Raw genomic sequence first — 115343 nt, forward strand, 5'->3', positions numbered from 1 at the left:
GAACGACACCCCGCCAGTCCCGACGCAACCAGGTCAGGAAACCATGACAATACTCCAAAGCAAAATAAACCCAAGATCTGAAGAATTTCAGGCCAAGCAAACCGCCATGACAGAAGCCGTCACAGACCTGCGGGAAAAAGTCGCCACCATCCAACAAGGTGGCGGCCCCTCCTATCAGGAACGCCACATCGCCCGCGGCAAACTTCTACCAAGAGACCGCATCAACCACCTACTAGACGACGGCTCCCCCTTTCTTGAAATAGGCCAATTTGCCGCCTACAACGTCTACGGTGAAGAAGTCCCCGCAGCAGGCGTTATCGCAGGCGTAGGTCGCGTTTCAGGCACCGAATGCATGATCATCGCCAACGACGCCACAGTTAAAGGCGGCAGCTACTACCCACTGACCGTCAAAAAACACCTGCGCGCGCAAGAAATTGCCCTGGAAAACCGCCTGCCCTGCATCTACCTAGTAGACTCCGGCGGTGCCAACCTACCAAGGCAAGACGAAGTATTCCCCGATCGCGACCACTTCGGCCGCATCTTCTACAATCAAGCCCGCATGTCCGCCGACGACATCCCGCAAATCGCCGTCGTAATGGGCCTGTGTACTGCTGGTGGCGCCTACGTACCCGCCATGGCCGACGAATCCATCATCGTGCGTAACCAAGGCACCATCTTCCTGGCAGGCCCACCGCTGGTAAAAGCCGCCACCGGTGAAGTCGTTACCGCAGAAGACCTCGGCGGCGCCGACGTACACTGCAAAATCTCCGGCGTTGCAGATCATTACGCCGAAAACGACGCCCACGCGCTTGAAATAGCCCGCCGCTGCGTTTCCAACCTCAACCGCAAAAAGCCGGTACCCGTTGAAATACGCAAGCCAAAAGCGCCGCTATACGACCCTGCCGAAATCTACGGCATCGTTGGTACCGACCTGCGCAAGCCCTTCGACGTACGCGACGTGATTGCACGCACCGTAGACGGCTCCGAGTTTGACGAATTCAAACGCTACTATGGCCAAACTCTGGTCACTGGCTTTGCCCACATTCATGGCTACCCGGTCGGCATCATCGCCAACAACGGCATTTTGTTCAGCGAGTCGGCACAAAAAGGCGCGCACTTCGTCGAACTCTGCTGCCAGCGCAATATCCCTCTGCTATTCCTACAGAACATCACCGGCTTTATGGTTGGCCAAAAATACGAAGCCGAAGGCATCGCCAAGCACGGCGCCAAAATGGTCATGGCCGTTGCTTGCGCCAATGTACCCAAAATCACCGTACTGATCGGCGGTAGCTATGGCGCTGGCAACTACGGAATGTGTGGCCGCGCCTACAGCCCCGACTTCCTATGGATGTGGCCAAATGCCCGCATATCCGTAATGGGCGGCGAACAGGCAGCAGGCGTACTGGCTCAGGTTCGCCGTGATGGAATGGAGCGTAAAGGCCAAGAGTGGAGCGCCGAAGAAGAGGCCGCGTTCAAAAAGCCAATCACCGATACCTACGAAGAGCAAGGCCACCCTTATTATGCCAGTGCCCGCCTGTGGGATGACGGCGTAATCGATCCAGCACAAACCCGGGAAGTCGTTGCCCTCAGCCTCTCTGCCACCCTTAACCGGCCGGCGAAGCCCACACGCTTCGGCGTGTTCCGGATGTAATCGGGGAGAATGATCATGACAGAACAGAAATCCGCCGTTCTACTCAACCGCCGCGCTCAAGGCGTGACAGAAATCATTCTGAACCGGCCAGACAAACGCAACGCCTTTGATGACCTGATTATCCAACAGCTTATCAGCGCGATAACAGAGATAGACGCCGATAATGACACCAAAGTGGTGGTTCTACGCTCAGAAGGCAAGCACTTCTCAGCAGGCGCTGATCTGGGCTGGATGCGCCGTATGGCAGACAACAGCCAGCAAGAAAACCTAGAAGATTCACGCCAGCTCGCGCGCCTGATGAACTGTCTGAACCACCTCAGCAAACCCGTCATCGGGCTTGTTCAGGGCGCTGCCTACGGCGGTGCCGTCGGCCTTGCAGCATGCTGCGACATAGTTATTGCTACAGAAACATCCAGCTTTTGCTTGAGCGAGGTAAAACTTGGCTTGATCCCGGCTGTGATAAGCCCCTACGTAGTGCGTGCCATTGGAGAGCGTCAGGCCCGTCGCTACTTCATTTCGGCGGAAGTCTTTAGCGCCCGGACAGCTGAGCAACACGGCCTTGTGCATATTATCTGTGACGACGTTGATGCCATGAGCGCCCGATGTGACGAAATGCTACAACAGCTAGCCCAGAATGGCCCCGAAGCCATGATAGCCGCCAAGAGTTTGGTATTTGCCGTCAGCCACAAACCGATTGATAGCACCGTAATTGACGACACCGCACACCGTATCGCTGATATCCGCGTAGGCAAAGAAGGTCAGGAGGGGCTCAACGCCTTTCTGAACAAACGCCGCGCCAACTGGATTCCGGAGAGCAACTAACCATGTTCAGCAAAATCCTCATTGCCAACCGCGGCGAAATCGCCTGCCGGATTATCCAAACAGCACACCGCATGGGTATCCGCTGTGTCGCCGTTTATTCCGATGCGGACGCCAACGCCCACCATGTCGCCATGGCAGACGAAGCCTTCCATATCGGCCCGGCTCCTAGCTCGGAAAGCTACCTGCGCGGTGAAAAAATTATCGAAATCGCCAAACGCAGTGGTGCTCAAGCCATCCACCCGGGCTACGGTTTTCTATCGGAAAACACCGGATTTGCCGAGGCCTGCGAAGCCAACGGTATCGTCTTTATCGGGCCGCCCTCTTCTGCCATTGCGGCAATGGGTTCCAAATCCGCCGCCAAGGCCATTATGGAGAAAGCCGGCGTACCTCTGGTGCCCGGTTATCACGGCGACGACCAAACCCCGGAAACCCTTCGTGCCGAAGCAGAAAAGTGCGGCTTCCCACTACTGCTAAAAGCCGTCGCCGGTGGCGGTGGTAAAGGCATGCGCGTGGTTGAGAACATAGGCGAGTTTGATGATGCCCTCGCCGCCGCCAAGCGCGAAGCCAAGAATGCCTTCGGCAACCCGGACATGCTCATAGAACGCTATCTTACCCAGCCGCGCCACGTTGAAATTCAAGTATTCTGCGATCAAAGCGGCAATGGCGTATATCTGGCCGAACGTGACTGCTCGGTTCAGCGCCGCCACCAAAAAGTTCTGGAAGAGGCACCGGCACCCGGGCTAGGCGAAGACACCCGTAAAGCCATGGGGGAAGCGGCTGTTAAAGCGGCTCAAGCCATCGATTATGTAGGCGCTGGCACCGTAGAGTTTCTATACGATGTGGACGGCTCGTTCTTCTTTATGGAAATGAACACCCGCCTGCAAGTTGAGCACCCGGTCACCGAAATGGTAACGGGGCAGGATTTAGTGGAATGGCAATTAAAAGTCGCCTGGGGTGATCCCCTGCCACTGGAACAGCCTCAGGTCAAAACCCGCGGCCATGCTCTGGAAGCCCGAATTTATGCCGAAGACCCGGATCAAGATTTCCTCCCGGCCACTGGCAACCTGCGCTACCTGAGCACACCCGACGAAAGCGCCCATGTGCGGGTAGACACCGGTGTTATCGAAGGCGATGAAATCAGCATCCACTACGACCCGATGGTCGCCAAGCTGATTGTGTGGGACGAAACCCGAGATCAAGCCATCAACCGCATGGTTCAGGCGCTTGAGCATTACCGGATTGCAGGTGTGAAAACCAATATCCGTTTCCTGCATGCGCTGGCCGATTCCCAGCCATTCCGGGAAGCGGATCTTACAACCGGCTTTATCGACAGCCACCGGGAATTACTCTTCCCGAAATCAAAACTCGACACCCATAAAGCACTGGTTCTGGCAGCAGGTTTTGTGTTGGAAGAACGCAAATCCGCAGACTCTGTGAGCACTGACCCCTGGTCACCGTTCGGTCGCCGTAACAGCTGGCGCATGAACTCGGAATACGCTCAACCCCTGCAACTGCAAGTGGGCGACGACATACATGAGCTGAAAATTCTGGAGAAAGACGACCACTATCAGGTATCTGTAGATAGCAGCGTTTATAACCTCACCGCTAAACTTGCTGATGACTCACTGCAAGCCGTGATCAATGGCCATCGCATCAGTATCCACGGCAACCTGCACAACAATCAGCTCGTACTCTTTTACGAAGGCGACAGCTTCCAGTGCACCCTCTACCGGGAAAGCTACGTTTCCGACGACATGGCACCCGAAGGCGGCCTGGCCGCCCCCATGAACGGTGCAATAGTGGCAGTTCAGGCCAAAGTAGGCGACAAGGTCACCGCTGGCCAAACGCTGGTCATTATGGAAGCTATGAAAATGGAGCACGCTATCAAGGCTCCGGCAGACGGCATTGTCAGCGAAGTTTTCTTCAATGAAGGTGAGCAGGTTTCCGAAGGCGCAGAGCTGATTGCCATCGAGATTGCAGAAGCAAACGCAGAGCAGAGCGATGAGGAGGCAGGCTGATGGCCTTTCCCAAACAGGTGCGGCTGGTTGAAATGAGCCCCCGAGACGGTTTGCAAAACGAATCGGGGCCGGTGATTGCCACAAGCATCAAAACCCAACTGATCGAACGGCTTGCCGATTGCGGCCTCAACCACATTGAGTCTGCCAGTTTTGTGTCACCCAAATGGGTGCCACAGATGGGTGATGCCGCTGACGTAATGGCAGGTATCAAACGTAAAGCCGGCGTGCGCTATTCGGTTTTGACTCCCAACCTTAGAGGCTTCGAGAATGCTCTGGCAGCGGGCGTGGATGAAGTAGCGGTCTTCGGTGCAGCCTCTGAATCCTTTAGCCAGAAGAACATCAACTGCTCAATCGCGGAAAGTCTCGAACGCTTCCGACCAGTGATGGAAGCCGCCAGTAAGCACAAGATTCCGGTAAGAGGTTATGTATCGACTGTGCTTGGCTGTCCCTATGAAGGGGAGATTGCGCCTGAACAAGTCGCAAACGTTGCCAAAGCGTTGGCCGACATGGGCTGCTATGAGATTTCGCTGGGCGATACTATTGGTGTAGGTACTCCACTGAAAGCAAAGCGGATGCTGGAAACAGTGGCAAAACAGGTACCCGTTGAACGCTTGGCTGCACACTTCCACGACACCTACGGACAGGCACTAGCCAACCTGTATGCAGTGCTGGAAGAAGGCGTGGCGGTTCTTGATGCCTCGGTTGCGGGCCTTGGCGGCTGCCCTTACGCCAAGGGTGCCTCCGGCAACGTCGCCACCGAAGATGTGCTCTATATGCTTGAAGGACTTGGTATCGGCACAGGTGTAGATTTGCATAAATTGGTGGCTACCGGTGATTGGATCAGCAGCCAACTCAACCGTCTTAACGGCTCAAAAGTGGGCCAGGCTCTAAAGCCCTAAGGATCTGACATGACCAATAAAAAAGACGTTGTCGCTCTAGACCTCCCTATCCCAGACCTGAACGATCTGCCTGATGATGTCCGTAAGTATTTTGAAATATGCCAAGAAAAGCTGGGGATGGTTCCCAACGTGCTTACCGCGTTCAGCCAAAACCTGAACCAGCTAGACGGTTTCACGCGGTTCTATAACGAACTGATGATGGGTGAAAGCGAGCTGAGCAAACTCGAAAGGGAAATGGTTGCGGTAGTGGTTTCATCCGAAAACAAGTGCTTTTACTGCCTCGTAGCCCATGGCGCAGCAGTAAGAGTTTTGAGCGGCGACCCCGCCCTTGGCGAACATCTGGTGATGAATTACCGTTCGGCGAAACTCGACAAGCGCCAGCGCGCCATGTTGGATTTTGCATCCCACCTTACACGCTCCCCTGCAACGGTGGCTGAAGACGAAGTACAGGCACTGCGGGATGTAGGCTTTAGTGACCGCGGAATATGGGATCTTAGCAACGTAATCGGCTTTTACAACATGTCGAATCGCGTGGCGATTGCCAGTGATATGAGACCGAACCCGGAATACCACAAACAGAGCCGTTAACCGGCGCCCTAACTCCTAGACCTCGACCACAAAAACAATTGGAGGCAAACATGAACCAGACTCTTCCAAGCTACAGTAGCGGCACCTCCACCACACCGCTTCTGGGCATGACCATTGGCGAAATGCTTGACCGCACAGCCGCAAAATACCCTGACACCGAAGCCCTTGTGTGCCTGCATCAAAACATACGCTGGACCTATAAAGAGTTTCTTGCGAAGGTAAACGAGGCGGCCCGAGCCTTTCTTGCCATTGGCGTTAAGCGCGGCGACCGCGTAGGTATTTGGGCACCCAACCGCTATGAGTGGACAGTCACCCAGTTTGCAACCGCAAAAGTGGGTGCCATTCTGGTCAACATCAACCCTGCTTACGGCCTGCACGAACTGGAATACGCCTTGAATCTGGCGGGCATCAGCGTGCTGGTAACCGCAGACAGCTTTAAAGCCTCCGATTACCGTAAAACACTGTACGATCTGGCGCCCGAGCTGAAAGCCAGCACTCCGGGCAAGCTCAAAGCCCAGAAGGTTTCAGACCTGCGTGCGGTGATCAATCTGGATACAGAAAAACATGCGGGCATGTGGAGCTGGAGTGAATTTACCGGCTTTGCAAACGAGGTAAGTCAGGAAGAAGTCGATAACGTTCAGAGTCAGCTCCAGTTCGACGATCCCATCAATATACAGTTCACATCCGGCACCACTGGCAACCCAAAAGGGGCCACCCTCACCCACCACAACATACTGAACAACGGTTTCTTTGTGGGTGAAAGCCAGATTCTAACCGAGAAAGACCGACTGGTTATTCCCGTGCCTCTGTACCACTGCTTCGGCATGGTGATGGGCAACTTAGGTTGCATAACCCACGGCTCCACTATGATCTATCCGGGTGAAGGCTTTGAACCCAAAGCAGTGCTGCAGGCAGTGCATCAGGAGAAGGCGACGGCACTCTACGGCGTGCCTACCATGTTCATAGCAGAACTGGCCGAGCCCGAGTTCGAGTCCTACGATCTTTCAACCTTGCGCACCGGCATCATGGCAGGGTCCATCTGCCCGGCGGAAGTGATGAAAAAGGTCAATGGCAAGATGAACATGAAAGAAGTTCAGATCGCCTATGGCATGACTGAAACCAGCCCGGTTTCCACCCAAACCAGCTCACTCGATCCCTTCGAAAAGCAGGTTACGACCGTGGGCCGCACCCAACCTCATCTGGAGACCAAAATTGTTGACCCAGGTACCGGCAACGTATTACCCCGTGGCGAGATTGGCGAGCTGTGCACCCGCGGCTACAGCGTAATGCTGAAGTACTGGAACAACGAAGAGAAAACCCGGGAAGCCATCGACGCTTCTGGCTGGATGCATACGGGCGATCTGGCCACCATGGACGACGAAGGTTATGTGCAGATTGTCGGCCGCATTAAGGACATGGTGATTCGCGGTGGTGAAAACATCTACCCGAAAGAAGTCGAGGAATTCCTGTACACCCATCCCTCCATCGAGGAAGTGCAAGTAACCGGCATACCCGATGACAAATACGGCGAGGAACTGATTGCCTGGGTAAAATTGCGACCTGATGCAGAGCCGGTAGATGCCGATGGACTGATGGCCTTCTGCAAAGGCAAGATTGCCCACTTCAAGATCCCACGGAACTACAAATTCGTGGATGAATTCCCCATGACGGTAACGGGTAAGATCCAAAAATTTAAAATGCGTGAAATCTCCATTGAGGAGATGGGGCTCAAGTAAAAGCTCTCTGCATTCACAAGCCCTGGTTCGCCTTAGCTGCGCACCGGGGCTTTTTTTCGCCTTTAAAAATCTGTTTGACTAGGCTTCAATTTCGTGATGTTATCGAGGTTAACATTGTTACCACCGATAACATTTACTGAGTACAAGTAACACATGGCAAAACCGGCCTACCATCACGGGGATCTGCAGCTTCAAGCTCACTTGTTGGCCCTCGACACGCTCAGAACGCATGGGGATACCGCCATCAGCTTGCGGGCTCTGGCCAAACAACTCGGTGTCAGCGCTCCCGCGCTGTATCGGCACTTCTCAGACCGCGAAACACTGCTGGCCGAGCTCGCCATCGAAGGGTTTGAGTCTCTTCGTGATCGCCTGCAAGCGGTGAACCAAGAAGTTCCGCGCACTGCACTGATCGAGATTGGGCTGGTGTACGTCGCCTTTGCTCAGGAAGAACCCAACCTATACCGCTTAATGTTTGGAGGTCGGGTGTTACCCAAGGGCGCACATCCGCGTTTGGATGCTGCAGGCAAAGGTGCGTTTCAGGTTTTGGAAAGCACCGTGGCCCGTGCCCGCGATCTGGGCTATCTCAAGCCCTCGTCCGTTTCGTTGATGACAGCCGCGGCCTGGTCTCTGGTCCACGGGCTGTCACAACTCACCATCGATGGCCATTTGCCCAGCACGAAGGTAGAGCCCGCGCTAACCGAAGGCGTACTCAGCCTGCTACTGGACGGCTCTCGCGCAGATTCTTCTCAACAAACTGAACAATCACCGCAACAACAATCACAACAGGATTTAACCAATGAGCAGCCCTAAGCCAAGTACCATCCGCGTTGGTAAACGCTATCGCGAAAACCGTCTGAACGGTCCCTACGATGCCATCATTATCGGCTCTGGCATTGGCGGACTGACTGCGGCTGCCTGCATGAGCAAGATGGGGAAAAAAGTTCTGGTTCTTGAACAACACTATACCGCCGGCGGTTTCACCCACAGCTATGACCGAAACGGGTATGAGTGGGATGTTGGCGTGCACTATATTGGCGACATGGGTGCAGACCACACTCTTGGTAAGCGGCTGTTCGATCACATCACCGATGGCCAGTTAAAATGGGCGCCCATGGATGCAAATTACGACCGCATCTTTCTGGGCGACAAACATATAGATCTGGTTGCTGGTCCGGATGCCTTCCGTGCTGAATTAGTTAAAGCATTCCCTAAAGAAGAAAAAGCCATCGACACCTATCTGGGTTATTTACGCCAGGTATCCAAGGCCATGCCAGCGATTGTTTTGAGCAAAGTCTTACCAAATCTGGCCCTTGGCCCTCTAAGCATGCTTGCAAAACGCAAAGCGCCAGAGTTTCTCAACAAGCCTACCCGCGAGGTGCTTGAGAGTATTACTAGTAACCAAGAGCTGATTGCTGCGCTCACCGGCCAGTGGGGCGACAACGGCCTGCCTCCAGCAGAATCGAGCTTCATCATCCACTCGCTTATCGCACGCCACTATCTATATGGAGGCTACTACCCTATCGGCGGCGCCTCTGAAATGGCGAAGACCATCATCCCGGTGGTTCAACAAAGCGGTGGTGAAGTGTTCACCTATGCAGATGTAACCGGCATTTTGATCGAGAAAGGCAAAGCCGTTGGCGTTCGCATGGCCGATGGTGCAGAAATCCGTTCGCCAATCGTTATTAGCAATGCTGGGGTATTTAATACCTTCAATCAGCTACTACCTAAAGACGCACCCAGTTGGGATTACTATCAGGACAAGCTGACCACCGTTCAGCGCTCCATGGCCAGCAATTGCCTGTATATCGGCCTGAAGGATACGGCTGAAAATCTCGGCCTGCCGAAAACAAACTACTGGATATACCCGGGACCGAATTACGAAAAACAGATGCAGGACTTTCTGGCCGACCCCGAGGCCAATGACATCCCGATGACTTATATTTCATTCCCGTCCGCAAAAGACCCTAGCTTTTCCGAACGCTACCCTGACCGTGCCACTATCGAAATAGTAGCGCCCGGGCCGTTTGAATGGTACGAGGAATGGGCCGACAAAACCTGGGGCAAGCGAGGCGATGAATACGAAGCCAAAAAGGAAGAATACGCCCAGCGCCTCTTTGCAAAACTGTACGAGAAGTTCCCTCATTTGGAAGGCAAGGTGGATTACTACGAGCTATCCACCCCCCTTTCTACTGATTACTTCTGCCGTTATTGCAAGGGAGAGATCTACGGTTTGGACCACACGCCTGAGCGCTTCGAACTGGACTGGCTGAAGCCTAAAACCCGCATTCCCGGGTTATATCTCACAGGTCAGGACATCATGACCTGTGGCGTTGTCGGGGCGATGCTCGGTGGCCTGCTGACAACGATTGCCGTCAGCGGTTTCAAGGGGCTTCCGCTCGCAAAGAAGATGTTTGTAGGCTAATCACTGTCGGCGAGTTCGGTGTCACTGTCACAAAAGTGGCACCGACTTTATTCGTCTAGCACAACCTGAAAACCGCCGAAAATCATACGCGCCCCGTCAAAGGGCATAGGGTTGTCATCAACGTTAGATTGCCACTCCTCCATAACATTCTTCATACCCGAATCCCGGGCGTCACGTGAAGGCCAGATAATCCAAGAGAGAACCACTGTTTCATCATTTTTACATTGAACAGCCATGGGAAAGGACGTCAGCTTGCCCTCAGGAACATCATCACCCCAGCATTCAACAAGACGTATCGCACCATGCTTTTTGAACAGCTTCGCCGCCTCGGTAGCGTGCTTAATATAAGCCGCCTTGTTCTTAGTAGGTACCGCCAATACACAACCATCAATATATTCCATAACCGCCTCACTGATTGTTTGGTCTCAATAAGATAGCTCAAAGACAGCAAAAATTTCAGTCGCAGGGATTGCCCAAAATAAGAATGGCGGTTTAGGTGTGCCGCGTAGGTTAGCGGCACCCCACAACTTTCTGCCATGTCCAGCCATTTTCTTCAACCAGTGCTTTAAGGAGCTTGCGCCTTTCGGTCACTGATATTGCGCTGTGCTGTTCAACCAATCGATAGGCTACATTCGCGCTATCGCATCTAAGAGCTGGAGGTTCGGTGTTAGCAGCTTTTATATGGACGCTGGAGAGCGTGGTAAGGAACTCAGTGATTGCTCTCGTACAATTTGGAACGAGAACGTACAGCTCAGCCTGCTTTTCAAACGCTTCATCAGGTAAATTTCGCAATACCTCGTCCAAGATGGACACCTGTAACGCAAACGAAGCTTTCTCGGTAGGGCTATGAAAGTAGTGCAGAATGGGATACGCCAGATGGTTTTGGGCGACAAGTAGGATTTCGGTCGATATTGTTTTGAGATAACCCGGAAGCGATGTGTAATTCCTATCACTTCCCATGTGTTCGAGCACCGACTTTGTATTATTTCCCCACACCGAAAACTGGTTTGAAAGCGCTCGTTTAGCTGCGGTCGCCTGAATAACCGGTATAGCGTAGGTAATAGACAAAGTAACCAACACAAGCCCATTAAAAGCGGTAATGACGGATATCAATTCCCAGAGAGTACCGTTGGGAACAAAATCGCCAGTTCCCAATGTAGTGAGGGTGAAGCCCACAAAGTACACTGTTTCAAACATGTGAGCGGGTAGACGATCGCTGGAACTCACCACTGAGACCTCACCAGCCAAATAAATGAGCGACCAACCTAACCAGCTTAAACCAAACCAGAGGAAAATGAGCGCGAGGGTGATGCAAGGGCCTGCAACGACTCTCCACGTTTGTGATTGAAAAGTCTTGCTGCCCCACTTAAAGAATTGGTGCAAACCGTCAGAGAAAAATCTGCAAAAGATGCCAGTCGATGAAGCAGTCATCGCGGTAGTCATAAAGTCCAACCACACACTAATCACGATCAGAATGCCTGCCCCTGTTAGCACGCAATTCTCAAAGCCAATCGCCATCATCTATCACCCTGCTTTGCTCACTTTTTCAGCGGTAGAGCTATTATCCGTGTTATTTTCCTCAGCTAAGCGGCGAAAGGAGGACGAAGATGAAAAGTCCGTCGCATTTAGTTGTTCAACAGTTTTTCGAAGCTTACGGCGCTGACGTATGGACGCCAACTGCTCTGTATCCCAAGACGCTGGCTTGAGACCCAAACGGTTCTCGCTAACGTTTAAATCAAAACTTCGCTCAGCACCAATGGGCATATTTTCCGGACCGTATATGCCTATCAGGCTCAAGGTCAGGCGGGTAAATTCAAGCTTGCCCTGAGGCATACCATCGACAACCTTCAAATTCTCATCACGCGTAAGACGATGGATGAGCTCGCAGAAAGTGCCAATATGTAAGAAACCGCCAGACTCAATTGGCCCTTGCCTCGTATTCTCTCTTACGTTCAACGACGGCCGGTCGTCATCATCGCCCTCGCTATATTCCCGCTCGAAGTCAGTGACGTCCATCGTGATCTCACCTTCAGACGTTTCGAGCTTAGCGATGATGTATTCGATAAACACAGATTCTGCACTCATATTACTGATGAGACAGAGTGCATTAATGTCTTTGTTGCGACCGCGGTTGATGATCAAACGTGGGCTACGCTGCCGCCGAAATCCCAGATACAGGAGCTGGGCATACACCAGCCATATAACCAACGAACCAAAACTGGCAAATACGGACAGTACTTGATGATGCTCAGCTATCCACTTATACACAGTTGCCCCCTATTTAGATTTTTGCCCTGCTAACCCTTCTGCTTTGCAGCGGCGGCACACCTTGGTTAGCCAACTCCGGGAAATCATCATGCATGGACAAAGGCGAGCAATTTTCTCGAGCCGCAAGGTGTTCAGGGCGTTCACGCTTCGCAGAGTATGGCTCGCCCAATGTGTTTTCGACACTGTTATACACAAAGAAAAGGTTCGAGCGCGGCCAAGGCGACATATTCGTATTGGATGCGTGCAAGGTATTGCATTCAAACAGAAGTAACGAACCAGCAGGCCCCTTCGGCGCCTCAATACCACCTCGCTCAGCCAGTTTCGCTAGGCTATCACGGTCGGGAACACCAACCTGCTGTGCCTTAAGCGACTCCCGCCAATTGAGGTCTGGAGTTTCACCAAGACACGGCACAAAATAATGGTGCGACCCAGGTATCAGCATTAGGGGGCCATTGAACTCATTGTTGTCTGTGAGCATGAGAGAGGCACTGACGGCCCGCATTCTTGGCATTCCATCTTCGGCATGCCAGGTTTCAAAATCTGAGTGCCAGTCGAAGCCGCTGCCTTCAAACCCATATTTGTCGTTAATCCGCGACTGATGAATATATACCTCGCTGCCTAACAGCTGTCGTACCATTCCAAGTATTCGAGGGTCTCGCGTTAAGCGACTGAAGTTCTCAGACAGCTCGTGCATCCCAAAAACAGAGCGTATCTCACCCGTGTTTGGGTCATGAATAACTCTTCCCGATTTATTGAGTTTTTCGTCATTGGCCATTTCTTTGAGTTCTTCAAAGAATGGCAGCATCCGCTCCTGATTGAAAAAGCCTTCAAACCAAAGAAATCCGTCTCGCTCGTAACGAGAAAGCGAGACTTCATCGAGCGGCCCTTCCCAGCGATGTTGGTTGCGGGCATGAACGACTGGGTCTGTGCGCAAAAACGGACTAATTGGCTGCTTTAGGCGAGATGGAAAAGGAACAGTTTTATGTATCATACAGTCTCCCTACTTTAGTTGGTTACACCAAAAGTAATGACCCTGTTTAAATCTTTACCCTGTAGCAAATAACGTTAAGTGGGCTTCTAAGCTCTCTCAACCTAAGACGCAAAATTTTAATGAGATTTAATTTTCGCGACATATCACGGTAATGCTGGAAAAGGGCTAGTTGTATGCCCTCCCACTCTGTATCGCGCTCCAAAGTAAAGTATCTGAAAGATAACTATAAAGTTTGAATACTGTCGTCCATTGCCGTTTTCGCTAATTTTTGCTGGTCTAAACTGTCGCAGTGCGCAACCACTGTCCAGCGCCCTTCATTTTTTGCCGTACGTGCCTTTTCTATCAAGACATCATGATCCGGTCGCATTGCGACCGCACCGGCTAGCAAAAGAGCCAACACGGCGAACAAGAAACTTACCGCGATAAACGTCATTACGGGGCTTGAACGAGTCAGCGCAGGGCCAACCGTCACCAAGAGCCCTGCGACAGCAAGACCAACCACGAGCCCTATCACTCCGAAACGGACATGCGCTTTGATTAAAGACCGAGCAACACCATGTGTTTCGGGCTCAACCTTCTTTGCCATATTGGGGTCATTAGGTTGAACGATACGAATCTGAGCAAGGGGAATGCCTAAGCTTTCCAATGACTCTGCACCGCGCTCCGCGGCTACCTGACTATCAAATTCTGCGCTTATTTTGTGCGAATAGTTTTCTCCAAAAACTGCCCCATCGTGTTCAGACATATTTATATCTCCCTTAAGGTGTAAATTACGATGTTTAATAAGGGTAGACACGCGAAAGCTCAAAATGCAAACTCTGAACATCTAACAAACACTACGAAAAGTTCATATATCAACAGTTATTGGACTCAAGAAAATGCGCCAACTTTAAACTTTCCGTAAGCCTTTTTTATTTACGACCCGATATTTTCAATTATAAAATTTAAATTTAGAACAATGTAAGAAATTAATTCAACCATCTCCAATTGTCATATTTCAAGGAGAATGCTGAAATGGCTAAAAACCCACATAGTGAGAGTAATTCGGGGCCAGCAAACGATATAGGCCAAACCAACGAACATCGAAAAAACGAACAACTGGAAACGATGCGCTCCAGTGCCGAAGGGCACGATCTGCGCACTAACCAAGGTGTTCGTATCTCCGACAACCACAACTCTCTGAAAGCGGGTGAGCGTGGCCCAACGCTTCTGGAAGATTTCATCTTCAGAGAAAAAATGAATCATTTTGATAACGAGCGCATTCCCGAGCGTATCGTTCATGCCCGTGGCGCCGCCGCCCATGGCTACTTCCAACCGTATGAGAACGCTGCCCAGTTTTCCAAAGCTGGATTGTTCCAAGATCCTGATAAAAGAACCCCGGTGTTTACACGCATTTCAACAGTCCAAGGTTCTAGAGGATCGAACGACACGGTTCGGGATGTACGTGGCTTTGCGGTGAAGTTCTATACAGATGAAGGGAATTGGGATCTGGTAGGAAACAATATCCCGGTATTCTTTATTCAAGATGCCAACAAGTTTCCGGATTTCGTTCATGCCGTAAAACCAGAACCTCACAACGAAATCCCTCAGGGCCAGTCAGCCCATGACACTTTTTGGGATTTTGTCTCTCTTATGCCAGAAGCCACACATGCGGTGCTCTGGACTATGTCTGACCGAGCGTTTCCTCGACACTTCCGCAATATGGAAGGGTTTGGCGTACATACCTTTCGCCTAATCGATAAACAGGAGAAATCGCGCTTTGTTAAATTCCACTGGAAACCCGTGGCAGGTACCTGCTCGTTGATCTGGGACGAGGCGCAAAAACTCTGGGGCCGTGACCCGGATTTCAATCGCCGTGGTATGTGGGAAGATATCAGCAACGGCGATTTCCTAGAGTGGGAGTTGGGGGTTCAAGTGATCGAAGAGGAAAGCGAGCATTCATTCGATTTCGACATTCTCGATCCGACCAAACTTGTGCCTGAGGAGCAGGTACCCGTGATCCCCATTGGTAAAATGGTCCTGAACCGTAATCCAGACAACTATTTTGCAGAAACTGAACAGGTGGCGTTCAGTCCCGGCCACATTATTCCCGGCATCGACTTTTCCAATGACCCACTGTTACAAGGTCGCCTTTTTTCCTATCTCGACACACAAATGTTGCGATTGGGCGGCCCCAATTTCCACGAAATCCCGATCAACCGCCCAGTGTGCCCGTTCCACAATAACCAACGTGATAGCGTGCACAGGCAAACTATCAATACTGGACAAGCCTCCTACGAGCCCAATTCTATTGATGGAGGATGGCCGAAAGAAACACCCCCTGGGCCAGAGAATGGTGGTTTTGAAAGCCACCATGAGCGGGTCGATGCAAACAAGGTGCGAGCTCGAAGCGATTCCTTCGGCGATCATTATTCTCAAGCTACTCTATTCTGGGATAGCCAGACCAACGTTGAGCAGTCTCATATCATTCAGGCTTATGCATTTGAGCTGTCTAAAGTACAACGACCCCACATCCGCGAAAGAGTCATCACTGAAATCTTACCCAACATATCAGTAGAATTAGCTCAGGCGGTTGGTGAAATGCACGGTGTGGATACGCCCTCTGCGCCCACAGCTTCCGTAGAGGAGCTTGGCAGGAGCTCTCTAAACGAGTCCCCTGCCCTTAGCCTGATGGCCCGCCTACCAGGCAACATCAAGCACCGAAAAATCGCCATTCTTGCGGCGAATGGTGTTGATTCTGATCAGGTGAACACGCTACAAAAAAAATTGGCGGCAGAAGGCGCTACTGCGATGGTGATTGGGCCATCGATGGCACCAATCAAAGGGGCTAATGGTAGCTTAGTCGAAAGCGATGCAATGCTTAATGGTATGCCTTCAGTAACTCTGGATGCGGTCATTGTTCCGGGCGGTAAAGACAGCGTGGCTGAGCTCGCGAGTTCTGGTCAGGGTCGTTACTATCTGCAAGAGGCCTATAAGCATTTGAAGGTCATCGTGCTTCTGGGCGAAGGCAAAAATATGCTATCCGCCTCTAACGTGCCTGAAGATGAGGGCATATTACTAGGCGAACATATCGATGATGTTTTCGACCGTTTCAAAGCGACACTTGGTAAGCACCGGGTCTGGCCCCGTGATAGCGTGGCCAACGACATGCCCGCGTAGACCAATGCGTGTTCAGATCGAACCGCCTTTTAACCGAAGGCGCCACTGCGATCGCGAACACCATTGATATCGATGATGCTTGGAAATTTAGGAATAACGAAATACGGCCGATAACATTGGACACATCATCGGCCGTACTCAGAAACACAGATAACGATTACTTGGTGAGCTTATCCCACTCCTTCTCCGCTTCGTCTTTCTTCATTCCGTATTTTTCCTGAATCTTACCGACGAAGTGATCTTTTTTCCCTCCGATCTCTTCAACATCATCATCGGTCAACTTACCCCAGTTTTCGCGCACTTTACCTTTCAGCTGCTTCCAGTTTCCTTCCACAACGTCGTTACTCATATCGTTCTCCTGTCAAATGAAAAATAGCTTAACTAATCATCTATTGAGAGTTGAACTACTTATTTCCTATCTAAAGCGCAATGACATTTATGGACCACGCCCTTTCATAGCGTTCATTACTAACGAAACAACAAGCAAAACAATAAAAACAAAGAATAGAATTTTGGCAATTCCGGCTGCAGCCCCGGCAATTCCGCCAAAACCTAGTACGCCAGCTACAATGGCTATAATCAAACAAACTATCGTCCAATAAAGCATCAGTAACTCCTTTCTCCTTTCTAGTTAAGCGCTTTAATTCGATCAATTAATAATTAGCTTAACTTTCTGTGAATTGAGACTGATATAAAAAGACGTAAGGCAGCTAGACTTGATTACCACTGCGTTACGTCTATATTCAACGTGCCACATAGCTAGACTATCAACAACAGCCGAAACAGCTAAATTACTATCACAACCGATCAACAAACCCGTAAATCAATGAAATTGAATAAAATTTTCATTTCATTATAAATTCTTAAGATGGCGGTAAGGTATCCAAACTTTAGCTACCCAAGATTCTTCCGCACAAATTTCTGGATCTCGCCAACAATACCGCTTCTGAAAGCAAGTACAGTAATAACGAAGACACCCCCAAGAATTGGATCGACCCAGTCCCGAAGAGGGCCCTGCGATAGGTGATACTCAATGTTGACCACAAAGGTTGCACCAATTACTGGTCCAAGCAGGGTGCCCATGCCGCCAACCAGAGTCATTAGGATTACTTCGCCAGACATGTGCCAGTGCGCATCGTTCAACGAGGCTAACTGAAACACCACAGACTTCATGGATCCCGCCAGCCCCGCCAGAGCGGCTGAAATAACAAACGCCAGCACTTTGTAACGATCGACGTTATAGCCCAGTGATACCGCCCGGGGTTCGTTCTGCTTGATCGCTTTCAACACCTGCCCATAAGGACTACTAACAATCCGCTGAACCAACAGATAACACCCGATAAATACCGCCAGCACGAAATAATACATATTCAGATTGTTTTCCAGATCGATAACACCCAAAAGATGGCCTCTGGGAATGCCGTGCATGCCGTCCTCCCCGCCCGTAAACTCAGACTGCACGAAAAAGAAGAACACCAGCTGTGCCAATGCCAACGTAACCATCGCAAAGTAGATACCCTGCCGCCGAATAGACAACAGCGCAAATCCAAGCCCTAGGAACGTAGCCGCGAGCGTGCCCGCAATAATACCTAGCTCGGTAGACAACCCCGAGTAGTTGCTGAGCAGGTAACCCGTGGTATAGCCGCCAGCAGCAAGAAATGCCGCATGACCGAATGAAAGCAAGCCGGTAAACCCGAAAAGAAGGTTAAATGCCACCGCAAACAGGGCGAAGCACAGAATCTTCATTAGGAAGACCGGGTATATTGCAAACGGAGCCGCAAGCAGCAGAAGCAACAGGCCCGCATTCAACATGAGCCGCTTGCGCTCTTGCGCCGCCTGCTCTTTCACAATCGACTTATGGATGTCGGCAATCTTTGGTGATTGGTCCATGATTATGCCTCTTTACCAAACAAGCCACTGGGCCGGAACATAAGTACCAAAACCATGACCAGAAAAATGACCGCAGATGAAGCTGGCGGATAAAACGTTTTGGTAAGGCCCTCAATAACACCCATGAGGATGCCCGTTATGATGGCACCGCCAATTGAGCCCATGCCACCGATTACCACCACCGCAAACACTACAATCAAAGTAGTGGAGCCCATCACCGGTGTTACGGAATAGATAGGAGCGGCCAGAACACCCGCAAAGGCTGCCAGCGCAACACCGAACCCATAGGTCAGACTGATTAGCAGCGGTACGTTGATTCCGAACCCCTGCATTAGCTGGGAGTCCTCGGTTCCGGCACGCAGATAGGCGCCCAACTTGGTTTTTTCAATAACAAACCAAGTCCCAAAGCACACCAATAGCGCGGCCACGATAACCCATGCACGATAGTACGGCATGAACATGAAGCCGAGATTGATGCCGCCTTTGAACATGTCTGGCATGGCATAGCGCAGTCCAGATACTCCAAACCAATTAATAAGTACGCCCTGAATAATTAGGGCAACACCGAAGGTTAAAAGCAGACTGTAAATATGATCCTGACCAGCAATACGACGTAATAGGAAGTACTCAATAACAACGCCAAACGCACCCACCAACAATGGCGCCATAAAGAGCGCCACCCAGTAGTTAACACCCAAAGCATTGAACATAAGAACCGTTACCATGGCGCCGAGCATATACATGGCACCGTGGGCAAAATTGATAATCTTCAGCAAGCCGAAGATAACCGCGAGCCCGAGGCTCAACAGGGCATAAAATGCGCCGTTTATGATTCCGATCAGTAGCTGGCCAGAAAGCACAGCTAAAGGAACGCCGAAAATCATGGACATTGGGCTAACTCCAGAGGCAGTACAGAGGTTGGTATTTGGCTTATTGTCGGTTTGGCCTTAGCAGCGCACCCTGCAAGGGCACGCTGCGGGACCACACGCTTTAGTTATTAACCAGTTTGCACTTACTCTCGGAAAGCGGACGGTAAGACTCTTCTGCTGGAATCGTGCGAAGAATCTTGTAAAGATCCCACTCGTTCTTGGATTCAGCAGGTGTTTTTACCTCGGCCAGATACATATCGTGAACCATGCGGCCATCAACACGAATCTTGCCGTTCTTCGCGAACATATCGTTGATTGGCGTATCCATCATCTGCTTGCGCACAGTTTGCGCATCATCAGAGCCTGTGGCCTCGATAGCCTTGAGGTACTGAATAGTGCTTGAGTAAATACCTGCGTGAACCATGGTCGGGCGCACACCGGTTTTCTCCATAAAGCGGTCTGACCACTCGCGGGTCTCTTCGTTCATGTCCCAGTACCAACCGGTAGTCAGCTGGATTCCCTGAGCGGTTTGCGCGCCAAGTGCGTGAACGTCGGTCAAAAACAACAGCAGGGCCGCAAGAGTCTGGCCCGATTGAGTGACACCGAACTCACTGGCAGTGGTGATTGCGTTGGTGGTATCCGCACCGGCGTTTGCGAGGCCGACCACATCAGCACCGGAAGCTTGGGCCTGTAGCACGAAAGAAGAGAAGTCCTGTGTCGGGAACGGGTGACGAATGGCACCAACAACCTCACCTCCGTTAGCCTCCACAACGCGCCTTACGTCGCTTTCCAGTGAGTGGCCAAAAGCGTAATCAGCTGTCAGCAAATACCAGCTTTTTCCACCTTCTTTAACGACGGCACTCGCAGTGCCATTCGCCAGAGGATAGGTGTCGTACACATAATGGATATGGTTGGGGGTGCAGTGCTCGTTTGTGATACTGGAAGCTGCGGAGCCCGAGATAATACCAAGCTTGTCGTTTTCCTCCAGAATCTTGCTCACCGCGATAGAAACCGAGGAAGCCACCATACCTGCGACCATGTCTACGTTCTCGTTTTCTACCCAACGGCGAACGGTGCTGGAAGAAGTATCAGGGCTGTTACGGTCATCAGCGCTGACGATCTCAATGTTCTTGCCCTTCACGCTTCCGCCAAAGTCGGCGATAGCCATTTCAAGAGCAGACTGACCGTTCGGCCCTGCGAGATCCCGATATGTGCCAGACATATCTGCCAAATACCCGATCTTAACGGTATCGTTTGAAATGGCAGCCTGAGCACCACTGGCCATTAGGGTTGAGGCAATTGCTGAAGTCAGAAGCTTTTTCATCATTGTCATTGTTGTATCTCCGCTACTGTGTTGCATTAGTTCAAGTTTATTGTTGGTCTTGTTATATCTTGCGTTCTTGCCTATCCAGGATCACACCCCCAAATAGCCATCCAGCACCGACTGCTTGGCACTCAGTTCATCGGCACGGACTTCTTCCACAATCCGCCCGTGCTCAACAACGTAATGTCGATCAGCCAGAGGAGCTGCGAAGTGGAAATTTTGCTCCACCAATACAATGGTCAGCCCTTTTTCCTTGAGCTGGGTTAGAACATGACCCAGTTTTTCGACAATAACCGGGGCAAGGCCTTCGGTAATTTCGTCGAGTAGCAGCATGTTCGCGCCGGTGCGTAGTATGCGCGCTAGAGCCAGCATCTGCTGCTCACCGCCGGATAGCTTGGTACCCTGGCTAAAGCGACGCTCGTAAAGGTTGGGGAACATTGAATAGATTTCTTCGAGGCTCATGCCGCCACTGCGCACTATTGGTGGCAACGTTAGGTTCTCATGCACGTTGAGCGAGGCGAAAATACCGCGATGCTCAGGGCAATACCCCACTCCCATTCTGGCGATATGGTGCGGAGCGCAGGACATGGTTTCTTCTCCGTTGACCATGATGGAGCCGGTGCGACGGCCCACCATATTCATGATCGCCTTCAGGGTAGTGCTACGCCCGGCGCCGTTCCGGCCAAGGAGCGTAACCAATTCGCCACGGTGAACGACCAAATCTACCCCATGCAAAATGTGGGATTCACCATAATAAGCGTGCAGACCGGATATATTCAGTTGCTCGTAGTTCCGAGTCGCATCTGTGTTCATTGGCTGGCCTCCGCTTCGGCGACCGCACCACGCTCACCGCTGGCACCTGTTCCCATATACACTTCGCGCACCCGGGGGTCGGCAGAAACCGACTCGTAATCACCCTCTGTAAGCACGGCGCCCTGCGCCAGAACCGTAATTCGGTCACACAACTTACTAACAACGCTCAGGTTGTGTTCAACCATTAATACCGTGCGGCCTTTAGCGGCCTTACGCACCAATTCAACCACCCGGTCTACGTCCTCGGCGCCCATGCCCTGCGTAGGTTCATCCAACAGCATCAGCTTTGGCTCCATCGCAAGAGTGGTCGCGAGCTCCAGCGCCCGCTTGCGGCCGTATGCCAACTCTACCGTTGTGGTATTGGCATACTCGGCAAGGCCTACAGATTCCAACAGCTCCATGCTGCGCTCGTTAAGGCGGTTAAGAGACGCTCCAGACTTCCAGAAACTGTACGAAGTACCCTCGAAGCCTTGCAGAGCAACCCGTATGTTTTCCAAAGCTGTCATGTGCGGAAACACCGCTGAAATCTGGAACGAACGAACAACCCCTTTACGGGCAATTTGAGCGGATTTTGTAGAAGTGATGTCTTCCCCGTTGAACAGTATCTGGCCACGAGTAGGAATCAGGAACTTTGTTAGCAGGTTGAAAACCGTCGTTTTGCCAGCACCGTTGGGGCCGATAAGGGCGTGAATGTGGCCTTGCTGAATCTGAAGATCCACGTCGTTGACCGCAACAAAACCCTTGAACTCTTTAACAAGGTTTCGGGTCTCCAGAACGTACTGGTCACTCATGAGCCAATTTACCTTTTGTTATTGTTTTAACGTTTAGCGTTACAAGGCAGATTAGATTGACGTTTACGTATACGTCAATCTAATTTTGATATTTTTCAGGTGGTATCGAATAGGTCATGGTTGAGTGGGCAACGGGTTCATCAACACCTTCCGAATAAACGAACACCTCGCCAACACCCATCGTGCGGCCAACTTTGAGCATAGTCGCTTTCGCGCGAATGGGCGTGTGGGCTTGCGGCTTACGCAGAAAGTTAATGTTCAGGTTGGTAGTTACCGCCAGAGGCACAAGCCCGATTTTACTGAGTAACGCTGCATAAACGGTGACATCTGCCAGCCCCATCATTACCGGGCCAGACACCGTTCCACCCGGCCTAAGGTGCCCGTCGTCCACATCGAGCGTCATCTCGGCCCAACCATCCCCCAGCTTTTGCAAGCTGCCGTAAGCAGCTCCCTGGGGGAATTGGTCCTGCAGAAACCTATTCAGCTCTTCAAACGTGACCTTCATGAAGCCGACTCTTCCTGAGCTTGGTTACGCAACACAAAGCGCTGGATTTTGCCGCTGGGCGTTTTCGGGAGCTCATCCACAAATTCAATTTCACGTGGAAAGGCATGCGTGGAAAGGCGACGGCGTACAAGCTCCTGAAGCTCATCCCGCAGAACCTGCTCGTCCGCCGGAGCCTCGTCACCCTTGATAACCACATAGGCTTTAATAATGGAGCCGCGTTTTTCATCAGGCTTGGCGACCACTCCAGACTCTGCAACCGCGGCGTGCTCCAACAAGGTACTCTCTACATCCGCGGGACCAACTCGGTAACCGGCCGTCGTAATAATGTCGTCGTCTCGGCCACTGAAAGAAAAGCTGCCATCGCCATGGCAAATCGCCATATCGCCCGTAAGGTAATAGCCCTTCACGAACGGATCTTTTTCGCCCCAGGTATAGCCATCAAAGTGAAACAGAGGAGAAGCTTTCACATCGACAGCGATTTGCCCTACTTCGCCCTCGCCCACCTCTTCGTTCTTCTCATTCAGGGCGACCACTTTGTGGCCCGGGGACGAATACCCCATTGAGCCCTGTCGTACCGGATGCTTGAGCGCATGAAAGTTGCAACAAGTCATACCGGTTTCAGTCTGGCCATAGTGATCCATAACCGGACAATAGTGGCGGCTCTTAATCCAGTTAACGACCTCTGGGTTCAAAGGCTCACCGGCACTGCTGGCAACACGCAAGCCAAGGTTCTCGCCTTCGGGTAATACATGGTCATTGGCCTTTAGGAGCCGATAGGCAGTTGGTGCAGCGGCCAGATTGGTAATCTTGTACTTGCGGATCATGTCGTAGGTGGATTCCGGGGTAAATGCGCCCGGGTTGAAATGGGTGGCATGGCCCATCAGCAGCGGGCCCACCACCGCGTAATAAAGGCCATAAGCCCAGCCAGGGTCCGCAACGTTCCAGAAAACATCGTCATCGCGCAGGTCGATGGCGTATTTCATATAGACATAGAAAGCCAATAACGCGCGAGCCGGCACAGCAACGCCTTTGGATTTACCAACTGTACCCGAGGTAAACATCTGCAGGAACGGATCGGTGCCCTTGACCAAAACTGGCTCAAAATCATCGCTCTGTTCGTTTAGAGCGCTGCGAAAATCGCGAACATCTGCATCGGTTTTTTCTACATCAACACAAATAACCGGCGGGCAATCCTTCACTTCAGTGAGCTTAGAGTAGTTGGCAGGGTCTGTAACGACCAACTTCGTGCCTGCACGCTCAAGGCGGTATTCGATAGCACCGGAGCCGAATGCGGTAAACAGCGGCTGATAAACAGCACCTGCACGCAGCGCACCGGCAATAACGATAAGGAGCTCCGGGGTTCTCGGTAACAGTCCTGCAACTCGATCACCCTTTCCAATACCCTGAGAGACAAGATAGTTCGCAAAGCGTGCAGACTGCTCTTTAAGCTCTGCGAAGGTCAGGGTACCGTCGCTGCCGTCCAAAGCCTCATAGAAGAGGGCAACTTTTTCGGGGTCGACAGCCCACTTATCACACATTTCATGGCAAACGTTCAGCCCGTTCTCAAGGCTTCCGTCCAAGATCTCCGCTTCTAGAGCGGCAGGGTCAAAATTGCGATAAACGTCAGCGTATTCCGGAAGGCTCATGATCTGCTCCTGCTATTATTATCATTAAATGCATGGAACAAGATTTACCATAGCCCGCACTTTACGTAAAGGTAAACTTTAGACGAATACACATCAGAAAAGCGAGTAATTACCGAGGACATGACGAAGCCCATCGCAGTCCACTAAAGAGTCATCACAATTCACGACAATATCCGAACGCGCTAAAACATAGCCCTTGCCAGTGATGTTATTTTCAACAACCTGATACTCGCCCGCCTGCTCTATGCCAGAGAACTCACCAATAAAGCCGGTCTCACGCAACGAGATGGTTTCAAGTTTGTCTCCGGGGCGAATGAGCCCTTCATAATTCATAAGAGCAAGCCGCGCCGAGGTGCCGGTTCCGGTGGTACTTCTGCAGATAACACCCGGATGCACGTAGGTCGCAGAGCGGGAACGATAATAGCCCTCTGCGACTTGGTGTACAGGCCCCATAAAATGCAGAAATGGCAATGGCCCCACGTCGCCCAGAGTGTAATGGGAAAAACCCCGTTCGGCCTGAATCGCTTCGACAATGGCGTGAGCTGCAACTGCAAGCTCACGCTCTTCATCGAGCGTAAGATCAAAACCCAATGATTTTGCGTCCACCAATGCGTAGAAGCCGCCGCTGTAGGCCACACTGTAGGTGACTGTGCCAAGTGATGGCACATCGATACTGGCTTGATGGGTATGGATATAGCTTGGCAGGCCTTCGCAGGTTATCGCTTCAACCACGCCGTTTTCCACAAGCGCTTCTATGCGTACAAGGCCTGCCGGGGATTCCAGTAAAAAGCTCTGCCTGCCCTCCTTTTTGGGCACAATTCCAGCTTCCAAAACCGCCGTTGCCGTACAGATGGTGTTAGAGCCGGAATAGATCGGGTAACCCATCACTTCCATAATGATGTATCCGACTGCAGCACTCGGATCCGACGGAGGAACCAACAAATCCACAGACATCTCCGGGATACCGTAGGGTTCTTCCAGCAGCAGTTTTCTCAAACCATCGGCTTGATCGCGAAGGTACTCCATTTGCGCCCGCACACTGTCGCCCGGCAAGGGGATAATACCCCCCGTAACAATGCGGCTTACATCACCGCCAGCATGGGTATCCAATAGCTGAATGGTCAACTCTTGCTTCATGCGTCCCTCTCCAACGACCAAAGTTGGCCGTGTTCTTCCCATTGGGAATCCGGCACAATCACAATTTTGCCGAAATAACTGCTACCACGATTCATGAAGTAGCGCTCTGCTTGGTGTAGTTCCGATAGCCGGAAAGTACCGTGCAAAACTGGCTTTAGCCGCCCCTCGCGAATCCAATCCACAAGTTGCTCAGCCTCTTCTCGCGTACCGTGTGAAACCCCGAAGAGCTGCACCTGATACAGATATATTCGTGTCCACAAAATTTCACTAACGTTGCCGCCACTGGCACCCGCGATGCTCAGGCGAGGATAAGTGCTGCGGGCGTTCATATCGAAGATCATGGCGTCGATGAAGCGGTCGGTCATCTCGCCGCCTACCAAGTCCATTACGGCATCAAAGGGCCTACCACCTGTTTCGGCCTTTACGCGCTCAACAAAGCTGCCCATTTCGGAGCGATCAAGTACAGATTCGGCGCCCAACGCCTTAAGAGCCGCAGTTTTATCGGGCGTACTTAACGCGTAAGGAACGGCACCCATAATTCGGCAAAGCTGGATCAGCGCCGTTCCTACACCGCCGCTTGCACCGGTAACCAAAACACGCTCCCCGGCCTCCACTTTGGCAGACGTGAGCATATGCATAGCCGTCTGATAGGAACACATTCCCATCGCAGCTAACTGGGCATCACTCAAATCCTTGTTAGGCACAGCGTGGAACTGATCTGAAGGAACAGCCACGTATTCGGCGTAGCCGCCGTCTGCACCATGGCCATAATAATCGGGGGTTAAGTTGATATCCCGGCGGGCACTGCCATACATATTGAAATCCAGCAGTCCCCTGTCGCCAATGCGGCTAGGCTCGACGCCCTCACCCACAGCCACTACGCGGCCAGCAATATCGGCACCCTGAATTCGGGGAAAAATCAGCGTAGGCTTGCCGCCCATCTGGAATGAGGTGGTTTCACCTTTTTTCGTGGGATATAGCCCTTCCCGGGCTTTGCGGTCTGTATTGTTCTTGGCGGTAGCGGTTACCTGTACCAACACCTCGCCGGCCGCAGGAGACGGCGTGGGTACGCGTCTATACTCAAGCTTTTCGATACCACCATGGCCAGTAAGAACCATGGCCTTCATGGTATTCATGATATTCAGAGTCATAATTATGTAATCCTCCCTGCCTGCAGAACAAAATCAATCCACTTAGAGTAGGAGAGATTTTGGCAGCTGTCAGGGAGTGATGAAAAGTGACGAAGAGTAATAGGAGGAGCAAGGGGAATGGAGAGTGATCCCCCTTCTAACTACTGGGCAATCACCTTATAAATAGGCCGCAGCTTGGGGATTTGCTTTAGCACAACCTGTATAACAGTCATCAGCGGCACCGCAAGCAACACGCCCACAGGCCCCCAGAGCCAACCCCAGAAAAAGATCGAAACGAAAATAATCACCGGGTTAATCGACATGCGAAAGCCGTGTATCCAAGGCTCGATGAAAAAGCCCACCATAGTGGTCAAGGCAAGATAACCAACGGGTGCAATGGCCATCATCCATAACGTATCCAAGCTTACCGCCGAGACAACCGCCAACAGAAGAATGGTGAGAATAACACCAAGATAAGGAATGAAGCGGGCCAACCCAGCCACCAGTCCCCACACGGCTGGATCTGGCAAGCCAACCGCCCAAGCCATAAGGCCGGTTGCCACGCCAACAGAGGTATTGCTGATACCCAGAACCGCCAGATACTGGGCAATTTGGTGCTGAGAATCGCGGCTAATGCGCAATACTCTTCTGCGGTGGCGCCGCGGTAATTGCCGTACGAAATTAAGCACCAATCTATCGCCGCTAACCAGCAAAAAGTAGGTAAGCGCCATAGCCAGCGCCAAACCAGCAACCCCGTCACGGGCTTTATTCATAAGCTGGGTGCGCCAGGAGTCCGTTTGCAGAACCACGGTTGTTGGCTCTACCTCGGCCTTTTTACCGCCCGTATCCGAGAGTTCATTCACCGAATCCTCCACCTTCTGGGCTGACTCAGTTACCTTGTTTATCTGCCGCTTAAGTTCGCTTTCCCCAACCAGCAAACGGGAAATACCCTGTGGAGCCTTGCCCGCCCACTCAAGCGCAGGTGTTGCCACAGCCATCGACACACCAGCGATACCTGCAACCACAAGCAAGACCAGTATCAGCGAACTCACTACCCGTGGAATACGCAACCCCGAACACATACGCGTAGCAAGAGGCGATAACAGCAGACTTAAGAGAAGCGCCAGAATCATCGGCAAGACAATCTGGTGAGCCAGATACAAGGTGTAAAGCACACCTAGAATAAACAGGCCGTAAATAGGGGTAGAAAGATCCGCTAGCGTCTTCTTAGCTTTGGAGTTGCCCTGCTCACTTGATTTGTGTTCATTTTCCATAAGGTACCCATAAGCCTATCAGCTAGCAGTCAGACCAAGTAGTGTACCTCTGGTAAGGCTTCAGCGCATTACACAAACACTGCACTGAGGTAAAGGCGATAAAGCTGCGCAGACTTACACGCCGCACTCTTTCTGTACGCGCGCTTTGAACTCCTTGCGAAAGCGTTCGTTCTCTTCGTCATTCACAAAAACCCGCTCACCTTCTTTATTCAACTCATAGATGCCCGAGACCCTCGATAGATACTTCAACCGGGCTTGCAAACCCTCGCAGAGAGCTTTTTGCTTCGCAGCCCTTGCCTCCTGCTCAGCTACCACTTTTGACCGCGCTTCACGCTCCTTTTCACTATTCTGAAGAAACTCGTTCAAGCGCTGTTTGCGCGCAAGGGCTTCCGCATCAACCGACGGTGGAGCAGCCTTTAGGCGAACCTCATCAGTCACAACGTTTTGGGGCGGCCTATCACCGAAATGCGTTTGCCCGTTCTCGTCAACCCAGCGGTAGGTGCCGGCGTAAGATAGGGAGGCGGATAAGAACAATATAGAAATTATGAGTCCCTTCATTGGTTTTGATCCCTGTGTTGGTATTGGGTTTACATGCTTTGTGCCGAGTACAGCGATTTCGATCATAACTTTGTATTGGTCGTTGCTGAATCCTGAGAGAGCAACTTATCTTGCAACTCACCGATCACTCTTAACACACGGCTCATTTCTCGCTGGGTTTTTAAGTCCAAACCCAGCTTGCCGTCCATCAGTTTTACCAACGGAACAAGAGATTCCTCAAAAATCCGCGCAAAGGCCGTGAGCGCCTCACCGACCTGCGGCGGGCTATCCAAATTTACTGTTATAGCCGGGCTTAGTTGCACAGACTGCAAGCCTTCGGTTAGCCCGTTTTCGAGGGAGCGAGATAGCTCCCCGAGAGCTTTGTTGACATCTGGCTCTGAGTCTTTTTGACCAGCCATGCCAGCAACCATCTGAAGCCCTAGTTGCTGCATTTGTTCAGCGATCAACCCGAGCTGGCGCACAACTTTCACCCCGGTTTCTTCATCGCCTCCCGCCTGTTGGCGACGCCGATACTCTTCGCAAATGGCTTGCCAGCGGCTGGCTTCGGCTTCCGTCATGGTGCCGCGCATTTGCTTGAGTTTAAGCAGATTCTCTTCCGCGCCTTGGGTCAGCAACTGGGATTCGCCCTGATAGTGATCATCAATCAGAGCTTCCAGCTCTTCGTCGCTCATCACCGGCGACAACTTTTCCGCCAGCTTATTCATATTCCGGTAACTGCCCTGCAATTTGAAGGTAGGCTCGGTGCGATAGGCTTCAGCCTGAGCACTGGAGGCAATGTACGCTTGGTTAACCCGCAACACAGTTTCCCGAACACGCATCATCTTTTTCAGCAAAGAGACAATCTCGTCCCGCTCGGCAGAGCTGTAATCATGTTCGAAATCTGAGCCAGCAACAGCCTTGCCTGCAGCCAAATCTGCGAACCGGTAGAAATCCGCCATGCCACGGGTGGCCAGCGGCGCCAGTACCCGGTTAGCGCTGAGGCTGTTTTCGATATAGGACAGCTCGAAAGCATGCTCCATACCCGAAAGCACATCCCCAAGATTGTAGATATCTGCCCGGTTTGCCAGCATATCCGGCACTTTGAACACTTCCCCGCTCTCGGTGTACGGGTTACCGGCCATAACCACACAAAAACGCTTTCCACGCATGTCGTAAGTGCTGGTACGGCCCCGCCATACACCTTCTATACGCCGGGTGCCGTCACACAAAGAGATGAACTTTTGTAGAAATTCAGGATGGGTGTGCTGGATATCATCCAGATACAGCATCACATTATTACCCATTTCCAGCGCCAGATTGAGCTTAACCAACTCTGCCTTCGCTGTAGAATGCGGAGCCTTCTCCGGGTCCAGAGAGGTGACGTCATGGCCCAAACTAGGGCAGTTGATCTTCATGAAGATCAGGCCCAGCCGGTTAGCCACGTACTCCATCAAGGTGGTTTTCCCGTAACCCGGCGGTGAGATCATCATTAACAGGCCGGACTGGTCGGTACGCCTGTCCTCACCCGCGGTGCCCATTTGCTTAGCCAAGTTATCGCCGATGATTGGCAAGTAGCTTTCGCTGATTAACTTATTTCGCACAAAAGAAGAAAGTGGCCGGGGCTGGTACTCTTCAAGGCGCAACTGGTCGCGCCATTTTTCCAATACCCTGTGGCGAACTTCTTGCAACTGTTGCCAACCGGGAATGGTTTCCTGCCGGTGATAGCGCAAACGCTCTTCAAATTCATCCAACTGCAAGTTGAGGGCTCGCTCGTTAATGTTGGCATGCTGGCCAAGCAAACCTTCTATCTTAAACGCCAACTCCACGCTACGTATCTTAGTAGTAACAACCTGCCCTGCGTTGAGAACGGCCACTGCTTCCGGCAGATAATGCAACAGGTGTTGCTGGTTCGCTTTATCCATCCAGGCTTTTAGCCAGTGACTGGTAATACTCCAGCGAGCCGCTGGCTGATCGGCAACCACACCCAAAGCGTTTTGGTATTGGGTAAACTGGCTATCGCGCTTCAAAGCTTCCGCAAAGCCTTCCGCCAATTCACCGGCGTAACGAGTAATTTCAAACGCTTCCGACTCTTCTGCCAGTTGTAAAACCAGAAACTCAGCAGCCGAGTTCAACAAAGTACGTTCGGCACTGCCCTTTTCAGCCAAGACAAGTTTGTGGGTTTCTATATACTCCAAGAGTTTGGGGCCAACTTCTTGCTCCAAGGCCTGCAACAGCTCATCTGACTGCATCATGCGGCTGAGTATGCCCGCAGACAAACAACGTGAACGTAACTGTTGTGCGAAAACCTTCTGCTGGCTCAGATCGGCCCAGAACAACATGGCGAGCGCCCGGGCTTTGGGACTAAAGCGTAGTAACCCCGCATTTTGAATAGCTGGCCAGAGAGTGCTAACAATCAACGCAGCATCGTGATCGTGGATGCCTTTTTCATAACCCTCACGGTATCGCGGTGATGCAAATGTGCGAATGTAGTCCGTCAGCTCATCAATATTGGCGACGTTAACCGGCAAAGTAGGCAATTGCCGGAAGCCTTCGATCACTAAGGCTGCCAGATACTCACCCCGGTAAACCTTGCCAGACTCAGACGGCTGGCTCATATTCCAGTAGCTCCGCAGGCGATCCAGATCCGGCTCATCCAACCGTTCGTAATACTGGGTGCCGGTCAAATGTAGCAGCACATGGTCATCCCGGGGAATGAGTGTGAGATCTAGTTCCTGCTGGTTCACGCTGAACTTGTGTTTGCCTAGGCGTATGACCGCCCCACCTTCTTCAAAGATATCGGCTTTGTCACGAACGCTGCGCAGGGCGGTGTCTTGAGCGGCTTTTAACTGCCCCAAACAATCATCGGCTTCCATAGCCGCGCCCAGTTCCCGCAGTTCCTCAGCCATACTACGCAGGCGTGAAACCATGGCATCGGATGCAAAGAAAGCGTGCAACTCTTCCACACTGGTAAAGCGCTCGGTGCGGCGATTAACGTTTTTCAATATGCGTTCAGCCGCATCCGTCAGGGTTGTCACTCGGCGTTGGCGCTGGTCCTGTAGCTGCTGGCGCCGAGCTTCAATACTTTCGTGGGCATTCTCTCGCTGTTCCAACACGGCGGCGAGAAATTCATCGTATTCGCCAAATTGGCTTTCAAGCTCTTGCAGCTGGTCGAGCATGCGAGTCATCAACCCATCGCATTCCCGCACATCAGAAAGCGAGCTGACGCCGTTCGCCAGACTCTGTTCAAACAAACGAATGCGGGCGGCAAACTGGGCTCTGGCTTCTGCACTGCCTTGCTCTTTCAGGCGGATTTCCGCTTCCGAACGCTGTTGATTAATGCTGGCGTATATACCTGAAATGTTGTCGGTAATGGCGGTTTCCAGCGCTGCATCATTTCCCGCCATGGAAGCGAGCATTCCCTGAATCATATCCAGACCGGTAGTCAGCTCTCGATACCGTCCCACAATATCTTTCAAGGCGTCGCGGCTCTCAGCCTCAGCCAGATCGGCTTGCAGTTCTGTCAGGGTTTTGCGGTAACCCTCAAGGGCTTCCGGTGATGCAAGGAAACGGAAGGTGCGTTCGGTCAAGCGCTCTTCGGCTTCTGCCAACTCTTGCTCCAGCCGGTCTATGCTGGCCTTATCTGCATAGCGGCGATCGTTCAGCGTTCGCACCCGGCCCCGATGTTCCCGCAGCCGGGCCAAATAGCCCACGAACTGATCTGGCGCTTGCCAGCTGTCTGGCTTCAAGTCCCGCATCAAGGCACTTTGGACATCCGCCACCTCGCTGATTGCGGCTTCCGTTTGAGCGCGAATACTCTGAACTTTTTCGTACTCATCCAGCACCAGCTCGGCAGTACTACGAATAATGCCCAACTGCTCATGCAAACCGGTAAATAGCGCTTCATCTTGCGCTGCCGTCAGCCAATAAAACTGATCGAGAACACGATCAAGTGTGCGAATCAACGCTGTGAAATGCCGCTCACTGGCACCTTTGGCTTCAACCAAAGTAATGACGGTATTCAACTCGGCAATGCCGCGCACCAAATCCGGGTTGCCAATGCGCGCCAGCTCAGAGTCGTTGGCCACACTGGCTTGAGCATGGAAATTCTCTGAGGTAAACGGTGTTTCCCAAACCTGCAACGGGTGAACCAGAGCAGGTTCCTTGTCGGCGCTGAAAACCACCAAATGCCCGTTTTCGAACAGGGCAAAGCCGTGCCCTATCAGTGGCACATCCGCCTGCTTGCGGATTAAGTTATAGCGGAAAAGAATCACCTGCCCGGTGAGCTGTTCAAAAAACACATATAGAACATCCTCACCGTTAGGCGAGCGCAACGAGCGTTTGAGGCGGAAATCCCCTTCGGGAATTTGGAAGGTTTTTAGCTCGCCTGTGGTGAGGTAAAAGCCGGACGGAAAGATAAGCCCGTGGTTATCCGGTAACGACGCCACAGAACCCGCCATGCTATCAACCCGTTCAATGTTCCGTTGTGTCCGGTTGAACAGGTAATAGCGCCATTGCTCTTCATTGAATGGCAGAATGCGAACCAACAGCATCTCGCCTAAATCCGCATAATCGAATGTGGCATCGTCCAGCGACTGGGAATCGGAATCTACCGGGTCTGCATAAATACCTTCACCGGTCGCTGTGTTGTTCTCCACCTTGAAGGTAATGTTGCCCCGAAGGTTATCCACAAACAGCGTATCGGCAATATTCAGGTGCGGAGAGCGCCCCTGCACCTGAGAGTCACGACCGACTGTTTTCCAAGGGAAGCTGTACCGATCCGGAAAGGTAAGGTCTCGCTCTCCCCGGTTGTCTATGTAGCGGTTAACCTCACCGTTAGGCTTCAGTTCCCAACGGAAAACACGTAAATCACTCAGTTTGTCGCCGATGCGAAACGCCATCAGCAGCATCCCCTTAAGGATCACTAACTGAGACAAAGTGGCGGTGTTGTAATACTGCTGCAGTTCGCGAAAATCGCTAGCAAACCGCGCATCCTTCAGGAAGGTGCCATCAATGGCGGCCTCGGTCATCTCAAAGCCACCGTCGCTATCGTTTAGGTGGTAAAGGCAAAAAACATCATCCAGTTCTAGGGTTTTCCGCAACCCAAGCTGCAGGTTAAAACCGAACAACAGCTTATCGCCAAGGCGCACCACATCCCTAGCGATGGCGTTGTTCTCAGTTCTAACCCGAGCGCGCCCAAGCACATTCATGCCAGCGCTGCCAAAAATTTCTTCCCGGGCCTGGTTGAGCTCTGAAACCTGCTCGCGAAGCTGCTCGCCCTGATCTTTTAAACGGCGCTGAATGGTTTCGAAGGCAGAGCCTTCTTGAACGATGCTCTCAAGGCCGGTGCGGTCCGTCGACATACCAAATCATCCTGAACGGAGGGAAAAGGGAATTTTGAACGAATTGAAAAAGGCACGCACCACCAACGCCAAATCAGGCATGGATGGTGCGCAATCTATTAAGCCGTTTCAGAACCGATGTTTGGCTTTTCACCAGCGGCTCGCCCAGCAATACCCGCCAGAGCAGCCTGCAGCGACGGGGACTTATCCAGCACACCCTGCACGCTCTTGCCGTAGCCCAACCCTTGAGCAAACTTCTCGAAAATGCCGCCATCACCACCGATCATCTCAAACTTGGCATCCTTCAACGCGGCGGCCATTACGCGGCCATTTTCCAGAATACCGGTTTGGTGAGCCTCAATCTTAGCCATCACTTCTTTCTCATGAACTTCCAAGTTCATGCGGAATTCTTCGAAGTGACGGGCTTCTTCAGACATGTCGTTATAAGCCTTGAGCTTCTCTACCAAGCCAGACGCTTCGGCTTTCGCCATAGCTTCACGGGCATCAGCCTTGGCATGGCCCATACGCTCTTCGCCTTCAGCATCCGCCAACATCATCGCCTTGCGGGCATCGGCTTTTGCCAGACCCAGTTTCTCTTCACCCATGGCTTCCGTTTCAAGGCGCTGCTCCAACACCCGAACCTCAGCCATACCGGCCTCTTCATCCGCTTTGGCGGTCGCCGACTTAACATCGGCCCGAGCCACACCATCCGCCCGAATGGCAGACGCCTGAGCCTCTTTAACCTGAGCCTCCGCCAACCCGTCAGAGGCAGACATAGCCTGACGACCACGAGCCCTCTTTTCATCCGCAATGGCATGTTTCTCAGCCGCGTCCAATTCCGCCTGAGCCGTTACGCGGATTTTCTCCGCTTCCAACTTGGAGCGCTCAAACGCGGCTTCTGCTGCTTTCACATCCATCAGCTTAAGCTCATCGGCATCCGCTTCCGCAGCTACAACCTTGGTGACCTTCAACCGCTCTGCCTCGGAACGGTTGCGAACATCTTTTATATTCTCTTCTTCCTCAGCCACATTGCGCTCAACTGCAATCCGCTGGCTGGTAATGTCTGCAATTTCCTTGCGCTCGCCCTCAAGCGCCTTTTCCATGCCAATACGCTCAATTTCAACCGCACGTTCACGGTTTACGTCTTCCAGCTCACGGGCCTGACGAATGCGCACCTCTTCAATCTGTACCGCCCGTTCACGCGCTTTCATCGCCATTTCAATTTGGCGTTGCTTGTTTTCATCGGCGATAGCCAACTCTTCATCGGTTTTAATGCGAGCTGACTCAGCACGGGCGCGCTCTTGTTCACGTACCTGCTCAGTTTCGGATGTTTCACGAGCTTGCAGGGTCTCAATTTCACGGCGTTGGCGGGCTTCTGCGTCTGCCTGGCTGCGCTCCAGCTCCAGAGACGCCTCGCGTGCAGATACATTTTTCCGTTGAATTTCTAGCTCTTGATCGCGCTCTAAACGGTTTGTCTCCACATTATGGAATGCGGTGATCTCTGTAATCCGCTTGATACCCTCAGAATCGAGAATATTGTTGGGGTCCAGAGAGGTTTTCGGCGTTTGCTCCAGATAATCAATGGCTACGTCTTCGAGAATGTAGCCATTAAGGTCTTCGCCAATGGTTTCAATGATGGAATCACGGAAATGCTGGCGTTCCTCAAAAAGCTGCATAAACTCCAGCTTTTTACCAACCGTTTTCAGCGCTTCACTAAACTTGGCGTTAAACAGCGTATTTACCGCATCGCGATCAGAGGCGCGGCCAACTCCCACAGATTTCGCCACCCGCAAGACATCTTCTGGGGTTTCATTAACGCGCAAGTAGAAGGCGACGGTGATATCTGCGCGCAGGTTGTCTTTACAGATCAACCCTTCCTTACCAGTTCGATTCAACTCCAGAGTAATAACCGAGATCTTCATGGTCTCGGCACGGTGAATAACCGGCAGCACCATGGCACCAGTGAAGTAGACCTTCGGCGTAGGAGAAAGATCGTTCACAATCAGAGCCTGCCCCTGATCGACCTTGCGATAGAACGCCTTGAACAGGGTAAGCACACCCAGTATCAGTATGACCAGAACACCGATGGTCGTGAGTACTGGCATCATCCACGATAAATCCATTTAGCATTTCTCCTAAGCTGGTTAAAAATAAAAGCGCTGGGTTATCCGGCAGAATCACCGGTATAAAATTCGGATTCCGGAACAACCCACCAAGCGTTTTCATCCGGAATGTGTTCAATAATGACCGCCCCTTCCCGATGGGAAAGCGGTGAATGACTGCGTATTTGAAGAACAAGGTGAGCGCCATCAAGAATGGCTTCACCACGGCCTGAAACCTCAGTAACCGCTGAAGAAATCACCACACAAGGCGTACCGACAATGCGCTTTTGTAGCGGCTGCAGAAACGCCCGACGAAATAGTGGCCGCAGTGGACGCACCAACACCGAAGTAGCCAATAACCCAAGGACTAAAGCCGCAAAAATAACAGCCGCACCGTACAACCAGTGCAGCAGGCCGCTAGGAATCAAGGCCCCGAAAATTAGATCAATAAAGTAACTGGCCAACCAGCCTGTTAAAAATAAGAGCGTGAGTACTAAGGGCAAAGGCACGCCTTGAAGTCCCAGCGTCACCATTAGGCCACTAAAATCGCCACTGGCATCAATATCGCCATCAGCCTCGATATCCCCCATTCCAAAAAGGGAGATCAGCCAATAAATGATGGCCACACTCAACAGTATGGAGAAAACCACTGTAGGGAAGGAAAAAGCAGTGTTTAAGAATGTTTCCATGCGTAACCAGACTATCCATTCCGGTGATCTAAAAATATGACAGTTTGTGTCAACCAAGACCGTCGTTATATCGCAATTAAACTATTTCTTGCAAATGTTTAATTGGGAGGTATAGACTCAAATTATTGACATAAAATGTCAAGCAGCAGGACAAGGTTCGTCCGAATCGGCCGAATCGATTCAACGCCACAGGAAGGAGCTATTCGTGGATATTCAAACTCTCACCCTTACTCTGGGTGACTCTACGCATGCCGGCCGAACCTTCGACGTCATGCCAATAGCCGGAGAAGAACCGGTGCTTCAGGTAACCGTTTCCGGAGCAGAAGAAACACCGGTGTACGTTACGGTAACCGACACTCAAATTCTGTGCCTTGCGTACCTTTTTGAAGAGCAAGAGCTGCTCCCGCAACGTGTAAACGAACTGCATGAAAACATGTTACGACTCAGCGTACCCATGCCCCTTAGCTCACTTGGAAAAACCGGTGATCACTATGTGGTGTATGGCGCTCTCAGCCCCACCTCCGGCACAGCCGAAATCATGCAAGAACTGGTAACACTGGCCGAGAATGCCATCGACTTGTTACAGACGTTTGAAGACTATCTGGCTTAAGTGAGGGCTGAGACATGAGATCTGTACTGAATAAAATTCTAACCGCAATGCGCGGCAGCGTTAACGAGCTTGGCGAAGCTGTTGTAGATAGCCAAGGCAACCGCATTCTGGAACAAGAACTGCGGGACTCTGAGCAAGAACTAAAGCAAGCCAAACAGGAGCTCGCCGCCTTAATGGCAGAATCCGCCTCTTTGGCCCGGCAAATCCGCTCGGAGCAAGACAGCGCCAGCAAACGCGAACAAGATGCCCGCAAAGCCATCACAGCAGGCCAAGAAGAACTGGCCAGAGAAGTGGCCGAGCGAATTGTTGGCCATGAGCGCCGTGGAGCTGAACTGACCCAGACCCGAGAGATACTGCAGCAACGCATTGATAGCATCAAAGAGCGAGTTCAACGGGCTGAAAAGCAACTCGCCGACTATCGCAGAGAGCTGCAGGTGGTGAAAACCAATGAGCGAGTACTACGCACCACCGCCCAGATTGACACCAACATCAACAGCCAGCAGTCCTCCCTGAGCACCGCCAAGGAAACCCTTGAGCGTATTCGTGAGCGGCAAGCCCGGGAAGAAGACCGGCAAACCGCCAGCGCAAGCCTCGAAAAAGAACTGACTGGCGCTGACTTGGACGAAAAGCTGAAAGCGGCTGGCATCGACGGCGAACAAGACGCAGTAGATAGCGTACTTGCCCGCCTGAAAGACAAACCCGCCCAGTAAAACTAGCGCCCTCGTAACCTCTATCGAAATATGGGGGCGCAACTCTCAGGTTAATCTCATGACTACACCACCGGATTGGTCAAAGGAAGAGAAGGCCGTACAGGCCGTACAAATGGCCTTCGATCTCTCCAATGACATTCAGCGAGCGTTTCGCGTATCGGCCGCGCTACAGGATATGTCCACCTCAGATATGGTGCGTAAGGTGCTGCAACTGCCCTATCAAAAAAACCGGGCCAGACCCCGGTTAACCATTACGCTAAAGGACGAAGACTTTGAACTGCTTGCCGAGAAGTACGGCCTTGATCCGCTCGACAGAGCAACGATTCGACACCGGGTGTCGGAAGACTTGCGGGCGTTTGCTGGTAATTATTTAACTGAGTCTTAGTACGATTGTGCGACCCCATCTGACTGCGTAATCAAGCAGGGTAGTCACTGGGTGTAGCGGCATAGCGACCCTCCAAGAAACAAAACCGCTGAGCCACACGAGGTCAGATCAAGCTAAACTGTACCCCCCCCTGTTAACTTTACAGCCCAAGCCGTCCCTGTCCACAATACGCGACTCAAGATATAATCCATCCCCATCCTGCATGGCCTCTCATCCACTTTCTACCGGATCACCCCATGAAAAAAATCGCTATCATAGGCTTGGGTTACGTTGGTCTTCCTCTGGCAGCGGCTTTTAGCGCAAAGCATCAGGTTGTTGGCTTCGACATCAGCACAACCCGCATTACCGACCTAAAAAACGGCGGGGACTTAACTCGTGAAGTTTCGCCAGAAGAGCTCGCAGCAGCTACCCAGCTATCATTCACTAATTCGCTGGATGCAATAGCCGACTGCTCCGTTTTTATCGTAACCGTGCCTACCCCTATCGATGGTTTTAACACTCCGGACCTAACACCTCTAATTGCAGCCAGTGAGAGCGTGGGCAGTGTGCTCAAGCGCGGCGACATCGTGATTTATGAATCAACGGTTTACCCCGGTGCTACAGAAGAAGTGTGCGTTCCGGTGCTTGAGCAAGTATCAGGCCTAAAATTCAATGTGGATTTTCACGCCGGTTACAGCCCTGAGCGAGTCAATCCGGGAGATAAGCAACACCGGGTAAGCAGCATCATGAAGGTCACCTCTGGCTCTACGCCTGCCATTGCCGAAGAAGTGGATGCCCTATATGCGGGCATTATTACCGCAGGCACCCATAAAGCCAGCTCCATCAAAGTGGCAGAAGCAGCCAAAGTGATTGAAAACACCCAACGTGACCTAAACATTGCTTTGATAAACGAGCTAGCGATGATCTTTGCCCGGCTAGGCATCGATACCCACGAAGTTCTGGCAGCCGCTGGCACCAAATGGAATTTCATACCCTTCAAACCCGGCTTAGTAGGCGGCCACTGCATTGGCGTAGACCCGTACTACCTAACCCACAAAGCCCAAGCTATCGGCTATCACCCTGAAATCATCCTCGCAGGCCGAAGAGTTAATGATGGCATGGGAGCATACGTGGCCGCTGAATTGGTGAAAGCGATGATTAAAGCCGGGCACACCATAGCCAAAGCCCGCGTATTGGTGATGGGATTCACGTTTAAAGAAAACTGCCCGGATTTGCGCAATACCCGAGTCATAGACGTTGTGAAAGAGCTGCAGGAGTTTGGTTGCGCGGCAGATATCACAGACTGCTGGGCCGACAGCACCGAGGCCGAGCGTGAGTATGGTATTAGACTTACCGAGCAGCCTGAACAAGGTTCTTACGATGGTGTGATTCTGACGGTTGCACACAGTGAGTATGCCTCAATGAGCGCGGACGACCTGCGAGGCTACCTGAAACAAGATGGCGTGCTATATGACCTGAAGGGCTTATTACCTTTGGGTGAGGCGGATTTGCGGCTCTAATATGCTATGCAGCTTATAACAACCATCCACTAAGGGTAATCCAAGCTAAATTCAGACGGACACTGGGCACCCTTCCGCAGCTGACTCTCATCACCCACCAACTCATAATGGACTTCGTCGGCCTTTAGGCGACGCCCTTCCGCGACATACAGTATGGAGACACTCGCAGGCTCGCCGTCAGACGCCAGCCCATTGACAGTTAGGCAGATGCCACCGTTATCTGCTCGTTTCTGATAGTGGGCTCTTTCATTTGCAACCCACACTGGGTAAGCAACCTCAGCCATAAACTGCCGACGTTCATCGTCGTTGGCAGCCTGATCGACGAAAGACATGAGTCGGCCCGACAGATAGGGCGACAACTCCACCGCCCCACTTTCTTTTGTAAGTTCTTTTTCAAAAGACTTGTATTCACCCCAAGCATCAGCACTTGGCACTTTTGAAGTCACACACCCAACTACTATGGCAGTCAGCACAATCACAATAGAAGACTTAAGATACATGTTAGTTGCCTAGCGCATTCTGCAAATCACGGTCCAGCTGAGCGGGTCGCCTTTTCATAGCACGCGCTGCACGACATAATATCCCTGAGCAAGTCGAAATCAGTTTTTCAACGTCAACTGAAATGTCAGACCTTCCTTTTTGCGGTAAGACAGTTCTAGTAGTTTCGCAACGGTGAGACGGATTTCGGCTGTATGTGCTGGAGTTTTCATTGGGTGCATTCCTTTGCTTTCGAGTGCTGGCTAAGCAACACGCAGATGAAGTAGCAAGTCTCCGCGAGCTACGAGGGAACCTAGATAATAAATAAAGACGCCAGAGAACGCAAAAACCTCTCTTGATAGGCAAAAGCCACCGAGCATTTAAGGTTTAATCAGACTAAGCAGCGCCTGTCCATGATAATTGCAGTGCCGAGGCGAAGCTTGGGTACGGCATTGGGCTTACTGGGTAGCCTGAACAAGGTTCTTACGATGGTGTGATTCTGACGGTTGCACACAGTGAGTATGCATCGATGAGCGCGGACGACCTGCGAGGCTACCTGAAACAAGATGGCGTGCTATATGACCTGAAGGGCTTATTGCCGTTGGGTGAGGCGAACTTGCGGCTCTAATTTATCACACTCGAGCTATTTGAATACCGATGTGAATATGGTGTTCCGTGAATTGCGGGCCAAGAACGCTTGTCCGTAACCACTACGCCCTGATCAGATCTGTCACCTGCAACCAGAAGGCAAATAAGAAGCTTTCCAGTTAGTCGCCGCACTCGTATCGAGAACACACTCCCAAGCTCCTGCAGGGCTGCGTTCTAAGCCCACAATCACGCCTGTCAAATTTGGGTGCGCTTTGCCGCCCATGGTCACCTGAAGCTGACCGGAACCGTCAGCGTTTAGCACCCCAATATCAACAGCCTGGCTACCTGTAGTGAGATTGGAGGGGGTATAACCGATATCAGTATTTGCCACACTTCCGTCGGAACCCGCTCGCTCCTCAAAAGGAGCTTTGTATGCAGCCAACTCACCAACTGCACGGCTTATTTGGGTTTTGACTACATAGCCTTGGTAGCTAGGAATTGCCACTGCGGCAAGAATGCCGATGAGCGCAACAACAATCATCAATTCAATAAGGGTAAAACCGTTGCTTTTCGTCATATCGTTGCCAGTTATCGATGACTTGTTTACCGATAAACAAGCAATTTCAGTGCCTATCCTCGAAGAATTCCTCTCGCAAACAAACAAAACGCAGCCATGTAGGGAGCAAGCCGAGGCTTCCGAGAGTCAAGTCAGACAATGCTCGAAGCGCTGCGCCTATTTTGTCGTTTCAGGTTTATTCATGAGGGGTATTTTCACACCCGAATAGAAGGTTCTCGGTGTAGTTCGTGATTCGAGCACAAGATCAGACCTTGTCGAATCAGCATCAAGGAAATAGCTTATTGAGGGCTTACACTAACCAAAGCCTCTCGAATATAGTCATAGAACCCTTGCAAAGAATCCTCTTCGGGCGGGTAAGCTCCGGCGCCCATCCAGACCAACACCCCCCCATAAGGGTCAAGGATGATAGCTGAAGAGGCTCCTGGAAGCTTTCCTCCGTGGATATGCAACGGTATAACATCAGGGGACGGCCGATAGCGGTAGGTGCCATAGCCAAAACACTCCTGAACCGCTACGGAGTTACAATTCTTTTTCGCGCCTTCAAGAATTGTCAGTGGCCCACTCTCAAGGGAACTCTTCACCAAAAGAGCCAAATCCGACGCATTCCCGGAGAGGCCAGCAGATGAAGAAAGGGCATAAAAATCCATAGCCTCAAAATAATCCTGAGTATAAAAATCTTCGTTGCGAAAATCGTAAAAGACCTCATCCTTCAAATAGGGGCCATCAACGAACTCAAGAGTGGTTTCACTAAGGTCAAAATGGCTACGAATATAATCCCTGAATGGCTTATCCGTTATCTTTTCTACAACCAAACCTAGCAGACAATACCCCAAATTTGAGTATGCCTCTACGCTCCCGGGATCATAGAACAAGCTGGTTTTAGCAAGCTCCTCCGGCTTGTAAGGACACCAAGGCTTAACATTTCGTGTAAACATTGGGTCTTGGCTACGCTCTCTATCCCAGCCCCCCCTATGGGACAGCAAGTGACCGATTGTAATTTCGCCTACGCGGGGATCTTTGAGCGCAGAAGCCGAGGTTTCATCACCCAGCAGCAAATCAACAACTCTGTCATCAAGAGACAACAGCTTCCGATTAATCAAATCAAGAATAGCGACGGCTGTAACTGTTTTAGTCGTGCTGGCAAACCGAAATCGAGTATCAGGCTCCAGCGGTTCATCACCAAAGACTCCATCCTTCCAGCCAGTTTCGCAATGGAATGCATGACCCTCAGCATTAATATATGCCAATTGGCTGACCGAGGCTCCCATGTTTCTAGTGGCGTAGCCCTGAACATGCTCCATCCAAACAGGGGAGCCGGATTTGCAGGACGTCGTTAATTGAACTAGTGGTGCTTGAATATAATAGAGCAGGCGGGATGGGCCAAGTGGATTTGTTATAAAATAATGAGATACAGCCATCAAAAAGGCGATAAAAACAAATATAAAAACAAGGTCTTTGACTCGTGCTTTTTTCATAACTTTTAAATTACTAGCCAACTAAAAATACCTCTAAATACAGAAGCACGACAAACCTAGCCCTTTTCTGGACTAGCAACCTTAAACCTTATCCAAGGTACAGAATCATTTTTAAAATACTTCGCTTTTTCGTTAACATCAAAAATCGGAGGGACATGATCACCAACTATAATCACTTCTGCACCCTCAAGCTCAGGATCATCCAAGATCGTTGACAAATAATAAAAGAACTGAGCATGCAGCTTTAAATTTCGACAAACTTGACCATCCTCTTTAACCTGAAAGCTCTCACAATCGAACACATCCTTATAAATATCCCTCCGATCATAAATAGAATGGGAGTTCAAAGTTAACCAATAGAAAAAAGCTTTTTCAGTCTCAGAAAATACTTTGGTCAACTCACTTATCAATTCTCGATCGCAAGCACCGGGGAATGAGTGGCACTTCTCAGACCACTGCTTGGTTTCATAAAAAGTGCGATGATCAAAGCCGGCTCGCGGATACCAGTACGCCCTATCATACATAGACCCGACGGCTCCATGTAAAGAGTAAGTTTCATACCCCATAGCCCTCAAGCGATTAGGCAAGCAATCCTCGAAACCCGTTACGAGATCCTTGAAATTAAAATTAGCAGACGATAATTGGCACAACTCTCTGAGTTCTCCGTCGACCGTAGCACCGCTAAACCCCAACTCTCCTCTTTCAATGGAAACTATATGGTCACCTAACTCATAGATCGGTGATAATACAGAATCCATAATTTCATCAGATGACACCCCCCAAGACTCACTCACAATTAATATTGTTTTATCGCTGAGCTCCATAGGGCTCGAAAACCATGGAGAGGTTGCACCTTTATATGACGCTTTTACAAGTGGCTTACTCTCTAAATCAAAACTCTCTAAGAAGCCAGTCCGCCTGTGATCAAAGCTAAAAACTAGTACGCTATCAAAAAATCTTTCACTACTGTAACGATAGTACTTACTTTCAGAATCATCAAAATAGCTAAAGTTAAATACGTATAAAATCAAGGCTAAATTTATGAAAGCCAGCTCTGGGACTCTTTTCTTTAAGCGCAAAAAAAACGCACAAAAAACAAATAGCTGAACTAAAACAACCAAAAACATCACCTTGTAGTAGGAAGGCGAAGAACCTATCAACCCAACAAAATACAATAAATCTGAAACTCTCAAAAACGGAAACAATTGACCAACCAAAAACACAACATCAAATACATAGACTAACGCCAGAAACGCAACACCCAACCAATTCAACCCAAAGATAAAAAAAAGAGACACAATAATGTAGTCAAAATTAACTAACGGACGACCAATTCCGAAGGTGCTAGAGATCACAAAGAAAAGTATATTAGGCAAGAAAAAAAGAACAAAAAAAACAAATATAGATCTCTTCACCTGAATCAACCCCGAAGCAATATCAAGTTTTTCTGCCATCAAAAAAACTAAGCACACAAAAGACTTGCGCTACATATCAAACAAAACAATAGAGAGAAACGATAAAAAAAGGCGCCTTAACTTAGGCGCCTTTTCCAAATCAACTACCTGTTTTAGCTTCCAAGCCCACAACCTGCTGGCTTGTATTTATCCTCAACAGTAGTGCCGCAAGACCATGCTCCAGTATCTGTACGCGTCCAAGTCAAGGTTTTACCACTTATAGCCGAAGATGCATTGCCTCCGAACGTAGCTTCAAGCGTAGAAGTGCCGGCAGCCAAATCGTATGTAGCAGAAAGGCCACTCTGACCTGGATCAGAAACAGTGGAGCCAAGCAAGTTGCTGTTGGACCAGCCCAGTTCACAATCAGCCTCGGCGATGCCGTTCATCATGCAGCTCTCAATTGCAGTTCGCATAGCACCAGTCTCGCCCATAACGCGGCTAACCTGAGATTTCGCGATGTAGTTCTGGTACTGCGGAATAGCTACCGCTGCCAAGATACCAATAATCGCAACAACGATCATCAACTCAATCAGAGTAAAACCTTTTTGAGCATGGTTGATTTGCATTTTTTTCATAATTTCGGCCTCAGCTTTGTCGTTTAGTTACTCATTTTGGCTCGGGGCCGGTGGAGCTTTGCCCCGTAACCGGTTTCGATGAGCCTGAGATTACCAAAGCACCTCCCATGCCAAGATTTAAAAGATAGACACAAAGCCATGCCAATCAACCGGTAAGCTGCGCACTTGCGTTGAATGCTACATATGAAAAAAATCAATACGCGCCCAGCACTGTCACTCAGTGACATTTTTTGTCACCCACTTGCAATGCAGCCAACTACGCCCACCCTGCTTAGATTTAGCCATAAGTTGACCCGATGCCTTTCCAAACCCAAGCCAGCCATCTAAACTCTGTGCAATTATCGAAATACCCTTTTCAACCACTTAGGCAGCATTCTTTACTCAGTTTATGGCTACCAACAAAAGCAATATCACGCTAACCGGCTTAGCCCGGCGCTTTGTAGACGACGGGCTGCTTGATGAAGCAACCGCAAAGGATGCCTTTTTACAAGCATCTCAAAATCGTATTCCTTTAATCACCTACCTCACCCAGAATCAACTGGCTGATAGCGCCAAGCTTGCCTTTTCTGCAGCTATGGAATTCGGGGTGTCGGTGCTGGATCTTTCCTCCTATCTCCCGGAAATGATGCCCGAGGGGGTGGTAGACGAAAAGCTAGTGCGCAAACACAACGCGCTTCCTCTCTATAAGCGAGGCAACCGTCTTTTCATTGCCGTCTCAGACCCTACCAACCTTCAGGCTCTAGACGAGATAAAGTTCAATACCGGGCTGAGCACCGATGCGATTCTGGTGGATGACGCAAAACTTCGAGAGGCGATAGACAAACATCTTGAGTCTCAAGACACCACCATGGGTGATCTGGACGATACAGATTTGGAGGGTGTCGAAACCGAAGGCGACGATCAAGATGATGATGGCGTCTCTGCGCAAAGCGATGTTGATGACGCCCCTATTGTTAAGTATGTGAACAAGATGCTTTTGGACGCCATACGCATTGGCGCTTCAGACATCCACTTTGAGCCGTATGAAAAAGTCTATCGGGTAAGGTATAGAACAGATGGCATGCTCAAAGAGGTTTCACGCCCCTCTATTAAGCTGGCACCCAAAATATCTGCTCGCGTAAAGATTATGTCGCAAATGGACATATCCGAGCGCCGAGTACCCCAAGATGGCCGTATCAAAATGAAGCTGTCTAAAACCAAGGCCATCGACTTTCGCGTCAACACCCTGCCAACCCTGTGGGGTGAGAAAATAGTGCTTCGAATTCTCGATCCCAGTCAGGCCAAACTTGGTATTGATGCATTGGGTTATGAAGATGACCAGAAACAACTGTACATGGACGCGCTATCTCAACCCCAAGGCATGATTCTAGTCACCGGGCCAACCGGCTCAGGCAAAACCGTTTCTTTGTATACTGGCTTGAACATTCTCAACACGGTGGATATTAATATTTCCACTGCAGAGGACCCCGCAGAAATCAATCTGGAAGGCATCAACCAAGTAAACGTAAACAACCGGGTCGGTTTAGGCTTTGCCGAAGCTTTGCGAGCATTTCTACGACAAGACCCGGATGTAATCATGGTCGGTGAGATTCGAGACCTTGAAACCGCGAACATTGCGATCAAGGCAGCCCAAACCGGTCACTTGGTTCTGTCCACACTGCACACTAATAGCGCAGCAGAAACCCTCACGCGAATGATGAATATGGGCGTACCGGCCTTCAACATCGCAACGTCTGTAAGCTTGATTATTGCTCAGCGTCTGGGCCGAAGACTTTGCAGTGCCTGCAAGCAACCGGGCGATGTCCCCAAAGACGTCCTTTTGGCCGAAGGCTTCACACAGGAACAAATTGATACAGGGTTCACGTTGTACCGCCCCAAGGGCTGTGATAAATGCAATGGTGGGTATAAAGGCCGCGTCGGTATTTACGAGGTGGTTAAAGTTACGGAGCAATTGGCTAACATGATTATGGAAGAGGCCAGCTCCATTAAAATTGCAAAGCAGGCTGAGGCCGAGGGCTTCCGGAATTTGCGCCAGTCAGCACTTTTGAAAGTGATTGAGGGCGTAACCAGCCTTGAGGAAGCCAACCGCGTGACGAAGGATTAATCATGGCAGAGAAATCACAGAAGCTGGAATCGTACCTTTGGGAAGGTAAAGATCGAAAAGGCAACAATGCTAAGGGCGAGATTGCTGGCTCCAGCTTGGCTCTGGTAAAAGCCCAGCTACGCAAGCAGGGCATCATTCCAGACAAGGTAAAGAAAAAACCAAAACCATTGTTTGGGGGTAGCAAGAAAATCACCCCCTTCGACATTGCCATGCTCACCCGCCAACTGGCGACCATGATGAAAGCGGGCGTGCCTCTGGTCCAAAGCTTCGACATAGTTGCGGATGGCCTCGAGAACAAAGGGTTACAGGAACTTGTTATGTCAATCCGGAATGACATTTCTTCCGGTACCAGTTTTGCAGGGTCGCTCCGTAAGCACCCGAAGTACTTTGACAACCTTTACTGCAACTTGGTGGATTCTGGTGAAAAGGCTGGCGCCTTGGAACAGATGTTGGACCGAATTGCTCTTTACCTCGAAAAAACAGAACTACTGAAGAAAAAAGTTAAAAAGGCGATGACCTACCCCATTGCAATTATTGTCGTGGCCATCATTGTTACCGCAATCCTATTGGTTAAAGTTGTTCCCCAGTTTGAAAGCCTATTTCAAGGTTTTGGGGCAGAACTACCGGTATTCACCCAGATGGTCGTGCGACTTTCAGATTGGATGCAGTCTTGGTGGTTTGTAGTGTTAATTAGCATTGTGGGTACAATCTTTCTATTTAAAGAAGCCAAACGTCGCTCACAGATGTTTTCGGATATCGTAGATAAATACGTTCTTAAGCTACCGGTTATTGGCGAAATTCTCGACAAATCTGCCGTCGCTAAATTTGGCAGGGTTTTGTCTACGACCTTTGCGGCGGGCGTGCCACTGGTAGACGCGCTGGACTCCGTCTCGGGTGCGACCGGCAATGCGGTTTACCGGGATGCTGTTAACCATATCAAGAACGATGTTTCCAGTGGCACCCAACTACAGGCTTCTATGCGCCAGCAGGATGTTTTCCCCGTGATGGCCGTGCAGTTAACGGCTATTGGTGAGGAGTCCGGTAATCTGGACGAGATGCTCGAAAAAGTAGCGGTGCACTATGAAGGCGTGGTTGATGACATGGTGGACAACCTGACGGCGCTGATGGAGCCTATGATTATGGCCGTGTTGGGCGTGCTTGTGGGTGGGTTGATTGTTGCTATGTATCTGCCGATATTTCAGATGGGTGCGGTTGTGGGGTAAGAGCCCCGTCCCCTCTCCCGCAGGGGGAGAGGGAGTTTGAAAGACACCCCTCTCCGATACGTCGGACCGCCCCACCCCCTCTCCCGCAAGGGGAGAGGGGAGTCAAAACTACAACGCTTGAGCTTTTGAATGGCTACCTTAGATATCCTTCTCTCGACACCTTGGCTTTTGTACTTTGTTGTTACTTTCGTTTCTCTGTGCATCGGTAGCTTTTTGAATGTGGTGATTCTTCGCCTGCCGAAGATGATGCAGCAAGAATGGCGTTGCCAGTGCGAGGCCTTTTTGGAGGTCGCCGAGGGTGAACGCAAGCAGGAAGAGCGAGTTACGCTTTCCAGCCCTGCTTCTACCTGCCCTTCTTGCGGACATAAGATTCGCGCTTGGGAGAACATTCCGGTTGTCAGCTACCTGCTTCTTGGTGGTAAGTGCAGCGGTTGTAAGTCGCACATTTCTATTCGTTACCCGCTCATAGAAGCAGTTACGGCGCTATTTTCGGTGTTGACAATTGTGATCCTCGGCCCTTCGGCAACCGCTTTGTGGGCGCTGCTACTGGTGTGGGCGCTGGTTGCGCTTACGGTGATTGATTTCGATACTCAGTTGCTGCCAGACAGCATCACCCTGCCCTTAATGTGGCTCGGGTTAGTTTTGAGTTATTTCGGTTTTCTTGGTGAGTTCACCAGCGCTTTTTGGGGTGCGGTGATTGGTTACCTTTCTCTCTGGTCTGTTTACTGGCTATTTAAGCTTGCCACCGGTAAAGAGGGCATGGGGCATGGGGATTTCAAGTTGCTTGCCGCTTTGGGTGCCTGGCTGGGCTGGGAGTTGCTGCCCGCGATTATTTTGCTGTCATCACTCGTGGGTGCAGTGGTGGGTATTAGCTTAATGGTCTTTAAGAAGCACGGACGCGAGGTGCCAATTCCGTTTGGGCCTTATTTGGCGGCGGCCGGATTGCTGTGTTTGTGGTTCGGCGCGGAAATCCAAGCACTTTGGTTCGGGCTGCTGGGCGCATGACGGATCAACCGGTGGTTATAGGCCTAACAGGGGGCATTGGTTCCGGAAAATCTACGGTTGCGCGGCAGTTCGGCAGTTTGGGAGTGCACTGGGTAGATGCAGACGATGTGGCCCGCGAGGTGGTTGAACCGGGCACTCCGGCGCTGGCCGCCATTGCCGAGCACTTCGGGGCAGGCATTCTTACGGATAAGGGCAGTTTGGATAGAGCCCACCTGCGGCAAATCGTGTTTGAGCAGCCAGAGCAGCGTGTGTGGTTGGAAGGTCTGTTGCATCCGATTATCCGCGAGGAGTTGATTCGCCAGTTCCATCCGCAAGACTATAAGTTGCCTTATGTTCTTCTGGTATCGCCTCTGCTATTGGAAACCGACCAACATAATCTGGTGGAGCAGGTGCTGGTAGTGGACGTGCCAGTGGAGGTGCAGATACAGCGCACTATGGGGCGCGATACCAACTCCCGGGAGCAGGTGGAGCGCATTATTGCCGCTCAGATGCCCCGCGAGCAACGGCTTGCCCGTGCAGATGTTGTCATTAATAATAACCAACCTTCCAACAAGGTTGCAGCCGAGGTTCGTGCATTACATGAAGCATTCATGGTGGACTTTGGCTGATCGGCATTACTTCGTGCGTGGTATGAAGAGCAGCATCAGGAACGGTATCGGCCTCACTTTTGCTGGGTCAATAACCATCCTACTCTTCTTAATCAGTGCAAAAAGCTATGGCGCGGAGCCTGTGTTTGAGATGCAAGAGCGCTCTATTTCAAGCGCCTTGTTGCCCGAAAAGCTACCCCTGTCTTTCTATACGTTTGATCCAGACGAGTATTGGGCTGAGCCTGAGGATTCTTATTGGCTGGATTTCAGTAACTTTATTTTGCGCCAAGAGCGTATACAAGGGCCAAAGGTTCAGGCTCTTGGCCAGTGGGCAGATAGGACACTTTCCGGCGAAGCCCACAGATTGCCAACCAACGACAGTTACTTGCGCGTAGGCTTCGCTACAGAATCCGAATACGGCGACCCGGCGCAATTCGAGCCGGAAGTTCGGTTCCGGCTGGATATACCCACAACCAAACGCAAGTTACGCTTGGTTATTGAAAGTGAAAGCGACGAGCTAATTCCTCTGGAAGAGCGCCAACGCGACCGCCAGCTTACGGAGCCAGACCGTTCAGAAACTCAAACCACCGGCGCTTTGCGGTACATCTCGGAAATTGGCGATGCCATCAATCTATCTAATGATGTGGGTGCGCGTTTACGTTTTCCGCCGGATGCTTTTTGGCGGGCAACGGCAGAGAAGCGCTGGAAGCTGGATGAGGATTGGGGGCTTAGAGCCCAGCAGAGGTTTTACTATTATCACCAAGACGGTTGGGGCGCCCGCTCTATGATCCGTGCGGCCCGAAATGTTGGCAATGATTGGTTTTTCAGGTCCAGCGCTGAACTGGAATGGGTTCATCGCAAAAGAAAGTTTGAGGCAGCGCAAATTTTTAGTGTTCGCAAACGGCTCAGTAACCGCTCGATAATCACGCCCCGCGTGGGTGTACTTGGTGAAAGCCAGCCGAGCTGGCGCACCACTTCGGCCTTTGCTGATCTCACTTGGCGCTACAGGTTGCACAGCGACTGGTTGTTTGCTGAGCTGATTCCGGCGCTCACCTTTCCCAGAGAACGCAATTTTAAAGACCAAGGTTCGGTACTCTTTCGTATCGAGATGTTTTTTTCCGGTAGCATTAACCCAGACTTTTAACGCCCATGCCCCGACACCATGCCATCCCAGCAGCAGAAGCCTTGGCTTTGAATCCCATTGCCATCACCCACTCTTGTTTTAAGGATAAGTTCGGGGTTCCAAGGCAGCCCGGGCTTACCCGTTATGCCAGAGCCGATCTTATAATCCAACCGCCTTATGATCGTGAAGATGCCTTTCGAGGCTTGGAGACGGCTAGCCACCTTTGGTTAATCTTTCAGTTTCACGAAGCCGTGCGGGCAGAGTGGCGGCCGGTGGTTCGGCCTCCTCGCCTTGGAGGTAATCAAAAAATGGGCGTATTCGCCAGCCGGTCCCCCTTTCGGCCGAACAGTTTGGGGCTTTCTGTGGTGCGCAACGAAGGGCTTGTGCGCAAAAATGGCAAACTGGCCCTACAGATCAGCGACCACGATCTGATTGATGGCACGCCTATTCTCGACATTAAACCCTACCTGCCGTTTGCAGACTCAATACCTGACGCAAGCCTTGGCTGGGCCGAATCTGCACCCACAGAAAGGCTGGAGGTTGTGTTTCTGCCAGAGGCAGACGCCCAGCTTGCAGAACTTTCACAGGTGCACTATCCCGATTTTAAGTTGTTGATTACCGATGTAGTGAGCTACGACCCTCGCCCGTCATTCCGGCGGGGCCGCGACGAGGAACGGATATACGGCGCACATCTTTACGATTTGAACGTTAGGTTTCGGTTTGTAAATGATGATTCACACAAGCGTGTCGAAGTGCTGACGGTCTGTTAAACTCGCGTTGACGATTTTTCAGTCGACACAGGGAATTTGTGCCTTGCCTTCAACCCGGTTTTTCTCGCGTTTGGGTATTCGGCCGCTCGCAATGCGGCTGCTTGCATACGTATTACTGTTCAGCCTGATCATCTCGCTGGTAGCCACCGGCGTGCAGATGATTGGTGAGTTCGAACGCCGAAAATCGGACCTTCAAGAGACTCAAAAACGCGCCGCAGGCCTAGTTTCAGGCGCCATGAGCAACAATATCTGGCTGATGAACTTCAGCGAAGTGGCTAACAGCTTGGATGACATGCGGGCGGTAGAAGCCATTCATTACGCCAGAGTTGTCACCTCAACCGGTGAGCAGTTCACCACCGGAAGCTACCCGGAAGGCCGGGTTATATCCCAAACGTTCCCGCTGATATTCAACCGATCCACCTTCCGAGGCCCGGAAGATGTGGGCACTCTAACTCTTACCTCTTCCGTAGAACAAGTGTATTCAGACCTTCGCAATCGGGCGCTGATCAATCTTTTGTTCCAGTCAATCGTGGTGATGCTGGGTACTCTGGGGCTAGTGGTGATCGTTCGTCTTATGCTTTCCCGCCACTTGGAATCGATGGCTGATTACGCCGCCAAGCTTAATTTGGACGCATTGGTCGATCCACTGCAACTCAAGCGCAAGCCGCCCCGAACCCCGGATGAGCTGTCTGAGCTTGAGCACGCGCTTAATAAAATGCGCCTGCAAATTCTTGAAGATACCCGCTCACTCCGGCAAGCCACTCTGCAGTCGCAAGGTGAGCGAGATGAGGCTATTCAGGCCAACCGTGCGAAAAATCAATTTCTGGCCAATGTGAGCCATGAGTTGCGCACGCCTTTGCAGTCAGTGCTCGGCTACGCCAACCTGCTTACAGATACACCGCTGGATCAGGAACAACGAGACTACGTACACACGCTGCTCAACGCCTCTGAAAGCCTCTCTGCCATTATTAATGACCTTCTCGACATATCCAGCATGGAAGCCCAAAAACTGGTGCTTGAGAAGATTCCTTTCGACTTGCGGGAGACTCTAAACGACTTGGTGCACATGCTTGGCGGGCGCGCCCGCGAAAAAGGACTCGCACTGGAGTTGCGCATTGAGGAAGAGTTGCCCTGGGCCTTGCGGGGGGATCCAGCACGCATTCGGCAAGTGCTCATAAATCTGGTGTCTAATGCAATTAAATTCACAGATTCAGGGCATGTTCTGATCAGTATTGAGGTGCTGGGGCGGCGCGACGATAAGGTTCGCCTGCGCTTGGCCGTGGAAGATACCGGTATTGGTATCAACCCGGAAGATTTGCCGCTAGTGTACGAGCCCTATGTTCAACTGGGCCAGAGATTTCAGCGCCAACTTCCCGGTGCCGGGCTTGGGCTAACGATTTGCCGCCAACTCGTCACTCTAATGCAGGGTTCTTTAGATGTGGAAAGCCGGCCCGGTGAAGGCTCTACGTTTTGGGTTGAACTAACACTACCCACCGCGCCCGAGAGCACAGCAAGGGTGCGCCCGGATGCACGTATGATTCGAGGCAAGCGTGTTCTTGTGGCGGATTCCTACGAGCTGTCCCGAAAAATTACGCTGGAAATGCTGTCGCGCCACGAGGTTCACATAGAGGCTGTAAAGTCCGCTGGGGAAGCCCTTACATCGTTACGCTTGGCGTTCGATAATCAGGAGCCGTTTGATGCCATTATTCTGGACGGCTTTTTGCCGGATATGGACAGCGACTTGCTTTGCAAGCAGGTTCGAGACAATTCCCTGTGGGCCGATACACGGCTCCTCATTCTCTCTTCAAACCCCCAACGCGGCGATGCCGAGCACTTCCGTCAGGCGGGTGCAGATGCGTTTCTCAGCAAGTCTCTGCGGGAGTCTTGCCTAACGCCTATTCTCAATAAACTTTTTGAAGATCTATCAAAGGGTAAGCGACGCTTCCGTACCCGGTTTTCCCTTCAGGCCAGCCATGAAACGGGCAAACACCCAAAGCTGGAGTTGCGCCGCATGAAGGTATTACTGGTAGAAGATAACCCGGTAAACCGAACCCTTACCCGCAGGCTATTAGAGAAGCTTGGCTGCGAAGTGATGACAGCCAATGACGGTGAGGCGGCAAACAGCCTGTGGCAACTGCATGCATTTGACCTTGTTTTTATGGACTGCATAATGCCCAAAGTTGATGGCTTTGAAGCGACCCGGCGTCTCCGCACCTGGGAAGCAACCCACAACCGCACCAGAGTGCCAGTGGTGGCGCTCACAGCCAGCGCCATGGAAGAAGATGAAGAACGCTGCCGCCGCGCAGGCATGGACTCTTTTGTTGCCAAGCCTGTTAACATTGAAACGTTGCGGGCAGTGCTGGACCAATACGCCCGTGGAGCTTCGAAATGAACGTAAACTGCCCTACCTGCAAGAAATCCGTGGAATGGAAAGACACCAACCCTTGGCGCCCATTTTGCTCGGAGCGCTGCAAGCTCATTGATTTTGGCGCCTGGGCCAACGAGGAATATCGGGTTCCTGCAGAAACGGCTTCACCAGACGACCTTGATCAAGGCGGCGACACAACCCGCCATTAAACCCTCTAACCCGATATCGCCTTAAATTTACCTTAAGTTTAAAACGTGACTTACATGCTTGTAAGTTGTGGTGCAGCTGGTAGCCCGTTACCATTCCGACTGTAACATCTATCGTTAATGTCGGCAGATTCCGGCTTGTTACTCGCACCGTAAATTTATAAGGTAAAAGTATGAACGTATTCCGCGTTTCCGTATTGGTTCTTTCTCTGGCTTCGGCCCCTGTGCTTGCAAGCGATTTGGACCTGAGCCTAACCAACGACTCCGTAAAGGGGCAGGTTAATTTTTTCGGAAACAATAGCGATCTTCAACTGGGTGCTGGCTACACCTATCATGAAGGCAGTCGCCACATTGGTAATATCGACTTTCATGCCCAAGGTCGCACGGCTTTGGGCAATTTACCCACAACGGCTGGCATTGGCATGCGCGGCATTGTTTGGGATCAGGACCGTGCCGACGGTGGCGCAGTGGGGCTCGGTGGCTTTGCAACGGTGAATATCCCTAAAGCGCCCGGTCTGTCATTCACTGGCGGCCTGCATTACGCGCCGAGCATTCTATCGTTTGGTGACTCTGACGATATGACGAGTCTTGAACTGCGCGCCAGTTACCGGGTTATTCGTAATGCAGAGGTGTTTGCGGGTTACCGTTACCTGAATACTGAGCTGGACTTTCCATCCAACCCTGACGTAAACCTCGATGAAGGTGTTATGGCTGGCATGAAGATTTTCTTCTAAACCAGTTATCACCTCAAACAGAACAGGCGTCCAACATTGGCCGCCTGTTTCGTGCCCTTACTCACGCTTTACCAAAACCTGCACTGTTAGACTGGCTGTCAGCAATTTCAAGATCACCACTACACTCTCTATCATCAATACCGCTTTAGCACGGGCAGCCTGATATGCGACTGACACTGGGGTTACTTCTTTTCTCTGCACTTACCTTAACAGCCGGGTGCAGCGGTGATTCCGCTATTGACGGGGCAAAAGGGCAGCCCAACTCGTTTGCAGGTGAAAAAAATCCTGCTAATGATTTTACCCCCGGTAGTACTGGAGACTCTGGCGATAACAGCGGACTCGCAGCCAATGAGGTTCGCGTAACCATGGAATTGCCCGGTGGCCTTGCGCCAGATGGTGAACCAACACGTCGCAACCTTCGCATTGTGAAACCCGATACGGTTCGGGTGTACCAAACCAATAGGAACCTGCAAGTGCTTGGCGCACCGGAATACACCACTCGGGAAGATAGCAACGGCGTAACCGTGATCGCCTTTGAGAACGGGCAACCCCTAGCTCCAGACGTTGTCATTGAGGCCCAATATGGCAATGCTGTTTTACGGGCGTTAGCAGCTGACGCTGACCGCGATATCAAGGTTAACCCGTTTTCCGAATATCTCGTGCGCAACACACTTCCGCAATACTCCGCCAGCGAGTTCCAGCGCATTCTGGATTGCGCAGATGAAACCAGCGACTCTCTGTGCATCAACAAATATGTTTGGCCTGCTTTGGCTGATCAAGTTCACGATTTCGAGATTGATATCCCAACCGGCGCTAGCATTGCAGGCGCACTGGATCTACTCGCCCAGCGGGCAGACTTTGCCAGCTATGTTGTTTCAGCGGCAAATTACCCGTTGCTGGATAACCAGTCGTCAGACAGCATTTCTGCGAGCTCGGCGGAATACAACTCTGTTTTTATGGGAATAGAGCTGGGCCAGACGTTTCTCGAAAGTAGCTTAACCGGCTCTGGCCAGTGGGGTATCCGCATGGGGCGTGAGGAGTCCACCAGCCCCAGTACCGAAACGGCCTACACCTACCCAGGGCTAACCTTGGCAAGCCTTGATGTTTTCGATATCAACGTTACTTCTCTGGCCTCGCAGATTCCCTACGACCGAAAAACGTTGATTCATAAGCAAGGCAACGAGTTTTTCACTCGGGGCACGGATACCTGGGCTTTGAATACCCACTCGACCTCCCCCGGTGGCGCCACACTCGATAGAGATACTCGCTTGCTGGCAGTGCGCGCCCTTTATCAAAGCATTACCGGAAGAAACAGCTCGAGAACTATAGGCTGGACCCGCAACCCTTACTTTCTAGACGCTTACGTTGGCGAAACGGGTGGCGACAATATTGGTCCAGACCGAGCTCTAGCGGGCTATTTTAGCGCAGGCAAAGCCATTCAATTGGAATCGGAGAATGGCAAACTTGCACGTAAAGAGACGCTGGAAACCCAGTATGTATCTGCGCTTCAGCTAAATCTATTACGGCGAGAAGGCTTTGATGCGAACACTCTAAACGGCCGCGATTACAACCTCGTTTATTTTGCCACTCGGTTTTCAGAATCCACAACGCCGCTACAAGTTGAGTCAGGAAATGGGTTATGGCAGGTGCGAGCAAACGGGGACCACAGCGACATCACCCAAACGCAAACCTATAGCACCCTAAACCGAGACAGCTCGGGAGCCGTTCTGGTGGGTGGTACCGGCAGCCGTTCAGATAATTGGATCATCACGCCGCGCCCCGCACGCCTGAGCACGGGAGATAAAAACATCGGGCGACTGAATCTCGATGTAAATAACCCGGCTGGAGCATTCGGGCAGCCGGATCTGGGCGTAGGCGCTAGTGTGCCGGATGGTTCCCTGATGGCGTTTAATCTTGTCAATGCTGCGTCGTCTAGCGGCATCATTGGTGATGGTCTGCTCATCGTGGCAGAACGGCGCCCGGCGCCTGCACCACAATCTGGGCGTTACCGAGTTCAAGGTTTTGCTATGGGCATAGAAGACGGCCTCAATAGACTGATCCACTTGAACGACGGCACTCTGAATCTTTCCGGTAGCACTGCAAGCTTGAACAGCAATACGCTGAACGTTGTTCATTCCGTTGATAATGCGGCGGTTGCGGCGCCCTCCTCCGGACAACTGTCTACAACTTTGGAGTACACCGACAAAGGCGATGGCGAAGTGAGCTTTACTGCCGGAGATCTCTCGCTCACCGGTTTTGTAACGGCTGACCAAACCCAGTTCTTCTTGTTATTCCGTAACACGGTTAACGGCGAAGAGCAGCGAGGCCTTCTTATGGCAACCAAGCTGCCGTGAACCCTCGAGCAACCTAATTCGTACAACCTGTTATAATCGATAACATCGTGCTCGGTGTTTATAAGTTTTCCGACTATAAAAACAGGTTGTAACGAGAGGTTTTATGTTCCCCGCAACGCGTGCGTTGATGCTGGTTATTCCGTTATTAGTTTTTGCCATCGCAGGTGGCCTTCACACACCGTCGGACTCTTTAGGAAACAACACAGGCTCAGAGCCAGCTCTGGATTCGCTTCCGCCTTTGCCTGGTTGGGCCCTAGCCGATTTGCCAGATTTCTCTAGTTATCGGGATACCACCGAGAAGAAAGTCGCCTTCTTCTCATTTCTTTATCCGCGCATTGTGCTTGCCAACTCCCGCATCCTGATTGAGCGGGACTATCTTGATAGCCTCACCCGTAAAGAGACTTTATCCAAAAAAGAGCACATATGGCTTGCAGCTCAAGCCAAACGTTTGCGCGTGGACGAAGAACCCGGCACGCCAGAGCAGTTCAATCTTCTGCGAAAACGGCTGGACGTTATCCCGCCCTCACTTATTTTGGCTCAGGCAGCCAATGAGTCCGCCTGGGGCACGTCGCGCTTTGCCCTTCGCGGTAATAATCTGTTCGGCCAATGGTGCTTCTCGAAAGGCTGCGGCTTAGTTCCACTAAACCGTGTAGAGGGCGCCAGCCATGAAGTAGCCGCCTTTCCTTCGCCATATCACTCCGTTCGAGCTTATATTCAGAATCTCAACCGGCATGAGAGCTATCAGGGTTTACGAAACACTCGCCTTGATGACAGAGACGCAGGCGACCCGCTCTCCGGGCTTGCTTTAGCTCGGGGGCTAGTAAGCTATTCCGAACGCGGAGAGGAATATGTTGATGAAATCCGGTCGATGATTCGTTATAACAACCTTGAGTTCTACGATATCGAATTCCGAAAGATGCTACGTGATCGCAGCCCTTTGCATTTGAAGAGTCTGGCATCGGCAAGCGCTGAGCAGATTTTGCTGCCCGGACAGATTAGTGGTTCTTCTGCTGAGGGCTAACAGCCAACTCACTTTTAAACATTATTGTTTACACATAACAGAGACGTTTTCGAATGCTTTATTTTTTACCTGCACCGCTAAAAGGCACTCTGGCGGTTCTGCTTGTAATATCGAGTACCCTCGTACTTTTTCCGTTTCTGATGGTTTTTGCACTGCTGAAACTGGTGTTCCCGGTTACAGCTATTCGCAAAGGCTGCACCGTCGTATTGAACCGCATCGCCCGCCTATGGATAGGGTTCAACAATCTGGTGATGGATCTCCTACACAAGATTGAGTGGGATGTAAGAGGCACGCAGCATCTCAGTCAGGAGCATTGGTACTTTGTGACCTGCAACCACCAGAGTTGGGCCGACATACCGGCCATACAGTATGTTCTTAACAGCAAGATTCCGCTGCTCAAGTTCTTCCTAAAGAAGGAGTTGATTTGGGTACCACTGCTAGGGGTAGCTTGGTGGGCGCTGGATTTTCCGTTTATGCATCGTCACACCAAAGAACAGATTGCTAGGAAGCCGGAGCTGAAAGGCAAAGATATAGCCGCAACCGAGGCAGCATGCGAAAAGTTTCGTTATACGCCAGTGACCATTTTCAACTTTATGGAGGGCACCCGCTTCACACCTGACAAGCATCAGCGACAAAACTCTCCATACAAACACCTGCTCAAGCCACGCGCTGGTGGTACAGCTTTTGTATTGGGGACCATGGGCGAGATGTTGCACACCATGCTGGATGTAACCATCGTTTACCCCACAGAACAGCCTGTCGGCATTTGGGATTATCTCAGTGGGCGCATTCGAAAAATCACGATCGATATTAAAGTGCGAGAGATTCCGCCGCAGTTTTTAGGAATGGACTACGAGAACAACCGTGAAACCCGGGTGGAGTTTCAGCGGTGGGTCAGTGCACTCTGGGCGGAAAAAGACGCTCGTATTGAAACTCTGAAAAGCGAGAGCGCCCAAAACCTTTAACCCAAAGCCCACAAACAGCAGATTTACTACAACAGCCCGAGCTCTCTGGCTCGAACCGTTGCCTGAGTTCGGGACCGCACTTCCAGCTTTGCGTTTAATCGGCGGGCATGGGTTTTGACCGTATGTAGTGAGATGTGCAAGGTGTCGGCAATTTCCTGATTCGACAACCCCTTGGCAATTAGCTCCAACACAACCAACTCCCGCTCGCTGATGGGCTCGGCCAGTGTAGCGGGTGATTCCCCTGCCGCTAAACCAAACAAGCGGCCCAGAGCATCCCGGAACGGGGTTTTCGGTAACTGGCCGTAGGATTTTACCATCAGCTCGCTCAATTCCAGTTTCAATTCCGCAAACGGGCTGATGAAGTGCTCTTTGGCCGCTTCGGATACCACCGCCAGAAGTATATTCTGCGCAGCTGCAAAGCTCTTGTCTTGGTTGACCAGTATGGCTTCCAACAAACGCATGTGCAGGTCTACCCCCCATGGAATGGCTTCGCCATGGCGTTTGCGCGTGCTGGATAGCGACTCACGGGCGTTAAGAGTTTCTCCTCTGGCGAGGTCTAGCCGCACCTGAAGGCAGTCGAGCAAGCCCGGCATCATTGGGAACAGTTCTGGCACACAGCCAGCTTCGCGATAGGGCTGTAGCTTTTTAAGCGCCTGTGTAACGCTCTCCAGCTGATTCTGGGCAAGCCAGCAACTCGCTTTGAGGGCTTCGAGTACTGGCACGTACAGGGACTCATCCACTTGCCAAGTATGCATGGTTCGCTCTGCCCTGCCGACCCACGTGAAAGCCTCTTCCAAGCGACCTTGAGAGCGACACATCAGCACTCGAATAGCCATAGCCAACAACAAGCCGAGATCGCGTGTCTGTTCCGCGTGGCGACCACAGGACACCAACAAACGGTCTGCCTCTGCGTCACGCCCCTGATGCCAGAGCACGAGCACCAGATTCAGCTGAAGTCTAGTTTCACCAATGCGCGCAGGCCGCGCCTGTTCTTGTATGACTGTATCCAATGCGGTTCGCAGCAGCTGTTCTGCATGCTTCAATGAACCTTTCCCCAACTCAATTCGGGCATGAGCGTATACGGCCAACGCTTCCGACCCTGAGTCGCCAGCCTCCCTGGCCAAACGGGACGCCGCCCGGTTAGCCTCGCGGGCATCCGAAAACCGACCAGAGGCGCACAATGCACTGGCGCGAACCATTTGCGTAACAAGCTGACCCTGAGGTGATAGCTCGCCGCCGGAAAGAGCAAGGTCCGCCATTTCTAACGCAGGTGCCACCTGTCCTTCGCCACGCAGAATAAACGCCTTAATTGCACAGATCCGTGTTTCGTACTCCTGATAGCACTGCTCATCCATGCCATCTAACAGCGTTTTTGCCTGCCTGAACTGCCCTCCGATAGCATGTACCCAACTGTACACAATTCTCAATCTTGGGCTACGTTCGAGCAACTGGGCGGGTAGGCTCTTACGCAAGCGCAGTAGCGAGGCGGTGTCTTGCCCCAGAAGAAGCGCTTCGGATCCTTCAGATGCAATGCGAATGACTTCTTCCGAGTCCCCGGCTAGCAAAGAGTATTTCAAAGCTTCGGGAAACTGGTCACGACTGCCAAACCACCGGCTTGCAGCGAGCATTCTATCGCTATAGCCAGCCATTACAGGGGCTTTTAGCCATTCCATCAATAGCGGGTTGAGCCGGTACCAGCGACCCCACCCGGGCATAACCTTTATCGGTAAGCCCCGTTCATAAGCCTCGGATGGAAGTATAAAACCGTCTGGAATGAGCGGTTTCAAAGCTAAAAGCAGCTCATCCGAGCAAAGCCCAAGCTCTGACATGGCCTTTAAAGAGCGCGTTTGGCCATGAGCCAAGCCTCCCAATACAGACTCTTTTAAGAACCGCTCGACACCGGGCGCTTCTGAAACAGCGTGCCTGTCGGCGCTGTGAAGAATATCGCGGCGGTATAGAGCAAGGGGGGTGGGCCAGCCTTCTGTCAGATCGTATAAGTGGTCTATAGCTACACTAGTGAGTTGGTGAGTACTCAGGACATCGCGGAAAAGCTCAAAAGTCTCGCCACGGCTGAACTCTAGTTTTTCAGGCCCTATGCGAGTGAACCGGTTTTCCAGCTCTAAAGCGTGGGTTTCATAAGGCAACGCCTGTCGGGAGAGCATGATGACAGAAAAGTGTGCTGGGATATCTGCTACCAATTGTTGCAACAGAACAATGACCGCGGGGTTTGTAATCTGATGCAGACCATCCAGCACCAGAACGGAGCGTTGCTCTGTTGGCACTCTTTTTAAAGCCAGAAGCATTATGGCCAGAACATCGTGAAAGGTGGTGCCCCCTTGCAGACTAACGTCACAAGATTCGGGAACATCCAAGGCCACAGACAGCAGGTTTAGAAAGCGGGTGGGCGCGTTGTCTTGGCAGTTAAGCGGCAGCCATCGTACATAATCTTCCGGTATGCCAGCTGCCTTAACAGCGGTTGCCACCGTATGGGATTTTCCATAACCACAAGGAGCCTCAACAAAAAGCACGCCCTGCGGGGCTAGCGCATCCTTGACCAAAGCATCCAGATGGGGACGCTCTAACGAATGTTCAGGCAAAACTGGCGCCTGCAGTCTTTGCCTAAGCAAGTCTTTTACGAGCTCACCTCGCTGCAGCCCACTGTTTGCAGATTGGAACTCGTCATTGGCTGCATAGCCATCACGGTATGATTTCACACGCTGCCCCGAATACAACTTTAGTAGTGTTAGAAGGTTAAACCAACTAAGGGTTCGGCTGCAAAGTTTTGACGTGGAAGCTATTAATTTGGCGGCAATTTTTTATCGCAAAAACAAAAACGGCGGGCCAAGGCCCGCCGTTTCCGAAAGATCCACCTTTACCCTTATCGGGTACCTGCACGGCGCAATGCCGCTGGCGTGTAATCTCTAGACTGCCGCTTAACACCAAACTGGTACGGGTCGACCTCTTCGTTTGTCAGGCCTAGAACCAAGTAGCGACCGGACAGAAGGTCATACAGCGTCTCAACCGCATACCAGGGCACAACCTGATCATAGAACTGCATCGAGTGTGCTTCCGCCACACGCCAGAGCTCGCCACGGCCATCGAAATGGTCGATAACGGCGGCCTGCCAGGTATCTTCATCAAAAAAGAAGTCTCTCTGGCCGTAAATGTGACGCTCACCATCTTTAAGCGTTGCACGTACATGCCAAACACGGTGAAGCTCGTAACGGGTCAAATCTTGATTTATGTGCCCTGCTTTAACGATTTGGTCATAAGTTAGGTCACGGTCCACAAGTTTGTAGGAGTTGTATGGAATGTACATCTCCTTTTTGCCCAGCAATTCCCAGTTGTAGCGGTCTGGGGCGCCGTTAAACATGTCGAAGTTATCCGAGGTACGCATGCCATCAGAGGCTGTACCCGGTCCGTCGTACGCGACCTGAGGGGCACGGCGAACGCGACGTTGGCCAGCGTTATAAACCCATGCACGGCGTGGTTCTGAAACCTGATCAAGCGTTTCGTGAACCAGCAATACGTTACCAGCCAAACGTGCTGGCGCAGTAATAGCCTGCTTGAAGTAGAACAACACGTTGGCATCTTCGCCCGGCTCGTAATCCTGCAGATAGGTTCTCCAACTCAGCTCATCCTGAAACTTTACAATGGAGTAAGCACCGTTTGCTGTAGGTGTTGCCTGCCCAACGTTACGCTGAACAGAGCCGCCACGGTAACGGGTAATGTGGTTCCAGATCACTTCCAACCCGTTCTGGGGAATCGGGAATGGTGTCGCGCTCTGGTAGTTAGCCATCCCGTTACCATTCTTGATCAATTCCGTTTTCGTCGCGTTTTTAACCGTCTCTTCCATTACGTCTTTCGGGTAGGCCCCTGTACGGTGCGTCTCGTATACCGGAAGAACGTAGTCTGGGTATTGCTTGATCATTGCCACCTGTCCGGGGGACAGCTTGTCGGCGTACTCTGCAACATTGCTCTGATCAATAGTGAACTTTGGCTTCTCGTTCGGGAACGGGTTCACATAAATACCGTCACCTTTGTACCCAGCCGGGGGCGTTGTAATGCCGCCATCCCACGCAGGTATTGCACCACCATTACCTGCCTTTTCTGCACCCATGGGTGTTAGTGTATCACCCAGCTTAGCCGCTTCTTCGGCAGAAACTGCACCCCAAGCCTGACCTGCAAACAAACTCGCCGCCAGAACACCCGTGGCCAGTAGTTTCTTGTTTAGTTTCATTTAAAATACCTCGTTAAACGAATTCTTGACGGTTTAGAATGAGTAGGAAACGCTAGCACTCACGAAATCCCGGTCAGTCAACTCGTTATACGGCTTGCCACCGAAAAAGTTTGTGTAACCGATGTTACCGGTAATTTTGTTCTGGTAAACCGCTTCAACGGACAAGCCAATCGCCTTGTTACCTTCGTTAAAGGCACCACCGGGCTGCGGGCCATAACCTTCTACATCATGACTCCAAGCCAACTGCGGCGATAGGTTGATACCCGCAAAGGCATTCGGGTAGCTCCATACCAGGCGTGAACGGTAGCCCCAGGAGAAGTCTGTGGTGAACCCGTCATTCGTGCAGTAGCTTGCGTTGATGTTGATGCCTGCCGCACAAACGTCAACCATGTTTCCACTGCCATCATCCGTCGGCAATGTGCCAAGGCCAAAGGTACCTGAGCGACCGTAACGAGCCTCATCAAGACCTGGGAGGTCATGAATGTAAGTGGCGCCAAACTCTGTAATCAGCGACACACGGCTTGCGCCCATAATCTGATCAAAGAACTTAATCAGCGTGAACTGGACCTGAGAAACGCCAAACCGGTCGTTACCCGAGACTTTGGATCCTGGCAAAAGCGTACCACCCGCTTCTTCGAGGCGTTGCTGCTCCAACTTACTGACTGGGCTACCGTCGGCTGGGTTTTGTAATCTAATACCACCGTATATCAGCTCAAACGCGTTCCATTGCAGGGGCATTTTGTCGCGATAGGAGTACTCCGCGCCCAATGACCAACCACCCGGAGTGTTGGTGTTGATACTGATACCGTAAAGGTTAATATCTTCCGGATATTCAATAAAGTAGCTCGGAAACTGTTCGCCGGTATCTTTGATAGTACCGCTTACATAAGGTAGACGGCTGTTGTACTTGATGTAGTAGAAGCCCAGCTCCGAATCATTCAGCGCTGGAACATACCAACGCATTGCTACACCAAACTGGTCCTTCGAATCGGCTTCCACATCTGCAAGGCGAGGTGCCACAAATCCCTGAGCCAGAGCTTGCGAGTCAGAGAGCTGGCCTGCAAGCAGTACTGGGCCACAGCCGTCGGCTGCAAAATCATTAGTAGAGAAAAATGTGCCACAGTCATCCGGACGGACAGGCGCCCAATCTGTCTGTACAAACGTTTCCAGTGTGACGTTCTCTGTTATACCGGCTGACATGTAGAACATTTCAACAGGTAGAAGAGCATCTTTGAGCTCAGAGCCGGGGGCACGGAAAGCTGGTATATCAACAGGGTTGATGGTGTTAATCCCCCCCTGAATAAAGGTACTCTCACCCCAGCTCAGCACTTGCTTACCGTAGCGTACGCTCAGAGGAACATCACCCAGATACCAATCGGTAAATACATAAGCATCGAGAATTTCGCCGCCCGATGCGTTACCTTTTGCTGAGCTGTTAAGCTCACGGCGCTGACCAACATCATCAACTGCACGTCTTTCATCTTTTAGTTCGAAGTCATACCAGTAACGACCGCGAACCAAACCACCGACACGGGTCAGATACTGGCTATCGACTGCATAATCAAGGAACAGCTCGCTGTTACCTTTAACAATCTTGGAGTAGGTATCACCCTTTTCAAAGTTCAGGTTGCCGTCATCGTAGTTGTTCGTTGATGCCCCCTGAGTGGTGTTAGCAAACTGCGGACCCAAATTACCTTGTGCTATCAGGCGCTGATCGCGCTCGGCAACTCGCCACCCTGCCCCAGCAGAGAGAGTGGTGTTGAACTGCGCTTCCACATCCCCCATGTAAAAAGAGTATGCAGATGCGTGGCCGGACATACCGGCCGCCACTGCCACGGCAAGCGGTAATCTTGTCCAACGCTGCCATTGATGTGTTTTTCTTGTCATTGGAAGGCTACTCCATTGTTGTTCTGAGTCGCTGCTCTGATTATTGGTATTCACGAAGTATTGGAGGCTTCATGCACAGTGCTCGTGATGTAGGCACTATAGCTAACGCTGTCCAGTGCTTTGATCAGCCAAAAGTATGATTTTGCTCTCACCACCTGCTCACCGCCCCGATCAGTGTCGGGTTTACTCGCACGCATTCACTATAGACAAGAATTCCGCATGCAACCACTTTGCTTTTGATGGTTTTTTCCACGGTTAGGGCTTATGCGGTGCCTCCAGATACTCCTGAGACTGCATTTCCAGGAGGCGCGATTCAGTACGTTCAAATTCGAAGCTTAGGCGGCCACCGGAGTATAGCTGGGTGATAGGCGCTGCTGCGGAAATGATGACTTTTACGTTGCGATCGTAGAACTCGTCAATCATGTTTACGAAGCGACGGGATTGGTCATCCTTGTCACCTCCGAGCACAGGCACATTACTGACAATGATCGCGTGAAACTGGCGGGCCATTTCAATGTAATCATTCTGGCTGCGAGGCCCGTCGCACACGTCTTTAAAATCAAACCAAACCACATCATCCGCGTGCGCTTGGGCAGGAATCTTACGGCCATTAATTTCCATGCTTTTACTGTGCTTGCCGGCTTCAACCGCCAGCGCATCAAAACTTTGCCGCAAGCTGGCGTCAGCATCGGCGCCCAGAGGCGAGTAGTAGAGTTCGGCTTGCTCTAGCGTTCGCAGACGATAGTCTACGCCACCGTCTACATTCACCACATCTGTGTATTTATTTACAAGCGCAATGGCTGGCAGGAAGCGCGCCCTTTGCAGCCCATCCTTATAAAGACCATCGGGAATGATGTTGGACGTACACACTAACGAGACACCCCGCTTGAACAGCCCCTCCATTAGAGTTGCGAGGATCATGGCATCGCCGATATCGGAAACAAAAAACTCGTCAAAGCAGATTACACGGGTTTCATCGGCAAACTTTTTAGCCACCAAATCCAAGGGGTCTTTTTTGCCTTTAACGTTTTTCAGTTCTTGGTGAACACGCTGCATAAAGCGGTGAAAATGCACGCGCATCTTGCGCTTAAACGGTAGGGACTCGTAAAAAGTGTCCATCAGGTAGGTTTTTCCGCGGCCTACCCCACCCCAGAAGTACAGGCCTTTAACGGGTTCTTCTTTGCCTTTTTTCAACTTGCGCCGCAATTTGGTTACGGGTTTGCTGCGTTCGCTTTCCGCTTTCACCAGTTTGTCGTAAAGTGTCTGCAGACGTCGGATCGCATCCGCCTGTGCAGGGTCTTTGTGAAACTCCGGTTGCTCAAGATCCTTTTGGTAACGCTGCCAAGGTGTCTCGCTTGCAGTGGTTTCAGAAAGCATAGAATCTGTCATCAGGAATTCCCGGAGTCTGATCATGGATTTTGGCGGCGCATTATCGCGTATTTACGCTTTTTTCGCCACGCTGGCGAGCCGCTGGGCAATACGACGATTGGCGCAGCATTCAGGCATGGGCTGTTTAGGCTGCGAGCGTTATACTCTCTAGTGGATTAGCTCATTTTCAAAGCAACAGGACGACGAAACATATGACAAACCTGATTCTGGCAGCGGTAGCCGCATTGATTGTTGGCATTGTCATCGGAGTGATTTTTGGCCGTTCGGGGCAAGGTTCTTCGCTTCGGCAGCGCCGTGCGGAACAACAGGCAGAAGAGGTGCGTAACGAGTACACCCGCTATCAGGCTCAGGTAAACGAGCATTTTATGGAATCGGCGGATTTGTTGCGCCGTTTCAATGACGCTTACCGGGATGTAAACCAGCATATGGCTCGCGGGGCGAATCGTCTTTGCAATGATGAAGACTGGATGGCCGAGCTTGCCGAGCAGACTTCCCGCAAGCGTCTGGAAGAAGTTAGTGAGGATGGTCTTGAGCCACCCAGAGATTACGCGCCTAAGACTTCCGGGACGCTTTCCGAGGACTTTGGCTTAAAGAAGGGTGATAAGGCTGCCGAGGCCTGAGGACAGCTATCTAAACTGGGTTATCGCAGTCGATAAAACGGTGTTTGACTCCAAATTCTTTTTCTAGCGCCTCTCCCAGTGCTTTCACTCCATAGCGCTCTGTGGCGTGATGACCTGCTGCGTAATAATGGATTCCGCACTCGCGGGCAGTATGAGTGGTGGGTTCGGAAATCTCGCCACTGAGATAGGCGTCGAGGTCAGCGTCAATGGCTGCATTGATGAAACCTTGTGCAGCACCGGTGCACCACCCTACCCGTTTGATTTCGGCCTTCCCGGCTCCGACTTTTAGCGGTTCGCGGTGGAGCGCTCGGGCAATATGAAGGGAAAACTTTTCGGGGCTCATAGCTTCCAGCAACTCGCCTTCCCACACCAGTCCATTTAACGGGCGGGGATTTTCAATACCGAGGATATCCGCCAATTGGCGATTGTTGCCGTATTCGGGATGGTCGTCCAATGGGAGATGGTAGGCGACCAAGTTTATATCATTGTCTAGCAATCGCTTTAAGCGCTCACGCTTCATGCCCCGTATAGCTTGATCTTCGCCTTTCCAGAAGTAACCGTGGTGGACGATCAGCATGTCGGCATTTGCTGCTATGGCAGCTTCTATGAGATCACGGGAGGCGGTTACGCCGGTGACTATGGTGTTGATCTCACTTTTGCCTTCGACTTGCAGGCCGTTGGGGCAATAGTCCTGAAAGTTCTCAGGCTGCAGCCATTCATTCAGAACCGCAAGAATGCTTTCGCGTGTTGTCATGCGTTTTCTCCGCGTATATCACCGAAATTCAGGCGAGCGGGGCGCAGCTAGGCTTCCGGGAATGCCGGCGGCCAAGGATGGCCGACGACAAGCGCACATGGATGTGCTCGTAGCGGTTCCCGGAAGCCTCGCTGCGCCTCGCTCTTACCGTGAGCCTTAAGGCTAGGGTAATCGAAGAGCAGAGATCAATGCGCCATTTTGCTCTGGGGTACCAATGGTAATCCGCAAAAACTCGCTGATTCTTGGCTTGTTGAAATGGCGAACAATGATGCCCTGCTCTCTGAGCGCTTTGGCCAAGCTTTCACCGGACTTTTCTTTGTGGCGAGCAAACACGAAGTTGGCTTTGGAGGGTAGAACTTCAAAGTTCAGGTCTTCCAAGGCCTTAGTCACGCGCTCCCGCTCAGAGATTACACCCTCACAGGACTTCTGGAACCACTCTTGATCTTCATAGGCGGCTTTTGCTCCAGCCTGCGCCAGTCTGTCCAACGGGTAGCTATTGAAGCTATTCTTAACGCGATTCAGCGCTTCAATCAGTTCTGTGTGCCCGATGGCAAACCCAACTCGCAAGCCAGCCAATGAGCGGGCTTTGGAAAGCGTTTGGCAAACAAGCAGGTTAGGATATTGATCCACAAGTTTGATGGCGGATTCGCCGCCAAAATCCACATAAGCTTCATCGACCACGACAACACGCTCGGAGTTGGCCCGCAAGATAGCCTCTACGTGCTCCAGCCCAAGATAGCGGCCCGTGGGCGCATTGGGGTTGGGGAAGATAACTCCCCCGTTGGGCTGTTTGTAGTCGTCCGGATTGATCTCGAAGCTGTCTGTGAGGGGTACTTTGGTGCCTTCAATATTATAAAGACCGCAGTACACCGGATAGAAGCTGTAGGTAACATCCGGGAACAGGATGGGCTCGCCATGCTGGAAAAGGGCATAAAATATGTGAGCCAGCACTTCATCTGAGCCGTTGCCGAGAAATACTTGCTCGGGTTTTACGCTGTGATAGTCAGCGATGGTTTGGCGCAGGCCTTCGCCTTCGGGGTCCGGGTAGAGGCGCAGGCTGTCGTTGAGTTCAGCTTGAATGGCTTCTATGACTTTTGGTGATGGCCCGTAAGGGTTCTCGTTGGTATTTAGCTTTACCAGATTGGTCATCTTTGGCTGTTCGCCCGGTACGTAAGGAACCAGGCTTTTCACCATTGGACTCCAGAACTTACTCATCGTTTTGAATCCTGTACTCAGCTGAACGAGCATGGGCAGTAAGCCCCTCACCTCGCGCCAAAACCGACGCGACGCGACCCATCCGGTCTGCGCCCTTGGCGCTGAAACCTATGATAGACGAACGCTTCTGGAAGTCGTATACACCCAGCGGTGAAGAGAACCGAGCTGTACCGCTGGTGGGCAACACATGGTTCGGGCCAGCGCAGTAGTCGCCCAAAGCTTCAGCGGTATATCGCCCCATGAAGATGGCGCCAGCGTGACGGATTTCATCCAATAAGGCTTCGGGAGCTTCTACCGATAGCTCCAAGTGTTCGGGAGCGATGCGGTTGGAAACCTTAGCCGCCTCGCTTAGGTCTGTAACCTGTATCAAGGCCGCCCGGTCAGTCATGGACGTGCGGATAATGTCAGCTCGCTCCATGGTGGGTAGCAATTTGTTGATACTGGCTTCAACGGCATCCAAAAAATCGGCGTCCGGGCTGATCAATATGGACTGGGCTTGCTCATCGTGCTCAGCCTGAGAGAACAGATCCATCGCGATCCAGTCCGGGTCGGTTTTGCCGTCGCAGATCACAAGAATTTCCGAAGGGCCAGCGATCATGTCGATTCCGACAGTGCCGAAGACTTCCCGTTTCGCTGTGGCCACAAAAATATTACCGGGCCCAACGATTTTATCGACAGCAGGGATGGTTTCAGTACCGTATGCCAGAGCACCAACAGCTTGCGCACCACCTACGGTGAATACGCGATCAACGCCTGCGATAGCGGCTGCGGCAAGAACCAGATCATTCACTACTCCATCCGGGGTGGGCACAACCATAATGACTTCGCCTACACCGGCCACCTTGGCGGGAATAGCGTTCATCAAAACAGAAGAAGGATAAGCCGCTTTACCACCAGGCACATACAGCCCGGCACGATCCAGTGGCGTTACCTTCTGGCCAAGCACGGTGCCGTCTTCGTCTTGATACTGCCACGACTTCTGGTTCTGGCGCTCGTGATAATCCCGAACCCGGTCAGCAGCCTGCTCCAGCGCGACGCGCTGGTCTTCTGGAATAGCTCTCAAAGCCTGCTGCAAACGATTCTGGCTCATCTCCAGCTCAGCAACGCTGTCAACATTCAGCCGATCAAACTTCTCCGTAAACTCCAGAATCGCTTCATCACCGCGAGTTTTAACTTGATGCAGAATATGACGCACTGACTCGTTTACCTGATGATCAACGCTGTCATCCCAAGCCAGCAGCGTGGCTAGCTGGCTATCGAAGTCATTTTGGGAGGCGTTTAATCGTTTGATGTTAACGGTCATTGCTCAAATCCTGCTTTGGATTATTAACTTTATCTACGTTTATCGACGGCTGACGCCATCTTCTCAATGATGGGGTTAATCTGATGATGCTTCATCTTCATCGAAGCACGATTCACCACCAGTCTGGTGCTAATGTGGTCAATCAGCTCACGGGCTTCAAGTCCATTTGCTTTCAGAGTATTACCGGTATCCACGATATCAACTATCTCGTCAGCCAGACCCAAAATCGGCGCCAACTCCATCGCACCATACAGCTTGATGATATCCGCCTGCCGACCCTGCGCCGCATAATACCGGCGGGCCATATTAACAAACTTGGTTGCCACACGGATGCGCCCGGCAGGGGGCGTTCCGCCCTTTGGCCCAGCCGTCATCAGACGACAACGGGCAATGTTCAGATCCAGTGGCTCATAAAGCCCTTCACCGCCATGCTCCATCAGCACATCTTTACCCGTTACACCTAAATCCGCACCACCGTACTGTACATAAGTAGGCACATCGGTTGCGCGAAGAATAAGCACCCGCACATTAGGATCAGTGGTGGGAAACACCAGTTTGCGGGATTTTTTAATATCATCAACTAGCTCAATCCCGGCTTCCGCCAGTAATGGCAGAGTTTCTTCCAGGATTCGCCCCTTCGACAAGGCGATGGTAATGGAATCTGTCATGCGTCCTTCCGGTTTCCCGTTTGTGTCTGTCACGCTGGCAAACGGCGGATGCTTCCACCCAGCAGTTGCAGTTTCTCTTCAATGCACTCGTAACCGCGGTCAATATGGTAGATACGGTCAATAATCGTATCTCCGTCGGCCAAAAGGCCTGCGATAACAAGGCTAGCGGAGGCGCGCAAATCCGTCGCCATAACTGGCGCACCTGTAAGGTGCTCAACACCCTTAATAATGGCTGCGTTACCTTCAAGAGTGATATCAGCACCCATGCGAGTCAGCTCTTGCAAGTGCATGAAGCGGTTCTCGAATACAGTTTCGATGATGGTGCCTGTACCTTCCGCTATGGCGTTCATGGCAGCGAATTGAGCCTGCATATCGGTTGGAAAAGCCGGATAAGGCGCAGTACGAATGTTGACTGCCTTTGGCCGTTGGCCTTTCATATCCAGCTCAATCCAGTCGGGACCAGAAGTGATGTGAGCGCCAGCTTCTTCCAGTTTGAGCAACACTGCGTCTAAGAGATCTGCACGCGTATCTTTCAATTTTACCCGGCCACCCGTTGCAGCCGCTGCCACGAGATAGGTACCGGTTTCGATACGGTCTGGGAGCACGTTGTAATGACAACCGTGCAGACGCTCAACGCCTTCAATTTCAATGGTCGAAGTACCATGACCGGTAATCTTCGCACCCATGGCAATCAAGCACTCGGCCAAATCCACCACTTCTGGCTCGCGGGCAGCATTCTCAAGAATGGTTTTGCCGTCAGCAAGGGTTGCAGCCATCAATAGATTTTCAGTACCGGTTACCGTCACCACATCCATGAAGATGTGTGCACCCTTTAAGCGGCCGTTGGTCTTTGCCTTGATATAGCCGTTCTCTACCTTGATCTGCGCGCCCATTTGTTCAAGGCCTTGGATGTGCAGATTCACCGGACGACTGCCGATAGCACAGCCGCCTGGCAAAGACACTTCCGCTTCACCAAAGTGCGCCACTAACGGACCAAGAACCAAAATAGAGGCACGCATCGTCTTGACGAGTTCGTAGGGTGCGTGGAACTGGGTGATGGTATTGGCGTGTATCTCCACGCTCATTTTCTCATCAATCATCAAATCCACGCCCATGCGGCCCAGCAGCTCGATCATGGTGGTAACGTCGTGCAGATGCGGCAGGTTGCCAATCGTTACCGGCTCATCTGCCAGCAAGGTTGCAGCAAGGATTGGGAGCGCGGCGTTTTTGGCGCCCGAAATCCGGATTTCGCCGTCCAGAGGCTTGCGGCCCCGGATTAAAAGTCTATCCACAATAATAATCCTGTCGTGTGCGAGCAGCTCAGCTCTGGCGCGCAGCCCATTCAGCCGGTGTAAAAGGTTTCGGGTGAAGAGCGTGAATAGTGCCATCCAGAATTTGCTGGAATAGCGCCTTGTTGATCAGTTGCTGCCGCTTTATGCTCGACAGACCTTCAAAAACCTCACCTATAACAACCACCATGTAATGGTTACCGTCGATCTGCACCTGCACGTCGCAATCAGGCAGTGCTTGTTTGACCAACTGGGTGACTTCGGTGGCGTCCATAGTAAATCCTCAGGTATTTATGAAATCAGGGGCGGGATTGTAACCAATCCGCGAGGTTGCTCAAAGCGGCAAGCGAAACGAGACGATCAGGAGCGCCAGTGAATGATAGAGAAACGCCCTGCTTTTCCGCCAATCGAGCCCAGCAAAGAAGCATTGAAAGGATAACGCTGTGAGTCGTAGCCAAGCCCGCCAGATCCACCACCACCCCCTCGCTGGTGGCTGCAATCAAGCGTTCGCCCTCTGCTCGCAGTGGCGTCACATTGTGGGCATCGATTGCGCCGGAGACAGACAGTACGCCTGCCTCTAGCTGCACACTTGGGTAGTCAGTGCTCATGACTTATTCACTTCATCTTCCAGATTGAGTGATTTCACGGCGTCACTCCACCCTTCAATCACAACCTGAACCTGTCCACGGTTGGCTTCCATCTCTTGGGTAAAGCGGTCCCGGAAGGCAAGCCCGATATTCACCCCTTCAACAATCACATTTTCCATCATCCACTTACTACCTTCTTTGCGATACATGGAATAAGTCACTGCATGGCGATTTCCAGAAGCGGTGATCACCTCCATGGCCACAGACGCGCGGTTGCCGTCCTGAGGGTTAATCGCGGCATCGTTCACATTGATCTTAAAATCTTCAGCGCTCACCAGCGCCTGAGCGTAGCTATCGAATAAGCTGCGTTTGAATTTAGCCACAAACTCATCCCGCTGCTCAGGGGTCGTTTGACGTGCATAACGACCCATAACCCGGGCCGCGATTCGGCGAAAATCAACAAAACCTTCCAGCGCGTCATCCATGTTTTGGTAAAACGCTTCCGGGTCTCGCTCATAAAGGCCGCGCTCAGCCATGAGCTTTTCCACCAACCGTTGGGTATTTTCGTCTACGTACTGTTGTAAATCTTCTTCCGGACCGGCCTGAACTGATGCCACACAAAACGCCATCAGTGTCAGGGCGAAAAGAAATCGTTGTGTTAATGCAATCATCGGGCTTCTCCTGTTCTGGTACTCAACTGGCTTATTTGCCAGACGCAAAATTGCTGATCAGTCGCTCAATGTTCATGGCAGACTGAGTGGCGTAAAACGTATCGCCCGGTTCGAGGGAGTCCATGTCACCGCCAATGGATATATCAATGTACTGTTCACCCAGCAAACCGGATGTACGTATTACTGCAGCGCTATCCGCCGGAATGTTATCCACCTCGCCGTGAATAGACATGGCAACCCGCGCCTGAAAGGTTTCTTTGTTCAGAGTAATAGAGTCGATACTACCTACCGTTACACCTGCCATAGAAACCCTGCCACGGGGCGTGATACCGCCGGTATCGTTAAAGTCAGCATAAACGGTGTAGGTGCTTTTGGCCGACTTGGGTGATAACCCACTTACCTGCAGCGCCAAAAACAGTAGCGCAGCCAAACCGGCAAGCATAAACAGCCCAACTGCGATGTCCGTTGTTCTTTGTGTCATTACCGGCTCCCGGTGTTATCTCGTCAATCGTTAATCAGAAGTTGCCGAACATTACGGCAGTCAGCACAAAATCCAGACCCAACACAGCCAGCGAGGAATAGACCACCGTTTTTGTGGTAGCCGAGCTGATTCCCGCAGATGTGGGCACACAGTCGTAGCCTTGGTAAACAGCAATCCAGGCACAAACAAAACCGAAGACAATGCTTTTTATCACGCCATTTATAACATCATCCCGGAAGTCCACAGAGGCCTGCATGTTTCCCCAGTAGGAGCCTTCAAAAACACCAAGCCACTCAACGCCAACCAGCATGCCACCCCAAATACCTACCATTGAAAAAATGATAGCCAATACGGGCATGGCTATGAAACCCGCCCAGAGTCTTGGGGCGATAACCCGGCGCAATGGGTCCACACCCATCATTTCCATACTGGAGAGCTGCTCCGTGGCTTTCATTAGGCCGATTTCAGCAGTCAGCGCAGAACCTGCACGGCCAGCAAATAGCAATGCCGTCACCACGGGCCCGAGTTCCCGCACCAAGGTAAGCGCAATCATCTGGCCGATAGCGGCTTCGGAGCCAAAATCACTGAGTATGGTGTAGCCCTGAAGGCCGAGCACCATACCGATAAATAAGCCGGAAACAACAATGATAGCCAGCGAAAGCACGCCAACCGAATACAACTGCTTCAACAAAAGCGGGAAGCCCGTTACCGGGCGAGGAATGCCTGAAAGTACTCCTCCTAGAAACTGGCCAGCGCGCCCAATTGAAATAACAAAGCCTATACTGCTGCGCCCGAAGGACGCGATTCTGTCAATCACGAAGCACCTCCGGCTAGCCCGAAGTCTTCGGTGGCTGCCGAAGATGGGTAATGGAACGGTACAGGGCCGTCAGGATGCCCATTCAAAAACTGCTGCACCTGCTCTGACGGGTGCGCCTGAAGCTCTTCGGGCGTTCCGGTTCCGATCACTTTTCCGTCCGCAATAATGCAAGCGTAGTGGCAGATACTAAGAGATTCTTTAACATCGTGAGAGACCAGAACGCTGGTAAGCCCCATGGAGCTGTTGAGATCGCGAATGAGTTTTACCAGCACACCCATGCCAATCGGGTCCTGCCCGGCAAAGGGCTCATCGTACATAATCAACTCAGGATCCAGCGCAATACTACGAGCAAGTGCCACGCGCCGGTTCATACCGCCGGAAAGTTCCGAAGGCATAAGCTTGCGAGCACCGCGCAGTCCAACGGCTTCGAGCTTCATCAACACTATGTCGTTTATCATGTCTTCCGGCAGCTTGGTGTGCACTCGCATCGGGAAGGCCACGTTCTCGTAAACGCTCAAATCAGTAAACAGCGCTCCACTTTGAAACAGCATGCCCATTTTTTCCCGAAACTTATAAAGCTCCTTGCGGCGGAGTTCGGAGATAGCGTGGCCATCCACCGTCAAGCTCCCGGAATCTTGCCGTAACTGGCCACCTATCAGGCGTAGCAAAGTGGTTTTTCCGCTGCCACTTGGCCCCATAATAGCAGTGATTTTTCCACGGGGAATATCAACAGTCACACCGTTAAAAATTCGGCGACCAGAGCGGGAAAACACAACGTCTTTTAATGATATGTACGAACCCAAACCCATAGCTCTTACCTTTAAGTCCTTTGCTTCCACCCCGGAACTTCCTATTGAATCGATCACTCTTAGCTTTGGGGGAGCGGCTACATTATGCCAAGGAGCCTTCAAGCTCAATCTATGGTTCCCAAAATGAATTGATAGCAATGATCAATTTCACCGAACTTACCGGAACCGAACTGCTCAACCCGCGGGAAATGTTATACTCCTTCAACCGAATCGCGCTCCCGTCTTTCAAACAGAAAGCATTAACGAGAAAGCAGGCCCTTCGCCCAATGACTGATCTAAAAGCACAGGATTTCCGGAACTCTGCACTTCAGGCCATACGCATTGAGCGTGACGCCATTAGCGCGCTAGAAAACCGCGTAGACCATCATTTTGTACGTGCCTGTGAAGTTATCATGGCATGTAGAGGCCGGGTTGTTGTTACGGGTATGGGTAAATCCGGCCACATTGGCCACAAGATTGCGGCCACACTTGCCAGCACCGGCACCCCGTCTTTTTTTGTTCACCCAGGGGAAGCCAGCCACGGCGACATGGGAATGATTACCAGCCAAGACGTGGTTATTGCCATTTCGAACAGCGGCAACACCAGCGAAGTAGTTACCATTTTGCCACTTATTAAACGAATGGGCGCCCCCTTAATCAGCATGACAGGCAATCCGGATTCCACACTGGCTAAAGAAGCGGTCGCAAATTTGGATGTCAGCGTTAAAACAGAGGCTTGCCCGCTTGGCTTGGCGCCGACGTCCAGCACCACTGCTACGCTGGTAATGGGCGATGCTTTAGCGGTAGCTTTGCTTGATGCTCGGGGGTTCAGCGCAGAGGACTTTGCGTTCTCGCACCCGGGAGGTAGTCTGGGGCGGAAACTTCTGTTACGAGTGTCAGATATCATGCACGTTGGCGACCGAATTCCCATGGTTGATGAAGACACTACCCTGAGCGGTGCTTTGCTGGAGATATCCCGAAAGGGTCTGGGCATGACCACGGTAGTGAGCGCCACCGGCACCATGACCGGAATTTTCACAGACGGCGATCTTCGCCGCACACTTGATAAATCCATTGACGTTCACACTACCCCCATTCGGGATGTAATGACTCAAAATGGCAAAACCATTCAAGCGGACCAACTGGCTGCCGAAGCGCTCAACATTATGGAAGGCTTAAAAATCAGCGCGCTCCCTGTCACTGACGGAAGTGGTGCCTTGGTCGGTGCCATCAACATGCATGACCTGCTACGCGCCGGTGTTATCTGAGCAATACACATCAAAAGGGCAACACCATGGCAGAACTAAAAAGCCCGCTGGAAGATATCTGGCCAGCACCGCTACTTGTGAAAGCGGCAGCCATCAAGCTGCTTGCTTTAGACGTTGACGGTATCATGAGTGATGGCACGGTCTACTTCAGCGCCACAGGTGACGAACTCAAAGGCTTCAATATTCTGGATGGGCTTGGCCTGAAGCAGCTAATGGCCGCCGGGATCACCGTGGCGGTCATTACCGGCCGCAGCTCGCCCTTAACTGAAAAGCGCATGTCAGACCTAAAAATCCCCCATTTAATGCAAGGGCGTGAAGACAAAAAGGTCGCACTTGAAGAGCTGGCCAGCGTTTTAAAACTTGCACCGGAAGCCATTGCCTACATGGGCGACGATCTACCGGACTTACCCGCCATTCGTTATGCCAGCTTAGGGGTGACGGTACCCAACGGATATTGGCTGATCAAAGAGCATGCGGATTACTGCACTCAGGCTAGCGGAGGCCATGGTGCAGTGCGCGAACTCTGCGACCTGCTGTTGACAGCCGGAGGGCACCTAAGCAAAGCCCTGTCACCGTATTTGGAGCCATAAGCATGGCAGAAAATGCCAAACGTAGCCGCCTGTCAAAATTGGCTCTGGCAAATAAGCCAAGACTGCGCATGCTAGGCTTGGCAATAACCGTTGCCGCTACTTTTTTTCTGCTTTGGCAAGGCGATGAACCACCGCTTAGTAGCTACAGTGATGCAAAAAAGCTCCGGGGTGATGCAGAGCCAGACGGTTTTGTCATCAATGGCAGCTACACATCATACGATGAAGTTGGCAACCGTAAGATCGTCTTTACAAGCCCACGCATAGAGCAGTTTGAAGAGGGAAATGTGGCCACCATGGAGTTTCCCAGAGCAGAACTGTTTGGCACCACCGGAGAGGGGCCGTGGGTTCTGAATGCTGAAAACGGTAAGCTACGGCAAAACGAAGACCTGCTTTATCTCACCGGCAAGGTTAATGTGGTGCGAACAATTGGAGACCGGGAAGCCACACTCAAAACCGAAAGCCTTACGTTAGACAACAAAAAAGGCACTGTTTACACCGGCGACCCGGTTGAAATTACAGACAGTGTTGGCACTACAAGTGCGACAGGGATGAAGGCGTGGATCGACGAACGAATTCTGGAGCTCAACTCTCAGGTAAAAGGACGCTATGAAACCGCTCAATAATCTTATGCGCAAGCTTGTGGCGGCCTTTCTGGCCGTAGGCCTTGCCAGCTCTGCAATGGCGTTTGATCTTGATTCCGATCAGCCAATCACGGTCAGCGCTGACAACGCCCGGTTGGATGACGGTCAGGGCATAGCCACCTACACCGGGGCGGTTGAACTGGCACAGGGCAATACCCGGCTTACTGCCGAGCGGGTCGTTCTGTACCGCAGCGCCGAGGGCCTCAATCGAATCGAGGCTAACGGTTCCCCTGCCCGCTACCAGCAACCGGTTGTCGGCGGCGAAGGCGAAACCGATGCCAGAGCCCGAAACATTGTCTGGTCCGCCACTGACAAGCAGCTCATCTTTGAACGAGGTGCTGTCATTGAGCAGAATGGCAATATATTCCGTGGCGATATTATTCGCTATGACACCGAGCAACGCGTGGTTACCGCAGAGGGCGGCGAGAATAGCGGTGGCGGCTCGGGCCGGGTCGAGATGATTATCCAGCCCCGCGGCAACAGTTCCGGCTCCACCCAATAACAGCTGATCACAGCAAACAGGAATCCGATGGCAGTTCTCAGAGCGAGCAATCTGGCGAAAAGCTACAAGCAAAAAAAGGTGGTTATCGACGTTTCGTTGGAAATTCGCAGCGGTGAAATCGTCGGCCTGCTTGGCCCTAATGGTGCAGGCAAAACCACATGTTTCTACATGATTGTAGGGCTAGTAAACGCTGATAACGGCCGTATAACCATCGACAGCCAAGATATTACACCTCTCCCCATGCATGGGCGGGCACGCAAAGGGATTGGCTATCTGCCGCAAGAGGCCTCGGTGTTCCGTAAGCTGTCAGTGCGGGACAACATTATGGCGATTTTGGAAACCCGCAAAAAACTCACTCGGGCCGAGCGTTTGAGCAAGCTTGAACAACTACTGGAAGAGTTCCATATTACCCATATCCGCGACAGTCTAGGTATGGCACTTTCTGGCGGTGAACGGCGACGTGTAGAGATTGCCCGGGCCTTGGCAATGGAGCCTGCCTTTATTCTGCTGGATGAACCATTTGCAGGCGTAGATCCCATCTCCGTAAGCGACATCAAACAAATTATCCGGCACTTGCGGGACAAAGGCATTGGCGTGTTGATAACCGACCACAACGTTCGGGAAACGCTGGATATTTGCGAGAACGCCTATATTGTCTCTGGCGGGCACATTATCGCCTCTGGAAACTCCGAAACCATTCTTGCCAACCAACTGGTTAAAGAAGTCTATCTTGGCGACGAGTTTCGCCTTTAGGCTAGATTTTCGTTACGACAGAACGACCGCTCGATTGTTTTGCTGACCCGGAGCAAGTAAACTCGGCAGAGAACTTGCTAGAGTATACTTAATTGGCGGCAAGTAGCCGACATACAAAGATTTTTTGCCAATGCAAGAAATTCGGAGCGGGTATAAGTGACGGATCCTGAGCAATGGTTATGAAAGCCTCATTACAATTAAAGCTGGGTCAGAGCCTGACAATGACGCCCCAGCTGCAGCAGGCGATCAGGCTTCTACAGTTATCGACACTCGACCTTCAGCAGGAAATCCAGCAAGCTCTGGAATCCAATCCCCTGCTGGAATCCCAAGAGGACGACGATCAAGTCGATATGCCTGCTGCCGACGGCGAGCAGAATCAGGACCAAGCCTCGGACGAGAGCTCATCTGAACCGGTAACAGATGCATCCGGCTCAGACTGGGACGAGAGCGAAAACGGCCCTGACTGGCAATCTGAGAACGACATTCCCGACACCATTCCAGACGACCTTCCCGTTGACACTGCCTGGGACGATATTTATCAGTCTGCCCCTGCCCCGGCAGCGCGCAACGAAGACGAAAGCGATCACGATTTCGAGACCCGGAACTCTCCTAGCGAAACCCTTAGGGACCATCTTGAGTGGCAGCTAAACCTAACGCCTTTGAGCGAGCGTGATCAAGCCATTGCCCATGCGCTCATGGACGCCGTAGACGAGCAAGGCTACCTCACGAGCCCAGTAGAGGAAATCTACAGCGGGCTGTCGGACGATACAGAGGCAGACCCTCTGGAGCTGGATGAAGTGGAGGCCGTATTACGTAGGCTGCAGTACTTTGATCCACCCGGGGTCTTCGCCCGAAACCTCCAGGACTGCCTGCTAATTCAGTTGAACCAACTACCCCCAGAAACCCCTTATCTTGCTCAGGCGCGACTGGTCATCACTCATTACATAAACCTTCTAGGCAACCGAGACTACGCCCAACTACTGCGCCGCAGCCGCCTAAAAGAAGACCAGCTACGCGACGTACTCGCGCTGATAACCAGCCTCAACCCTCGCCCGGGAGACATCATTGACCGCACTGAGCCGGACTACGTCATTCCAGATGTTATTGTGCGCAAACACAATGGCCGCTGGCGAGTCGAGCTAAATCCTGAAATTGCACCACGCATACGCGTAAATGCCAGCTATGCTTCATTAATAAAGCGAGCGGACAGCAGTGCTGACAATACTTACCTGCGCGATCAGCTTCAGGAGGCAAAATGGTTTATCAAAAGCCTGCAAAGCCGAAACGAAACCTTGTTGAAAGTTGCAACCCGAATTGTTGAATATCAACAAGGTTTTCTGGATCACGGCGAAGAAGCAATGAAGCCACTGATCCTCTCGGATATCGCCCAGCTTGTGGAAATGCATGAATCGACTATTTCCCGTGTAACCACACAGAAATACATGCACACACCCAGGGGGGTATTCGAGTTGAAGTACTTTTTCTCCAGCCACGTCAGTACCGATGAAGGTGGAGAGTGCTCATCAACGGCTATCCGTGCAATGATCAAAAAGTTGATCGCGGCAGAAACACCGAAAAAGCCATTGAGTGATAGCAAAATTGCAGCCATGCTGGGGGAACAGGGTATTAAGGTGGCGCGTCGCACGGTTGCAAAATACCGCGAGGCGATGCACATTCCGCCTTCCAATGAGCGCAAGCGACTGGTTTAAACCCGGCACCGAAAATAGATTTACGTGGATTTTTCGCTGGTGCAGCCATGCTCCGGCACTCAGGCCGGCCACTAGAGCCGGAACGGATGACAATAGGAGACGTCTATGCAACTCAACATTTCAGGCCATCACGTAGAATTGACTCCAGCCCTGAAAGACTATGTAGCTGAAAAACTTGAACGACTTGAGCGGCACTTCGACCACATTAGTAACTGCCAGGTAACACTGGAAGTGGATAAGGTTCGACAGATTGCGGATGCGACGCTCCACGTGGTGGGTGGTGAAATCCACGCAAAAGCTGAAAGTGAAGATATGTATGCGGCAATCGATGGCCTCGTCGACAAGCTTGATCGACAGATCATCAAGCATAAAGAGAAAAATTTGGACAGGATGCAGGGAAACACCGCCCGCTAGGCGATAGTTTTCAGGCATGTCATCTAATCAGGCTGCGGCGCGGGCAACGTGTCGCAGCTTTTTTAACGGAAGCGCGGTCGATTCATGAGCGACACATCCCTAACAATAGACAATATCCTTGCGCCGGAACTGACGCTATGCAAGGTACCCGCATCTAGCAAAAAGCGGGTTCTGGAATTCATTGCCGAGCAGATTCGCCAGCACAACGATGTTGTCAGCGAAGGACAGATTTTCAACAATCTGATTGCTCGCGAGCGGCTTGGTAGCACCGGCATCGGCCAGGGGATTGCGATTCCCCACTGTCGTCTAGAAGGGCTTGAGCAAGTCATCGGCGTACTGATGACCCTGGAAGAGGCCGTTGATTTTGATGCAATCGATAACCAACCAGTGGATCTTATATTTGCACTTGTTGTGCCCAAAGAAGCCACCAGCGAGCACCTTGAGTTACTAAGCCAGCTCGCCGAAAAATTCAACGAGCGCACGTTCTGCGACAGTCTTCGGCAGTGCGAAGATGCGCAAACGCTTTACCAACGCATGACCGCAACAAGCGGCTGATATTCACTCTGGCAACAGGCTGTTTCACTATGAAGCTGATCATCGTCAGTGGCCGGTCCGGCTCCGGCAAGAGTACCGCTCTTCACGTGCTGGAGGATCTGGGATTCTACTGCATTGATAACTTACCTATTGGGCTTCTATTCCCTCTTACACGGGAAGCCGCAAACCAGAGCGCGCCAGGGCGGCTTGACAAGATGGCCGTCAGCATTGATGCCCGTAATCTGTCTGGTGAGTTGGCTAATTTTGAGGAAATCTACCGTAAGCTCCGCAAAGAAGAGATTCAGGTAGAGATCATCTATCTTGACGCCGACGAGCAGTCTCTGCTGCAACGATTCCACGCTACACGGCGGAAACACCCGTTGAGCGACGACAAGACTTCCTTGAGAGAAGCCATTACCAACGAAAAAGATCTGCTCGAACCGCTTTCGAAGCTCTCAGATTTGTACATCAACACCAAAGGTCTGTCGATGTATGAGCTTCGGGATATGGTGAAGCAACGAGTTGCTGGCCGAAAAGACCAAGAGCTGGCGCTACTGTTCCAGTCCTTCGGGTTTAAACACGGTGTGCCTCTGGATTCGGATTACGTATTTGATGTACGGTGTTTGCCCAACCCCTACTGGGACACCAGCTTGCGCAAGTTTACAGGCTTGGACCAATCGGTTATCGAGTTTCTCGAGAACGAATCCGCTAGCCGTAAAATGGTGAATGACCTGATTGCGTTTCTGGAAAACTGGATACCATCCTTCGCCGACAGCAATCGCAGTTACATGACCATTTCTATCGGCTGTACCGGCGGCCAACACCGATCTGTGTATATCTGCGAGCAGTTGGGACAGCACTTCCGCGAGCACTCCAGCAACGTGCAAGTACGCCATACCGAATTGCCCCACCTGCAGGACCGGAACGAGGTCTGATATACCGTGATACGTCACCCCATTGTTATTATTAACAAACTTGGCCTACACGCTCGGGCTACTGCGAAATTGGTGGCCACCGCTTCAAAGTTCGACAGCTCCGTGAAGGTTTGCGGCAAAGGCCGCGAGGTGGATGCAAAAAATATCATGCAGGTGATGATGCTCGCCGCCAGCAAAGGTACCGAAGTGGAATTGGTGGCCGATGGGCCAGATGAGCAAAAAGCTATTGAAGCCTTATCTGAATTGATTACTGACTATTTCGGCGAAGGCGAGTAAACCGCTCTTTTTTGCACCACCCTGCCCCTTTTCTCAGATACATTCCTCTAACTCTTTCTCACTTGCACCGGCTAACTTCGTTATAATACAGGCGTTTTCTGACTGCAGGTGATTCATGTCCGATATTCTGGAAAAAAGCCAAGCCCGCCAACGTTTACGCTCACTCAGTGAAGCGCTAGATAGTGGTGCGCTGAAGCAGGTTGCCCGTATTCTCAACGGCGGCCTGAGCCCCAGCGATATTGCCCACCTACTGGAATCATCGCCACCACGCCAGAGAGCCCTGCTCTGGAATCTGGTCGATAAGCAGCTGGAAGGCGACGTTCTTCAGTATCTTAACGAGGATATTCGGGCCGAATACCTGAGCCGACTGAACGCTCAGGAACTGGCAGATATCATTGAAGACTTCGAGTCGGACGATCTCGCCGACCTTCTGCAACAGCTGCCAGACAAAGTCATCCAAGAAGTTCTGGACACCATGGATGATCAGGACCGGCAGCGGGTTGAGGAAGTCCTATCCTACCCGGAGGACACTGCCGGCGGCCTGATGAATACGGACACCATCACTGTCCGGCCTGATATCAGCATTGACGTCGTATTACGTTACCTTCGTCGCCACCGCGCGCTGCCCCCGATGACCGACAGCCTGATTGTGGTAAGCCGACGCGACGAGTTCATCGGTATGCTGCCTATCACCAAAATGCTTGTTTCCAATCAGGCGGCCACCGTTCGCGAGGTAATGGATACCGACATTGAACCCATACCCGTCACACTTTCGGATACCAAAGTAGCCACTCTGTTTGAACGCTATGACCTTATCTCCGCGCCGGTGGTGAATCAAGAAGGTCACCTGCTAGGCCGAATCACCATCGATGACGTGGTAGATGTTATTCGGGAAGACGCAGATCATTCGTTGTTGAGTATGGCCGGTCTTGATGATGACGAAGATACCTTCGCGCCCGTTTGGAAAACAACCCGCCGCAGGGCCGTCTGGCTGGGTGTTAACCTGCTAACTGCTTTTATTGCTTCTGCCGTGATTGGACTGTTTGAAGACACGATTGAGAAGGTGGTTGCTCTAGCAGTGCTCATGCCCATTGTGGCGAGCATGGGCGGAATCGCCGGTAGCCAGACCTTAACACTGGTGATTAGAGGCATGGCTGTTGGCCAGATCAGCGGCACCAACGTGGGCTGGCTACTGAACCGAGAGTTTCTTTCCGCTATTCTCAACGGAATGCTCTGGGCTGGCGTGGTGGCAGCGGCAGCCACCATCTGGTTTCAGGATCTAACGATAGGCGCCATTATTGCCGCTGCATTGATTTTTAATCTCGTTGCCGCGGCGCTAGTGGGTACAGTACTGCCATTGTTCCTAAAATCCCGTAACATCGACCCGGCACTGGCAGGTAGCGTTATACTGACAACCGTCACAGATGTGGTCGGGTTTATGTCTTTTCTCGGCCTTGCGACCATTTTTTACGCCTGAATCGGCAAATTTGGATGAAATCATGATCGACGACCACCAAGATGACGAGGCACCGCAATACTCGGGGCCAAGCAAGTCTCAACTTAAACGGGATATGCATGCACTCCAAGGCATTGGCAAGCGCATGCTGGAGCTGAGTAACGAGCAGCTTGATACTCTGACCATCAGTGACACGCTTCGAAGCGCTATTGAGGAGTCTCGAAGGATCAAGCAAAACGAGGCCAAGCGCCGCCACCTGCAGTACATTGGTAAAATTATCCGGCAAGAAGACGATCCCGAGGCGGTAGAGCGGGCTATTGATGCTTTCGATTCGGGGAGCGAGGAACACACGCGCCGCCACCACTTGGCTGAGCGCTGGCGCGACCGCATGATTGCTGAGGGCGACTCGGTAACTGGCGAATTCTTCAATTACTGCCCCGACGCTGACATACAGCACCTACGCAATCTTGTTCGCAATGCGCGCAAGGATATGGAAAAACAGAAAAATACCGGACAAGCCCGCAAGCTATTCCGCTACTTACGAGAGTGCGTCGACGAAGCGGAGGCCTGATTCTGCGAGCGCCAGCCGGTTAATCACCCGTATCGAATACGCTGCGTAGATCCACCAAAGGGTCGTCCCAGGTTCCCGTCACGTTATAGGTGGCGCTTGTAAGCCTACTGAGAGGATCACCCAGTACCTTGTCCAGCACAAACAGCGCGCCTCCAATGGGCGCGCTGGCTCCCATGAGCAAGGCAGCCAAGGGCAGGTTTTGGGTGAGCGGCAATACCACAACCAGCCGCATATCAAATACCTCTTGGGCGAGACTGGTGCTTCCGCTGAGTTTGAAAGCACCTGAAGGTCCTACCACCTGCAGCTCCGGGTTCATCGTCAGAAGACCATCTTCAAGGCGAGCATGACCCGAGATGGCATCAAAGGCGACACCCCGTTCATACAAATCAGAGAAATCCAGCTTTAGCCTACGCCAAAGCGTATCGGCATTAAGCAGGTTGAATATCCTAAACACCTGCGCGCTATTGTTGCTCTCCAGAATGACTCCGTCATCTAAACGAAAGCTGACATTTCCGCTTAGGCTCGCAAGCTCAAACTCGTCCGGGCGCCCGGGCCAAGCCAAATCCAATTCAATATTGGTCTGTTTATTGGAGAGTGGCACTTCGGCATCAAACAGCTCGCCAAGATCTGCCAGCGCGCCACCAGTGATCGAACCGGCAAACTGACTGGTCTCACGGTTATCCACCACACTCCATGACATATCGCCCAGCAGCCTAATCGATTTGAGTCGACCTTCGATGCCGGTTATGTTGAGCCTCTGGTGCTCGGGCCGTATGTGGAAAGACCAGCGCCCAAGGCTTTCATCGTTAAGGCGCAGATCGGAGATCGCGATATCCACATCTGGCCAGCTTCCGATATCCATAGAGCGAAAGGCTTCCAGTTGCTGCTCTATGGTTAACAGTTCTGGGGCTTCCTTTGCTGCGGTTTCGTCCCGCACTAAACGCACTGCGGCAAAATCGGCGGTGATCAGGCTTCGATCATCAGGAATATCAACCCGGCCAATCGCCCGCTCTGAAATGGTACTTAAAACCCAGCGGTCGCCCAAATCAAGAGCCTCTAGCTCTATGTTTGTAAGGGTTTGCCCCCCTAAATAAAGCTCTTCTAAGGTCAGCTGAACCCCAGAATCCTTCCACAACAACTCAAAGGTCCCACGGTTCTCCCAGGTACCCGAAATGCCTAGCCCTCTGTCCGACTCAGTATCTATCTCGGCGACCAGAGGTGCGGCCTGACTTGCCTCTTTGGAAAAAGGTTCTGGCCAATCGATAGTTAGGCCTTCCAGATTGGAACGAACCGTTAAACGCGGGGGCCTTTCCTCCGAAATATCCAGTTGTGCAGAGTATTCAAAAGTACCTTTAAGCCCGTACTGGCCGCTACCGGAATCACCGCCGTTCGAGTTCTGGTCGTCCATACCCGCCATGCGGAGTACGCTAGGAACAGACAGAATACCGATTTGCTCGATCCGTAGCGCACTTGCAGCTCCGGGCTGACTGAGCGCGACACTCACTGGCTCATCAAGAAAGTTTGCTCGCAAGGGTGCTCCCGAAAAGCCTTTTAAAGAATGGTAAGTCAGACCACCGGAGATTCTGTCCCAGCGCAGATCTGCATTGGGATAAGTTATCGAGCCATCCCTTGTGCGTATATTCGCCTCGACCACTGGGGGTGCCTTGTCTTTAAGCGGCAGGTCAATGGCTAGATCGAGTTTGTAGCTACCGCCATACTTCAAATTAGCGGCCTCGGTACCAGCCATATCGCCAAAAGGGGTGTTAGCCATCCAGTACACGATGGCATTGGCCGGCACCGGCGCTGAAACATCCACGCGCACCAGCGCACCCTCTTTTTCAGGGGTAACCGCTACGGTACTTGGCTCCAGCGCCAAGCCTCCGGTTGTCCCAGTCGCCAGAGACACCAAAGTGTCGCCGTTCTGTACATCAACGCGCCCTGTTGCATCCGTCACCTCCGGCCATTGGTCGTCGTATCGAACAGTGGCGCTCTCAAACTCATACCACATGGAGGATACAAAGGAGCCCGAGGGGGAATTTTCGCCGATTTGGCCGTGCCCATAATAAACACCTGATGTTACATCGGCTTTCGTGATGGCTGTGGTTAGCCACTCATAAAGCCCTTCATCCACCACTTTTTGTGGAACGAAGGCCGATAGCATAGAAGCCTCACCATTCTCGACACCCACACGAAGACCGAGGTTGTCTTCGCCTTGTTCATCTAGCCTGAGATCGAAAGCACCGCGCAAACGGGTACGTTCGCCATAGCTCAGGCGTATGTCATCTGCATAAACCCGGGTTATCGGGCCATCCAGACGCCAGGCGACCGTGGCAGACAACTCGGGGAAAGCCCATTCGCCGCTGAACAACTCCGGGAACGATAGAGTCACCGGCTGCACACCTGAACGCGCACGCACATATCCGGCACTCTGATCCACGTATATAAAGCCGTTCACCCCGCCTGCTGCCGGAGCACCATCGTATGCCGCGACCCCGGAATCCCGTAGTCGACCTGAGAATTCAAACGTATTGTCTCCACTCCCCGGTACCCGAACTTTCATACCATCCAGAAAACCCACTGGGCGATAATCGTTCAGTGCATCAATGGCCCATGGGGGCAAGATCGGGAGTCTGGCAGTTAGGCGCCTTAGGGGGCGTAGAGGCAAAGCGTCGGCGGTGATGGTTATTCCGCCGGGCTCCGGGAGCAGCTTCAGGCTGAACGGCGGTACCTCGTCCCCATCCCAGGTCCAAGCTAGCTGTTTAAGGTGCCACTCACCGATGGTCTCTGGTCGGTCACTATCCTCGTCCGGGTTTTCCATCACAGCACTATGGCGGCGCCAGCCAAATTGGGCGCCGATATCTTCCAGAGGAGCCAAGGATTCACCATCAACGCCCAACTGCAAGTAGGGCGTTCTTACGGTGCCACTGACTTGTTGCAAGATACCTTTGCGAAAAGTCAGCCAGGCTTCACCTCCCAGATCAAACCCTTCAACACGGATATCTCGCCATTGGTATTCGTCAATCAAGCCATCAAACAGGCGACCAGAATCCACATCAAGGTAAAGCTGGCCACTGAAATCACCGCGGAAGAAGTGTTTTCCAACAAGGGTGAAGCTGGCAAGTTGTTGGGTTGTGGCAGATTGCATGGCACGCCCAGATGCACGGAACAAGCCTTGCTGATATCGCAGATCGAGCTGGGGGATATCAAGGTGACGGAGCTGACCTTGATTATCTCGAATGCCTAGGTTCACCCGAGTCACTTTTATATAAGGATCCGACAGCCATTTTCCGGCAACTTCCAACCAATAGCGAAAGCGGTTATTGAGGGGCTCCGGGAAATCGGCACCCCTAACTCCCACTTCACCGCTATCCATTTGGCTCAGTGTCAACTCAAGCCCGTCGGCTTCAAAATCCTCAAACACGATTCGAAAACGCATTAACGATGCCAACGCATCAAAGCGGATAGTTAAATGCTGCAAACTCACCACCCGAACTCCGGAATCCGGATTGGTAACTTCTATGTTTTGAGCGGTAAACGAGGGATCGAGCCAAAACCAGCGCGAAGAGAGGCTTCCAATCCTGACTTCGTGGCCTAGACGCGTGGAGAGTTCTTGGGAAAGGTCATCCCGGAAGGCGTCCACATTTTGCGTAAGCTGGCGACCAATGCCCGCGTAGAGCGCGAGTAGCACAAGCACAACCAGCAGCAGCCACCAAACGGCATTGGTTAAAACGGCTATCAAGCGCACAGGTTGGCTTTCCGGGCAGTTCTCCGGCAAAGGAGGTGGGCGTTCGGAAGAAGACATCCGGGGTGTCACGTTTAATCACCCCCTATGCCGATAGGTCGCCTCGGAGTCAGAGCAAAACCACATCATACTGCTCCTGGCTATAAAACGGCTCCACCTGAAAACGGATAGTTTTGGCAATGAAGGTTTCGAGATCTGCCACGTTATCGGACTCTTCATCAACGAGGCGGTCCACCACGCTCTGCGATGCCATTACCAGATAGCTCTCGGTATCGTAGGCCCGGTTTACCCGAAGAATTTCCCGGAAAATCTCGAAACACACAGTTTCGCTGGTTTTCAGGAAGCCTCTGCCATCACAGATTGGACAGGGTTCGCACAAAACCTGACCGAGGCTTTCGGTGGTTCGCTTTCGCGTCATCTCCACTAATCCCAGCTCAGACACACCGGTGATTTTGGTTTTGGCGTGATCCCGCTCAAGCATTTTTTCCAGCATCCGGTGCACCTGACGCTGGTGTTCAACATCTTCCATATCAATAAAGTCGATGATGATAATGCCACCGAGATTACGCAGGCGCAGCTGACGGCTGATCGCCCGGGCGGCCTCAAGGTTTGTTTTGAAAATCGTCTCTTCAAGATTCCGATGCCCCACGAAAGCACCGGTGTTGATGTCGATGGTAGTCATGGCCTCAGTTTGATCAATGATCACGTAGCCACCGGATTTAAGCTGCACCTTACGGCTCAGGGCCTTTTGTATTTCATCTTCCACCGAATAAAGATCAAAAATGGGCCGTTCACCCGGGTAGTATTCCACCTTATCGGCAAATTCCGTGACAAACTCATCAACAAATTCTATAACCCGCTGGTGACTCTCGCGGCTATCTATGCGCACCTTCTCGGTCTGCGGCCGAATAAGATCCCGAATAGTGCGAATGAACAGGGGCAGGTCTTTGTAGACGGCTGCAGGCGCCTGCACCTTGGCAATGCGGTCATGGATGGACTGGCTCAGGTGGTGCAGGTAGTTCATATCGGCGAGCAGCTCTTCAGCCGTTGCCGCCTCAGCCGCCGTTCGGATGATGTATCCCCCCTGTATATTCAGGTGTGCTGCGGCGCCTTCCTCAACAAGGGCCTTCAATCGGCTGCGCTCGGCTTCATCCTCAATTCTTTGTGAAATACCCACATGGCTAACATCTGGCATAAACACCAGATACCGGGATGGGATTGAAAGCTGTGTGGTTAGCCGTGCACCTTTTGTTCCGATAGGGTCTTTGGTGACCTGTACGACCAGTGATTGGCCCTCCCTAAGCAAGGTACGGATATCGGGAACGGTTTTTGGGCCATCACTGGAATCGGCTGTGCTTGACTGGTTAGGAACCACATCAGAGGCATGTATAAACGCCGCACGCTCCAGCCCTATATCAACAAACGCCGCCTCCATACCGGGAAGCACGCGCACAACCTTGCCTTTGTATATATTGCCTACAATGCCCTTGCGGCTGGCACGCTCTATGTAGGCCTCTTGCAACATACCGTTCTCAACCAAGGCGACCCGGGTTTCAACCGGCGTTACGTTGATTAGGATTTCTTCGCTCATGATTGGCTCTCCGTACTACTCGGCCAGTGTTTCCATACAATACAGCCAGCGTTGGCCAGCAAGGCAGCGGTTTCTTGCAACGGCAGCCCAACAACAGCACTGTAACTCCCTTTCAGTTGCTTCACAAAAATACCACCAAGCCCCTGAATTCCATAACTACCAGCCTTGTCCATCGGCTCACCTGTGGATACGTAGGCTGCAATCTCGCCTTGCGCCAACACCCGGAAACTTACGTCTGTAACCACTAGTAGGGATTCACAGTGCTCACCTTTGGTCACTGCAATGGCTGTCATCACTTGATGGGTTTTGCCAGATAGCCGCGTCAGCATGGTCGTGGCCTCAGCCTCGTCAGATGGTTTACCCAAAATGGCGCCTTCCAGAACCACAGAAGTATCGGAGCCAAGAACAATTTCACCCGGAAAATCGGTTGAAATCGCCAGAGCTTTCTCTCGGGCAAGCCGCTCCACGTAATCACCCGGTGACTCCGATGCACGTGGCGTTTCGTCAATGTGTGCAGGCTGCACAGAAAACGCCACACCAATCTGCGTAAGCAGCTCCGAGCGGCGTGGCGATGCTGAGGCGAGAATAATCGATGTCATGGCTAACCCAACTTCCGGTTAATGTTATCCATCAGTATGCAGAACACTGGCCATAGCAAGGCGCTTGTGAGCGCGGGCCAAAGATAGCTGAACCCGGCTTCTTCACCGCCAAACATCTGCTTAAGGAAGTGAACCAGCATCTGATTGATACCCAGCAACAAAAACACCATCAAACATTGCTGCGGCATTGGATACATTCGCAACCGTTGGTGAATGGTGAGAACCAAAAAGGCTATCAACCCCATCGCCAGCGCATTCACGCCCAAAGGAGTGGCCTCGAGCACATCGAGAAGCAACCCTAAGCACCACGCTAGCAATATGCCGAACTGCGCCGGCGTGCGGAAGGTCCAGTAAAACACCACCAGCCCAAGCCATTCGGGACGAAATTCAAACCATCCGACGGGGAAGAGCGAAATGCTCAGCACCAGCGATACAACCACGGACAGTAAAAATACCGGGTAACTGATAACGGATAGCATCAGCCTTGCCCCTCCTGCGCCGTTTCGTATGCCGGAATATAAAAAGGCGTGTCAATATTCGCCTCAGATTCAGCCGGGGATTCGCTTGATGGCGGAAACACCACCAGCACCAGACGGCTCTGGGTTAGCTGCGCTTTAGGGAGAGCGCGTATAGCAACAAAAGGCTCACCCGGTTCCTTGTTGATCAGACTCACCTCGGCAACCGGATACCCTCTAGGAAAGCGCCCACCAAGGCCAGAGCTTACCAACAGATCTCCTTCCCGGATATCCGCTGTGTCTGGCACATGAACCAAATCAAGAGTATCGGAATCGCCAGTGCCCAGAAGAATCGCCCGAAGCCCGTTACGCACAACCTCAACCGGAACAGCGTGACTGCTGTCTGAAACGAGGAGTACGCGGGAGGTAATCTGGCTGGTCTGTACCACTTGCCCCATGAGGCCGTGGGCATCCAGTATGGCTTGCCCCACTTGCAAGCCATCGCTCCGGCCTTTATTGATAACGATTTCATGGGAGTAAGGGTCAGGCGATACGCCCACTACCTCGCTGACGATAACCCGGTCATCAAGGAGTTCCGAGGAATTCATCAAGCGGCGGAGTTCGTTATTCTCGGAGGCTAAAGCAGCGTATTTGAGGGCCCTGCGCTCAAGAATAAGCAGCCGGGCTTTCAGGTCTTCGTTTTCCTGCTTTACGTCTTCGCGAGTGGTAAAAAGCCCGGCAACCCAATCACTAAATTGATATGGAGCGTTGCCAAGCCAATAGACTGGCGTGAGACCAGTTGCCAAAGTGCTGCGGATGGGAGTTACACGGTCAAATTGATAATCGGCAACGATTAACGTCGCCGATACAATAATAACGAGCAAAAGCCTGAGGCCCGGTACCGGCCCCTGAACGAAAATGGTTTTAATGGCGATCCCTCCCCAAAGGATTATCCCTCCTGGGAGAACATTCCAATGCCACCCTGATCAATAAGTTCCAGCGCCTTGCCGCCACCACGGGCAACGCAGGTCAGAGGATCCTCTGCGATGATCACCGGCAGCCCGGTTTCTTCACTGATCAGCTTGTCTAACCCACGCAACAATGCACCGCCTCCGGTCAAAACAATGCCACGCTCGGCGATATCAGAAGCAAGTTCGGGTGGTGACTGTTCCAGCGCGCTTTTAACCGTCTGTACGATCTGAGCCAATGATTCCTGTAGGGCGTCCAAAATCTCTTCACTGTTAAGTGTGAAGGCGCGAGGCACCCCTTCTGCCAGATTGCGACCGCGCACGTCAATTTCGAGAATTTCCAAACCTTCATACGCGCAACCGATTTCATGTTTAATGCGCTCGGCGGTGGTTTCGCCAATCAGGCTGCCGTAGTTACGGCGCACGTAAGTCACAATGGCTTCATCAAATTTATCACCACCCACCCGCACTGAATCAGCGTAAACAATGCCGTTTAGGGAGATAATAGCTATTTCGGAGGTACCACCACCAACATCCACGATCATTGAACCACTGGCTTCTTCTACCGGTAGTCCGGCACCAATTGCAGCCGCCATGGGCTCTTCAATCAGAAACACTTCCCGAGCACCGGCGCCCAGAGCCGATTCACGGATGGCTTTGCGCTCTACTTGGGTAGACTTGCTCGGCACGCACACAAGAACTCGTGGGCTTGGGGTAATAAAGCTGTTTTCATGCACTTTGTGAATAAAGTGCTGAAGCATTTTTTCGGTCACCACAAAATCGGCAATTACGCCGTCTTTCATGGGACGAATGGCGGTGATGTTACCGGGCGTGCGGCCCAGCATACGTTTTGCCTCGGCGCCGACAGCGGCAACCATTTTTTGGGAATTACTGGTACGAATGGCTACTACGGATGGCTCATTCAGCACAATCCCGCGGTCACGCACGAAAATAAGGGTGTTGGCGGTGCCCAAATCGATGGACAGGTCGCTGGAAAATAAGCCTCGGAGTCTTTTAATCAACATTCGTGTAGTTTCAACCTAAGAGTTGCGGTTGCAGAAAGATGCGGCAACTTTAGCAGTGCCCCCCCTCTCAGGCAAGGCACAGCCTGCTGTTAAGGCAAATGATATCCAGCCCAGCATGAACAATTGTTCATGCGCTCACAGCATTAGATTCCGCAAGCGGTCAATTTGCTGGTTGACGCAGGCATTGAGTTGAACTTTGCTACACACTAAAGTCGGCCTAAAAAGCCATACCTCTGTCTACTAAATCCGCCAGAATCGGGGCTGCCTTTGACACCACCAAAGATTAGCATGGCAGAACGCTCTTCCACATCTCCCATTCCACTGCACCTATTGCTGGCCTTGGCGCTTTTTCTCGCGTCAGGGGTCCCTTCACTTGCACTGGCTCAGCAGGGTGAGGGTGAGCAAGCTGGCACCATCGCCATAGAGCCCGGCGCCGAGAGCGACAAACTGATTGCGCAACGCATTACCAGTATTTTTGAACAAATTCCTCAATTCGAATCCTTACAGGTTGGTGTCAACAGTGGTGTTGTGGCCTTGTCAGGCCAAATTGCCAACGAAGCTCAAGCCCAAAGAGCACTGAAGCTGGCTGAGCGGGTTGAGGGCGCTATCGCCGTTGACGACAGAATCGTTCGCACGTTGGATTTACAAGACAATCTCAACCCGCTTTGGGATTCACTACAAAATTCCCTACGGGAATGGATGAGAGCCTTGCCTTTATTACTCGTGGCTCTGGCCACTTTCATTATTGTAGCCTTTGCCGGGCACCGGCTGGCTGGGCACACTCCGCTCTGGTCACGGATAACCAAAAATCCCTTTCTCGCCGAACTCGCCGGCCACGCAGTCAGGCTGGTAACTATTCTTTTGGCTTTGCTGCTTGCCCTGAACATTCTTGGAGCCTCAGCGCTGATGAGCACGCTACTCGGAGGAGCAGGCGTATTGGGGTTAGCTATCAGCTTTGCCGTTAAAGACTCCATGGAAAACTACATTTCCAGCATTATGCTGAGCATTCGCCAGCCTTTCAGAGCCCAAGAGCATCATCGAGTCCGTGGGTGACTCCAACATCCTGATTAAATTTATGGCCTGGATTGATCAACGCGAATCGGATTACGGCAAAGCCCGCAGCCTTTCGATTCGCGCCGCAAAAAATGCACTAGAAACACAAGGCTTTACCTTACCCGAACCCATCTATCGGCTACGCTTTGATCAAACGCCCGACACATTGGCGCCGGATGCTCCAGAACAGCCAGTGCAGACCCAAGAGCCAGCGAAAGAAAAGGCTAAAGCCCCGCCACCTTCCGAATTACCAGCTGAAGAATTGCTGGATGTGCGTCCAGATACCCATATTTCCCGACAAGTGCGGGAAGAGCGGAGCGACGCCGCAGCCGAAGATTTGTTGGACGATACCCGGCCAATTGAGTAGGTTTTCGCCCCCTCCCGCCCAGCCACGAATCTGTTACCATAACGACCTTATTAAAAACGCTGTTTTATACTTTGGAGTCAACGTGACCATTTCCCGCGAAGACATTGAAAAAGTCGCCGTGCTGGCCCGTATTCGCCTCGATGAAGAGCAGATACCCGCACTGGAGAACGACCTAGGCAACATCCTCAGTCTGGTTGATCAGCTCAGCGCCGCCGATACCGACAACGTAGAGCCCCTTGCTCATCCGCTTGATGCTGTACAGCGTTTGCGGGCCGATAAAGTGACCGAGACGAATCAAAGGGAAGCCTTTCAGGCTATTGCCCCGGCCACCGAAAGCGGCCTTTATCTCGTGCCACGCGTTATCGAGTGATCTGTCGTAGCCATAATCAGCCCACTATCAGGATTGAACATGCATAACAAATCCGTAGCAGAGCTTTCCCGCGAGCTGGAAAGCGGCAAGATTTCAAGCGTGGAACTGACCCGTGAGTTCCTCGATCGTATTAAGGCTGAAGACCGCCAATACAACAGCTTTATTACCGTTACCGAAGATCAGGCTCTGGCAGATGCCAAAACGGCAGACGAGCAGCGTGCTGCGGGTAAAGCCAGCGTTTGGACAGGCGTACCCTTTGCCCATAAAGACATTTTTTGCACTAATGGTATAGCCACCACCTGCGGCTCCAAGATGCTGGCCAACTTTGTGCCGCCCTATGACGCCACCGTAACCGCCAACTTTCGCGCTGCTGGCGCAGTATGTCTTGGCAAAACCAATATGGACGAATTCGCCATGGGCTCGTCCAACGAGTCCAGCTTTTTCGGCGCAGTGACCAATCCTTGGGGCTTGGGCAATGGCGAAAAGCGCGTGCCCGGTGGTTCTTCAGGCGGTTCTGCAGCGGCCATAGCTGCCCGTTTGGTGCCTGCAGCCACGGCAACGGATACCGGCGGTTCCATCCGCCAGCCAGCCGCCTTGTGTGGAGTCACTGGTCTGAAGCCCACTTATGGCCGAGTATCCCGTTACGGCATGATTGCCTTTGCCTCCAGTCTGGATCAAGGCGGCACTATGGCGCGCACCGCTGAAGACAATGCGTTGATGCTAAATGTGATGGCCGGATTTGACCCAAAGGATTCCACCTGCGTTGATCGTGCGGTGCCGGACTATACCGCCACTCTGGATGAGCCTTTAAAAGGGCTTCGCATTGGTCTTCCAAAAGAGTATTTCTCCGACCAGCTCAGCCCCGCAATGGAGCAGCAGATACGCAATGCAGTGAAGGAATACGAGAAGCTGGGCGCTACGGTAAAAGAAGTATCGCTACCGAACGCGAAGCTGGCCATTGCCGCTTATTACGTAATTGCACCTGCCGAAGCCTCCGCCAACCTGTCGCGCTTTGATGGCGTGCGTTATGGCTACCGCTGTGACAACCCAAAGGATCTCAACGACCTTTATACCCGCACTCGGGCAGAAGGCTTCGGAGGCGAGGTGAAGCGCCGTATTCTGGTTGGCACCTATGCGCTTTCAGCAGGCTATTTTGACGCCTACTACCTCAAAGCCCAAAAGGTTCGCCGCCTGATTCAACAGGATTTCGTTAACGCCTTCAAAGAGGTGGATGTGCTGATGAGCCCGGTAACGCCCTCACCTGCATTTGTGCAAGGTGAGAAAACCAGCGACCCGGTGACCATGTATCTGGAAGATGTTTTCACTATCGCAGTGAATCTTGCGGGCGTGCCTGCTATGTCTGTGCCAGCAGGCTTTGTAGACGGCCTGCCGGTGGGGCTGCAGATTATCGGGAACTATTTCGAAGAAGCCCGTCTGCTGAACGCCGCGCACCAGTATCAGCAGGTTACCGACTGGCACCAGAAGCTTCCCCAGTAAGCCCGAATCAGGAGAACAGTTATGCAGTGGGATATTGTGATCGGGCTGGAAATTCATGTTCAGCTTGCCACCAAAACCAAGATTTTTTCCGGCTCCAGTACCGCCTTTGGTGCCGAGCCCAACACTCAAGCGAGTGCCGTTGATCTGGCGATGCCGGGCACCCTGCCTGTTCCGAATGAGCAGGCTTTCCGCTATGCAGTCATGTTCGGCTTGGCGGTGAACGCCGAGATCGGGCGGCGTTCGGTGTTCGATCGTAAAAACTACTTTTACCCGGATTTGCCCAAGGGCTATCAAACCACACAATTGGACCACCCGATCGTCGGACCCGGCTTTGTGGATATTGATCTGGACGATGGCAGCAGCAAGCGCGTGCGCATTCACCATGCCCATTTGGAAGAAGATGCGGGCAAGTCGTTGCACGAAGATTTTGATGGCATGACAGGCATCGATCTGAACCGCGCAGGCACGCCGCTGATTGAGATTGTTACCGAGCCGGATATGACCAGTGCGGAAGAAGCCGTTGCCTTTGCCAAGAAGCTGCACAGCTTGGTGTCATCAATCGGCATCTGTGACGGTGATATGAGTCAGGGCTCCTTGCGTTTCGATGTGAACATCTCGCTTAAACCGAAAGGCTCGGATGAGCTGGGCACTCGCACAGAAACCAAGAACCTGAACTCGTTCCGTTTTATGGAGCAGGCTATTGCCCATGAAGTAGAGCGGCAAATGGATATTCTGGAAGATGGCGGTCGTATTATTCAGGAGACCCGTCTTTATAACGGCGATCGCGACGAATCCCGATCTATGCGCAGCAAAGAGGAAGCCAACGATTACCGTTACTTCCCCTGCCCGGACTTGTTGCCCGTTGTAATCGACGATGCGTTTATTGAAAGCGCCCGCGATTTGCTGCCGGAACTGCCCGATGAGCGCAAGGCTCGATTCAAGGAGCAGTATGGCCTCAACGATTATGATGCTCGCTTGCTCAGCGACGACGCCCGGATTGCAGCCTTTTTTGAAGAGGCTGTAGGTCAGGGTAAAGATGCCAAGTTGGCCGCTAACTGGGTGTTGGGTGAGTTTTCCGCACGTCTAAATGCCGAGGACAAAACGGTGCTCGAAGCGCCTATTACTGGCTCGCAATTGGGCCAGTTGGTGGCGCGCATTGCCGATAACACAGTGTCGTCTTCGGGAGCCAAGAAGGTATTTGAAGCGCTTTGGAATGGGGATGCGGATAATGCCGATGCCATTATTGAAGCTCAAGGCTTGAAGCAGGTTTCAGATACTGGTGCTCTGGAGCAGATGGTGGATGAGGTTCTGGCTGGGATGCCGGATCAGGTTGCGCAGTATCAGGAAGAAGCTGACCCTAAAAAGCAGAAGAAGATGTTGGGTGGGTTTATGGGGCCTTTGATGAAGGCTTCTAAAGGTCAGGGGAATCCCAAGCTGTTCAATGAGATCCTTGTTCGGAAGCTTGGTGGTTGATTGGCTTGGGTCGGGATTTCTGACTCCGACCCAAGCTTGTTAGTTTTGAGGTGGAGCGGGTTGTGGCCCCTTCCCAAAAACCGCTACGAGCACATCCTTGTGCGCTTCTCTCCGGCCATCCTTGGCCTACGAGATTTTTGGGAAGGGGCCACAAACCCACCCTGCCTAACACCAATATAACTCCTGAAAACCATCATATTGGCATCCGGAACCCAGCTAATACTATTTGCCAGCCAACCGCCCGAACAACTGCTCGAACTGAGCAATATTCTCCTGAACGTAGTCGACAAAAGCCTTCATAGCAGGCGTTGGATAACGCCCCTGCGGATGGACCACACACCAACTCCGCCTTAATGGAAAGCCAGCTATATCAAGACCGACCAAGGAGCCCAAGGCTAGCTCAGAAAGAATACTCAACTTGGGCAATACTGCTATGCCCAAGCCCGCCAACACCGCATGTTTAACCGCATCGTTAGAGCCCAATTCCATAATTGGGTTGATTTTCAAATGGTGTTGCTGGCAGTAGACTTCCAGTGCTAACCGGCTGCCAGACCCTGGCTCTCTAGTCAGGAGTTTGCTATTCAGAAACTCCTCTGCGGTGACAGTTTTCTGCCCAAGCAAGGGGTGGCCAGCCACGGCTACAGGTACCAGTTCGTTGTCCAGAAATGGAAGGGAAGTAAGTGGCCGTCCCTGAGGCACCATGCCCATGATCACCAGATCGTCGTTATTGTCGTTTAACCGCTCCAACGCTGTCGCCCGGTTGACAACGGCTACGGATATGTTGACCTGTGGGTTGCGTTGAAGAAACGGGCCTAGTAGGTACGGCACCACGTATTGAGCTGTGCTCACTGCAACCAACCGCAAATCCCCGGCTACTCTCCCCTCCAGAGCCGCTAAGCGGTTTTGCATGCTGGCAAGCTCGCCAAACACTGCCCGCACGCATGCGGCCATTTCTTCCCCTGCAGCTGTGCAATAAAGCTTGCGCCCAACATACTCAAACATCGGCATGCCCAGTGCCTGCTCCAGATGACGCACCTGACTACTGACGGCAGGTTGGGTTAAGCCCAACAAATCCCCGGCCTTGCTATAGCTTTTCAAATCATAGACAGCTTTGAATACCTGCAACTGACGAAATGTCAGTCTATTCGCCAATTTCTGGATACTGAGCGGCATAAACTCTCCTTCATGACTCCATATATAAGTAATTATTTATATATAAGCGAAATAATATCAACTTTTACTGATCACAACTCCTCGTTATTCTTCTTCCACTGTCATTCGGGACGAAGCAATGAGGACTTTCCCATGCTGAAGAAAGTGTTAATCGCTAATCGCGGAGAAATTGCTGTCCGCATCGTGCGGGCCTGCGCAGAAATGGGGGTTCGTTCAGTGGCTATCTACACCGAACCAGATCGCTATGGCTTGCACGTGAAACGAGCCGACGAGTCCTACTCTCTGGGTGAGGATCCGCTTGCAGGATACCTCGACCCCGCTCGCATCGTGAGTCTGGCGGTAGAAACCGGCTGCGATGCCATTCACCCCGGCTACGGCTTTTTGTCGGAGAACGCCAATTTTGCCAGCTTGTGCGAACAGAAAGGTGTGGCGTTTATCGGGCCGAAGTCCAGTGTTATTCACGGCATGGGTGACAAAACTCAGGCCAGAGACAGTATGCGTGCGGCTGGCATTCCTATTACTCCGGGATCAGAGGGCAATCTAGATAGCCTTGAAGACGCTATGGAACTAGCAAACGATATCGGCTATCCGGTGATGCTAAAGGCGACTTCCGGCGGGGGCGGGCGTGGCATTCGCCGTTGCGATACGCCGCAAGAGCTAAAAGTTCAGTACCCTCGGGTGATTTCCGAGGCCACAAAGGCGTTTGGCTCCGCCGAAGTGTTTATGGAGAAGTGCATTGTGAACCCTCGTCACATTGAGGTGCAGATTCTGGCAGACAGCCAAGGCAATGCTATCCACCTGTTTGAACGCGACTGTTCCATCCAGCGCCGTAATCAAAAGCTGATCGAGATTGCTCCCAGCCCGCAACTGACACCAGAACAGCGCCAATATATAGGCGATTTAGCAGTGCGCGCAGCCAAGGCCGTTGGTTACGAGAACGCTGGTACTGTGGAATTTTTGCTATCGGGCAACGAAGTGCATTTCATGGAGATGAACACCCGGGTTCAAGTGGAGCACACCATCACTGAAGCCATCACGGGCGTGGACATTGTGCGCGAGCAACTGCGCATTGCTGCTGGCCTGCCTTTAAGCTACCGGCAGGAGGACATTCAGTTTCGAGGCTACGCATTGCAGTTTCGCATTAATGCGGAAGACCCAAAAAACGATTTCCTGCCCAGCTTTGGCCGCATCACCCATTACTACGCCCCCGGTGGCCCCGGCGTTCGGGTCGATACTGCCATTTATACCGGTTACGAAATCCCGCCCTATTACGATTCCATGTGCCTAAAGCTTGTGGTGTGGGCACTGACTTGGGATGAGGTGATCGCCCGGGGAAAGCGAGCGCTGGATGATATGCGGCTGCACGGGATCAAAACGACTGCCAACTACTACCAGCAAATTCTGGATCACCCGGATTTTCGCAAAGGGGATTTCAACACCAGCTTTGTGCCCGATCACCCAGAATTGCTGAACTATTCCACCAAGCGCCACCCCAGTGAAATTGCGCTTGCCCTCGCCGCCACCATTGCTGCGCACGCAGGCTGGTAATCCGCAGGAGTAAATACTTATGACCCATGCGAAAAAAATTGAAGTTACGGATCTTATTCTACGCGATGCGCACCAGTCGCTTATCGCTACCCGCATGCGCACCGAAGATATGCTACCTATATGCAACAAACTGGACCAAGTTGGCTACTGGTCATTGGAAGTTTGGGGCGGAGCCACCTTTGATGCCTGCGTTCGCTTCCTGAAGGAAGACCCTTGGGAGCGTTTGCGCAAACTGCGCGAAGCCCTGCCTAGTTCACGCCTGCAAATGTTGCTACGGGGTCAAAACCTGCTTGGCTATCGCCATTACGCTGACGATGTTGTTGAAGCCTTTGTGCAAAAAGCTGCCGATAACGGCATCGATGTCTTTCGGGTATTTGATGCGCTAAACGACCTGCGCAACATTGAAACCGCCATGAAAGCGATCAAGAAAGCCGGTAAGCACGCGCAGGGTACTATTTGCTACACCACCAGCCCGGTGCACACGCCTGAATTGTTCGTGCAACAAGCGAAAGAAATGCAGTCTATGGGCGCCGATTCTATTGCCATCAAGGATATGGCAGGACTGCTGACCCCTTACGCAACCTACGATCTGGTGAAAGCCATCAAGGCGGAAGTAGAGCTGCCTCTGGTTATCCACAGCCACTCAACCTCTGGCTTGGCTCCCCTTTGCCAGTTGAAGGCCATAGAGGCAGGTGCCGACAGAATCGACACCGCGATTTCTTCGTTCTCCTCCGGCACCAGCCACCCCGCAACAGAATCTCAGGTAGCCGCACTCAAGGGCACCGAATACGACACAGGGCTAGACTTGACGCTGTTGAGCGAAATTGCCGATTACTTCCGCGAAGTGCGCAAGAAGTACCGCCAGTTCGAAAGCGAGTTCACCCGCGAGGATGTATCAGTACAGATCAATCAGGTGCCTGGCGGCATGATGTCCAATCTGGCGAACCAGCTAAAAGAACAGAATGCACTGAACCGAATCCGCGAAGTTTTTGAAGAAATCCCGTGGGTGCGAGAAGATTTAGGCTTTCCACCGCTGGTTACACCAACCTCACAGATTGTTGGCACTCAAGCGGTATACAACGTGTTGGCTGGACAGCGTTACAAAACCATCACTAACGAAGTAAAACGCTACCTGCAGGGCGGCTATGGTAAACCACCTGCTCCGGTCAGCGCCGATGTACGCAACAAAGCCATTGGCAATGAACCGGTTGATGAAGGGCGCCCCGCCGACCAGCTCAACCCAGAGATGAACAAACTGCGCGAAGACATTGGTGAGCTGGCCCTAAACGCAGAAGATGTCCTCACCTATGCCATGTTCCCCGATCTAGGCCGGGAATTCCTGCAACAACGTAAAGATGGCACCCTTGTACCAGAATCGCTATTGCCACCAGAAGACACATCTCGGGAACGCCTGAACGCTGGCGTAGCGACAGAATTCCGTATTGAAGTTCACGGCGAAAGTTACGAAGTGGCTGTTACCGGCTCTGGAGATTCGGGTGCGGGAAGGCGAAAGCTCTACCTCTCGCTCGATGGCATGCCGGAAGAAGTGGTATTCGAGCCCCTTAACGATTATGTGGCTGAGGGCGGCAACGGCCGCAAAAAAGCGTCTACGCCCGGCCACGTAAGCACGGCCATGCCGGGTAACGTGGTTGAGGTTCTAGTTAACGAGGGAGACACCGTCAGCGCTGGTCAAGCCGTGCTGATTACCGAAGCCATGAAGATGGAAACTGAGGTACACGCAAATATTGACGGAAAAGTAGAAGCCATTTATGTAACTAAGGGAGATCGGGTAACGCCTGGCGAAGTGCTGGTTGAGATCGTGTGATCAGCTAGAACAACGCGAAGTATTAGTAGACCGCCTCCATTCCAGATGCGGTCTACCGATTTCCATAACTGATCAGACTAGAACAGCCCAAAGGTCGTGTTCGTCTGCGTGCTCAACCACCGCGCGAACAATCTGACCGGGCTCCAGATCTGTGACATCGTTGAGATATACCATGCCATCAATTTCTGGCGCATCGGCTTTCGAGCGACCGATGGCACCTTCTTCGTCTACCTCATCAATCAACACATCAATGGTCGTGCCAATTTTCGCCTGTAAACGGGCAGCTGAGATTTCCGCCTGCTTTGTCATGAAGCGCGCCAAGCGCTCTTCTTTGATGTGTTCAGGCACAGCACCTTCAATCTCATTGGCCTTGGCACCCTCGACCGCGCTGTAAGTAAACGCGCCCACGCGGTCCAGTTGTGCTTCATCAAGCCAATCCAACAGGTACTGGAAATCTTCTTCCGTCTCGCCCGGGAAGCCCACAATAAAGGTGGAGCGAATCGTCAGTTCCGGGCATATTTCACGCCATTTACGGATGCGATCCAGAGTTTTACTGTCGTGGGCCGGCCGCTTCATCGCTTTTAGTACTTTCGGGCTGGCATGCTGAAATGGAATGTCCAGATACGGCAGGATTTTGCCTTTGGCCATCAGCGGAATAATGTCGTCTACGTGCGGATAGGGGTACACATAGTGCAAGCGAACCCAAACGCCCATCTCGCCCAAGGCTTCACACAGCGATTGCATTTTAGTTTTCAGTGGGCGCCCCTGCCAAAAGCCCGTGCGGTACTTGGTATCTACACCATAGGCCGAGGTATCCTGAGAAATCACCAATAACTCTTTTACCCCGGCGTTGACTAACCGTTGGGCCTCGTCCATCACATCGCCAATCGGTCGGCTAACCAGATCACCACGCATGGATGGAATGATGCAGAAGGTGCAGCGATGATTGCAGCCTTCGGAAATTTTGAGGTAAGCATAGTGCCTTGGCGTCAGCTTGATACCTTGAGGCGGAACCAGATCGGTGAATGGGTCATGCTCGCGGGTTTGCGGAACAAACTGATGTACGGCACCCACCACTTCTTCATAGGCATGGGGGCCAGAAACCGCCAACACACCCGGATGGGTTTCGCGGATTTTGTCCGCCTCCACACCCATACACCCGGTAACAATCACTTTGCCGTTCTCGCTGATTGCCTCACCAATTGCATCCAGGGATTCCTGTTTCGCCGCATCGATAAAACCGCAGGTGTTCACGACAACAATGTCCGCATCGTTATATGTGGGCACAACATCGTAACCATCCAGCCGCAACTGAGTGAGTATGCGTTCGGAATCTACCAAAGCTTTGGGGCAACCTAGGCTGATAAAGCCAACTTTGCCGTTACCGGACACTGTGTTTTCGGTTTTTTCTGTCATAAAACGTTTCAAGATTCCTGACGCCCGCACGCGAATGATCGGCGGGAACGTGCTAATGAATAGAAGCCCGAATTTTACACCAGTAACACCCTCTTCTGCAGCAAAAGCGGAACGGCTTTTGGAGCGAACGATGCGTGATGTGAGTCAAAATTATGAACCAATGTTCAGGAAACCCATAAAAACCTGCCTCAACCTGCGACACGAAAGTTGCTGACCAGAAAACAAACAACTACACTTTTGGTCGTTTACACCTTGTTATGAAACAGTATTTAGACCTGAAAACGCCCTTAAGTTGCCAACTAACTTCGCCAACAAGAGTCCACATGAAAGCAGCCACCGTTAAGCCAAACCTGCGCAACCAGCAACGTGTGGATATTGTGAGTGACATCGTTATCGAAAAACCGGACGGGTGCCAACTCACGTGCAAGATATCCAACCTGTCTCGTACCGGAGTTATGGTTTGCTGTAATCATAAAACTGCCGACCAACTTATACCGCGCCTGCAAGCCCCTACTCCGGGTAACTGGATTGACGTCAAAGCCCACTTCTCCGTACCAGTCGTTGCCACTCAGCCAGTGTCTATTTTTGCCACCGGACACATTGTTCACCTCAGGCGCATGGCACGGGACGAGTTTCAGCTCGGCATTCAGTTTGAGAATTTTGAAGGCAATGGTTTTGATTACGTCGACAGCTATGTACGCAAATTTCTATCCGATATGCCCAAACCTGCCTGACCTCGCGAAACCAGATCATCCAACCCCGTTAGCCGCCGCGCCAGCGGGAGCGCTATATTTCTATAACTTAAAACTCTAACCGAAGCACTTCTTATAGCCATATCGGCTCTGATACAATCAGTAAACTCATTTGCACGCCCTCAAGGCCCGCCGCGGCAACGGATTATCATGACCACATACAACCTTACGCATCTAAAACAACTGGAAGCGGAAAGCATCCATATCATCCGGGAAGTGGCTGCCGAGTTTGATAACCCGGTGATGCTCTACTCCATCGGCAAAGATTCAGCGGTTATGCTGCACCTTGCCCGCAAAGCATTTTACCCCGGAAAAATGCCCTTTCCCTTGATGCACGTAGACACCACCTGGAAGTTTCGGGACATGATCGATTTCCGGGAACGTAAGGTAAAGGAATATGGTCTGGACCTCATTGTGCACACGAATCAGGATGGTGTGGATCAAGGCATTGGTCCTTTTACCCATGGCAGCGCAAAGCACACAGACATAATGAAAACCCAAGCCCTCAAGCAGGCTCTGGACAAATACGGCTTCGATGCCGCTTTCGGTGGCGCCCGCAGGGATGAAGAAAAGTCCCGAGCCAAAGAGCGTGTGTATTCCTTCCGCGACGAATACCACCGCTGGGACCCTAAAAATCAGCGCCCGGAACTCTGGAACACCTATAACGGCAAGGTGAATAAGGGCGAAAGCATTCGCGTATTCCCGCTGTCTAACTGGACAGAATTGGACATCTGGCAGTACATCTACTTGGAAAACATCGAGATTGTTCCGCTTTACTATTCGGCAGTTCGCCCGGTGGTAGAGCGCGATGGCTCGCTGATTATGGTGGACGACGACCGCATGCCTCTAAAAGAGGGTGAAAAGCCGATGATGAAATCCATCCGCTTCCGTACTCTAGGCTGCTACCCACTGACCGGCGCCATTGAATCCGAGGCGGATACATTGCCGGAAATCATTCAGGAAATGTTGCTGGCCACCAGCTCAGAACGTCAGGGCCGCGTGATTGATCACGATTCGGCTGGCTCCATGGAACAGAAAAAACGCGAAGGGTACTTCTGATATGTCACATCAATCTGACCTTATTGCCGACGACATTCAGGCCTACCTGAAACAACACGAAAACAAGGAACTGCTGCGCCTGCTTACCTGCGGCAGTGTAGACGACGGCAAAAGCACCCTTATCGGTCGCCTGCTGCACGACACCAAAATGATCTACGAAGACCACATGGCCAGCCTGAAAACCGACAGCGCCAAAATGGGCACCACTGGTGAAAAGCTAGACCTTGCTCTACTCGTTGATGGGTTGCAGGCCGAGCGCGAGCAAGGCATTACTATTGATGTTGCCTACCGCTACTTCTCTACCGATAAGCGCAAGTTCATCATTGCCGATACGCCGGGGCACGAGCAGTACACCCGCAACATGGCCACCGGCGCGTCTACGGCTCAGGTTGCGATTCTGATGATTGACGCCCGCCGTGGTGTATTGACGCAAACCCGCCGCCACTCCTACATTGCCTCACTTTTAGGCATCCGGCACATCGTTGTGGCGGTGAACAAAATGGATCTGGTGGATTTCAGCGAAGATCGCTTCAACGAGATCAGAGAGGAGTACCTCTCGTTCGCCGCAAAACTCGGGCTGAAAGACATCCGCTTTGTACCCATCTCAGCACTGGAAGGCGACAACGTCGTCAACCGCAGTGAGAACACCCCTTGGTTTAACGGCCAGCCACTAATGGACATTCTGGAAACGGTGGAAGTAAACCGCGACAAGAATCTGGAACACTTCCGGTTCCCCGTGCAATACGTTATCCGTCCCAACCTAAATTTCCGTGGCTTTTGTGGCACCATCGCCTCTGGCGTGGTTCGCCCTGGCGACAAGGTAATGGCCTTGCCCTCGCGGCGCACCAGTACCGTCAAGGAAGTTGTGACGTTTGATGGCAACCTGAACGAAGCTTATATTGATCAGGCGGTTACACTGACGCTGGAAGATGAAATTGATATCAGTCGCGGTGACATGCTGGTTAAACCGGAGGACGAACCGGAAGTGGGCAACCGGTTCAAGGCCAACATCGTGTGGATGGCCGATGCGCCTTTGCATACCGGCCGCCTATATGACATCAAGCTGGGACCCACATTCACATCGGGCACCGTTCGAAAGATTCACTATCAGACTGACGTGAATACGCTGGAGCAGCACGCCAATCCTGCCCTGTTGCAGGTGAATGAAATCGGCCTCTGTGACCTCACCCTGAGTCAACCAATCGCCTTTGACGCCTATCAGCGCAACCACGCTACGGGCAGTTTTATTGTAATCGACAGGCTCACCAACGTAACCGTTGGTGCCGGTATGATTGATGGCTTGGCAGATACTGCAGGCACCCTGGAGCCCGTAAGCCCTGAGGAGCGGGAGCGTAGGTTGGCGCAGAAGCCGCTGATTATTGGCTGCTCTGGTAAACAAGCCCACGCTCTTGCTCTGGCGGTTGAGCGTGCGCTGTTCGATCAGGGCAAAACTTCGGTGATCTTGAGCGAGGATAATGCCGGTAATGCCGACGACCGCCGCCGCACTGCGCAACTGCTAACTGCTTACGGTCTGATAGCCATTGCCGTAAATCTGGGCACTGACATAGCCAACGTTTCCGTAAAGGCGGAAGACACCGGGGAAGTTTCTAGTGTTGCTACGTCACTGGTTCAGGAGCTGGCTCGGGGGAAGCGAGTTTAACGCCAGGACTGGGTAGATAGGTGTCTGCCGCGGGGCGAGGAGTCTTTGCTGCTATTCTCATTTTTAGTCGTGAATGTATTTGTTGTCCGTGGCAGAATCTGTGGCCCTGAAGGTTTCCTTCGGGGCTTTTTCGTTTATTAATTCGGGAATTTTCTGTTTATGGCCATCAAGCATCTGCGCACCGCGTTTTCCAGTCAGTACCAGCCGGGGCAACCTGCCCGACTTCAGAGTGGCGAGGCGCTGCAGGAGCCAGGTGGCGATTATGAGGGCCTGCATAAGCAGATGAAGCGACTGTTTAACAGCAAGCCGGGCAAAAAATACGGACGGTTTTCAGATGACCTTGGTGAGAGCCCGTTTAAAGGTTGGCTGAAGGATTATCTGGAGGACAAGCAGAGTTTTGCTTCGTTCACGGATCGAGTGTTTGGGCAGTGGCAGGAGTTGCTTACGAGCTGCCAAGAAGAGTTTGTGGGGCAACTTGTAGTTGTTCACGAGGCTCTTGCAGATTCAGACGTTGTTTATGTAATGATTTTGGAGACTGACGGCGCTCTGCGCTTTGACGGCAATCAAACGCTTGATACAACAGATGTACTGAGCACATCGCGCTTGAACCTTGCTATGCGGGTTGAACTGGATGACTGGCTTGGGGATAACGCCGCAGAAAACTATCTCACACTGGTTCATGCCCGTGGCACTGGCGAGCCGGGGGAGCTGTTTATTCGGCTGTGTGGCTTCACCAATCAGATTGATGTTGAGAAGGAAACTCTGACGTTTCTGGATGCGGTGGAGGCGTTTGCCAAATCTTCAGAGCCCGAGAAAGCCGGCGAAGTGCGTACTCGAGCCTATGAATTCTGCAAAGAACAGCATGCGCTGGGCGAGCCCGTTGCCATTGAGGCATTGTCAGGCTATTTGGATGAAGACCAGCCAGAGCGTTTCAAGGAGTTTGCGAACAAGTCTACGGAGATGCCGGAGAGCGGTGTACTGCACCCGGATCACCGCAAGGTGAAGAAATTGGTGCGCATTGCGGGCTCTGGTGGCGGCATGAGTGTTTCGTTTTCTTCGGATTTGGTGAATCAGGCAATTTACTACGATCGCGACAAGGATGCGCTGACGATTACTCGCCTTCCCAAAGCTCTACGTGAGCAGTTGGAACGGTATTTGGAAAATCGCGAGGATTGATCTATTTGCGGCCTACCGCTTTGGGGGCTGGCTCCACGCCACGGGCCGATCTGGGCAAAAGGTGTTTACGTTAGCTGACTTCTACTGGGTTTTCTTCATTCCAGCGGGGGCGGTTTGCCCGCTGCACCCTTACTTTCTGCATCCAGCCTACTCCGTCGATTAGCTCACCAGTTTCGTGATCAATGGGCGGGTATGGCAGGTTTCGATCGTCGCAGTAGCGTTTGACGACGGGCTGGCACCAGCTGAAAAGTAGGCGGTTATAGTCTTCATCCGGTATGCGTCGGTTATCGAACAGGCCAGCTTCTTTGCGCTGCCGTTGGGCTTCGGAGAGGATGATGGCGCAGGCGGCGGATACATTGAGGGATTCGACCATGCCCATCATGGGGATGACTATGTGTTTGTCTGCCTGTTCGGCGGCCTCGGCGCTGACACCATCCACTTCGTTGCCCATGATTACGGTACAAGGCACGGTAAAGTCTGCGGATCGGAAGTCGATGGCCCGGTCTGACAGCTGCGCGGCGTAAATCTTTTGGCCTTGCCCTTTCAGATGCACTATGGCCTCGGCCATGGTGCGGTGGGTGTGAGGTGTTACCCACTTGAAGCTACCGCCGGCAGTTTTCCGAAAGGCCCGGAAGCCTTCTTTTGGCCACACGACGTGCATATTAGCGAGCCCGAAGGCATCGCAGGTTCTCAGTATGGCCGAGAGATTTCTTGGTTTGTGAACCTGATCAGTCAGGACTGTCAGGTCCGGCTGTCGGGTGTTCAAAACCTGTTTGATGCGGGCAAGGCGTTCGGGGGTCATGGGCTTTTGGAGTTATCTCGAAAGTTCGGGAAGCAGTTGGCGAGGTTCTTCCCAAAACTGTTGAGGGCCATGGACGGCCCGAAACAAGCGCACATGAATGTGCTTGTAGCGTGTTTTGGGAAGAACCTCGCCAACTGCTTCATGCTCGGATTGTCATAAAACGCGAATAATACCACAGCAAAACTGGCAGATTACCGAGACAACGCTGGTTGCAGAATGATCACCCCGTTATAATGCGCAGTTCTCCTTTTCAGAGCGCTCATTCCGGACATTTCATAATTCCGGGCGCCAAATACATCCAGTTGTGTTGAGACCCATGGCCAAAAAGCTGTACATCAAAACCCACGGTTGCCAGATGAACGAATACGATTCATCCCGCATGGCCGACCTGCTTAAAACCGGCGAAGCAGTGGAAATGACCGAATCGCCAGATGACGCCGACATCCTGTTGCTAAACACCTGCTCCATCCGTGAAAAGGCACAGGAAAAGGTTTTCCACCAACTGGGCCGCTGGAAAAAACTCAAAGCGAACAAGCCAGAACTGATCATCGGTGTCGGCGGCTGTGTTGCCAGCCAAGAAGGTCAGGCCATTCTTGATCGTGCGCCCTATGTCGACATGGTCTTCGGCCCGCAAACCCTCCATCGCTTGCCGGATATGATTACCGAAGTACGAATGAAAGGTAACGGCGTGGGCGTGGTGGACGTGAGCTTTCCGGAAATCGAAAAGTTCGACAACCTGCCAGAACCTGGCGCTGACGGGCCGTCTGCATTCGTCTCTATCATGGAAGGCTGCAGCAAATACTGCACCTTCTGCGTGGTGCCCTACACTCGCGGCGAAGAAGTCAGCCGGCCAACCGACGACGTAATCGCCGAAGTTGCACACCTAGCCAGCCAAGGCGTTAGGGAAGTAAACCTACTAGGCCAAAACGTTAACGCTTACCGCGGGGATACTCACGATGGCGATGTTATGGATTTGGCCGAACTGATTACCCTAATCGCCACCATCGACGGCATCGACCGCATTCGCTACACCACCTCGCACCCGGTTGAATTTACCGATGCGATGATTGAAGTCTACGAGCAAGTACCCGAACTCGTCAGCCACCTGCACCTGCCGGTACAAAGCGGCTCCGATCGCATTCTGGCCGCCATGAAGCGCGGCCATACGGCGCTGGAATACAAGTCCAAACTGCGCCGCCTACGCAAGATTCGGCCTGACATCAGCTTTTCTTCAGACTTTATTATTGGTTTCCCGGGCGAAACCGAGAAAGACTTTGAAGACACTATGAAGTTGATAAACGATATCGGCTTCGACATGTCCTTCAGTTTCGTCTACAGCGCTCGGCCGGGCACTCCAGCATCAGATCTGCCAGACGAAACGCCGATGGAAGTTAAGAAGCAGCGCCTTAAAATCCTGCAGGATCGGATCAATCAGACGGTGATGGATATCAGCCGCAAGATGGTAGGCTCGACTCAGCGCATTCTCGTTACCGGTTTATCGAAAAAGGATCCTGGCGAGTATTCAGGTCGCACGGAGAACAACCGGATTGTAAACTTCCGGCATGAGAACCCAAAGATTATCGGGCACTTTATAGATGTCGAAATTGTTGAGGCTTACGCTAACTCTTTGAGGGGCGTGCCTGTGGGTTCGGAGTTGTATTGAGTTTTAGGATGGCCCGACCGAGCCCTACACGGACGTATTCACGGGCGCTTTTTGGAAAGAGGTTTCCACTCCACTCCCATAGCAACCAAGCTTGATATGCGTACTCCCGAAACGAAGTAAAAACGGAGAAAATTTGAACACCAACGATTCCAGACAATTTGATTTACACCCGGCAGACCAACACAGGCTTACCACCCTATGTGGACAGTTTGATGAGAATTTGAAACACGTCGAACGCCGCCTGCAAGTCTCTATTAACCGACGAGGCCACCACTTCCGGGTGGAGGGTGAAACCGAACACGTTGCCGCTGCGGTGGAAGTGATTCGGCACCTGTATCGGGAAACCGAAGCCACAGACGACATCTCCCCAGACACCGTGCACCTGTACATCCGGGAAACCGGGTTTGAGAGGCTGCCCGAAGACATACCTTTTGATGGCGCCGTTACCATCATCAAAACCCCCAAACTCACCGCCAAGCCCCGTGGTGCGAATCAGCAAAAGTATGTTCACAGTATTCGCTCCCACGACATTAACTTTGGCATTGGCCCTGCCGGTACAGGCAAGACCTGGCTGGCGGTGGCGTGCGCGGTGGAGGCACTAAAAGACGAGCAAGTGAAGCGGATTCTATTGGTTCGTCCGGCCGTCGAGGCGGGTGAGAAACTTGGCTTCCTGCCCGGGGATCTAGCGCAGAAGGTGGATCCATATCTGCGACCGTTGTACGACGCCCTCTATGAAATGCTTGGCTTTGACAACGTTACACGCTTGATTGAGAAAAGTGTGATCGAGATTGCACCTCTCGCCTTCATGCGTGGCCGCACCCTGAACAACTCGTTTATTATTCTCGACGAAAGTCAGAACACCACCCGCGAGCAGATGAAAATGTTCCTAACGCGCATCGGCTTTGGGTCCACCGCAGTGATTACCGGCGATACTACTCAGGTAGACCTTCCACGCGGCCAAAACTCGGGGTTGATCCACGCAGCAACCGTTTTGAAAAATGTAACTGGCATCGGTTTTACCCGTTTTGAGGCCAAAGACGTGGTTCGGCATCCACTGGTCCAGCGAATTGTAGAAGCCTATGATTCAATTGACGAAGGGAGCAACAAAGGGAGCGACCGCAAACAGTGAATGAGCTGACGGTTGATCTCCAGAATGTATTCGATGGGTCTGGCGTGCCGGGTGAGTCACAATTTCAGGCTTGGGCTCAAGCAGCCTGGCTGGGTGCGGATACATCGGAAGTCACGGTTCGTATCGTTGGCATCGAAGAGAGCCAGTCACTGAATCACCAATACCGAGGCAAGGACAAACCCACCAATGTGTTGTCCTTTCCATTTGAAGCGCCAGCCGGTATAACGGTGCCATTGGCAGGGGATCTCGTTATTTGTGCCCCAGTTGTAGAAAATGAGGCAAAAGTACAACACAAAGAACTATCGGCCCATTGGGCACATATGGTTATTCACGGCATGTTGCATCTTCAGGGATACGATCATATAAATGACGAAGATGCTGATGCGATGGAAGCCTTGGAAATTCAATTGCTGGCAAAGTTTGGCTTCAGCAATCCCTACGAAGCAGAGGAAACGGTAAAAGACTCATGAGCGACGATCAGTCGAGTCGCAGTCAGGGCTCCAACAAGTCCTGGCTGGAGCGTATATCACATGCCTTCTCCAGTGGGCCAGAATCAGCCGAAGACGTGCTGGAGGTGCTAAGAAGCGCGGAAACTGAGGGCATCATCGACGCCGATGCCATGAGCATCATCGAAGGTGCCATGCAAGTCGTGGACATGCGGGTGGATGAAATCATGATTCCCCGCTCCCAAATGGTCACTGTACGTGCTTCTCAGGACCCTAAAGAATATCTTGGTGAAATTATCCGGTCTGCCCATAGCCGTTTCCCGGTTATTGGCGATAGTCAAGATGATGTGATCGGTGTACTTCTTGCTAAAGACCTCCTGCCTCTGGCGCTTGATGACGATATGGACTGGTCGCACGTGCGCGAACTTCTGCGCCCACCCACCTTTGTGCCTGAAAGCAAGCGCCTGAACCAGCTGCTCAAGCAGTTCAAGGAAAACCGCAATCACATGGCCATCGTCGTGGACGAATACGGCGGCACGGCGGGTCTGGTAACCATTGAAGATGTGCTGGAGCAAATCGTCGGAGAAATCGAAGATGAACACGATTTCGACGAAGAAACACACATCAAGGCCCGAGGCGATGGCTCCCACACCGTAAAGGCGGTCACCCCGGTTGATGACTTCAACGAGTTTTTTAATACCGGATTTGATGAAGAAGAGTTCGACACCATTGGCGGCGTAGTGCTCAAAGAATTTGGTCACCTGCCCAGACGTGGCGAAACGGTTGAATTTGGCGGTTTGCGCTTTACTATTGCCAACGCTGATAACCGTGTCATCCGTCTGGTACAGGTAACCCGTAGTGAGCCTTGATCAACCATCGCCTTTTAACGCCCCAGCTTATTCGTTTTTCTCCAACCGCTGGTTAAGCGCGGCAACCCTTTTGGTTGCCGGCGCCCTGCAAACCCTGACCTTCTCGCCCTTCCACTTCTGGTGGCTTGGGCCGATTTCCGTGATGCTTATTGCGCTGGTATCCATTTCTTTGCCCGCAAGCAAACTATTCACGGCGGGTTTTCTGGCTGGCTTGGGGCTATTTAGCTCGGGGGCTACTTGGGTCTACATTAGCATCAGTGAATTCGGGAACACCTCCATTCCCGTTTCAGTTTTGCTCACAGCGGCCTTTGTGGCGGTGCTGGCTCTATTTCCGGCACTCGCCTTCTGGTTTTGGGGCAAACTGGCGAAAAACAGCGCTGTAAGGCGGCTGATTCTATTCCCAGCCATCTGGATTCTCGGCGACTGGCTCCGCGGCTGGCTATTGACAGGTTTCCCCTGGCTCTATCTTGGCACTGCCCATACCGACGGGCCACTGGCAGGATTAGCGCCCGTGGTCGGCGTTCACGGCCTCACGTTTGTGATCGCGGCAAGCGGTGCTGCCATTGTCGCTGCAGGCTGGCTTATCGCCCGACAGCGCTTAGCTAGCGCTGGAGTCGTCGCAGTTGTGGCACTCACTCCTTGGATTGCCGCCCCGGTGCTCAATAAGGTCGACTGGACCGATATCAGTACCGAGCCCACGTCTGTGGCCGCTATGCAGGGCAACATTCCGCAGCAGGTCAAGTGGGACCCGGAGTTTCTGAAGGACCAGATTGTGGCTTATCTGGGCATGACGGAACCTTACTGGAACACTGATCTAATCCTTTGGCCAGAAACGGCTATCCCCATCCCTCAGGATCAGGCAGGTAAGATCATTGACCACATTGCGGAGCAGCTGGGTGACGAGAGCACGCTGATAA

General features: G+C 52.1%; 104 protein-coding genes (1 of these 104 only partly in view). 54 read left to right on the forward strand and 50 right to left on the reverse strand.

What is annotated here, in order from left to right; all coding sequences use genetic code 11:
* The first annotated feature begins 43 nt into the window (after positions 1-43).
* From KO508_RS12040 to KO508_RS12075, 8 genes are all read left to right on the forward strand, one after another.
* Positions 44-1651: a carboxyl transferase domain-containing protein gene (locus KO508_RS12040; protein ID WP_216008854.1), complete on the forward strand. Its 1608-nt coding sequence runs from the start codon at positions 44-46 to the stop codon at positions 1649-1651.
* A 15-nt stretch (positions 1652-1666) separates the two neighbouring features.
* Positions 1667-2473 (forward strand): enoyl-CoA hydratase-related protein, encoded by an 807-nt coding sequence (locus tag KO508_RS12045; protein WP_216008549.1) that lies wholly within the window; start codon positions 1667-1669, stop codon positions 2471-2473.
* 2 nt (positions 2474-2475) lie between these two features.
* On the forward strand, positions 2476-4491 hold the full coding sequence (locus KO508_RS12050) for an acetyl/propionyl/methylcrotonyl-CoA carboxylase subunit alpha (protein ID WP_216008550.1): 2016 nt from the start codon (positions 2476-2478) through the stop codon (positions 4489-4491).
* Positions 4491-5390 (forward strand): hydroxymethylglutaryl-CoA lyase, encoded by a 900-nt coding sequence (locus KO508_RS12055; protein ID WP_216008551.1) that lies wholly within the window; start codon positions 4491-4493, stop codon positions 5388-5390. The genes KO508_RS12050 and KO508_RS12055 overlap by 1 nt, the downstream gene beginning before the upstream one ends.
* Positions 5391-5399: 9 nt before the next feature.
* Positions 5400-5978 (forward strand): peroxidase-related enzyme, encoded by a 579-nt coding sequence (locus tag KO508_RS12060; protein ID WP_216008552.1) that lies wholly within the window; start codon positions 5400-5402, stop codon positions 5976-5978.
* 50 nt (positions 5979-6028) lie between these two features.
* Positions 6029-7714 (forward strand): AMP-binding protein, encoded by a 1686-nt coding sequence (locus KO508_RS12065; protein ID WP_216008553.1) that lies wholly within the window; start codon positions 6029-6031, stop codon positions 7712-7714.
* Positions 7715-7867: 153 nt separating this feature from the next.
* Positions 7868-8524 carry a TetR/AcrR family transcriptional regulator gene (locus KO508_RS12070; protein ID WP_216008554.1) on the forward strand — a complete coding sequence of 219 codons (657 nt, stop codon included), beginning with the start codon at positions 7868-7870 and terminating at the stop codon, positions 8522-8524.
* On the forward strand, positions 8511-10136 hold the full coding sequence (locus KO508_RS12075; RefSeq protein WP_216008555.1) for a phytoene desaturase family protein: 1626 nt from the start codon (positions 8511-8513) through the stop codon (positions 10134-10136). The genes KO508_RS12070 and KO508_RS12075 overlap by 14 nt, the downstream gene beginning before the upstream one ends.
* 47 nt (positions 10137-10183) lie before the next feature.
* Here the strand turns inward: KO508_RS12075 and KO508_RS12080 are convergent, their stop codons facing one another.
* The 5 genes from KO508_RS12080 to KO508_RS12100 form a co-directional block, all read right to left on the reverse strand.
* Positions 10184-10537: a DUF1428 domain-containing protein gene (locus KO508_RS12080; RefSeq protein WP_216008556.1), complete on the reverse strand. Its 354-nt coding sequence runs from the start codon at positions 10535-10537 to the stop codon at positions 10184-10186.
* 109 nt (positions 10538-10646) lie between these two features.
* On the reverse strand, positions 10647-11657 hold the full coding sequence (locus tag KO508_RS12085) for a potassium channel family protein (RefSeq protein WP_216008557.1): 1011 nt from the start codon (positions 11655-11657) through the stop codon (positions 10647-10649).
* Between the two features lie 3 nt (positions 11658-11660).
* Positions 11661-12404 carry a hypothetical protein gene (locus KO508_RS12090; protein ID WP_216008558.1) on the reverse strand — a complete coding sequence of 248 codons (744 nt, stop codon included), beginning with the start codon at positions 12402-12404 and terminating at the stop codon, positions 11661-11663.
* Positions 12405-12417: 13 nt separating this feature from the next.
* The gene (gene thpD / locus KO508_RS12095; RefSeq protein ID WP_216008559.1) at positions 12418-13395 is read right to left on the reverse strand and encodes an ectoine hydroxylase; all 978 of its coding nucleotides are present in this window, start codon (positions 13393-13395) and stop codon (positions 12418-12420) included.
* 223 nt (positions 13396-13618) lie between these two features.
* On the reverse strand, positions 13619-14140 hold the full coding sequence (locus tag KO508_RS12100) for a hypothetical protein (protein ID WP_216008560.1): 522 nt from the start codon (positions 14138-14140) through the stop codon (positions 13619-13621).
* 269 nt (positions 14141-14409) lie between these two features.
* On the opposite strand from KO508_RS12100, the gene katE reads away from it, so the two are divergent.
* Complete coding sequence (gene katE / locus KO508_RS12105; protein WP_216008561.1) at positions 14410-16554, forward strand: catalase HPII; 2145 nt, start codon at positions 14410-14412, stop codon at positions 16552-16554.
* A gap of 157 nt (positions 16555-16711) precedes the next feature.
* Here katE and KO508_RS12110 read toward each other — a convergent pair whose 3' ends face one another.
* The 16 genes from KO508_RS12110 to KO508_RS12185 all read right to left on the reverse strand — a co-directional run bounded on the left by KO508_RS12110 (position 16712) and on the right by KO508_RS12185 (position 36600).
* On the reverse strand, positions 16712-16903 hold the full coding sequence (locus tag KO508_RS12110; RefSeq protein WP_216008562.1) for a CsbD family protein: 192 nt from the start codon (positions 16901-16903) through the stop codon (positions 16712-16714).
* A gap of 87 nt (positions 16904-16990) precedes the next feature.
* Positions 16991-17161: a DUF1328 domain-containing protein gene (locus KO508_RS12115; protein WP_216008563.1), complete on the reverse strand. Its 171-nt coding sequence runs from the start codon at positions 17159-17161 to the stop codon at positions 16991-16993.
* Positions 17162-17448: 287 nt separating this feature from the next.
* A complete protein-coding gene (locus tag KO508_RS12120) occupies positions 17449-18444 on the reverse strand; it encodes a branched-chain amino acid ABC transporter permease (protein WP_216008564.1) in 996 nt (331 codons plus the stop codon).
* Positions 18445-18446: 2 nt separating this feature from the next.
* Positions 18447-19334 carry a branched-chain amino acid ABC transporter permease gene (locus KO508_RS12125; RefSeq protein WP_216008565.1) on the reverse strand — a complete coding sequence of 296 codons (888 nt, stop codon included), beginning with the start codon at positions 19332-19334 and terminating at the stop codon, positions 18447-18449.
* Positions 19335-19434: 100 nt separating this feature from the next.
* On the reverse strand, positions 19435-20646 hold the full coding sequence (locus KO508_RS12130; RefSeq protein ID WP_216008566.1) for an ABC transporter substrate-binding protein: 1212 nt from the start codon (positions 20644-20646) through the stop codon (positions 19435-19437).
* 81 nt (positions 20647-20727) lie between these two features.
* Positions 20728-21450: an ABC transporter ATP-binding protein gene (locus tag KO508_RS12135; RefSeq protein WP_216008567.1), complete on the reverse strand. Its 723-nt coding sequence runs from the start codon at positions 21448-21450 to the stop codon at positions 20728-20730.
* Positions 21447-22241, reverse strand: a complete 795-nt coding sequence (locus KO508_RS12140) for an ABC transporter ATP-binding protein (protein ID WP_216008568.1) — start codon at positions 22239-22241, stop codon at positions 21447-21449. The genes KO508_RS12135 and KO508_RS12140 overlap by 4 nt, the downstream gene beginning before the upstream one ends.
* Before the next feature lie 79 nt (positions 22242-22320).
* Positions 22321-22746, reverse strand: a complete 426-nt coding sequence (locus tag KO508_RS12145) for a PaaI family thioesterase (RefSeq protein ID WP_216008569.1) — start codon at positions 22744-22746, stop codon at positions 22321-22323.
* Positions 22743-24392, reverse strand: a complete 1650-nt coding sequence (locus tag KO508_RS12150) for an AMP-binding protein (protein WP_216008570.1) — start codon at positions 24390-24392, stop codon at positions 22743-22745. The genes KO508_RS12145 and KO508_RS12150 overlap by 4 nt, the downstream gene beginning before the upstream one ends.
* Positions 24393-24485: 93 nt before the next feature.
* Entirely contained in the window at positions 24486-25529 is a 1044-nt protein-coding gene (locus KO508_RS12155) for a proline racemase family protein (protein ID WP_216008571.1), read from the reverse strand.
* A complete protein-coding gene (locus tag KO508_RS12160; protein WP_216008572.1) occupies positions 25526-26680 on the reverse strand; it encodes a zinc-binding dehydrogenase in 1155 nt (384 codons plus the stop codon). The genes KO508_RS12155 and KO508_RS12160 overlap by 4 nt, the downstream gene beginning before the upstream one ends.
* A 140-nt stretch (positions 26681-26820) precedes the next feature.
* Entirely contained in the window at positions 26821-27933 is a 1113-nt protein-coding gene (locus tag KO508_RS12165; RefSeq protein ID WP_216008573.1) for an AI-2E family transporter, read from the reverse strand.
* 114 nt (positions 27934-28047) lie between these two features.
* On the reverse strand, positions 28048-28491 hold the full coding sequence (locus tag KO508_RS12170) for a DUF4124 domain-containing protein (protein ID WP_216008574.1): 444 nt from the start codon (positions 28489-28491) through the stop codon (positions 28048-28050).
* A 62-nt stretch (positions 28492-28553) separates the two neighbouring features.
* Entirely contained in the window at positions 28554-33830 is a 5277-nt protein-coding gene (locus KO508_RS12175) for a DNA repair ATPase (protein WP_216008575.1), read from the reverse strand.
* 98 nt (positions 33831-33928) lie between these two features.
* The gene (locus tag KO508_RS12180; protein WP_216008576.1) at positions 33929-35932 is read right to left on the reverse strand and encodes a flotillin family protein; all 2004 of its coding nucleotides are present in this window, start codon (positions 35930-35932) and stop codon (positions 33929-33931) included.
* 41 nt (positions 35933-35973) lie between these two features.
* Entirely contained in the window at positions 35974-36600 is a 627-nt protein-coding gene (locus KO508_RS12185) for a hypothetical protein (protein ID WP_216008577.1), read from the reverse strand.
* A 205-nt stretch (positions 36601-36805) separates the two neighbouring features.
* Here KO508_RS12185 and KO508_RS12190 point away from each other — a divergent pair, with 205 nt between their 5' ends.
* From KO508_RS12190 to tviB, 4 genes are all read left to right on the forward strand, one after another.
* Complete coding sequence (locus KO508_RS12190; RefSeq protein WP_216008578.1) at positions 36806-37210, forward strand: YjfI family protein; 405 nt, start codon at positions 36806-36808, stop codon at positions 37208-37210.
* 14 nt (positions 37211-37224) lie between these two features.
* Positions 37225-37920 carry a PspA/IM30 family protein gene (locus tag KO508_RS12195; RefSeq protein WP_216008579.1) on the forward strand — a complete coding sequence of 232 codons (696 nt, stop codon included), beginning with the start codon at positions 37225-37227 and terminating at the stop codon, positions 37918-37920.
* A 58-nt stretch (positions 37921-37978) separates the two neighbouring features.
* A complete protein-coding gene (locus tag KO508_RS12200) occupies positions 37979-38305 on the forward strand; it encodes a hypothetical protein (RefSeq protein WP_216008580.1) in 327 nt (108 codons plus the stop codon).
* 236 nt (positions 38306-38541) lie between these two features.
* Positions 38542-39804, forward strand: a complete 1263-nt coding sequence (tviB, locus tag KO508_RS12205; RefSeq protein ID WP_216008581.1) for a Vi polysaccharide biosynthesis UDP-N-acetylglucosamine C-6 dehydrogenase TviB — start codon at positions 38542-38544, stop codon at positions 39802-39804.
* Positions 39805-39833: 29 nt separating this feature from the next.
* On the opposite strand, the gene KO508_RS12210 is transcribed toward tviB, so the two are convergent.
* The 5 genes from KO508_RS12210 to KO508_RS12230 all read right to left on the reverse strand — a co-directional run bounded on the left by KO508_RS12210 (position 39834) and on the right by KO508_RS12230 (position 44941).
* Positions 39834-40304, reverse strand: a complete 471-nt coding sequence (locus KO508_RS12210) for a hypothetical protein (RefSeq protein ID WP_216008582.1) — start codon at positions 40302-40304, stop codon at positions 39834-39836.
* 707 nt (positions 40305-41011) lie between these two features.
* Entirely contained in the window at positions 41012-41446 is a 435-nt protein-coding gene (locus KO508_RS12215; RefSeq protein WP_216008583.1) for a pilin, read from the reverse strand.
* 278 nt (positions 41447-41724) lie between these two features.
* Positions 41725-42942, reverse strand: a complete 1218-nt coding sequence (locus KO508_RS12220) for a serine hydrolase domain-containing protein (protein ID WP_216008584.1) — start codon at positions 42940-42942, stop codon at positions 41725-41727.
* 35 nt (positions 42943-42977) lie between these two features.
* On the reverse strand, positions 42978-44375 hold the full coding sequence (locus tag KO508_RS12225) for a sulfatase-like hydrolase/transferase (protein WP_216008585.1): 1398 nt from the start codon (positions 44373-44375) through the stop codon (positions 42978-42980).
* Between the two features lie 113 nt (positions 44376-44488).
* Positions 44489-44941, reverse strand: coding sequence for a pilin (locus tag KO508_RS12230; protein WP_436836620.1), 453 nt, complete (start codon positions 44939-44941; stop codon positions 44489-44491).
* Between the two features lie 397 nt (positions 44942-45338).
* Between KO508_RS12230 and pilB the strand changes: the two genes are divergently transcribed.
* The 12 genes from pilB to KO508_RS12290 all read left to right on the forward strand — a co-directional run bounded on the left by pilB (position 45339) and on the right by KO508_RS12290 (position 59410).
* Positions 45339-47054 (forward strand): type IV-A pilus assembly ATPase PilB, encoded by a 1716-nt coding sequence (pilB, locus tag KO508_RS12235; protein WP_216008587.1) that lies wholly within the window; start codon positions 45339-45341, stop codon positions 47052-47054.
* Between the two features lie 2 nt (positions 47055-47056).
* Positions 47057-48277 carry a type II secretion system F family protein gene (locus tag KO508_RS12240; protein WP_216008588.1) on the forward strand — a complete coding sequence of 407 codons (1221 nt, stop codon included), beginning with the start codon at positions 47057-47059 and terminating at the stop codon, positions 48275-48277.
* Positions 48278-48406: 129 nt separating this feature from the next.
* Positions 48407-49282: a prepilin peptidase gene (locus tag KO508_RS12245; protein ID WP_216008589.1), complete on the forward strand. Its 876-nt coding sequence runs from the start codon at positions 48407-48409 to the stop codon at positions 49280-49282.
* A complete protein-coding gene (coaE, locus tag KO508_RS12250; RefSeq protein ID WP_216008590.1) occupies positions 49279-49890 on the forward strand; it encodes a dephospho-CoA kinase in 612 nt (203 codons plus the stop codon). Before KO508_RS12245 ends, coaE begins: the two co-directional genes overlap by 4 nt.
* Positions 49891-50020: 130 nt before the next feature.
* Positions 50021-51013, forward strand: a complete 993-nt coding sequence (locus KO508_RS12255) for a hypothetical protein (RefSeq protein ID WP_252738120.1) — start codon at positions 50021-50023, stop codon at positions 51011-51013.
* Positions 51014-51018: 5 nt separating this feature from the next.
* Positions 51019-51762: a tRNA (N6-threonylcarbamoyladenosine(37)-N6)-methyltransferase TrmO gene (tsaA, locus tag KO508_RS12260; protein WP_216008591.1), complete on the forward strand. Its 744-nt coding sequence runs from the start codon at positions 51019-51021 to the stop codon at positions 51760-51762.
* Positions 51763-51853: 91 nt separating this feature from the next.
* Positions 51854-54154, forward strand: a complete 2301-nt coding sequence (locus tag KO508_RS12265) for a response regulator (protein ID WP_252738084.1) — start codon at positions 51854-51856, stop codon at positions 54152-54154.
* A complete protein-coding gene (yacG, locus tag KO508_RS12270; protein WP_216008593.1) occupies positions 54151-54339 on the forward strand; it encodes a DNA gyrase inhibitor YacG in 189 nt (62 codons plus the stop codon). Before KO508_RS12265 ends, yacG begins: the two co-directional genes overlap by 4 nt.
* A gap of 170 nt (positions 54340-54509) precedes the next feature.
* The gene (locus tag KO508_RS12275) at positions 54510-55070 is read left to right on the forward strand and encodes a YfaZ family outer membrane protein (protein ID WP_216008594.1); all 561 of its coding nucleotides are present in this window, start codon (positions 54510-54512) and stop codon (positions 55068-55070) included.
* Positions 55071-55234: 164 nt separating this feature from the next.
* The gene (locus tag KO508_RS12280; RefSeq protein ID WP_216008595.1) at positions 55235-57424 is read left to right on the forward strand and encodes a hypothetical protein; all 2190 of its coding nucleotides are present in this window, start codon (positions 55235-55237) and stop codon (positions 57422-57424) included.
* 103 nt (positions 57425-57527) lie between these two features.
* Positions 57528-58445 carry a glucosaminidase domain-containing protein gene (locus tag KO508_RS12285; RefSeq protein ID WP_216008596.1) on the forward strand — a complete coding sequence of 306 codons (918 nt, stop codon included), beginning with the start codon at positions 57528-57530 and terminating at the stop codon, positions 58443-58445.
* A gap of 53 nt (positions 58446-58498) precedes the next feature.
* Entirely contained in the window at positions 58499-59410 is a 912-nt protein-coding gene (locus KO508_RS12290; RefSeq protein ID WP_216008597.1) for an acyltransferase, read from the forward strand.
* 26 nt (positions 59411-59436) lie between these two features.
* On the opposite strand, the gene KO508_RS12295 is transcribed toward KO508_RS12290, so the two are convergent.
* The 4 genes from KO508_RS12295 to zapE all read right to left on the reverse strand — a co-directional run bounded on the left by KO508_RS12295 (position 59437) and on the right by zapE (position 66926).
* Positions 59437-62124 (reverse strand): LuxR C-terminal-related transcriptional regulator, encoded by a 2688-nt coding sequence (locus KO508_RS12295; protein WP_216008598.1) that lies wholly within the window; start codon positions 62122-62124, stop codon positions 59437-59439.
* Between the two features lie 164 nt (positions 62125-62288).
* Positions 62289-63650 carry a DUF1329 domain-containing protein gene (locus KO508_RS12300; protein ID WP_216008599.1) on the reverse strand — a complete coding sequence of 454 codons (1362 nt, stop codon included), beginning with the start codon at positions 63648-63650 and terminating at the stop codon, positions 62289-62291.
* A 33-nt stretch (positions 63651-63683) separates the two neighbouring features.
* Positions 63684-65537, reverse strand: coding sequence for a DUF1302 domain-containing protein (locus KO508_RS12305; protein ID WP_216008600.1), 1854 nt, complete (start codon positions 65535-65537; stop codon positions 63684-63686).
* A gap of 255 nt (positions 65538-65792) precedes the next feature.
* Positions 65793-66926, reverse strand: coding sequence for a cell division protein ZapE (gene zapE / locus KO508_RS12310; RefSeq protein WP_216008601.1), 1134 nt, complete (start codon positions 66924-66926; stop codon positions 65793-65795).
* Between the two features lie 191 nt (positions 66927-67117).
* On the opposite strand from zapE, the gene KO508_RS12315 reads away from it, so the two are divergent.
* Entirely contained in the window at positions 67118-67546 is a 429-nt protein-coding gene (locus KO508_RS12315) for a YhcB family protein (RefSeq protein ID WP_216008602.1), read from the forward strand.
* 10 nt (positions 67547-67556) lie between these two features.
* Here KO508_RS12315 and KO508_RS12320 read toward each other — a convergent pair whose 3' ends face one another.
* From KO508_RS12320 to KO508_RS12370, 11 genes are all read right to left on the reverse strand, one after another.
* Complete coding sequence (locus tag KO508_RS12320; RefSeq protein WP_216008603.1) at positions 67557-68300, reverse strand: Nif3-like dinuclear metal center hexameric protein; 744 nt, start codon at positions 68298-68300, stop codon at positions 67557-67559.
* A 162-nt stretch (positions 68301-68462) separates the two neighbouring features.
* Positions 68463-69515, reverse strand: a complete 1053-nt coding sequence (gene hisC, locus KO508_RS12325) for a histidinol-phosphate transaminase (RefSeq protein WP_216008604.1) — start codon at positions 69513-69515, stop codon at positions 68463-68465.
* Positions 69508-70818 carry a histidinol dehydrogenase gene (gene hisD / locus KO508_RS12330; protein WP_216008605.1) on the reverse strand — a complete coding sequence of 437 codons (1311 nt, stop codon included), beginning with the start codon at positions 70816-70818 and terminating at the stop codon, positions 69508-69510. The genes hisC and hisD overlap by 8 nt, the downstream gene beginning before the upstream one ends.
* A 29-nt stretch (positions 70819-70847) precedes the next feature.
* A complete protein-coding gene (gene hisG, locus KO508_RS12335) occupies positions 70848-71486 on the reverse strand; it encodes an ATP phosphoribosyltransferase (protein WP_216008606.1) in 639 nt (212 codons plus the stop codon).
* 29 nt (positions 71487-71515) lie between these two features.
* Positions 71516-72778 carry a UDP-N-acetylglucosamine 1-carboxyvinyltransferase gene (murA, locus tag KO508_RS12340; RefSeq protein ID WP_216008607.1) on the reverse strand — a complete coding sequence of 421 codons (1263 nt, stop codon included), beginning with the start codon at positions 72776-72778 and terminating at the stop codon, positions 71516-71518.
* 28 nt (positions 72779-72806) lie between these two features.
* Complete coding sequence (locus tag KO508_RS12345; protein WP_216008608.1) at positions 72807-73049, reverse strand: BolA family protein; 243 nt, start codon at positions 73047-73049, stop codon at positions 72807-72809.
* A 25-nt stretch (positions 73050-73074) separates the two neighbouring features.
* Positions 73075-73383, reverse strand: a complete 309-nt coding sequence (locus tag KO508_RS12350) for an STAS domain-containing protein (protein ID WP_216008609.1) — start codon at positions 73381-73383, stop codon at positions 73075-73077.
* Positions 73380-74033 carry a Tgt2/MlaC family protein gene (locus tag KO508_RS12355; RefSeq protein ID WP_216008610.1) on the reverse strand — a complete coding sequence of 218 codons (654 nt, stop codon included), beginning with the start codon at positions 74031-74033 and terminating at the stop codon, positions 73380-73382. The genes KO508_RS12350 and KO508_RS12355 overlap by 4 nt, the downstream gene beginning before the upstream one ends.
* A 31-nt stretch (positions 74034-74064) precedes the next feature.
* Complete coding sequence (gene mlaD, locus KO508_RS12360) at positions 74065-74514, reverse strand: outer membrane lipid asymmetry maintenance protein MlaD (RefSeq protein WP_216008611.1); 450 nt, start codon at positions 74512-74514, stop codon at positions 74065-74067.
* Positions 74515-74548: 34 nt separating this feature from the next.
* Positions 74549-75331 carry a lipid asymmetry maintenance ABC transporter permease subunit MlaE gene (mlaE, locus tag KO508_RS12365; RefSeq protein ID WP_216008612.1) on the reverse strand — a complete coding sequence of 261 codons (783 nt, stop codon included), beginning with the start codon at positions 75329-75331 and terminating at the stop codon, positions 74549-74551.
* Complete coding sequence (locus KO508_RS12370) at positions 75328-76140, reverse strand: ABC transporter ATP-binding protein (RefSeq protein ID WP_216008856.1); 813 nt, start codon at positions 76138-76140, stop codon at positions 75328-75330. Before KO508_RS12370 ends, mlaE begins: the two co-directional genes overlap by 4 nt.
* 266 nt (positions 76141-76406) lie before the next feature.
* Here KO508_RS12370 and KO508_RS12375 point away from each other — a divergent pair, with 266 nt between their 5' ends.
* From KO508_RS12375 to yjgA, 12 genes are all read left to right on the forward strand, one after another.
* Positions 76407-77387 (forward strand): KpsF/GutQ family sugar-phosphate isomerase, encoded by a 981-nt coding sequence (locus tag KO508_RS12375; RefSeq protein WP_216008613.1) that lies wholly within the window; start codon positions 76407-76409, stop codon positions 77385-77387.
* Between the two features lie 26 nt (positions 77388-77413).
* The gene (locus KO508_RS12380) at positions 77414-77977 is read left to right on the forward strand and encodes a KdsC family phosphatase (protein WP_216008614.1); all 564 of its coding nucleotides are present in this window, start codon (positions 77414-77416) and stop codon (positions 77975-77977) included.
* 2 nt (positions 77978-77979) lie between these two features.
* Positions 77980-78600, forward strand: a complete 621-nt coding sequence (gene lptC, locus KO508_RS12385; RefSeq protein ID WP_216008615.1) for an LPS export ABC transporter periplasmic protein LptC — start codon at positions 77980-77982, stop codon at positions 78598-78600.
* Positions 78584-79120, forward strand: a complete 537-nt coding sequence (gene lptA, locus KO508_RS12390) for a lipopolysaccharide transport periplasmic protein LptA (RefSeq protein WP_216008616.1) — start codon at positions 78584-78586, stop codon at positions 79118-79120. Before lptC ends, lptA begins: the two co-directional genes overlap by 17 nt.
* Before the next feature lie 27 nt (positions 79121-79147).
* Positions 79148-79873, forward strand: coding sequence for an LPS export ABC transporter ATP-binding protein (gene lptB, locus KO508_RS12395; protein ID WP_216008617.1), 726 nt, complete (start codon positions 79148-79150; stop codon positions 79871-79873).
* A gap of 179 nt (positions 79874-80052) precedes the next feature.
* On the forward strand, positions 80053-81582 hold the full coding sequence (locus tag KO508_RS12400; protein ID WP_252738086.1) for an RNA polymerase factor sigma-54: 1530 nt from the start codon (positions 80053-80055) through the stop codon (positions 81580-81582).
* A gap of 105 nt (positions 81583-81687) precedes the next feature.
* Positions 81688-81996, forward strand: coding sequence for a ribosome hibernation promoting factor (gene hpf, locus KO508_RS12405; protein WP_216008619.1), 309 nt, complete (start codon positions 81688-81690; stop codon positions 81994-81996).
* Positions 81997-82080: 84 nt separating this feature from the next.
* Positions 82081-82551: a PTS IIA-like nitrogen regulatory protein PtsN gene (ptsN, locus tag KO508_RS12410; protein WP_216008620.1), complete on the forward strand. Its 471-nt coding sequence runs from the start codon at positions 82081-82083 to the stop codon at positions 82549-82551.
* 29 nt (positions 82552-82580) lie between these two features.
* Complete coding sequence (gene rapZ / locus KO508_RS12415; protein ID WP_216008621.1) at positions 82581-83465, forward strand: RNase adapter RapZ; 885 nt, start codon at positions 82581-82583, stop codon at positions 83463-83465.
* Positions 83466-83471: 6 nt separating this feature from the next.
* Complete coding sequence (locus KO508_RS12420; protein ID WP_216008622.1) at positions 83472-83741, forward strand: HPr family phosphocarrier protein; 270 nt, start codon at positions 83472-83474, stop codon at positions 83739-83741.
* Between the two features lie 115 nt (positions 83742-83856).
* A complete protein-coding gene (gene mgtE, locus KO508_RS12425) occupies positions 83857-85218 on the forward strand; it encodes a magnesium transporter (protein ID WP_216008623.1) in 1362 nt (453 codons plus the stop codon).
* 25 nt (positions 85219-85243) lie between these two features.
* Entirely contained in the window at positions 85244-85768 is a 525-nt protein-coding gene (gene yjgA / locus KO508_RS12430) for a ribosome biogenesis factor YjgA (protein ID WP_216008857.1), read from the forward strand.
* 19 nt (positions 85769-85787) lie between these two features.
* On the opposite strand, the gene KO508_RS12435 is transcribed toward yjgA, so the two are convergent.
* The 6 genes from KO508_RS12435 to KO508_RS12460 form a co-directional block, all read right to left on the reverse strand.
* Complete coding sequence (locus tag KO508_RS12435; RefSeq protein WP_216008624.1) at positions 85788-89570, reverse strand: YhdP family phospholipid transporter; 3783 nt, start codon at positions 89568-89570, stop codon at positions 85788-85790.
* 49 nt (positions 89571-89619) lie between these two features.
* Positions 89620-91101, reverse strand: coding sequence for a ribonuclease G (gene rng / locus KO508_RS12440; RefSeq protein WP_216008625.1), 1482 nt, complete (start codon positions 91099-91101; stop codon positions 89620-89622).
* Positions 91098-91700: a Maf family protein gene (locus KO508_RS12445; RefSeq protein ID WP_216008626.1), complete on the reverse strand. Its 603-nt coding sequence runs from the start codon at positions 91698-91700 to the stop codon at positions 91098-91100. The genes rng and KO508_RS12445 overlap by 4 nt, the downstream gene beginning before the upstream one ends.
* Positions 91701-91702: 2 nt before the next feature.
* Positions 91703-92179 (reverse strand): rod shape-determining protein MreD, encoded by a 477-nt coding sequence (mreD, locus tag KO508_RS12450; RefSeq protein ID WP_216008627.1) that lies wholly within the window; start codon positions 92177-92179, stop codon positions 91703-91705.
* Positions 92179-93039, reverse strand: a complete 861-nt coding sequence (mreC, locus tag KO508_RS12455) for a rod shape-determining protein MreC (RefSeq protein ID WP_252738088.1) — start codon at positions 93037-93039, stop codon at positions 92179-92181. Before mreC ends, mreD begins: the two co-directional genes overlap by 1 nt.
* 65 nt (positions 93040-93104) lie before the next feature.
* Positions 93105-94145 carry a rod shape-determining protein gene (locus KO508_RS12460; RefSeq protein WP_200365451.1) on the reverse strand — a complete coding sequence of 347 codons (1041 nt, stop codon included), beginning with the start codon at positions 94143-94145 and terminating at the stop codon, positions 93105-93107.
* Between the two features lie 291 nt (positions 94146-94436).
* Here KO508_RS12460 and KO508_RS12465 point away from each other — a divergent pair, with 291 nt between their 5' ends.
* The 5 genes from KO508_RS12465 to gatB all read left to right on the forward strand — a co-directional run bounded on the left by KO508_RS12465 (position 94437) and on the right by gatB (position 98908).
* Positions 94437-95201: a BON domain-containing protein gene (locus tag KO508_RS12465; protein WP_216008628.1), complete on the forward strand. Its 765-nt coding sequence runs from the start codon at positions 94437-94439 to the stop codon at positions 95199-95201.
* Positions 95202-95223: 22 nt separating this feature from the next.
* On the forward strand, positions 95224-95568 hold the full coding sequence (locus KO508_RS12470) for a hypothetical protein (protein ID WP_216008629.1): 345 nt from the start codon (positions 95224-95226) through the stop codon (positions 95566-95568).
* Positions 95569-95650: 82 nt separating this feature from the next.
* Positions 95651-95938 (forward strand): Asp-tRNA(Asn)/Glu-tRNA(Gln) amidotransferase subunit GatC, encoded by a 288-nt coding sequence (gene gatC, locus KO508_RS12475; RefSeq protein WP_216008630.1) that lies wholly within the window; start codon positions 95651-95653, stop codon positions 95936-95938.
* Positions 95939-95977: 39 nt separating this feature from the next.
* Positions 95978-97435 (forward strand): Asp-tRNA(Asn)/Glu-tRNA(Gln) amidotransferase subunit GatA, encoded by a 1458-nt coding sequence (gatA, locus tag KO508_RS12480; protein ID WP_216008631.1) that lies wholly within the window; start codon positions 95978-95980, stop codon positions 97433-97435.
* A gap of 6 nt (positions 97436-97441) precedes the next feature.
* Entirely contained in the window at positions 97442-98908 is a 1467-nt protein-coding gene (gatB, locus tag KO508_RS12485) for an Asp-tRNA(Asn)/Glu-tRNA(Gln) amidotransferase subunit GatB (protein ID WP_354668034.1), read from the forward strand.
* Positions 98909-99130: 222 nt separating this feature from the next.
* Here the strand turns inward: gatB and KO508_RS12490 are convergent, their stop codons facing one another.
* A complete protein-coding gene (locus KO508_RS12490; protein WP_216008633.1) occupies positions 99131-100081 on the reverse strand; it encodes a LysR family transcriptional regulator in 951 nt (316 codons plus the stop codon).
* Positions 100082-100213: 132 nt separating this feature from the next.
* Between KO508_RS12490 and KO508_RS12495 the strand changes: the two genes are divergently transcribed.
* Together KO508_RS12495 and oadA are read left to right on the forward strand one after the other, a co-directional pair.
* Positions 100214-101629, forward strand: coding sequence for an acetyl-CoA carboxylase biotin carboxylase subunit (locus tag KO508_RS12495; RefSeq protein WP_216008634.1), 1416 nt, complete (start codon positions 100214-100216; stop codon positions 101627-101629).
* Positions 101630-101648: 19 nt separating this feature from the next.
* Positions 101649-103454 carry a sodium-extruding oxaloacetate decarboxylase subunit alpha gene (gene oadA, locus KO508_RS12500; RefSeq protein WP_216008635.1) on the forward strand — a complete coding sequence of 602 codons (1806 nt, stop codon included), beginning with the start codon at positions 101649-101651 and terminating at the stop codon, positions 103452-103454.
* Positions 103455-103526: 72 nt separating this feature from the next.
* On the opposite strand, the gene rimO is transcribed toward oadA, so the two are convergent.
* Positions 103527-104870: a 30S ribosomal protein S12 methylthiotransferase RimO gene (gene rimO / locus KO508_RS12505; RefSeq protein WP_216008636.1), complete on the reverse strand. Its 1344-nt coding sequence runs from the start codon at positions 104868-104870 to the stop codon at positions 103527-103529.
* A 323-nt stretch (positions 104871-105193) separates the two neighbouring features.
* Between rimO and KO508_RS12510 the strand changes: the two genes are divergently transcribed.
* From KO508_RS12510 to KO508_RS12525, 4 genes are all read left to right on the forward strand, one after another.
* Positions 105194-105604 carry a PilZ domain-containing protein gene (locus KO508_RS12510; RefSeq protein WP_216008637.1) on the forward strand — a complete coding sequence of 137 codons (411 nt, stop codon included), beginning with the start codon at positions 105194-105196 and terminating at the stop codon, positions 105602-105604.
* Positions 105605-105772: 168 nt separating this feature from the next.
* On the forward strand, positions 105773-106681 hold the full coding sequence (gene cysD, locus KO508_RS12515; RefSeq protein ID WP_216008638.1) for a sulfate adenylyltransferase subunit CysD: 909 nt from the start codon (positions 105773-105775) through the stop codon (positions 106679-106681).
* A gap of 1 nt (position 106682) precedes the next feature.
* Positions 106683-108341 carry a sulfate adenylyltransferase subunit CysN gene (gene cysN / locus KO508_RS12520; RefSeq protein WP_216008639.1) on the forward strand — a complete coding sequence of 553 codons (1659 nt, stop codon included), beginning with the start codon at positions 106683-106685 and terminating at the stop codon, positions 108339-108341.
* Between the two features lie 159 nt (positions 108342-108500).
* Positions 108501-109517 (forward strand): nucleoid-associated protein, encoded by a 1017-nt coding sequence (locus KO508_RS12525; RefSeq protein ID WP_216008640.1) that lies wholly within the window; start codon positions 108501-108503, stop codon positions 109515-109517.
* A 70-nt stretch (positions 109518-109587) separates the two neighbouring features.
* Here the strand turns inward: KO508_RS12525 and trmH are convergent, their stop codons facing one another.
* On the reverse strand, positions 109588-110319 hold the full coding sequence (gene trmH / locus KO508_RS12530) for a tRNA (guanosine(18)-2'-O)-methyltransferase TrmH (protein ID WP_216008641.1): 732 nt from the start codon (positions 110317-110319) through the stop codon (positions 109588-109590).
* Positions 110320-110635: 316 nt separating this feature from the next.
* Here trmH and miaB point away from each other — a divergent pair, with 316 nt between their 5' ends.
* The 5 genes from miaB to lnt form a co-directional block, all read left to right on the forward strand.
* Positions 110636-111982 (forward strand): tRNA (N6-isopentenyl adenosine(37)-C2)-methylthiotransferase MiaB, encoded by a 1347-nt coding sequence (gene miaB, locus KO508_RS12535; protein WP_216008642.1) that lies wholly within the window; start codon positions 110636-110638, stop codon positions 111980-111982.
* Between the two features lie 133 nt (positions 111983-112115).
* Positions 112116-113111 (forward strand): PhoH family protein, encoded by a 996-nt coding sequence (locus KO508_RS12540; RefSeq protein WP_216008643.1) that lies wholly within the window; start codon positions 112116-112118, stop codon positions 113109-113111.
* On the forward strand, positions 113108-113581 hold the full coding sequence (gene ybeY, locus KO508_RS12545; RefSeq protein WP_216008644.1) for an rRNA maturation RNase YbeY: 474 nt from the start codon (positions 113108-113110) through the stop codon (positions 113579-113581). The genes KO508_RS12540 and ybeY overlap by 4 nt, the downstream gene beginning before the upstream one ends.
* A complete protein-coding gene (locus tag KO508_RS12550; RefSeq protein WP_216008645.1) occupies positions 113578-114426 on the forward strand; it encodes an HlyC/CorC family transporter in 849 nt (282 codons plus the stop codon). The genes ybeY and KO508_RS12550 overlap by 4 nt, the downstream gene beginning before the upstream one ends.
* Positions 114416-115343: the 5' portion of an apolipoprotein N-acyltransferase gene (gene lnt, locus KO508_RS12555; protein ID WP_216008646.1), read on the forward strand. 623 nt of this gene lie beyond the right edge of the window; only the first 928 of its 1551 coding nucleotides appear in the window; it begins with the start codon at positions 114416-114418; its stop codon lies off the right edge, out of view. The genes KO508_RS12550 and lnt overlap by 11 nt, the downstream gene beginning before the upstream one ends.

Source organism: Marinobacter salexigens (assembly GCF_018860765.1).
GTDB classification, from domain to species: Bacteria; Pseudomonadota; Gammaproteobacteria; order Pseudomonadales; family Oleiphilaceae; genus Marinobacter; species Marinobacter salexigens_A.

Coding starts and splice junctions, on each gene's coding strand:
- KO508_RS12185 (WP_216008577.1), bottom strand. CDS start 36,600: ATGGAAACATTCTTAAACACTGCTTTTTCCTTCCCTACAGTGGTTTTC.
- KO508_RS12445 (WP_216008626.1), bottom strand. CDS start 91,700: ATGACATCGATTATTCTCGCCTCAGCATCGCCACGCCGCTCGGAGCTG.
- trmH (WP_216008641.1), bottom strand. CDS start 110,319: ATGACCCCCGAACGCCTTGCCCGCATCAAACAGGTTTTGAACACCCGA.
- KO508_RS12400 (WP_252738086.1), top strand. CDS start 80,053: ATGAAAGCCTCATTACAATTAAAGCTGGGTCAGAGCCTGACAATGACG.
- KO508_RS12040 (WP_216008854.1), top strand. CDS start 44: ATGACAATACTCCAAAGCAAAATAAACCCAAGATCTGAAGAATTTCAG.
- KO508_RS12300 (WP_216008599.1), bottom strand. CDS start 63,650: ATGAAACTAAACAAGAAACTACTGGCCACGGGTGTTCTGGCGGCGAGT.
- KO508_RS12510 (WP_216008637.1), top strand. CDS start 105,194: ATGAAAGCAGCCACCGTTAAGCCAAACCTGCGCAACCAGCAACGTGTG.
- KO508_RS12525 (WP_216008640.1), top strand. CDS start 108,501: ATGGCCATCAAGCATCTGCGCACCGCGTTTTCCAGTCAGTACCAGCCG.
- KO508_RS12210 (WP_216008582.1), bottom strand. CDS start 40,304: ATGTATCTTAAGTCTTCTATTGTGATTGTGCTGACTGCCATAGTAGTT.
- KO508_RS12100 (WP_216008560.1), bottom strand. CDS start 14,140: ATGTCTGAACACGATGGGGCAGTTTTTGGAGAAAACTATTCGCACAAA.
- thpD (WP_216008559.1), bottom strand. CDS start 13,395: ATGATACATAAAACTGTTCCTTTTCCATCTCGCCTAAAGCAGCCAATT.
- KO508_RS12170 (WP_216008574.1), bottom strand. CDS start 28,491: ATGAAGGGACTCATAATTTCTATATTGTTCTTATCCGCCTCCCTATCT.
- KO508_RS12550 (WP_216008645.1), top strand. CDS start 113,578: ATGAGCGACGATCAGTCGAGTCGCAGTCAGGGCTCCAACAAGTCCTGG.
- KO508_RS12240 (WP_216008588.1), top strand. CDS start 47,057: ATGGCAGAGAAATCACAGAAGCTGGAATCGTACCTTTGGGAAGGTAAA.
- KO508_RS12045 (WP_216008549.1), top strand. CDS start 1,667: ATGACAGAACAGAAATCCGCCGTTCTACTCAACCGCCGCGCTCAAGGC.
- KO508_RS12280 (WP_216008595.1), top strand. CDS start 55,235: ATGCGACTGACACTGGGGTTACTTCTTTTCTCTGCACTTACCTTAACA.
- KO508_RS12180 (WP_216008576.1), bottom strand. CDS start 35,932: ATGGATTTATCGTGGATGATGCCAGTACTCACGACCATCGGTGTTCTG.
- KO508_RS12495 (WP_216008634.1), top strand. CDS start 100,214: ATGCTGAAGAAAGTGTTAATCGCTAATCGCGGAGAAATTGCTGTCCGC.
- KO508_RS12050 (WP_216008550.1), top strand. CDS start 2,476: ATGTTCAGCAAAATCCTCATTGCCAACCGCGGCGAAATCGCCTGCCGG.
- KO508_RS12265 (WP_252738084.1), top strand. CDS start 51,854: ATGCGGCTGCTTGCATACGTATTACTGTTCAGCCTGATCATCTCGCTG.
- mlaD (WP_216008611.1), bottom strand. CDS start 74,514: ATGACACAAAGAACAACGGACATCGCAGTTGGGCTGTTTATGCTTGCC.
- KO508_RS12135 (WP_216008567.1), bottom strand. CDS start 21,450: ATGAACACAGATGCGACTCGGAACTACGAGCAACTGAATATATCCGGT.
- KO508_RS12125 (WP_216008565.1), bottom strand. CDS start 19,334: ATGTCCATGATTTTCGGCGTTCCTTTAGCTGTGCTTTCTGGCCAGCTA.
- KO508_RS12320 (WP_216008603.1), bottom strand. CDS start 68,300: ATGACAACACGCGAAAGCATTCTTGCGGTTCTGAATGAATGGCTGCAG.
- KO508_RS12350 (WP_216008609.1), bottom strand. CDS start 73,383: ATGAGCACTGACTACCCAAGTGTGCAGCTAGAGGCAGGCGTACTGTCT.
- mreD (WP_216008627.1), bottom strand. CDS start 92,179: ATGCTATCCGTTATCAGTTACCCGGTATTTTTACTGTCCGTGGTTGTA.
- KO508_RS12465 (WP_216008628.1), top strand. CDS start 94,437: ATGGCAGAACGCTCTTCCACATCTCCCATTCCACTGCACCTATTGCTG.
- rng (WP_216008625.1), bottom strand. CDS start 91,101: ATGAGCGAAGAAATCCTAATCAACGTAACGCCGGTTGAAACCCGGGTC.
- lptC (WP_216008615.1), top strand. CDS start 77,980: ATGGCAGAAAATGCCAAACGTAGCCGCCTGTCAAAATTGGCTCTGGCA.
- KO508_RS12085 (WP_216008557.1), bottom strand. CDS start 11,657: ATGATGGCGATTGGCTTTGAGAATTGCGTGCTAACAGGGGCAGGCATT.
- katE (WP_216008561.1), top strand. CDS start 14,410: ATGGCTAAAAACCCACATAGTGAGAGTAATTCGGGGCCAGCAAACGAT.
- KO508_RS12130 (WP_216008566.1), bottom strand. CDS start 20,646: ATGACAATGATGAAAAAGCTTCTGACTTCAGCAATTGCCTCAACCCTA.
- KO508_RS12355 (WP_216008610.1), bottom strand. CDS start 74,033: ATGATTGCATTAACACAACGATTTCTTTTCGCCCTGACACTGATGGCG.
- KO508_RS12315 (WP_216008602.1), top strand. CDS start 67,118: ATGACAAACCTGATTCTGGCAGCGGTAGCCGCATTGATTGTTGGCATT.
- miaB (WP_216008642.1), top strand. CDS start 110,636: ATGGCCAAAAAGCTGTACATCAAAACCCACGGTTGCCAGATGAACGAA.
- KO508_RS12345 (WP_216008608.1), bottom strand. CDS start 73,049: ATGGACGCCACCGAAGTCACCCAGTTGGTCAAACAAGCACTGCCTGAT.
- KO508_RS12290 (WP_216008597.1), top strand. CDS start 58,499: ATGCTTTATTTTTTACCTGCACCGCTAAAAGGCACTCTGGCGGTTCTG.
- tviB (WP_216008581.1), top strand. CDS start 38,542: ATGAAAAAAATCGCTATCATAGGCTTGGGTTACGTTGGTCTTCCTCTG.
- mgtE (WP_216008623.1), top strand. CDS start 83,857: ATGTCCGATATTCTGGAAAAAAGCCAAGCCCGCCAACGTTTACGCTCA.
- KO508_RS12285 (WP_216008596.1), top strand. CDS start 57,528: ATGTTCCCCGCAACGCGTGCGTTGATGCTGGTTATTCCGTTATTAGTT.
- KO508_RS12490 (WP_216008633.1), bottom strand. CDS start 100,081: ATGCCGCTCAGTATCCAGAAATTGGCGAATAGACTGACATTTCGTCAG.
- KO508_RS12165 (WP_216008573.1), bottom strand. CDS start 27,933: ATGGAAAATGAACACAAATCAAGTGAGCAGGGCAACTCCAAAGCTAAG.
- KO508_RS12370 (WP_216008856.1), bottom strand. CDS start 76,140: ATGGGTTTGGGTTCGTACATATCATTAAAAGACGTTGTGTTTTCCCGC.
- KO508_RS12110 (WP_216008562.1), bottom strand. CDS start 16,903: ATGAGTAACGACGTTGTGGAAGGAAACTGGAAGCAGCTGAAAGGTAAA.
- lptA (WP_216008616.1), top strand. CDS start 78,584: ATGAAACCGCTCAATAATCTTATGCGCAAGCTTGTGGCGGCCTTTCTG.
- yacG (WP_216008593.1), top strand. CDS start 54,151: ATGAACGTAAACTGCCCTACCTGCAAGAAATCCGTGGAATGGAAAGAC.
- rapZ (WP_216008621.1), top strand. CDS start 82,581: ATGAAGCTGATCATCGTCAGTGGCCGGTCCGGCTCCGGCAAGAGTACC.
- ptsN (WP_216008620.1), top strand. CDS start 82,081: ATGAGCGACACATCCCTAACAATAGACAATATCCTTGCGCCGGAACTG.
- KO508_RS12120 (WP_216008564.1), bottom strand. CDS start 18,444: ATGGACCAATCACCAAAGATTGCCGACATCCATAAGTCGATTGTGAAA.
- KO508_RS12080 (WP_216008556.1), bottom strand. CDS start 10,537: ATGGAATATATTGATGGTTGTGTATTGGCGGTACCTACTAAGAACAAG.
- KO508_RS12155 (WP_216008571.1), bottom strand. CDS start 25,529: ATGAAGCAAGAGTTGACCATTCAGCTATTGGATACCCATGCTGGCGGT.
- gatA (WP_216008631.1), top strand. CDS start 95,978: ATGCATAACAAATCCGTAGCAGAGCTTTCCCGCGAGCTGGAAAGCGGC.
- KO508_RS12115 (WP_216008563.1), bottom strand. CDS start 17,161: ATGCTTTATTGGACGATAGTTTGTTTGATTATAGCCATTGTAGCTGGC.
- KO508_RS12225 (WP_216008585.1), bottom strand. CDS start 44,375: ATGGCAGAAAAACTTGATATTGCTTCGGGGTTGATTCAGGTGAAGAGA.
- rimO (WP_216008636.1), bottom strand. CDS start 104,870: ATGACAGAAAAAACCGAAAACACAGTGTCCGGTAACGGCAAAGTTGGC.
- hisD (WP_216008605.1), bottom strand. CDS start 70,818: ATGACCGTTAACATCAAACGATTAAACGCCTCCCAAAATGACTTCGAT.
- hpf (WP_216008619.1), top strand. CDS start 81,688: ATGCAACTCAACATTTCAGGCCATCACGTAGAATTGACTCCAGCCCTG.
- hisC (WP_216008604.1), bottom strand. CDS start 69,515: ATGAGTAAGTTCTGGAGTCCAATGGTGAAAAGCCTGGTTCCTTACGTA.
- cysD (WP_216008638.1), top strand. CDS start 105,773: ATGACCACATACAACCTTACGCATCTAAAACAACTGGAAGCGGAAAGC.
- KO508_RS12145 (WP_216008569.1), bottom strand. CDS start 22,746: ATGAAGGTCACGTTTGAAGAGCTGAATAGGTTTCTGCAGGACCAATTC.
- oadA (WP_216008635.1), top strand. CDS start 101,649: ATGACCCATGCGAAAAAAATTGAAGTTACGGATCTTATTCTACGCGAT.
- zapE (WP_216008601.1), bottom strand. CDS start 66,926: ATGACAGATTCTATGCTTTCTGAAACCACTGCAAGCGAGACACCTTGG.
- KO508_RS12055 (WP_216008551.1), top strand. CDS start 4,491: ATGGCCTTTCCCAAACAGGTGCGGCTGGTTGAAATGAGCCCCCGAGAC.
- KO508_RS12160 (WP_216008572.1), bottom strand. CDS start 26,680: ATGACTCTGAATATCATGAATACCATGAAGGCCATGGTTCTTACTGGC.
- KO508_RS12060 (WP_216008552.1), top strand. CDS start 5,400: ATGACCAATAAAAAAGACGTTGTCGCTCTAGACCTCCCTATCCCAGAC.
- coaE (WP_216008590.1), top strand. CDS start 49,279: ATGACGGATCAACCGGTGGTTATAGGCCTAACAGGGGGCATTGGTTCC.
- pilB (WP_216008587.1), top strand. CDS start 45,339: ATGGCTACCAACAAAAGCAATATCACGCTAACCGGCTTAGCCCGGCGC.
- tsaA (WP_216008591.1), top strand. CDS start 51,019: ATGCCCCGACACCATGCCATCCCAGCAGCAGAAGCCTTGGCTTTGAAT.
- KO508_RS12215 (WP_216008583.1), bottom strand. CDS start 41,446: ATGACGAAAAGCAACGGTTTTACCCTTATTGAATTGATGATTGTTGTT.
- KO508_RS12175 (WP_216008575.1), bottom strand. CDS start 33,830: ATGTCGACGGACCGCACCGGCCTTGAGAGCATCGTTCAAGAAGGCTCT.
- KO508_RS12245 (WP_216008589.1), top strand. CDS start 48,407: ATGGCTACCTTAGATATCCTTCTCTCGACACCTTGGCTTTTGTACTTT.
- KO508_RS12380 (WP_216008614.1), top strand. CDS start 77,414: ATGGCAGAACTAAAAAGCCCGCTGGAAGATATCTGGCCAGCACCGCTA.
- KO508_RS12075 (WP_216008555.1), top strand. CDS start 8,511: ATGAGCAGCCCTAAGCCAAGTACCATCCGCGTTGGTAAACGCTATCGC.
- cysN (WP_216008639.1), top strand. CDS start 106,683: ATGTCACATCAATCTGACCTTATTGCCGACGACATTCAGGCCTACCTG.
- KO508_RS12070 (WP_216008554.1), top strand. CDS start 7,868: ATGGCAAAACCGGCCTACCATCACGGGGATCTGCAGCTTCAAGCTCAC.
- lptB (WP_216008617.1), top strand. CDS start 79,148: ATGGCAGTTCTCAGAGCGAGCAATCTGGCGAAAAGCTACAAGCAAAAA.
- KO508_RS12305 (WP_216008600.1), bottom strand. CDS start 65,537: ATGACAAGAAAAACACATCAATGGCAGCGTTGGACAAGATTACCGCTT.
- KO508_RS12255 (WP_252738120.1), top strand. CDS start 50,021: ATGCAAGAGCGCTCTATTTCAAGCGCCTTGTTGCCCGAAAAGCTACCC.
- KO508_RS12150 (WP_216008570.1), bottom strand. CDS start 24,392: ATGAGCCTTCCGGAATACGCTGACGTTTATCGCAATTTTGACCCTGCC.
- hisG (WP_216008606.1), bottom strand. CDS start 71,486: ATGACAGATTCCATTACCATCGCCTTGTCGAAGGGGCGAATCCTGGAA.
- KO508_RS12200 (WP_216008580.1), top strand. CDS start 37,979: ATGACTACACCACCGGATTGGTCAAAGGAAGAGAAGGCCGTACAGGCC.
- KO508_RS12195 (WP_216008579.1), top strand. CDS start 37,225: ATGAGATCTGTACTGAATAAAATTCTAACCGCAATGCGCGGCAGCGTT.
- KO508_RS12375 (WP_216008613.1), top strand. CDS start 76,407: ATGACTGATCTAAAAGCACAGGATTTCCGGAACTCTGCACTTCAGGCC.
- KO508_RS12065 (WP_216008553.1), top strand. CDS start 6,029: ATGAACCAGACTCTTCCAAGCTACAGTAGCGGCACCTCCACCACACCG.
- KO508_RS12140 (WP_216008568.1), bottom strand. CDS start 22,241: ATGAGTGACCAGTACGTTCTGGAGACCCGAAACCTTGTTAAAGAGTTC.
- KO508_RS12470 (WP_216008629.1), top strand. CDS start 95,224: ATGGCCTGGATTGATCAACGCGAATCGGATTACGGCAAAGCCCGCAGC.
- KO508_RS12435 (WP_216008624.1), bottom strand. CDS start 89,570: ATGTCTTCTTCCGAACGCCCACCTCCTTTGCCGGAGAACTGCCCGGAA.
- KO508_RS12230 (WP_436836620.1), bottom strand. CDS start 44,941: ATGCAAATCAACCATGCTCAAAAAGGTTTTACTCTGATTGAGTTGATG.
- KO508_RS12275 (WP_216008594.1), top strand. CDS start 54,510: ATGAACGTATTCCGCGTTTCCGTATTGGTTCTTTCTCTGGCTTCGGCC.